General features: G+C 56.6%; 95 protein-coding genes, 1 tRNA gene and 6 rRNA genes. 19 read left to right on the top strand and 83 right to left on the bottom strand.

Annotated features, from left to right (window positions below):
* The first annotated feature begins 93 nt into the window (after positions 1-93).
* Positions 94-951: a LysR family transcriptional regulator gene (locus tag ACFER_RS00520; protein ID WP_012937495.1), complete on the top strand. Its 858-nt coding sequence runs from the start codon at positions 94-96 to the stop codon at positions 949-951.
* Positions 952-1,059: 108 nt separating this feature from the next.
* Here ACFER_RS00520 and ACFER_RS00515 read toward each other — a convergent pair whose 3' ends face one another.
* Positions 1,060-1,626 (bottom strand): flavin reductase family protein, encoded by a 567-nt coding sequence (locus ACFER_RS00515; RefSeq protein ID WP_012937494.1) that lies wholly within the window; start codon positions 1,624-1,626, stop codon positions 1,060-1,062.
* Positions 1,627-1,758: 132 nt separating this feature from the next.
* Here ACFER_RS00515 and ACFER_RS00510 point away from each other — a divergent pair, with 132 nt between their 5' ends.
* Both ACFER_RS00510 and ACFER_RS00505 read left to right on the top strand, forming a co-directional pair.
* Complete coding sequence (locus ACFER_RS00510; RefSeq protein WP_012937493.1) at positions 1,759-2,082, top strand: winged helix-turn-helix transcriptional regulator; 324 nt, start codon at positions 1,759-1,761, stop codon at positions 2,080-2,082.
* A gap of 121 nt (positions 2,083-2,203) precedes the next feature.
* Positions 2,204-3,028 carry a type 1 glutamine amidotransferase domain-containing protein gene (locus tag ACFER_RS00505; protein WP_012937492.1) on the top strand — a complete coding sequence of 275 codons (825 nt, stop codon included), beginning with the start codon at positions 2,204-2,206 and terminating at the stop codon, positions 3,026-3,028.
* A 42-nt stretch (positions 3,029-3,070) separates the two neighbouring features.
* Here ACFER_RS00505 and ACFER_RS00500 read toward each other — a convergent pair whose 3' ends face one another.
* The 5 genes from ACFER_RS00500 to ACFER_RS00480 all read right to left on the bottom strand — a co-directional run bounded on the left by ACFER_RS00500 (position 3,071) and on the right by ACFER_RS00480 (position 7,639).
* Positions 3,071-3,574, bottom strand: a complete 504-nt coding sequence (locus tag ACFER_RS00500; protein WP_012937491.1) for a DUF6803 family protein — start codon at positions 3,572-3,574, stop codon at positions 3,071-3,073.
* A gap of 340 nt (positions 3,575-3,914) precedes the next feature.
* A complete protein-coding gene (locus ACFER_RS00495) occupies positions 3,915-5,081 on the bottom strand; it encodes a sensor histidine kinase (RefSeq protein WP_012937490.1) in 1,167 nt (388 codons plus the stop codon).
* Between the two features lie 3 nt (positions 5,082-5,084).
* Positions 5,085-5,801 (bottom strand): response regulator transcription factor, encoded by a 717-nt coding sequence (locus ACFER_RS00490; protein WP_012937489.1) that lies wholly within the window; start codon positions 5,799-5,801, stop codon positions 5,085-5,087.
* Between the two features lie 258 nt (positions 5,802-6,059).
* Positions 6,060-6,344 carry a hypothetical protein gene (locus ACFER_RS00485; RefSeq protein ID WP_041666065.1) on the bottom strand — a complete coding sequence of 95 codons (285 nt, stop codon included), beginning with the start codon at positions 6,342-6,344 and terminating at the stop codon, positions 6,060-6,062.
* Between the two features lie 392 nt (positions 6,345-6,736).
* On the bottom strand, positions 6,737-7,639 hold the full coding sequence (locus ACFER_RS00480) for a metal ABC transporter substrate-binding protein (protein ID WP_012937487.1): 903 nt from the start codon (positions 7,637-7,639) through the stop codon (positions 6,737-6,739).
* Positions 7,640-7,973: 334 nt separating this feature from the next.
* Here ACFER_RS00480 and ACFER_RS00475 point away from each other — a divergent pair, with 334 nt between their 5' ends.
* Genes ACFER_RS00475 through ACFER_RS00465 form a run of 3 tightly spaced genes read left to right on the top strand, consistent with a single transcriptional unit; the run spans position 7,974 to position 9,889 of the window.
* Positions 7,974-8,648 (top strand): metal ABC transporter ATP-binding protein, encoded by a 675-nt coding sequence (locus ACFER_RS00475; RefSeq protein WP_012937486.1) that lies wholly within the window; start codon positions 7,974-7,976, stop codon positions 8,646-8,648.
* Positions 8,641-9,453, top strand: coding sequence for a metal ABC transporter permease (locus ACFER_RS00470; protein WP_012937485.1), 813 nt, complete (start codon positions 8,641-8,643; stop codon positions 9,451-9,453). Before ACFER_RS00475 ends, ACFER_RS00470 begins: the two co-directional genes overlap by 8 nt.
* On the top strand, positions 9,446-9,889 hold the full coding sequence (locus ACFER_RS00465) for a Fur family transcriptional regulator (protein ID WP_012937484.1): 444 nt from the start codon (positions 9,446-9,448) through the stop codon (positions 9,887-9,889). Before ACFER_RS00470 ends, ACFER_RS00465 begins: the two co-directional genes overlap by 8 nt.
* 294 nt (positions 9,890-10,183) lie before the next feature.
* On the opposite strand, the gene ACFER_RS00460 is transcribed toward ACFER_RS00465, so the two are convergent.
* The 13 genes from ACFER_RS00460 to ACFER_RS00400 all read right to left on the bottom strand — a co-directional run bounded on the left by ACFER_RS00460 (position 10,184) and on the right by ACFER_RS00400 (position 25,066).
* A complete protein-coding gene (locus ACFER_RS00460) occupies positions 10,184-11,473 on the bottom strand; it encodes a Na+/H+ antiporter NhaC family protein (protein ID WP_012937483.1) in 1,290 nt (429 codons plus the stop codon).
* Positions 11,474-11,591: 118 nt separating this feature from the next.
* Entirely contained in the window at positions 11,592-13,112 is a 1,521-nt protein-coding gene (garD, locus tag ACFER_RS00455; protein WP_012937482.1) for a galactarate dehydratase, read from the bottom strand.
* 17 nt (positions 13,113-13,129) lie between these two features.
* The gene (locus ACFER_RS00450; protein ID WP_012937481.1) at positions 13,130-14,443 is read right to left on the bottom strand and encodes a nickel pincer cofactor-dependent isomerase, group 22; all 1,314 of its coding nucleotides are present in this window, start codon (positions 14,441-14,443) and stop codon (positions 13,130-13,132) included.
* Positions 14,444-14,854: 411 nt separating this feature from the next.
* A complete protein-coding gene (locus ACFER_RS00445) occupies positions 14,855-16,174 on the bottom strand; it encodes an acetyl-CoA hydrolase/transferase family protein (RefSeq protein WP_012937480.1) in 1,320 nt (439 codons plus the stop codon).
* A 158-nt stretch (positions 16,175-16,332) separates the two neighbouring features.
* Positions 16,333-16,686 (bottom strand): VOC family protein, encoded by a 354-nt coding sequence (locus ACFER_RS00440; protein ID WP_012937479.1) that lies wholly within the window; start codon positions 16,684-16,686, stop codon positions 16,333-16,335.
* A gap of 58 nt (positions 16,687-16,744) precedes the next feature.
* Positions 16,745-18,430 carry a dihydroxy-acid dehydratase gene (ilvD, locus tag ACFER_RS00435; RefSeq protein ID WP_012937478.1) on the bottom strand — a complete coding sequence of 562 codons (1,686 nt, stop codon included), beginning with the start codon at positions 18,428-18,430 and terminating at the stop codon, positions 16,745-16,747.
* Between the two features lie 35 nt (positions 18,431-18,465).
* Positions 18,466-18,996, bottom strand: coding sequence for a 2-oxoacid:acceptor oxidoreductase family protein (locus tag ACFER_RS00430; RefSeq protein WP_012937477.1), 531 nt, complete (start codon positions 18,994-18,996; stop codon positions 18,466-18,468).
* A gap of 2 nt (positions 18,997-18,998) precedes the next feature.
* Complete coding sequence (locus tag ACFER_RS00425; RefSeq protein ID WP_012937476.1) at positions 18,999-19,814, bottom strand: thiamine pyrophosphate-dependent enzyme; 816 nt, start codon at positions 19,812-19,814, stop codon at positions 18,999-19,001.
* Complete coding sequence (locus tag ACFER_RS00420; RefSeq protein WP_012937475.1) at positions 19,814-20,959, bottom strand: 2-oxoacid:acceptor oxidoreductase subunit alpha; 1,146 nt, start codon at positions 20,957-20,959, stop codon at positions 19,814-19,816. Before ACFER_RS00420 ends, ACFER_RS00425 begins: the two co-directional genes overlap by 1 nt.
* Positions 20,959-21,156 (bottom strand): 4Fe-4S binding protein, encoded by a 198-nt coding sequence (locus ACFER_RS00415; protein ID WP_012937474.1) that lies wholly within the window; start codon positions 21,154-21,156, stop codon positions 20,959-20,961. The genes ACFER_RS00420 and ACFER_RS00415 overlap by 1 nt, the downstream gene beginning before the upstream one ends.
* A gap of 47 nt (positions 21,157-21,203) precedes the next feature.
* On the bottom strand, positions 21,204-22,163 hold the full coding sequence (locus ACFER_RS00410; RefSeq protein WP_012937473.1) for a hydroxyacid dehydrogenase: 960 nt from the start codon (positions 22,161-22,163) through the stop codon (positions 21,204-21,206).
* A gap of 130 nt (positions 22,164-22,293) precedes the next feature.
* Complete coding sequence (locus ACFER_RS00405) at positions 22,294-23,706, bottom strand: GntP family permease (RefSeq protein WP_012937472.1); 1,413 nt, start codon at positions 23,704-23,706, stop codon at positions 22,294-22,296.
* Positions 23,707-23,737: 31 nt separating this feature from the next.
* Entirely contained in the window at positions 23,738-25,066 is a 1,329-nt protein-coding gene (locus ACFER_RS00400; protein ID WP_012937471.1) for an enolase C-terminal domain-like protein, read from the bottom strand.
* A gap of 214 nt (positions 25,067-25,280) precedes the next feature.
* On the opposite strand from ACFER_RS00400, the gene ACFER_RS00395 reads away from it, so the two are divergent.
* A complete protein-coding gene (locus tag ACFER_RS00395) occupies positions 25,281-26,219 on the top strand; it encodes a LysR family transcriptional regulator (RefSeq protein WP_012937470.1) in 939 nt (312 codons plus the stop codon).
* 222 nt (positions 26,220-26,441) lie between these two features.
* On the opposite strand, the gene ACFER_RS00390 is transcribed toward ACFER_RS00395, so the two are convergent.
* Complete coding sequence (locus tag ACFER_RS00390; RefSeq protein ID WP_041666062.1) at positions 26,442-28,004, bottom strand: PTS sugar transporter; 1,563 nt, start codon at positions 28,002-28,004, stop codon at positions 26,442-26,444.
* 102 nt (positions 28,005-28,106) lie between these two features.
* A complete protein-coding gene (locus tag ACFER_RS00385) occupies positions 28,107-29,075 on the bottom strand; it encodes a hydroxyacid dehydrogenase (RefSeq protein ID WP_012937468.1) in 969 nt (322 codons plus the stop codon).
* A gap of 236 nt (positions 29,076-29,311) precedes the next feature.
* On the opposite strand from ACFER_RS00385, the gene ACFER_RS00380 reads away from it, so the two are divergent.
* Positions 29,312-30,499 (top strand): hypothetical protein, encoded by a 1,188-nt coding sequence (locus ACFER_RS00380; RefSeq protein ID WP_012937467.1) that lies wholly within the window; start codon positions 29,312-29,314, stop codon positions 30,497-30,499.
* A gap of 24 nt (positions 30,500-30,523) precedes the next feature.
* Positions 30,524-31,624 (top strand): M20/M25/M40 family metallo-hydrolase, encoded by a 1,101-nt coding sequence (locus tag ACFER_RS00375; protein ID WP_012937466.1) that lies wholly within the window; start codon positions 30,524-30,526, stop codon positions 31,622-31,624.
* 98 nt (positions 31,625-31,722) lie between these two features.
* Here the strand turns inward: ACFER_RS00375 and ACFER_RS00370 are convergent, their stop codons facing one another.
* The 14 genes from ACFER_RS00370 to ACFER_RS00305 form a co-directional block, all read right to left on the bottom strand.
* The gene (locus ACFER_RS00370) at positions 31,723-33,066 is read right to left on the bottom strand and encodes an MATE family efflux transporter (RefSeq protein WP_012937465.1); all 1,344 of its coding nucleotides are present in this window, start codon (positions 33,064-33,066) and stop codon (positions 31,723-31,725) included.
* A gap of 155 nt (positions 33,067-33,221) precedes the next feature.
* A complete protein-coding gene (locus ACFER_RS00365) occupies positions 33,222-34,517 on the bottom strand; it encodes an O-acetylhomoserine aminocarboxypropyltransferase/cysteine synthase family protein (RefSeq protein WP_012937464.1) in 1,296 nt (431 codons plus the stop codon).
* A gap of 113 nt (positions 34,518-34,630) precedes the next feature.
* Entirely contained in the window at positions 34,631-35,509 is an 879-nt protein-coding gene (locus ACFER_RS00360) for a DMT family transporter (RefSeq protein WP_012937463.1), read from the bottom strand.
* Positions 35,510-35,578: 69 nt separating this feature from the next.
* On the bottom strand, positions 35,579-36,727 hold the full coding sequence (gene dinB, locus ACFER_RS00355) for a DNA polymerase IV (protein WP_012937462.1): 1,149 nt from the start codon (positions 36,725-36,727) through the stop codon (positions 35,579-35,581).
* Positions 36,728-36,779: 52 nt separating this feature from the next.
* The gene (locus ACFER_RS00350) at positions 36,780-37,361 is read right to left on the bottom strand and encodes a manganese efflux pump MntP (protein ID WP_012937461.1); all 582 of its coding nucleotides are present in this window, start codon (positions 37,359-37,361) and stop codon (positions 36,780-36,782) included.
* On the bottom strand, positions 37,358-37,666 hold the full coding sequence (locus ACFER_RS00345; protein ID WP_012937460.1) for a hypothetical protein: 309 nt from the start codon (positions 37,664-37,666) through the stop codon (positions 37,358-37,360). The genes ACFER_RS00350 and ACFER_RS00345 overlap by 4 nt, the downstream gene beginning before the upstream one ends.
* A 95-nt stretch (positions 37,667-37,761) precedes the next feature.
* Positions 37,762-38,997 carry a M24 family metallopeptidase gene (locus ACFER_RS00340; RefSeq protein WP_012937459.1) on the bottom strand — a complete coding sequence of 412 codons (1,236 nt, stop codon included), beginning with the start codon at positions 38,995-38,997 and terminating at the stop codon, positions 37,762-37,764.
* Positions 38,998-39,218: 221 nt separating this feature from the next.
* Complete coding sequence (gene bioA / locus ACFER_RS00335; protein ID WP_012937458.1) at positions 39,219-40,556, bottom strand: adenosylmethionine--8-amino-7-oxononanoate transaminase; 1,338 nt, start codon at positions 40,554-40,556, stop codon at positions 39,219-39,221.
* 10 nt (positions 40,557-40,566) lie between these two features.
* Complete coding sequence (bioD, locus tag ACFER_RS00330) at positions 40,567-41,253, bottom strand: dethiobiotin synthase (RefSeq protein ID WP_012937457.1); 687 nt, start codon at positions 41,251-41,253, stop codon at positions 40,567-40,569.
* A 187-nt stretch (positions 41,254-41,440) separates the two neighbouring features.
* On the bottom strand, positions 41,441-41,983 hold the full coding sequence (locus ACFER_RS00325; RefSeq protein ID WP_012937456.1) for a biotin transporter BioY: 543 nt from the start codon (positions 41,981-41,983) through the stop codon (positions 41,441-41,443).
* Between the two features lie 124 nt (positions 41,984-42,107).
* Entirely contained in the window at positions 42,108-42,374 is a 267-nt protein-coding gene (locus ACFER_RS00320) for a DUF1653 domain-containing protein (protein ID WP_012937455.1), read from the bottom strand.
* Between the two features lie 132 nt (positions 42,375-42,506).
* Positions 42,507-43,373 (bottom strand): DMT family transporter, encoded by an 867-nt coding sequence (locus ACFER_RS00315; RefSeq protein WP_012937454.1) that lies wholly within the window; start codon positions 43,371-43,373, stop codon positions 42,507-42,509.
* A 112-nt stretch (positions 43,374-43,485) separates the two neighbouring features.
* Positions 43,486-44,658, bottom strand: coding sequence for an iron-containing alcohol dehydrogenase (locus tag ACFER_RS00310; protein ID WP_012937453.1), 1,173 nt, complete (start codon positions 44,656-44,658; stop codon positions 43,486-43,488).
* 74 nt (positions 44,659-44,732) lie between these two features.
* Positions 44,733-45,428 (bottom strand): formate/nitrite transporter family protein, encoded by a 696-nt coding sequence (locus ACFER_RS00305; RefSeq protein WP_227898336.1) that lies wholly within the window; start codon positions 45,426-45,428, stop codon positions 44,733-44,735.
* 87 nt (positions 45,429-45,515) lie between these two features.
* On the opposite strand from ACFER_RS00305, the gene ACFER_RS00300 reads away from it, so the two are divergent.
* The 3 genes from ACFER_RS00300 to glsA all read left to right on the top strand — a co-directional run bounded on the left by ACFER_RS00300 (position 45,516) and on the right by glsA (position 48,936).
* A complete protein-coding gene (locus tag ACFER_RS00300) occupies positions 45,516-46,469 on the top strand; it encodes a LysR family transcriptional regulator (protein WP_012937451.1) in 954 nt (317 codons plus the stop codon).
* A 100-nt stretch (positions 46,470-46,569) separates the two neighbouring features.
* Positions 46,570-47,976: an alanine/glycine:cation symporter family protein gene (locus tag ACFER_RS00295; RefSeq protein ID WP_012937450.1), complete on the top strand. Its 1,407-nt coding sequence runs from the start codon at positions 46,570-46,572 to the stop codon at positions 47,974-47,976.
* 18 nt (positions 47,977-47,994) lie between these two features.
* Positions 47,995-48,936 (top strand): glutaminase A, encoded by a 942-nt coding sequence (glsA, locus tag ACFER_RS00290; protein ID WP_012937449.1) that lies wholly within the window; start codon positions 47,995-47,997, stop codon positions 48,934-48,936.
* Positions 48,937-49,236: 300 nt separating this feature from the next.
* Here the strand turns inward: glsA and ACFER_RS00285 are convergent, their stop codons facing one another.
* The gene (locus tag ACFER_RS00285; RefSeq protein ID WP_012937448.1) at positions 49,237-50,655 is read right to left on the bottom strand and encodes an aspartate-alanine antiporter-like transporter; all 1,419 of its coding nucleotides are present in this window, start codon (positions 50,653-50,655) and stop codon (positions 49,237-49,239) included.
* Positions 50,656-50,953: 298 nt separating this feature from the next.
* Between ACFER_RS00285 and gltS the strand changes: the two genes are divergently transcribed.
* Positions 50,954-52,189 (top strand): sodium/glutamate symporter, encoded by a 1,236-nt coding sequence (gene gltS, locus ACFER_RS00280; protein ID WP_012937447.1) that lies wholly within the window; start codon positions 50,954-50,956, stop codon positions 52,187-52,189.
* Positions 52,190-52,455: 266 nt separating this feature from the next.
* Here the strand turns inward: gltS and rrf (ACFER_RS00275) are convergent.
* The 12 genes from rrf (ACFER_RS00275) to rpsF form a co-directional block, all read right to left on the bottom strand.
* Positions 52,456-52,572 (bottom strand): 5S ribosomal RNA (gene rrf / locus ACFER_RS00275).
* A 228-nt stretch (positions 52,573-52,800) separates the two neighbouring features.
* A 23S ribosomal RNA gene (locus tag ACFER_RS00270) occupies positions 52,801-55,706 on the bottom strand.
* Between the two features lie 369 nt (positions 55,707-56,075).
* Positions 56,076-57,632: ribosomal RNA gene (locus tag ACFER_RS00265) — 16S ribosomal RNA — on the bottom strand.
* The 16S, 23S and 5S rRNA genes sit together here, the layout of an rRNA operon.
* 345 nt (positions 57,633-57,977) lie before the next feature.
* Positions 57,978-59,267, bottom strand: a complete 1,290-nt coding sequence (locus ACFER_RS00260) for an adenylosuccinate synthase (protein WP_012937446.1) — start codon at positions 59,265-59,267, stop codon at positions 57,978-57,980.
* A gap of 20 nt (positions 59,268-59,287) precedes the next feature.
* Entirely contained in the window at positions 59,288-60,580 is a 1,293-nt protein-coding gene (purB, locus tag ACFER_RS00255; RefSeq protein WP_012937445.1) for an adenylosuccinate lyase, read from the bottom strand.
* A 196-nt stretch (positions 60,581-60,776) separates the two neighbouring features.
* On the bottom strand, positions 60,777-62,108 hold the full coding sequence (dnaB, locus tag ACFER_RS00250) for a replicative DNA helicase (protein ID WP_012937444.1): 1,332 nt from the start codon (positions 62,106-62,108) through the stop codon (positions 60,777-60,779).
* 141 nt (positions 62,109-62,249) lie between these two features.
* Positions 62,250-62,702 carry a 50S ribosomal protein L9 gene (rplI, locus tag ACFER_RS00245; RefSeq protein WP_012937443.1) on the bottom strand — a complete coding sequence of 151 codons (453 nt, stop codon included), beginning with the start codon at positions 62,700-62,702 and terminating at the stop codon, positions 62,250-62,252.
* Positions 62,662-64,710, bottom strand: a complete 2,049-nt coding sequence (locus tag ACFER_RS00240) for a DHH family phosphoesterase (RefSeq protein ID WP_012937442.1) — start codon at positions 64,708-64,710, stop codon at positions 62,662-62,664. Before ACFER_RS00240 ends, rplI begins: the two co-directional genes overlap by 41 nt.
* A gap of 11 nt (positions 64,711-64,721) precedes the next feature.
* Positions 64,722-65,678, bottom strand: a complete 957-nt coding sequence (locus ACFER_RS00235) for a YybS family protein (protein ID WP_012937441.1) — start codon at positions 65,676-65,678, stop codon at positions 64,722-64,724.
* A gap of 149 nt (positions 65,679-65,827) precedes the next feature.
* Positions 65,828-66,064: a 30S ribosomal protein S18 gene (rpsR, locus tag ACFER_RS00230; protein WP_012937440.1), complete on the bottom strand. Its 237-nt coding sequence runs from the start codon at positions 66,062-66,064 to the stop codon at positions 65,828-65,830.
* Between the two features lie 21 nt (positions 66,065-66,085).
* Positions 66,086-66,529, bottom strand: a complete 444-nt coding sequence (locus tag ACFER_RS00225) for a single-stranded DNA-binding protein (RefSeq protein ID WP_012937439.1) — start codon at positions 66,527-66,529, stop codon at positions 66,086-66,088.
* Positions 66,530-66,542: 13 nt separating this feature from the next.
* Positions 66,543-66,827, bottom strand: coding sequence for a 30S ribosomal protein S6 (gene rpsF, locus ACFER_RS00220; protein ID WP_012937438.1), 285 nt, complete (start codon positions 66,825-66,827; stop codon positions 66,543-66,545).
* Positions 66,828-67,071: 244 nt separating this feature from the next.
* Here rpsF and ACFER_RS00215 point away from each other — a divergent pair, with 244 nt between their 5' ends.
* Complete coding sequence (locus tag ACFER_RS00215) at positions 67,072-68,223, top strand: cysteine desulfurase family protein (protein ID WP_012937437.1); 1,152 nt, start codon at positions 67,072-67,074, stop codon at positions 68,221-68,223.
* An 11-nt stretch (positions 68,224-68,234) separates the two neighbouring features.
* The gene (mnmA, locus tag ACFER_RS00210; protein WP_012937436.1) at positions 68,235-69,305 is read left to right on the top strand and encodes a tRNA 2-thiouridine(34) synthase MnmA; all 1,071 of its coding nucleotides are present in this window, start codon (positions 68,235-68,237) and stop codon (positions 69,303-69,305) included.
* Positions 69,306-69,406: 101 nt separating this feature from the next.
* Here mnmA and ACFER_RS10725 read toward each other — a convergent pair whose 3' ends face one another.
* The gene (locus ACFER_RS10725; protein WP_012937435.1) at positions 69,407-74,779 is read right to left on the bottom strand and encodes an ESPR-type extended signal peptide-containing protein; all 5,373 of its coding nucleotides are present in this window, start codon (positions 74,777-74,779) and stop codon (positions 69,407-69,409) included.
* Positions 74,780-75,327: 548 nt separating this feature from the next.
* On the opposite strand from ACFER_RS10725, the gene ACFER_RS00195 reads away from it, so the two are divergent.
* On the top strand, positions 75,328-76,056 hold the full coding sequence (locus ACFER_RS00195) for a LytR/AlgR family response regulator transcription factor (protein WP_012937434.1): 729 nt from the start codon (positions 75,328-75,330) through the stop codon (positions 76,054-76,056).
* 27 nt (positions 76,057-76,083) lie between these two features.
* On the opposite strand, the gene ACFER_RS00190 is transcribed toward ACFER_RS00195, so the two are convergent.
* From ACFER_RS00190 to ACFER_RS00155, 8 genes are all read right to left on the bottom strand, one after another.
* On the bottom strand, positions 76,084-77,433 hold the full coding sequence (locus ACFER_RS00190) for a sensor histidine kinase (protein WP_012937433.1): 1,350 nt from the start codon (positions 77,431-77,433) through the stop codon (positions 76,084-76,086).
* On the bottom strand, positions 77,430-78,344 hold the full coding sequence (locus ACFER_RS00185) for a hypothetical protein (protein WP_012937432.1): 915 nt from the start codon (positions 78,342-78,344) through the stop codon (positions 77,430-77,432). The genes ACFER_RS00190 and ACFER_RS00185 overlap by 4 nt, the downstream gene beginning before the upstream one ends.
* A 105-nt stretch (positions 78,345-78,449) precedes the next feature.
* A tRNA-Thr gene (locus ACFER_RS00180) sits at positions 78,450-78,525 on the bottom strand.
* Between the two features lie 105 nt (positions 78,526-78,630).
* A complete protein-coding gene (gene murI / locus ACFER_RS00175; protein WP_012937431.1) occupies positions 78,631-79,425 on the bottom strand; it encodes a glutamate racemase in 795 nt (264 codons plus the stop codon).
* A gap of 128 nt (positions 79,426-79,553) precedes the next feature.
* The gene (locus tag ACFER_RS00170) at positions 79,554-80,729 is read right to left on the bottom strand and encodes a M20 metallopeptidase family protein (RefSeq protein WP_012937430.1); all 1,176 of its coding nucleotides are present in this window, start codon (positions 80,727-80,729) and stop codon (positions 79,554-79,556) included.
* Entirely contained in the window at positions 80,729-81,106 is a 378-nt protein-coding gene (locus tag ACFER_RS00165) for a peptidase dimerization domain-containing protein (protein WP_041666061.1), read from the bottom strand. The genes ACFER_RS00170 and ACFER_RS00165 overlap by 1 nt, the downstream gene beginning before the upstream one ends.
* Positions 81,107-81,292: 186 nt before the next feature.
* Positions 81,293-82,837, bottom strand: a complete 1,545-nt coding sequence (locus tag ACFER_RS00160) for an AbgT family transporter (protein WP_012937429.1) — start codon at positions 82,835-82,837, stop codon at positions 81,293-81,295.
* 188 nt (positions 82,838-83,025) lie between these two features.
* A complete protein-coding gene (locus tag ACFER_RS00155; RefSeq protein ID WP_012937428.1) occupies positions 83,026-83,553 on the bottom strand; it encodes an NAD(+) diphosphatase in 528 nt (175 codons plus the stop codon).
* A gap of 121 nt (positions 83,554-83,674) precedes the next feature.
* Between ACFER_RS00155 and ACFER_RS00150 the strand changes: the two genes are divergently transcribed.
* Entirely contained in the window at positions 83,675-84,187 is a 513-nt protein-coding gene (locus ACFER_RS00150) for a ferritin (RefSeq protein ID WP_012937427.1), read from the top strand.
* A gap of 215 nt (positions 84,188-84,402) precedes the next feature.
* Positions 84,403-84,969 carry an HD domain-containing protein gene (locus tag ACFER_RS00145; RefSeq protein WP_012937426.1) on the top strand — a complete coding sequence of 189 codons (567 nt, stop codon included), beginning with the start codon at positions 84,403-84,405 and terminating at the stop codon, positions 84,967-84,969.
* 35 nt (positions 84,970-85,004) lie between these two features.
* Here ACFER_RS00145 and ACFER_RS00140 read toward each other — a convergent pair whose 3' ends face one another.
* The 14 genes from ACFER_RS00140 to maeA form a co-directional block, all read right to left on the bottom strand.
* Positions 85,005-85,205, bottom strand: coding sequence for a DUF2905 domain-containing protein (locus tag ACFER_RS00140; protein ID WP_012937425.1), 201 nt, complete (start codon positions 85,203-85,205; stop codon positions 85,005-85,007).
* Between the two features lie 286 nt (positions 85,206-85,491).
* Positions 85,492-85,608: ribosomal RNA gene (gene rrf, locus ACFER_RS00135) — 5S ribosomal RNA — on the bottom strand.
* A 228-nt stretch (positions 85,609-85,836) separates the two neighbouring features.
* Positions 85,837-88,741 (bottom strand): 23S ribosomal RNA (locus ACFER_RS00130).
* A 369-nt stretch (positions 88,742-89,110) separates the two neighbouring features.
* Positions 89,111-90,667, bottom strand: a 16S ribosomal RNA gene (locus tag ACFER_RS00125).
* Between the two features lie 318 nt (positions 90,668-90,985).
* Positions 90,986-91,645: a DUF805 domain-containing protein gene (locus tag ACFER_RS00120; protein ID WP_012937424.1), complete on the bottom strand. Its 660-nt coding sequence runs from the start codon at positions 91,643-91,645 to the stop codon at positions 90,986-90,988.
* An 11-nt stretch (positions 91,646-91,656) separates the two neighbouring features.
* Entirely contained in the window at positions 91,657-92,385 is a 729-nt protein-coding gene (locus ACFER_RS00115; RefSeq protein ID WP_012937423.1) for a hypothetical protein, read from the bottom strand.
* Positions 92,386-92,473: 88 nt separating this feature from the next.
* Positions 92,474-92,674 carry a DUF951 domain-containing protein gene (locus ACFER_RS00110; RefSeq protein ID WP_012937422.1) on the bottom strand — a complete coding sequence of 67 codons (201 nt, stop codon included), beginning with the start codon at positions 92,672-92,674 and terminating at the stop codon, positions 92,474-92,476.
* Positions 92,664-93,332 (bottom strand): CBS and ACT domain-containing protein, encoded by a 669-nt coding sequence (locus ACFER_RS00105; protein ID WP_012937421.1) that lies wholly within the window; start codon positions 93,330-93,332, stop codon positions 92,664-92,666. Before ACFER_RS00105 ends, ACFER_RS00110 begins: the two co-directional genes overlap by 11 nt.
* A gap of 15 nt (positions 93,333-93,347) precedes the next feature.
* Positions 93,348-94,052 carry an ABC transporter ATP-binding protein gene (locus tag ACFER_RS00100; protein ID WP_012937420.1) on the bottom strand — a complete coding sequence of 235 codons (705 nt, stop codon included), beginning with the start codon at positions 94,050-94,052 and terminating at the stop codon, positions 93,348-93,350.
* Positions 94,052-94,789 (bottom strand): ABC transporter ATP-binding protein, encoded by a 738-nt coding sequence (locus ACFER_RS00095; protein ID WP_071818335.1) that lies wholly within the window; start codon positions 94,787-94,789, stop codon positions 94,052-94,054. The genes ACFER_RS00100 and ACFER_RS00095 overlap by 1 nt, the downstream gene beginning before the upstream one ends.
* 7 nt (positions 94,790-94,796) lie before the next feature.
* A complete protein-coding gene (locus ACFER_RS00090) occupies positions 94,797-95,777 on the bottom strand; it encodes a branched-chain amino acid ABC transporter permease (protein ID WP_012937418.1) in 981 nt (326 codons plus the stop codon).
* Between the two features lie 9 nt (positions 95,778-95,786).
* Positions 95,787-96,683 carry a branched-chain amino acid ABC transporter permease gene (locus tag ACFER_RS00085; RefSeq protein WP_012937417.1) on the bottom strand — a complete coding sequence of 299 codons (897 nt, stop codon included), beginning with the start codon at positions 96,681-96,683 and terminating at the stop codon, positions 95,787-95,789.
* 71 nt (positions 96,684-96,754) lie between these two features.
* Positions 96,755-97,933, bottom strand: coding sequence for an ABC transporter substrate-binding protein (locus ACFER_RS00080; RefSeq protein ID WP_012937416.1), 1,179 nt, complete (start codon positions 97,931-97,933; stop codon positions 96,755-96,757).
* A gap of 366 nt (positions 97,934-98,299) precedes the next feature.
* Positions 98,300-99,943: an NAD-dependent malic enzyme gene (maeA, locus tag ACFER_RS00075; RefSeq protein ID WP_012937415.1), complete on the bottom strand. Its 1,644-nt coding sequence runs from the start codon at positions 99,941-99,943 to the stop codon at positions 98,300-98,302.
* A gap of 211 nt (positions 99,944-100,154) precedes the next feature.
* Here maeA and ACFER_RS00070 point away from each other — a divergent pair, with 211 nt between their 5' ends.
* Positions 100,155-101,033, top strand: a complete 879-nt coding sequence (locus ACFER_RS00070; protein ID WP_012937414.1) for a LysR family transcriptional regulator — start codon at positions 100,155-100,157, stop codon at positions 101,031-101,033.
* Between the two features lie 36 nt (positions 101,034-101,069).
* Here ACFER_RS00070 and ACFER_RS00065 read toward each other — a convergent pair whose 3' ends face one another.
* From ACFER_RS00065 to dnaA (ACFER_RS00010), 12 genes are all read right to left on the bottom strand, one after another.
* Positions 101,070-101,510: a type III secretion system chaperone family protein gene (locus ACFER_RS00065; protein WP_012937413.1), complete on the bottom strand. Its 441-nt coding sequence runs from the start codon at positions 101,508-101,510 to the stop codon at positions 101,070-101,072.
* Between the two features lie 283 nt (positions 101,511-101,793).
* A complete protein-coding gene (gyrA, locus tag ACFER_RS00060) occupies positions 101,794-104,289 on the bottom strand; it encodes a DNA gyrase subunit A (protein ID WP_012937412.1) in 2,496 nt (831 codons plus the stop codon).
* Positions 104,290-104,328: 39 nt separating this feature from the next.
* On the bottom strand, positions 104,329-105,093 hold the full coding sequence (locus ACFER_RS00055; RefSeq protein ID WP_012937411.1) for a sulfite exporter TauE/SafE family protein: 765 nt from the start codon (positions 105,091-105,093) through the stop codon (positions 104,329-104,331).
* 5 nt (positions 105,094-105,098) lie between these two features.
* The gene (locus ACFER_RS00050; RefSeq protein WP_012937410.1) at positions 105,099-105,794 is read right to left on the bottom strand and encodes a thiamine diphosphokinase; all 696 of its coding nucleotides are present in this window, start codon (positions 105,792-105,794) and stop codon (positions 105,099-105,101) included.
* Positions 105,795-105,804: 10 nt separating this feature from the next.
* Positions 105,805-107,745 carry a DNA topoisomerase (ATP-hydrolyzing) subunit B gene (gene gyrB / locus ACFER_RS00045; RefSeq protein WP_012937409.1) on the bottom strand — a complete coding sequence of 647 codons (1,941 nt, stop codon included), beginning with the start codon at positions 107,743-107,745 and terminating at the stop codon, positions 105,805-105,807.
* Between the two features lie 15 nt (positions 107,746-107,760).
* Positions 107,761-107,988 (bottom strand): extracellular matrix regulator RemB, encoded by a 228-nt coding sequence (gene remB, locus ACFER_RS00040; RefSeq protein ID WP_012937408.1) that lies wholly within the window; start codon positions 107,986-107,988, stop codon positions 107,761-107,763.
* The gene (locus ACFER_RS00035) at positions 107,966-108,697 is read right to left on the bottom strand and encodes a DciA family protein (RefSeq protein WP_012937407.1); all 732 of its coding nucleotides are present in this window, start codon (positions 108,695-108,697) and stop codon (positions 107,966-107,968) included. The genes remB and ACFER_RS00035 overlap by 23 nt, the downstream gene beginning before the upstream one ends.
* Positions 108,694-109,830: a DNA replication/repair protein RecF gene (gene recF, locus ACFER_RS00030; RefSeq protein ID WP_012937406.1), complete on the bottom strand. Its 1,137-nt coding sequence runs from the start codon at positions 109,828-109,830 to the stop codon at positions 108,694-108,696. The genes ACFER_RS00035 and recF overlap by 4 nt, the downstream gene beginning before the upstream one ends.
* Positions 109,830-110,957, bottom strand: a complete 1,128-nt coding sequence (gene dnaN, locus ACFER_RS00025; RefSeq protein ID WP_012937405.1) for a DNA polymerase III subunit beta — start codon at positions 110,955-110,957, stop codon at positions 109,830-109,832. Before dnaN ends, recF begins: the two co-directional genes overlap by 1 nt.
* A gap of 247 nt (positions 110,958-111,204) precedes the next feature.
* On the bottom strand, positions 111,205-112,593 hold the full coding sequence (gene dnaA, locus ACFER_RS00020) for a chromosomal replication initiator protein DnaA (protein ID WP_012937404.1): 1,389 nt from the start codon (positions 112,591-112,593) through the stop codon (positions 111,205-111,207).
* Between the two features lie 211 nt (positions 112,594-112,804).
* The gene (locus tag ACFER_RS00015) at positions 112,805-113,428 is read right to left on the bottom strand and encodes a hypothetical protein (protein ID WP_012937403.1); all 624 of its coding nucleotides are present in this window, start codon (positions 113,426-113,428) and stop codon (positions 112,805-112,807) included.
* Between the two features lie 721 nt (positions 113,429-114,149).
* Positions 114,150-115,310 carry a chromosomal replication initiator protein DnaA gene (gene dnaA / locus ACFER_RS00010; protein WP_012937402.1) on the bottom strand — a complete coding sequence of 387 codons (1,161 nt, stop codon included), beginning with the start codon at positions 115,308-115,310 and terminating at the stop codon, positions 114,150-114,152.
* Between the last annotated feature and the right edge of the window lie 33 nt (positions 115,311-115,343).

Here is a 115,343-nt window from a genome sequence, read left to right as displayed (position 1 = left end):
ACCGTTTCTTTCCGAAAAAAACAAATAGGTTTTTTCGGGGTTTTGCGATAAAATATTTCTATCTTTCAACACCCATCCTGTAAGGAGGTTTCCATGGACAACAAAGACATCCTGCTGCTGAAAACCCTGTACGAGGAAAAGAACATCACCCATACCGCCAAGCGGCTGTTCCTGTCCCAGCCCGCGCTCACGGACCGGCTGAAACGGCTGGAGGCGGAATTCGGCTGTACCCTGTTCCTCCGCCAGCCCCGGGGCATCCAGTTCACTTCAGAAGGAGAACTGCTGTACCGGTTCTTCCTCCAGATGGAATCCTCCTACCAGAAGATCCGGGACAGCCTGTCCGACGCCCGGATCCATCCGGCAGGGACCCTTTCCATCGCCTGCTCCAACGTATTTGCCAAATACCACATGCCCCGGATCCTGACTCAGTTCCGGAAAATCTACCCCCGGATCGAGATCCACATGAAAAGCGGCTTCAGCCATGACCGGTACCGGGATTTCCTGGAGGGAAAGTACCATATCTGCATTGTCCGGGGGGACCACAACTGGAACGAGGAAAAACGGCTCCTGTGGCAGGATCCCCTCTGCGCCTTCAGCCGGGAGCCCCTGAACATGGACCTGCTGCCCAGCTATCCCTACATCCACTATGTGACCGATCCCCTGCTCCAGAACGTGCTGGATGACTGGTGGTACGCTCATTACCGGAAGCCCCCCCTCACCATCATCGAAACCGATGCCATGGATACCTGCCTGAAGATGGTCCAGGAAGGACTGGGGTTTACCCTGCTCTCCCGGAGCTGCGGCCAGGATACCCCCCGGATCACCCCCACCGTGCTCACCACCCTGGAAGGGAAGCCCCTGCTCCGGGAAACCTGGATGTTCTACCGGAAAAATTACCGCCACCTGGCCAGTGTCCGGGCCTTTGTGGAGTTTATGGAGGAGAAGTACTAAGGGGGCGGCGCAAGCGCAGCCCCAGTCAACGGTCAGCTGTCAACGGTCAACGGCCGATGGAAGGGGGTGTGAAAAAATCACACCCCCTGGAAAGGAAACGATACAACTCTACCGCCGGACCTGGAATTCCCGTCCAATCTGCCAGCACCGGCCGGCCACATCCCCGGTTTCCAGATAGAGGGCATTGCGGAACTCGAACAGGATGGGCCGCATTTTGGCATAATCCGGTTTGTTCCGTTCGTTCAGATACCGTTCCTCCACATAGGTGTGGACTGGTTCCAGGATATAATTGTTGAACTGTCCCACCTCCACTTTCCGGATAACCCGGCAGGTCATCACCAGGGGGGCATTGTCCGGAATGGGCGCCCCTTCCACCTCGTCGAAATGATGGGGGAACACCTGGGACTTGTCTTCCTGGGCGCCTTTGTGCAGGCCGCAGTAATCGGCCGCCGCCAGGATGTCCCGGTTCACCAGGCTGACGGATACCGTCCCGTTGGTTTCGATTCCCCGTACGGAAAATTCGTGGGCCTTATCCACACTGATCAGGAACCGGGTATGCTCCACCACGCCCACATGGGCCACCGGCAGCCAGTTCACCCGTCCTTCCGCCACAGTTCCCACGATGGTTACCGGGGTAGGATACAGCCCCATCACCGCACCGATATCTTTTTGCATATGTTTTTCCTCCTGTTTTCTTGTTTTTTGGAATTGACTGTGCTAATATTATCTCCAATCTATCCAGACCACAAGAATGCACTTTTTTGTATGATACTATCTTTTTAGAAACTATAAAGAGGTCCCATGCCCATGAACGAAAAGAAATACAACTGTCCGGTAGAAGCGGCCCTGAGTCAGCTGGGGGGAAAATACAAAGCCATCATCCTGTACTACCTGATGACGGAATCCGTGCTCCGTTTCAGCCAGCTCCAGCGCCACATCCCCCGGGCCACCGCCAAGATGCTCACCCAGCAGCTGCGGGAACTGGAAGGGGATGGACTGATCCACCGCACCGTCTATCCGGTGGTCCCGCCCAAAACCGAATATACCCTCACAGACCGGGGAGAATCCCTCCGTCCCATCATCATGGCTATCTGCAACTGGGGCCGGGAATACATGGCCGGCACTTTTTAACAGACAGTTCCCTTTGGGGTACTAAAGAACCAAAAAGTGCGTACTTCCCAAAAGAGCCCCTATTTCCTAAAATGTAGACAACATGAACAACAGGAGCTGATACCATGAAGCGTTTTTCAGAATGATACTGACTGCCATGCTGGCTCTGCCCCTGGGTGCACTGTCCGCCCAGGCAGCCCCGGTCAAAGGCCGGATCCTGGTGATTGCCTCCAGTGAGGGAACCCTGGAGCTGGCCAATCACACCCGGATGTCCACCGGATTCTTCCTGAACGAACTGGCCGTCCCCACAGAATACCTGGCCCAAAAAGGCTGGGAAATCGTCCTGGCCACCCCGGAAGGGAAGGATCCCATTATGGACCAGGGATCCAATGACAAAAAATTTTTCCAGGACAAAGAAACTGAACGGGCCCGGGCGGAAGCCTTCGTCAACGGCCTGAAGCCCATTTCCTTCCAGCAGGCCATCCAGGGCGGACTGGACCGGTATGATGCCCTGTTCATTCCCGGTGGCCATGCCCCCATGGGCAGCCTGATGGAAAATCAGGACCTGGGGACCATCCTGAAGGATTTCCACGCCAAAGAGAAGCCCACTGCCTTGATCTGCCACGGGCCGGCTGCTGCCCTGGCAGCCCTGCCGGATCCCGCCGGCTACCGGAAAGCTCTGGTGGATCGGGACGTAAGGAGTGTCCTTGCCCTGGGCAAGGGCTGGATCTACGAGGGCTATGCCATGACCGCTCTTTCTGATGCGGAAGAATGGCCCGGTGAAGTGGCCAAAGGAACGGAAATGCCCTTCCATCTGGAACAGGCTCTCCAGCTGGCCGGTGGAAAGATCCAGGTCCAGGGCATAAACCAGAGCCATGTGGTCAAAGACCGGGAACTGATCACCGGACAGAATCCGGCCTCCGATCTGGAACTGGCCAAAGCACTGGAAAAAGCATTGAAGAAATGAAAATGAGGGTGCTGCACGTCCTGTGCAGCACCCCCTCTTTTCTTACATATGTCCCATATGATCCATCTGGTGCATCTGCGCCGGCATGGGCTGCCAGCCGGTGATGGTGGGATCCACCATGCCGAACACCATGGCCACATGGCTGACCACCAGGAATCCGATCAAAAGGCCGAAATGCCGCAGGGTCCGCTGCTGTTCCGTCAGGTGCTTCCCGGTGACCCCCATTTCCATCAGGGCAATGGCTCCCAGGGGAACAATCCCCAGCAGATAGGCCACGATGGCCAGCTGATCCGCCCAGCCCTTCCAGTGGATCCCGGGCACCACGTTCACCAGGAGATACAGCACCACCAGGGCAAAATACACCCCGGCGGCAATTCCCAGCCGGTGGTTCCAGGCCTTCCAGCCAGCCGCCTTGCCGTTGTAATAAGTGGTATAGAATTCTGTAGCCACCAGGGATTCCGCCAGCACCACCGGGATCACCATAAAGAGGATCAGGTTCCAGGGCTGGTTGGCCGCCAAAAGATCCATATAATTCGTCATAACCATTGCACATCGCTCCTCCATTGGGTTTGTTTCATTTCATACTTGTATTATAGGAATACAATATGCAGATGGTGGGAAGGAAATGTGAAGAAAATATGAAGGGGTGTTGAAAATCAATTTTACAAATTTATTTTCAATCAGCATAAACCGTAGGGGGCGCAGGCCCGGCGCCCCGCAAAACACGTGGTCAACTGCTGATTTGGCGGGCGACCGGGCCTGTCGCCCCTACAGGAACGATTTATATAACGGCTACCGTTGTTCAACGCCAGCTTTGCTGGCCTCCTTTGGCCGTCGACCGTTGACAGTTGACAGTTGACGGGGCTGTTGCTCATGCAACAGCCCCCTATACCTCCACCACAAACTCCGCCCCGCCCTGGGGCCGGTTCCTGGCTTCTATATGCCCGCCCTGTGCTTCCACGAAGCTTTTGGCCAGGGACAGCCCGATGCCGCTGCCCCCGGAGGCCCGGTTCCGGGATTTCTCCCCCCGATAGAACTGTTCGAACACATGGGGCAGATCTTCCGGCGGGATCCCCGGCCCTTCATCGGCAATGGTCAGCCGCACCTTTTCCCCTGCCCCTTCCGTTTTCAGCAGGATGGCCGTCCCCGGGGTGGTATACCGGATGGCGTTGGTGATCAGGTTGTACAGGATCTGGTTCATCCGGTCCGGATCCAGCTGCCGTACCGGCAGATCCGGAGCCAGTTCCTTCTTAAAATGGAGTTTTTTCTCCTCCAGCAGGGGTTCCAGCATTTCTGCCGACCGTTCCGTCTTTTCCCCCAGATCCACCGGCTGGAGATGGAGTTCCAGCTGATGGACCTGGGCCAGGGACAGGTCCCGCAGATCCCCCACCAGCCGGGTCAGCCGCATGACTTCCTCCTGCATGGAAAACAGTTTGTCCGGCTCCGGCTGTTCCACCCCGTCCAGCATGCTTTCCAGATGGCCCTGGAGCACCGCCAGAGGCGTTTTCAGCTCGTGGGCGATATTGGCCAGCAACTCCTGTCGGTTGCTTTCGTTGGCGGCCAGTTCCGCGGACATCTGGTTGAACACGGAAGCCAGCTGGCCCACTTCATCCCCGGTTTCCACCGGCACCTCCTGCTTCAGTTCCCCCTGGCGAATTTTTTCCGCCGCCTGGGAGAGCTGCCGCAGGGGCCGGGTGATGTTCCCGGACAGGAAGTAACTCACTACCAGCCCGATTCCGGCGAACAGGAACCCGATCCACCACAGGGATTTATGGTAGGATTCCACAAAAGTCCGTTCCGCCGCTCCCATCATCATCCGGCGGCGCATGCCTCCCATACCCATGCCGCCGCCCATCATGCCCCTTCCCATGCCCAGTCCCTGACCGCAGTTTTCTCCCCCCTGCTGCCCGGCCAGGGCGGAGGGATCCTGGAGATACTGGAAAAAGTGGGTCTCCATCTGCTGGTTGCAGATGGCAATGACGATCAGGGCGCAGACCAGGATCAGCAGAAAAGTGCTGAGCATCATCTTGTTCCGCACGCTGTGAAAATGCATGACTCATCCTCCGAATTTGTAGCCGATGCCGTACACCGTCAGGATGTACCGGGGATTTTTCGTATCCGGCTCGATTTTCCGCCGCAGGTTCCGGATATGGGCATCAATGGTCCGTTCATACCCGTCAAAGGCAAATCCATGGCTGTTTTCCATTAATTGGAGCCGGTTGTACACATGACCAGGGCTTTTCATAAGGACTTCCAGCAGATTGAATTCAATGGGGGTCAGTTCAATGGGCTTCCAGCCGTCCCCCTCTTCCTTCCGCCGGAGGATATGCCGGTCCAGATCCAGTTCCAGAGTCCCGGCCCGGATCACCGTTTCCGGGGCTCCTTCCTTCTGCTGCCCGTAAGCCCCGTAGGTCCGCCGGAGCAGGGCCCGGACCCGGGCCACCAGTTCCCGCATGCTGAAAGGCTTGGTCACATAATCATCCGCCCCCAGTTCCAGTCCCATGAGCCGGTCGAATTCCGCATCCCGGGCGGTGAGCATGATAATGGGGACGGTACTGTCCTGCCGGATGGTCCGGCACACGTCCCGGCCGTCGATTTTGGGCAGCATCAGGTCCAGCACCAGCAACTGGGGCTGCTCCTTCCGGAAGATCCGCAGGGCTTCCTCCCCGTCCCGGGCAGCCAGCACCGTAAATTGTTCCTTTGTGAAGTAGTTGACCAGAAGATCCAGCAGCTTGGGATCATCGTCCACCAGCAATACAGAGTAGTTGTCCATAAGCGCCTCCTTGCTGGGAACATTATATAAAAAGGGGGTGTTGCTGTGCAACACCCCCTTTTCAGGTCACGGGTCTCGAGCCGTGAGTCGCGGGCTTGCTGGTGCAGCCCGAAAAACTGGCTATACAGGTTTCATCCGATTGGGTCTCATCATCGTATAGAAATATAGAAGAAAGACAAACGACTTGAACGTCCAGTCCCGCGACCTGCGACTCGCGGCCTGCGACCGGGAGTGTGAATTCTTTCACACCCCGCTTTTTCAGCTCTGCTGCCCCTGTCCCTGGCCGTCGTCGCCCCAGCAGGGGGGCTGTTGGCCCTGGTTCCAGCAACCTCCCCGGCCCCGTCGTCCACCTCTCCAGTGCCGTCCATTCTGGTTGTAATAAGGACATCCAACCTGGTTGTCCAAAGCTTGTACAACCGACTGATTTCCCCCCGCCGCTTCTGCTGCATGAGCCGGGGTCACAGAAAACAACCGAGGCCCCGCCATGCTGCCTGCCGCAAAGAACGCCGCTGCCACTGCCAGAGTCTTGAATTTTGCCGTCATGATGGATCATCCTTTCTTCCTTGTCCAGGTTGGTTTGGTTTGTTCTTTTCTTTGTCTTTATTATACCGGTTCCTCATGCATAAACTGTTGGAAAAATATGAAGAAAATGTGAAGGGGGTTGTTGCACGGAACGTGCAGCATACACTTTCTTGTCAGCAGTCATCAGCCGTTGGAAATCAATTTTTGCAAATTGATTTTGAACCGCATAAACCGTAGGGAGCGCAGGTCCGGCGCCCCGCATAACATACGGACAAACGGTTATTTGGCGGGCGGCCGGGCCTGCCGCCCCTACGGGAACACGATTGATACAACCGTTACCGTTGTTCAAAACCAGCTTTGCTGGCCTCCTTTGGCCGCTGACCGTTGACAGGGCGTTGCTCCTGCAGCCCCCCCTACTTCAAACTCTCATAAATCCGCGCCAGGTTCTCTTCCATCTGCTGCAGATAGTTCCCTTCCCCTTCTCCCCCTTCCAGGGTATGGATGGGCACCACTTTCGCCCCCACTTCCCTGGCCAGGGCCTGGCTGGTCTTGGGGCTGACCGCTGCTTCCGTGAAGATGGTGTTCACCTGGTGTTCCCGGCAGTATTCCACCAGTTTGGCCAGCTGCCGGGCATTGGGTTCCCCGGAGGCAAAGACCCCTTCCACGCTGTTCTGTTCCAGCCCGAAATCCCGGCACAGGTAGGCAAAGGCCGCATGACCGGTGACGAAATCTTTCCGGGGAACGGACTGGAATTTTTCTTTGTAGGTTTTTTCCAGCTGCCGCAGCCGTCCGATGAATTTTTCCCCATTGGCCTGGTAATAGGCCGCATTGTCCGGATCCGCCTGGGACAGCCCCCGGACAATGGCCGCTGCTTCCACCTGGGCACAGGAGGGGCTCAGCCAGGCATGGGGATCATACTGGCCGTGTTCCCGGATCTCCTCCGCGTCTTCATTGGCAATGGGGGCCACATCCCGGGCTGCCGTAACCTGGACCAGACCGGGGTTTTCCGCCGCTTTCACCATATCTTCCGCCCAGGGTTCCATTCCCAGCCCCTGGAGCACCAGTACCCGGGCCCGGCTCAGATCCTTCATGCTCCGGGTGGTGGGCTGGAATTCATGGGGTTCCGTCCCTTCCGGGATCAGGGTGGTCACCGCCACCTTGTCCCCCCCAATGGCTTCCGTGATTTCCTTCATGGCATAAAAGCTGGCCACCACCGGCAGCCTGCCTTCCGCCGTTTTGGCCGGGGCCTTTTTCCCGCCGCACCCGGCAAAAAGAGTCAAAAGCCCCGCCAACAGCAACAATACAATCCGTTTCATCGATCCATTCCTTTCCTTTTGCCTATCCCTGTAATGGGTACGGACCTGCAGGAGCTCCGCGCCGGGGAGCCCGCAGGATCCACAGACCACCGGCACAATGCCAGGCGGCCGGGCCTGCCGCCCCTGCGGATCCGACTCACACATTCAAAAATTATGCCTGCAAATTTACCCATCGGCCATTGACAATTGACCGTTGACAGGCTGTTGCCAGGCAACTGCCTACATGCAAACCATTTGCATTTTCGCGAAAGATATCATATCATATAGAGTACCGTCCGTCAACAAACGCAAATCATTTGCATTTGCGCCATCATACCAGAAAGAGGTCAATACCATGCTTCAGATTTCTCATCTGTCCTTTGCCTATGAGCAGGGACCTTACCTTCTCCATGACCTGTCCATGGAAATCCATGACGGGGACTATGTGGCCATTGTGGGAGAAAACGGCAGCGGCAAAAGCACCCTGGTGAAGCTGATCCTGGGTCTCCTGACACCCAGCAGCGGAACCATTTCCACCACCTTCCGCCGGCCCGCCTACGTGCCCCAGCCCACGGACATGGTCAACAAACAGTTCCCCATTACCGTCCGGGAAGTGCTGGACTACACCCGGCAGGTCCTCCGGATCAAAGACCGGGAGGCCACGGACCGGGCCCTGGCCAAAATGCACATCGAACCCCTCCAGGACCATCTGATTGGAGCCCTTTCCGGAGGCCAGTACCAGAAAGTGATGATTGCCAAAGCCCTGCTGGGAAAACCGGATCTGATGATCTTCGACGAGCCCTCCACCGGCATGGATCTGAAAAGCCAGGATGATCTCTATCCCCTGATCCACCAGCTGAACGAAACCCAGGGCATTACGGTGGTGACCGTGGAACACAATCTCCGGTACGCCGCCCACAATGCTTCCAGCTTCTTCCATGTGGTCCGGGGCCAGGGCCATTTCTGCACCCCCCAGGAATATATCCGGGAATATCTGGCGGAAAACGGAGGTGACTGCGCCCATGTTTGAGTATGCGTTTATGCGGAATGCCCTGGCGGTATCCCTGCTGATTTCCCTGATCTGTCCCCTGATCGGTACCTTCCTGGTGCTCCGGCGCTATTCCATGATCGGAGATGCCCTGAGCCACGCCTCCCTGGCCGGGGTGGCCACCGGGCTCCTGTTCCATGCCAACCCCATCCTCAGTGCTTTCTGCCTGACTTCCTTCTTCGGTCTCCTCATTGAAGTGCTCCGGGAAAAATTCCGCCGGTATGCGGAACTGACCCTGGTGATTGTCCTGTCCCTGTCCGTGGGCATTGCCATTACCATCATCAGTTCCGGTCTGGTCCATGCCAATGTGGATTCCTTCCTGTTCGGCAGCATCCTCACCGTCAGCCAGGGGGAAGTGACCACCGTGGCCATCCTTACCGTGATCTCCCTGCTGGCCATTTTCGGCCTGTTCCCCCAACTGGTGCTCCTGTCCTTTGACGAAGACGGCGCCCGGATCCTGGGAGTGAAAGCCCGGGCCATCAACTACGTGTTCTCCATCCTGGTGGCCGCCACCATTTCCGTTTCCATCCGGATCGTGGGGATCCTGGTGATCAGTTCCCTGATCGCTCTGCCGGTGGCCACCGCCCTCCAGCTCCATCAGGGCTTCAAAAAGACCATGGCCCTGGCGGTCCTGTTCAGCTTCCTGGACGTAATGGCCGGTCTGGTGGTCTCCTATTACCTGGGTGCAGCGCCAGGCGGGATCACCGCCATCGTTTCCGTCGTGCTGCTCCTGCTGGTGCTGCTGTTCCAGTCCCGGAGCCAGAAACGGCAGGTGCGCCATGGATAAGAAGGGATCCCCCCTGGATGCCCGGCAGCTGATCCGCCGGGCCGGGCTGAAATGCACCCAGGCCCGGCTCCAGGTGCTGGCCATGCTCCTGGACCAGCGGGAAGTGCTCAGTGCCGATGAAATCTACCAGAAACTGCTCCAGACAGGGGCCACCCTGAATTTTTCCACGGTGTACCGGATCCTGGAAAGTTTCACGGAAAAGAAGCTGACGGAAAAGGTCCTGCTGCCCCAGAGCCGGAAATACGGGTTCCTGCTGTACACCCTCAGCCATACCCATCATCTGATTTGCCTGGGCTGCCACAAAGTAGTGAACATCGACGGCTGCCCCCTCCACGGCTTCGAGGAAGATCTGGCCCAAAAGACCCATTTCGAAATCGTGGGCCATTATCTGGAACTGTACGGATATTGTGAGGAATGCAGGAAAAAGGCGCTGTGAAAAAATCATCCACAGCGCCTTTATTTCGCTTGCGTCAGCTGGCTTCCATCGGCTAGTGACTAGAGACTAGTGACTAGTGACTAGTGACGGGGTGTGAAAAAGCATTTTTTCACACCCCCTTTTTGGGGAAGTTGCGGGTCGAGGTCGCGAGCCCGGACGTGCAAGCCGTTTGTTATTTTCCTATAGGATGATCAAACAAAATCCACTGCAATCTGCAAAACGGATTTTCGATCTGCACCAATAAGCCCGCGGCTCATGGCCCGCAACTCTCGACCCAAAAGCCGTTCTGCCGCTTTATGCGGCAGAACGGCTTTTTACCAGCCCCCACACCGGCAGCAGGAACAGATATACGGCCAGGGCGATGGAGGTATGGGGCGCCCCGGTAGTGTCCAGGATGGTAGCGCAGGCAATGGACCAGGGGATCAGGGGTGAAATCACCACCGCCGTGTTTTCCAGGTCCAGGGCCAGCTGCTCCCGGTCCTGCACAAAGGAACTGCACAGCTGATGGGTCAGCACGATGCTCAGGGTCTGGTTGCAGGACACCATTCCGGTGAACAGGGCCGCCAGGATAATGGACAGATAGGTCCCCACCTTTTTCTTCAGGTGCTGGAACAGGCTCTCGATGCCCTTCAGCAGCCCGGTGCCCTTAAAGATACCCCCGAAGGAAGCGGACAGACACACAATGGAAGCCACCCGGACCATGGACGTGATGCCGCCCCCGCTGAGCATGCCGGAATATTCCGGATCGGACAGATGGTACCCGGTGACCAGGATCTTCAGCAGATGCCACCAGGGCCAGCCCTGGACAAAATGGCACAGGGCCAGGGCGCAGACAATGCTCACCGCCATATTCTTCTTGACGGATACCCGGAAAAAGCTCAGGGTCAGGATGCTGACGGCCGGCAGCACCAGCCAGGGGGTGAAATTGTAGATGTCATAGAGCCCGCTGACCATGGCCCCCACCTGTCCGATGCCGGGCAGCCACAGTCCCAGCACCAGATAGAACAGGCTGGCCAGCCCGAAGGGCACCAGGGTGAACCGGGCCATGTTCCCGATATTCCGGTAAATGTCCGTTCCGGTGAGCACGCTGACCAGCAGGGCACTGGTGGAAACCGGGGACATCCGATCCCCAAAATAGGTGCCGGACAGGATGGCCCCTCCGCTGTACAGGGGAGAGATTCCCAGTGTCTCCCCAATGGACAGGGTGATCACCCCCATGGTGGCCGCCGTGCCAAAAGATGTGCCCAGCAGGAAGGAAACAGCGCAGTTCAGCCAGAAGGTCAGCAGCAGGAACACCGATGGACGGATGAACCGGACTGCCAGGGCGATGATGTAGCCGATGGTGCCGGAAGCCCGCCATGCGGCGGTGAGCATGCCGATCAGGATGAACACCAGGAAAATGGTCTTTACCGACAGGACCCCCTGCCAGGCCATTTTCAGCACCGCTCCGAAGGAGTGTCCCCGGTACAGCCCGTACCCGAAGAACAGCAGGAATCCCAGGGCCAGCGCCCCCAGAAGAGGCAGCCCCGTAAAAATAAAGAAAAAGAGAATGAGGCAGAACGCCCCCAGGATAAGATTTTCCATAACTTGTGATAACTCCATAAATAAGATGCGGTCAACGGTCAGCTGTCAGCTGGCCGTTGACCGCTGACAAATAAAAAGGAGCGTTGCACGGAACGTGCAACGCTCCTTTTTTATTATATCACGTAATCGGTGCCGGGTTGAAGATGCACAGGTCGTTGTGGAAGCCGTACTGATCGCTGTAGGGCTTCTTTTTGCCGCTGGCCACATCCAGGATGAAGTTGAAGATCTCCGTCCCCACTTCCGGAATGGTGGCTTCCCCGGTGGCCACGCCGCCGGCGGAAACATCGATCATATCGAACCAGTTGTCCTTCATTTCGTTCCGGCTGCACACCTTGATCACCGGTGCAATGGCCAGGCCGTAGGGCGTGCCCCGTCCGGTCATGAACACCTGGAGGCCGATGCCGGAAGCCAGCTGGCTGGGGCCGCAGACAATGTCGCTGGCCGGGGTGGCCGCATAGATCAGCCCGTGTTTCGTGGGCTTTTCCGCCGGGGACAGCACTTCCACAATGGGGCTGGTGCCGCTTTTGGCAATGGAGCCCATGGCCTTTTCCACAATGTTGGCCAGGCCGCCTTTCTTGTTCCCCGGGGTGGGGTTGGCATCCCGGTCCACGCCCCCTTCGGCCAGGTAGTCATCATACCATTTCATTTCCGCCGCCAGTTTGTCCCGGACTTCCCGGTTCACGCAGCGGGCCGCCAGCATGGGCACCCCGTCCCGGACTTCCGTCACTTCACTGAACATCACCGTGCCGCCGCCCTTGACCAGCATATCCGCCGCATACCCGGCGCTGGGGTTGGCCGTAAGCCCGGAAAAGGCATCGGAGCCTCCGCACTGCATCCCCACCACCAGTTCGCTGAGAGGCAGTTCTTCCCGCCGGCGCTTCTCCAGTCTCTGCAGTTTCTTTTCCGCCATGTCCAGGATGGCCTGCATCATGGCATCATGACCGTGGCAGTCCTGGAGGGTCAGGCAGTTGTCCGGATTGATTTCTTCCGGTTCCAGCAGCCGGTCATAGGTAAGCTTTTCGCAGCCCAGTCCGATGACCATGATCTCCCCGCCGAAATTGGGATGGCGGATCAGGTTCCGGACCGCCCGGATGGGAATCTTGGCCATGGGAGCATTGATGGCCACCCCGCAGCCGTAGGGATGGTTCACCGCCACCACATCATCCACATGGGGATATTTGGGCAGCAGTTCCCGGCGGATCCGGTCCACTGCCACATTCACCACCCCGGCGGCACACTGGACGGTGGTCACGACCCCCAGCAGGTTCCGTGTCCCTGCCGGGCCTTTTTTGTTCCGGTAGCCCCACCAGGTGGTCCGTACCGGATCCGGCAGTTCTTCCGGCGGCACGATGTGGGTGGCATAGGGCAGATCATGGAGAGCCGGGCTTTCCGGCAGATCCAGCATATGTTCGTTGATCCAGCTTCCCTTGGGGATATCATCCCTGGCATAGCCCAGGACCACCCCGTACCGGATAATCTCTCCCCCTTTGGGAATGTCCGTCAGGGCGATTTTATGGGCCTGAGGAATGGGCTGGAGGGAAACCACGCCCGGCAGCACTTCCGTGCCCACAGGCAGGTCATGGACGGCAATGGCCACATTGTCTTTCTCTTTGACCCTGATTACAAGCGGTGCAGTCATAGTATCTTCTTCCTTTCTCAGATTTTCGTCAGCAGCGTCCCGTTATCGTCAAAGGCCAGAGGCGCCGGCTCATCCAGGGCTTCCAGATGAGGGTACTTTCCGGCTCTGACGGCTTCATAATAGCTTTCGCTGAGCATCACCGTCCCGATGTGGGAGGTGTTGGGGATCCGGACCACCCGGACTTTTGCCGGGTCCCGGTCCACCCCGTTGGTGGTGCGGATGCACAGCTGGATGGCTTCCTTGTCCGTAGGCACCACAAAGGGGATCATCCCGGATTTGAACACCGTGTTGGTGACGATGTTGGGATACATGGCATCCATATCGATCTTGTTGAACAGCCGGGCGGTGATGCAGTTGGCCAGGCCGATGCCCAGGGCGTTCCCGTGGGAAGCTTCCGACAGGTCCAGGAAACAGGTCCGCTGGACCTTCAGTCCCCCGTGGGCGTATTCCGTGGAGAAAGTCCCGGCAATGTTGGGATCCACCCCGGTGCCGGAATAGTTCTTCCCGATTTCATCCACCACCAGCACGTCCGCTTCCTTCACCAGCAGGGAGGGCATGTTGGCAAAAGCGAACTTCAGCCATTCCGCTTCTTCCTCGATGAGATGGGGGGTATCGATGGCCACGATTTTGCAGGTTTCATCATAGGCATTCTCAATGGAGGGGATGGCGAACAGGATGGGTGCCTTTTCCAGGAACACCTGGGCCATGGAAGGGATGTGTTCCGCAATCTTTCCCATGCCGTCGGCGTGGACATTTTCCGCCCCTTTCTGTTTGCCCAGGCCCACCGCCATCATTTTGCAGGGGCCGCTTTCCACTTTGCCCCGGAAGGCATTGTGGGGCTTCAGCCGGCAGGAGACGATGATCCCGTCCGCCTCATAGGCGTTTTTGTCCATGTACACCGGCCGTCCGGACTGGCTCATGCCCAGGTAGACCGTTTCCATGCTGCTGCGGATCTCGCAGCCCATGGCTTCTTCCGTAATGCCGTAGCCGGCCAGGATCTCCCGCTGGCCTTCCGCCGTGGCACCGCCGTGGCTGCCCATGGCCGGGACGATAAAGGGACGGGTGCCCCGCTCCTTGCAGAATTCCACAATGGACCGGGTGATCAGGGCCACATTGGCGATGCCCCGGCTGCCGGCGGTAATGGCAATGGTCATCCCCGGCTGCAGTTTGCTCACAAAGGGCTCCCGGCTCATTTCCGCCCGGACCACACCGGGGATTTCCTCCGGTGTCAGCACCGGACGGGGAAAGGTCTGCCGGGCCCGGAACATCCGGGGTAGAGGAACATTTTCCAGCAGCTGGGACACAACCCCGCCTCTGGTGGTAATGCGCATGATTTCCAGCCTCCTTCAGATGCAAAACGCTGTCCAAAGAACAGCGATCCGTACAGATTTTTCTGATACCTTTATTGTACGGGAAGAGGGAGTATAAATCAAATTCATTGTTTTTAGATGATTCATTAAATATATTAAGAGGCTGCCGCAAAGCAGCAGCCTCGGTCAATAGTCAATAGTCAATTGCCCATGAAAAGAACCCTCCCTTACGGTCAGGTTCTTTTGATCGTGTAAACCTGTAGGGGCCGCACGCATGCCACGGCGATTTTTTTGCCGGGTACAATGGGTTCTTTTGATTGTGTAAACCTGTAGGGGCCGCACGCCGGGCGGCCCGCAGGAAGCACGGTTCCATTGCCCATATTCAATAAAATTTGCCTGTAATTTTTTCCCTTCGACCGTTGACCATCCTCTTTAGCAGAACGTCTTGTCCGCGTATTCCTGGAGTTCGGCCCGGAAATCCGGATGGGCTACGGCGATCATGGCCTGGGCCCGTTCCTTCAGGGAGAGCCCGGTGAGATGAGCCACCCCGAATTCCGTGGCCACGTTCTGGATCAGTGCCCGGGGACCGGCGATGGAGCTGCCGGCGGCAATGGCCGGGACGATGTTGGAATGACGGACCCCTTTCTTGTCCACCCGGGAGGATTCGATGCAGATGTAGCCGGCTCCCCCATGGGACAGGAAGGCCCCTTCCAGGAAGTCCAGCTGGCCGCCCACTCCGGACAGCTGCCGGGTCCCGATGGATTCGGCATTTTCCTGGCCCATGAGATCCAGCTGCACCCCGCCGTTGATGCTGATGTAGTTGGAGATCTTTTCCATGATCCGGGGATTGTGGACATAATCCACTTCAGCCGGATAGAACAGCTCCGGTTTTTCCTGGAGCCAGTCATACAGTTCCTGGGAACCGCTGGCCAGGTTCCAGGTGGCCAGACCGGTCTGGTCCTCTTTCCGGTCGTTGGTCAGTTTGCCGGCCTTGTACAGGGCCAGGAAAGCGTCACTGATGGTGCCGGTATGGCATCCCAGGTCTTCCCGGTCGGACTGGGCCAGGATCTGGGCAATGGTGAAGGGGATGGTTCCCACCCCCAGGGACAGGGTGGCTCCGTTGGGGATTTCCGCCACCACGTTCCGGGCAATCTGCAGATCCGCTTCCGATGGGGTCCGATACCCGGAGGTGCACAGGGGAGCGTGCTCCCCTTCCACGATGATGTCTGCTTCGTCCAGGGAAACCCGGTGAGATCCGTCCACCCCCTGGAGGGTGGGCATGTGTTCATTGATTTCGAAGATCACGGTCCGGGCCTTCTTCATGATGGTCTTCCAGCAGTAGCTGGCCAGCCCCAGGCCGCAGTATCCATTGGCATCCGGCCGGGACACGGGCACCACGGCCACATCCACGGTCAGGTAGTCCCGGTACATTTCCGGCAGCAGCCGCAGCATCATGGGAACGAAATGGAGCCGGCGGGCGGTGAACATCTTCCGTTCATAGCCCCCCAGATGCCAGCTGTAATACTGGAAATGCTTCATTTCCGGATCACAGTCGATGGTATGGATGATGGGCCGGTACACCAGACCGCCCCGGATCTTCACATCCTGGAGTTCTTCCTTCCGGGCGGCCAGGGCTTCGTCCATCAGTTCCGGGAACCCGTTCCCGAACCCGAAATCCACCCAGTCCCCGCTTTGCACCGCCTTGGCGGCTTCCGCCGGCGTCTTCACTTTGTTTCGATATTTTTCCAGCATAGTTTTCCTCCCAGCTCTTCGCTCTTCACTCTTCAATCTTCAATCTTCACTCATAATGATACCACGAAACGCCGGAGCCCCCATTGGCGAAGGGGCTCCGGCGTCATTCATCAGAGGGGTTGGTTTCATACCAGTTGAGGGATGGTCGTCCACACTTTTTATTTGGTGAGATGGAAGGAAAAGCCTCCGATATCCCCGTCCAGATAGACGAAGATGACTTTTCCGTCAGCATCCCGGCGGATGGTTTCCTCCTTGAAGGAAATCCCCTTCCGGGCCAGGTCCGCCATGGCCAGCTCCACATCTGGAGTCTGCAGGGCTATATGGCCATGGTGGCCCCGGGTGCTGTCCTTCATCACCTCGAACATATTGGAAACGAAGATGTGTGTGTCATTTTCATTTCCCGGTTCCAGGTCAAACAGACTGCATAAGAGGGATACCAGCTGTTTGGCCTCTTTTTCGTTTTCACAGTTGATGCCCACATGTTTCAGCTTGTAGGTGATTTTTTCTGCCATGAGATGTGCCTCCTGTAAGGAAGGGAACGCTGTTATGGGAACGTTCCCTGTTTGCTTCTTATTTTACCTGAAGGACGGCCCCTTTGTCAGCAGAAGATACCAAAGCTGCATATTTTTTCAGCATGGGGGAGGTGGCTTTCACCACCGGTTTGAAATGCTTTTTCCGTTCCGCCAGTTCGGCGTCGGAAACATCCATGGTCAGGCTCCGGTTGGGGATGTCGATATGGATCACGTCCCCATCCTGGATCAGGCCGATGGGACCGCCGGCAGCGGCTTCCGGAGAAACGTGACCGATGCATGGCCCCCGGGTGGATCCGGAGAACCGTCCATCGGTGACCAGAGCGGTGCTTTCGTCCATGCCCCGGCCCACCAGGAGGGCAGTGACCAGGAACATTTCCCGCATGCCGGGACCGCCTTTGGGTCCTTCATACCGCAGGACGATGACCGTCCCGGGCTGGATTTCCCCGGCTTCGATGGCCGTGATGGAATCTTCCATGCTGTCGAACACCCGGGCTTTGCCGGTGAACACATGCATGTTGGGTTTCACCCCGCTGGCCTTTACCACGGCGCCGTCGGGAGCCAGGTTCCCTTTCAGGATGGCAATGCCCCCTTCTTTGTTCTTGGGTTTGCTCCGGGGGAAGATCACGTCGTTTTCCACCAGAGGCTGGGCGGCAATGTTTTCCTTCAGAGTGTGGCCGGTCACGGTGATATGGTCATCAAGTTTATCTTCGATGGCCCGGAGTACTGCAGGCACCCCGCCGTTGGCGTGGAGCACATCCACCGCATACTGGCCGGAAGGACGCAGGTTGCACAGATAGGGTACTTCCCGGCTGACCCGGTCGAAATCTTCCAGGGTCAGGTCCACATGGGCTTCATGGGCAATGGCCATCAGATGCAGCACCGAGTTGGTGGAGGCGCCCATGGCCATAACGGCCTTGACCGCATCCAGCAGGGCGGAACGGGTCAGGATATCCTGGGTGGTGATGCCTTCCTTCACCATGGCCACGATCCGTTTGCCGCTGGCCCGGGCCAGTCTCCGTTTTTCCGAAGACACGGCCGGGGAGGTGCCCATCCGGGGCAGGGTCAGCCCCAGCACTTCCGCCAGGCAGCTCATGGTGTTGGCGGTGCCCATCATGGAGCAGGAGCCCACCGTGGGCAGGGAAGCCATTTCCATCTTCCGCAGCTCTTCATAGCTCATTTTGCCCACCTGATACTGGCCCACGAATTCCCGCAGGTTGCTCAGGCAGATGTTGGTGTAGCCATCGCAGTTGCCGGCCAGCATGGGGCCGCCGGTGACGATGATGGCCGGGATCTTCATCCGGGCTGCGGCCAGGATCATCCCGGGGACGATCTTGTCGCAGGAGGCCAGCATCACCACGGCATCCAGCTGGTTCCCTTCCACCACGGCCTCCACGGAGTCCGCAATGATTTCCCGGCTGGGCAGAGAATACCGCATGCCGCTGTGCCCCTGGCACAGGCCGTCGCACAGGGCGATGGTGTCAAATTCCCGGGGGATCCCGCCGGCTTCCAGGATGCCGTCGCTCACATCCCGGGCCAGGTCCCGCAGGTGGATATGGCCGGGCACCAGTTCACTGAAGGAATTGGCGATCCCGATGATGGGTTTCCGGAAGTCGTCTTCTTCCAGGCCCATGCTGTACAGCAGAGCCCGGTTGCCGCTCCGGCCCACCCCGTTGACCATGATTCCACTGCGGTTGTTCTTGTAGTTCAGTTCATTTCCGCTCATGGATAATACCTCAATTCGTTGTCTGTAGGGTGCAATTATTCCAGGGTCAGTCCTTTTTCAAAAGCCTTCCGGTTGCTGTCGATGACTTTCTGTTTCCCGGCAAACCGTTTGGCAATGCCCTGTTCCACGCTTTCCGGCTTCAGGAGGCCGGTCTTTTTCATCATGGCTCCCAGAGCGATGAAGTTGGCGCTCTGGATGCTGCCCAGTTCCACGGCCAGTTTCCGGAACGGATGGCCGATGGCGGTGCCTTTGGCCCCTTCTTTGGGGGTCACTTCGTCAGAATCATAGAACACCAGGGTGTCATCGGTGAACTTGTCCACGTACCGGTCATAGGCCACCTGGGCCAGGCACAGGATCAGATCCGGCACAGCCACATTGGGATAGCCCACCAGCCCGTCGCTCAGGACCACGTCGGTCTTGGTGAAGGTGCCCCGGGCTTCTGCCCCGTAGGAAGCACTCATGGTGGCGTTGATGTTCTCTTCATTCAGGGAGGCAAGGCCCATGACTTCCCCAACGGAAACTACGCCCTGGCCGCCGACCCCAGACAATACGATTTCTTTTTTCATGGTTATCCCTCAATTCTGTTGGCATCGATGATCTTCTTGTAGTCCGTGTAGTAGTCGTCCCGCGGTGCATTCTTCAGGCACCCTACCACGATTTTGCCCTGGAGCTCTTCTTCGCTCATCTTGGCAGCCTGGGCTACGGTCACGCTCTGTTCGTTCATCAGCTGCATCATGTGGGCAGCTGCTCCCAGTTTGTTGAATTTCCCGTAATGGGTGGGGCAGGCGCTCATCACTTCGATCAGGGAGAACCCTTTCACCTGCATCCCTTCCTTGATCAGCTTCCGCAGCATCACCGGGTTGTAGGCAGTGGCACGGCCCACATAGGAAGCCCCGGCGGCAATGGCCAGCTTGCACACATCGAAGTTCTGTTCGATGTGGCCGTAAGGAGAGGTCTGGGTAATGCTGTGGGTGGGAGTGGTGCCGGAATACTGGCCGCCGGTCTGCCCATAGTTGTAGTTGTTGGAGATGATGGCCGTCACGTTGATGTTCCGGCGGGCTGCATGGATCAGGTGGTTGCCCCCGATGGTGGTGCCGTCCCCGTCGCCCATGGTCACCAGCACGTGCAGGTCCGGATTCCCCAGAGCCACACCGGTGGCAGCGGCCAGAGCCCGGCCGTGGGTCACGTGCATGCAGTTGATGTCCAGATAGTCATCCACCCGGCCGAAGCAGCCGATGCCGCTGACCAGAGCCATGTCGTGCTTGTCCACTTCCAGTTCCGCCATGACGGCAGCAATGGACTGGAGCACGATCCCGTGGCTGCACCCGGCGCACCAGGTCTGAGGCAGTTTGTCAAACAGCATATAGTCCTTGTAAGATTTCATTATTTTTCACTCTCCTCATAAACATCCACGATCTGCTGCGGGGTAAGCAGGATCCCGTCGGTCCGGTTGGCCTGGAGCACTTTGCAGCCGTAGTCGTTGTACTTCCGGACTTCCCCGGCCAGCTGGCCCAGGTTCAGTTCCGGCACGATGACGATTTTGGCCTGCTGCAGGGCAGCCCGGATTTCTTTTTCCGGCATGGGCCATACGGTGACCAGCTGCAGGAGCCCGGCTTTCACGCCTTTCTTCCGCAGGATTTCAATGGCGCTGAGGGAGCTGCGGACGGAGCAGCCGAAGGAAATCAGGACCACATCCGCATCGTCCATCTGGTATTTCCGGGTGATGGTGATGTCGTCCACGTGTTTTTCGATTTTGTCCACCAGGTAATGGGTTACCCGGTCGATGTTTTCCGGAGAGGGGCAGAATTCCCCTTTTTCGTCATGGGTGGAACCGGTGGTCCGCATCAGCAGGTCCCGGTCGCCCACGGCCACCATGGGAGCCACTTCCGTGCTGCTGTAGTCATAGGGACGGAAGTCTGCCTGGTTTTTGGTGGCAGGTGCTTTCCGGTTGATGATTTCGTCCGGTTCCGGTTCCCGGATGGTCAGGGTTTCCCGCAGGTGCCCCACCACTTCGTCCGCCAGGAAGATTACCGGGGTCCGGTATTTTTCCGCCAGGTTGAAAGCGGTGATGGACAAATCATAGCAGTCCTGCACGGAAGAGGGGCTGATGGCAATGATGCTGTGGTCCCCGTGGGTGCCGTATTTGGCCTGCATCAGGTCGCCCTGGGCCGGTTTGGTGGCAGCCCCGGTGGACGGGCCGCTGCGCTGTACATTGTAGAGGACGCAGGGCAGTTCGGACATAATCCCCAGACCCAGATTTTCCTGCATCAGGGAGAAGCCCGGGCCGCTGGTGGCGGTGAAAGCCTTCTTGCCGGCCAGGGAAGCCCCCAGCAGGGCAGCCATGGAGCTCAGTTCATCTTCCATCTGGATGTAGATCCCGCCGTGACGGGGCAGTTCCTTGGCAGCCGCCTTGGCCACTTCAGAGCTGGGGGAAATGGGGTAGCCCGCGAAGAACCGGGCACCGGCAGCAATGGCTCCAGCCGTCATTGCTTCATTGCCTTCCATGAATTTCTTTTCTACCTTAGCCATTATTTGACCTCCACTTCAATTGCAAAATCAGGGCAGCGCAGAGCGCACAGTTTGCAGCCGATGCAGGCATCCAGGTGAGCCACCTTGGGATAGCTGCCGTAGCTTTGTTCCAGCACCTGTTTGGGACACAGGGCGGAGCAGATGCCGCACTGCTTGCACAGTTTTTCATTGATGTTGATGGTGATGTCTTTGCTCATTGTCGATCCTCCCATACACTTTCCTGCAGCCTGGCTGCAGCGATCTATCAGGCTTTTTCCGGATGGTTGATGATGAATTTGGGCTCCCGGCCGTTCAGCAGGTCATCGATGGCCTGGGCACAGTTCATGGCCACGGCGTCCACTGCTTCTTCCGTCAGGGCTGCGGTGTGGGGGCAGCCGATGTAATTGGGAAGGCTGAACAGAGGCATGTCCGGGGTGGGCGGTTCCGTTTCAAACACATCCGCACCGGCAGCGGCGATCCGTCCTTCCTTCAGGGCTTTGTACACGGCCTTTTCATCCCAGATGGCTCCCCGGGATACGTTCAGGAGCACCGCCGTGGGCTTCATGTGGGAGATGGCTTCCTCATCGATGATGTGGAAGGTTCCCTTGTTCAGGGGCAGGTGGGGAGAAACCACATCCGCCTGTTCCATCAGTTCATCCAGGGTATCCACGAATTCCACCCAGTCCGGGAACTGGCTCCGGTCCACGAATTTGTCGTACACCAGGATCCGCATCTGGAATCCGAAGTGGGCGATTTTCACCGCTTCCAGGCCGATGGGCCCGATGCCGATGCTGCCGAAAGTCTTGTACCGGGCTTCGTGGGTTTCGATGGCATCCCGGCTCTTCCAGTTGCCCTTCCGGACTTCCTGGTTGAGCTGGGGAATCTGCCGGAAGCAGGCCAGCATCAGAGAGATGGCATGTTCCGCCACCGAATAGGTGTTGCACCCCCGGGCCAGTGTCACTGTGACGTTTTTGGCATCACAGGCGGCCAGGTCGATGTTTTCGTACCCAATGCCGTACCGGGCGATGATCTTCAGGTTCTTCCCGGCGTCCACCACGGTTTTGGTGTATTTCTCCGTCCGGGCGATGACGGCATCCACATCGGCAATGGCTTTGGCCAGGGAGGCCTCGTCCGTTGCTTCCGGGCTCACCAGTTCATAGCCTTTCTTTGTCAGGAACTCACGGGCCACCGGTTTCAGCGCCTTGGGCACCAGAATCTTGTACATGCTTACCCCTCCTATTGTTGATCCATAGTACGCAGTTTATCAGATTGTCACAGGGAATCATCCTCTGGGAAAACCAGGGAACCCGGTCTCTGGCTTTCCCAGAGGAGCTGCAGAAAGCAGCTCCTGTTTTTTAGATGAAATACTGGGCAACCAGCAGTTCCAGAAGCCCTACGCCGGCCATGATCATGGACACGGCAGTCTTGCACTGGAGCTGTTCTTTCAGGTCGCTGACACCGAACATTCCGTTCCAGACCCAGAACCCGGAGTCGGTGAAGTACCCGAAGGAAATGGCGCCTACGCAGCAGGACAGAGCCATGAGCAGCGGGCTGATGGTCAGCTGGCTCATCAGAGGCATGGTCAGGGAAGCGGAAGTCACGATGGCCACCGTTGCGGAGCCCAGGCAGATCCGCATAAGAGCGGCGATGCAGAAGGGGATCAGCACAGCCGGTACCGGCCAGGTCACAACCATCTGGCCCAGCACATTGCCGATGCCGGAAGCCCGGACCACATAGCCCAGAGAACCGCCCACGCCGGTGATCAGCATGATGATGCCGGTATCCTTGATCCCGTCATCCATCATCTTCAGGACTTCCTTGGTATCCCGGTCAGAAACCAGGCCGTAGATGGCGATCAGGGTCCCGATCATCAGGGCCACAATGGGGCTGCCGAAGAGGGCCACAAAGTAGTAGTACCCGGCACTCTTGTCCGCGCCCATCAGATCCAGCACCGTCTTGGTCAGGATCATCACCAGGGGAACCACGATGGGAGCGGCGGAAATGGCCAGTCCCGGCAGATCCGTCCGGTTCAGGAACTGATCCAGCAGTTCCGTGGAAGCCAGTTTCACCTGTTCGCCCTGCTGGGGACGAACGTATTCATCGTCTTCGTTGACCACCTGGTAGATCTTTTTGCCGATCCATTTGCAGTAGGGAACGATTACCAGCAGCATGGGGATACTGAGGATGGCGCCCCCGGCGATCATCTGGCCCACATCGATGCCCAGCATGCCGGCTGCGGTCAGCGGCCCCGGAGTGGGGGGCACCAGCACGTGGGTCAGCTGCAGGCCGCAGGCCAGGGACAGCCCCAGGCCGATGACGGATTTTCCGGTAACCTTGGAGATGGCTTTGCACAGGGGGCACAGCATCACCACGGCGGAGTCAGCGAATACGGGAATGGAAACCACCCAGCCGGTGACCCCCAGGGCCCATTCTTCATTGCCCTTGCCCACCAGTTTGATGAAGCTGATGGCCAGTTTTTCCGCAGCCCCGGATTTTTCCAGGATGGCCCCCATCATGACCCCCAGGCCAATGATGATGCCCGTACTGGACAGGGTGTTGCCGAAGCCGGTGCTGATGGCGTTGATGACGCCCACGGTGGTCTTGCCCGCCACCTTCACGGTGAGGATGGGCATGCCCCCGATGATCCCAGTGATCAACGCGGCGATCAGCATGGCGATGAAGCTGTGGACTTTTGTTTTTGCGACTAAGATAATCATAACCAGGATGCCCAGGCCCAGACCCAGGACCATCCGTGTGGATTCTGCCATTTTCTATTCCTCCGATCGATCAATCCTGTCCTTACCGAACCAGGCAGGGAGATTTTGCATCGAATTTCCAGCCGGGGATCAGATACTGCATGGTGATGGCGTCGTTCCGCACACCCAGGCAGTGTTTCTTGTACAGTTCGTGAGCTTTCAGAACCTGTTCCCGGTCCACTTCCACGCCCAGACCCGGTTTGTCCGGCACCTTGATGCCGCCATCCACGATCTGCATGGGTTCCCTGGTCAGCCGTTCCCGGCCTTCCTGCCAGATCCAGTGCGTATCCAGGGCATTGTAGAAGCCCGGTACTGCAGCCCCTACCTGGACGCACATGGCCAGGGAGATGTCGAAGTGGTTGTTGGAATGGCTGCCCCAGGTATAGCCGAATTCATGGCACATCTGGGCCACCCGTACGGACCCGTTCATGGTCCAGAAATGTGGGTCAGCCAGGATAATGTCCACCGCCTGGCTTTCCAGGGAATGGCCCACCTGCCGCCAGTCGGTGGCGATCATGTTGGTGGCGGTGGGGAAGCCGGTGCGCCGGCGGAATTCGCTCATGATTTCACGGCCGGAGTAAACCCCTTCAGCCCCGCAGGGATCTTCACAATAGGTCAGGATGCCGTGCATGTCGGATACGTACCGGACTGCATCATCCAGTTTCCAGGCCCCGTTGGGATCCAGGTCCATCCGGGCATCCGGGAAGGCTTTCTTCATGGCCTTGATGACCTTCATTTCTTCATCCCCGGGCAGCACGCCGCCTTTCAGTTTGAAGTCCTTGAAGCCGTATTTTTCTTTGGCAGCCCGGCACAGGGCCACCACGCTGTCTGCATCCAGGGCTTCTTCGTTCCGCAGACGGTACCATTCACAATCGGAATCTTCTTCGTGATCATAGGGCAGATCCGTCTTGTTCCGGTCGCCCACAAAGAACAGATAGCCCAGGAACCGGACGAAATCCCGCTGCTGGCCGTTGCCCAGCAGACGGCAGACCGGCATGTCCAGGAACTTGCCCAGCAGGTCCAGACAGGGGGCTTCGATGGCAGTCATCACATGGACCCCGGTCCGCAGATCGAAGGTCTGGTTGCCCCGGACATCTTCTTCGCCGTTCTTGTCCAGATGGGCCTTCACTGCCAGCAGAGTGTTCCGGTAATCAGAGATCTTGGTCCCCACCACAATGTCCTTCACATCTTCCAGGGCATTGGTGATCTTGGGGCCGCCGGGGACTTCCCCCACGCCGGTGTTGCCTTCAGAATCGGTCAGAATGACAATGTTCCGGGTGAAATAAGGGGCATGTCCGCCGCTCAGGTTCAGCAGCATGCTGTCCTTGCCGGCAACCGGATAAACTTCCATTTTGGTAATTACGGGTGTCATTGATTTGCTCCTCCTTGATGAATAACCAACAGGTTCCAACTGTGTCACAGGCCTTGACCATCGATCCGGCGGCTTCTCTGAAATTGCGCGTTTTCAGTCTTTTGTGAATAGCGTCCGGATTCAGTGTTTGACTTTATTGTAATTTTCATGCTACTATAAATCAAATTGTTTATTTTTAGTTCTAAAATTAGTTTTTCTAAGTGAGGTGTGCGCAATGGATCTGAAACAGATCGAATACATTGTGAAGATTGCGGAAACCGGCAGCATTACCCGGGCCGCCGAGCAGCTGTTCATCACCCAGTCCGCCCTGAACCAGCAGCTGCTGAAGCTGGAACAGCAGCTGGGGATCAAACTCTTTGTCCGGCACAAGCACGACATGACCCCCACCAGCGCCGGCCGGGTGTACCTGGAATACGGAGAGAACATGCTCCGGGAAAAACGGGAGGCCTACAACATCATCCATGACATGGCCCAGAGCAGCCTGGGAGACCTGCGGCTGACCTTTTCCCGGGAACGGGGCATCGACATGCTGGTATCCACCTACCCCCAGTTCCACCGGAAATTCCCCGGCATCACCCTGCGCCCTCATGAAATGTTCGTGGTGGACCAGCTGAACTGCCTCAGCCGGGGGGATACGGATCTGGGGGTAGTCACCGTCACGGAAAAGCAAAAGGTACCGGACCTGGAATTCGAGCTGGTCCGGAAAGAACCGTTGCTGCTGGCCATTCCCCGGCAGAATCCCAGGGCCGTCAACCCGGCCCGGCCCGGCACTCCCCTGGAAGAACTGCCTTATATGGAAGTGGATCAGTGCAAGGACAGCCCCTTTGTACTCATGTTCCCCAAATCCACCATGCGCCAGCTCATCGACCGGATCCTGAAAAAGGCGGACTACCATCCCTATGTGCTGTTTGAAAGCGCCAGCATCCGGGCCCTGCTGACCATGGTGAAGAACAACATGGCCTGTACCATCGTGGCCGGCGGCTATTACCGGTACCAGGACAAGATCGCCTTTTACCGGATCCCCGGTGACCCCTACTGGGAAATGTGCATCACCTACAAAAAAGGAGCCTACCTGAACAAGGCCATGCTCTGCTACAAAGACCTGATCCACGACTATTTCCGGATAAAGGATCCGCTGTTTGTGAAAAAATGAGGGGGGTGTTGCACAGGACGTGCAACACCCCCGGTCAACAGTCAGCTGTCAACGGCAATGGTTGTATCAATCGTTTCCGTAAGGGCGACAGGCCCGGCCGCCCGCCAAATCAGCAGTTGCCCATGTGTTTTGCGGGGCAACCGGCCTGCGCCCCCTACGGTTTATGCTGTTTCAAAATCAATTTGCAAAAATTGATTTCCATCGGCTGCTGACCCCTTCTTTTCACTCTTCCTTATTCTTCGTAAACCGGTTGGCCGCTAGGGTGATGCAGCAGGCACAGAAGGCGGACAGGAACATGCACAGGGCAAAACCCAGCACATTGTTGGACAGGGTGGGGGCCACGATGCTGGGCACGTAGGCCGTCCCCCGCACATTGAAATACCCCACGGCCACCCCGCCGACCCCGGCGGAGAGGATGGCGCCGGCCATCACCACTTTATTGGAGAACATAAAGGGATAGGCTGCTTCCACAAAGGTCCCGAAAGCCATGTTGATGAACAGTCCCGGAATGGCCAGGGCCCGGTCGTCCTTCCGCCGGGGCGCCAGGATATTGGCTGCCATGATCCCGGCGGACACCATCACCAGCCCCACCATGTCGATGGCCCCCAGGAAGGAGTTCCCGGTCTTTTCCATTTCCAGCAAGATAATGGGCAGGATGGCCGCATGGTACATGCCCCCCATAATGGCCGGCCAGATCAGGAGCCCGGCCAGGCCGCCGCAGAGCACCGGATGGATGGAGAAGGCCCAGTCGATCACATAGCGGATGCCGTTGCCCACCGCATCCGCCAGAGGCGCAATGAACAGGTAGATCAGAAGGCCGGCTGCCAGTCCCGCAATGCCCCCGGCCACAATGTTGGCGGTGGTGGCGGGGAAATTCAGTTTCAGGCATTTCAGCAGCAGGAACTGGACCAGGATCCCGGCCAGGATCCCACCGATGATGCCCCCGATGAGCCCGCCCTTCACGGACAGGATCCCGGTGACCACCCCGGCCACAATGGCCACATCCCCCATGCCGGAAACCTGTTTGGCGGCTACGGTGGCCACGATTACCGGCAGGGCATCGATCATCACGTTGAAGATCTTTTCAAAGTAGGCCAGTCCCGGCACCTTGCTGAGGATCAGGGTCAGGGCCATGGCGATGAACCCGGGCAGGGAAGCCATCAGGATCCCCCGGACGCTGATCCGGGACAGCAGGCTGGATTTTTCGTCCGGCCCCTCAGTGGTGACACCCCCGTTCATGGCCGGCCGGTAGCTGAGCTTCCAGAATCTGGCCAGGGCAAACACATTGGCAATGGCCCGGGTCCGGTTGGTGGTGCCCGTGGTGCCGGACACCGCCACCACATTCAGGCCCATGGACTGGGCCAGGGCCATGGACGTGCCCCCGGTGCCGGTGGCCGCCAGTTTCTGTTCCGCCGCCGTTTCCATGGCCCGCCGGTTGGCTCCCCTGGGATCGCAGCTGGCCAGGATCAGCCCGTCCACTTTCCCCTCATCGATGAGCCCGGCGATTTTTTCATCTTCCAGCACCGCTTCCCGGTTCACTTCTTCCAGGGTGCCCCGGAAGATCACCTGGGGTTCCGTTCCGTTCCAGGTCCACAGCGCCGCTTTGGTATCCGGCCTGGCCGTATCCATGGAAGCTTCCGCTCCGATGAACTGGATGGCCGCCAGTTCCATCCCGGCGGCTTTGATCTGCCGGACCAATTCCCCCAGCAGGGATTCCGGATCCTTCCCTCCCAGATTGTACAGGTTGCCTCCGCTGCTCCCCAATATTGCCACTGCCTTTGTCATCATCAGGACCCCCTCAGAAACCGAAACGGTCCGTCTCTGGGCCGGACCGTTCAGTTGTTGTTTTACTTTACTCCGCTAGTGTACTAAATTACCGGAGTCCTGTCAAGATTTTTTCTTCCACACCTCCGGATTGGCCACCCCCGGCCATTCCTTCCCCTGGCACACGGCATAACAGCCTTCCACGGCGCCGCAGGCCATCCGGGCCCAGGAGTCCGGGGTCAGGGCCGCACTGTGGGGCGTGCAGAGGATTCGGGGAGCGGTGAATACCGGATTGTCCAGGACCGCCGGTTCCGTTCCGTACACATCCACCCCGGCTCCGGCGATCACCCCCTGGTTCACCGCATCCGCCAGGGCCTGTTCGTCCACCACCGCACCCCGGGCCGTGTTGATGAGGAAAGCGGTGGGTTTCATCAGGGACAGCTCCCGGGCGCCGATGCAGTGCCGGGTGGAAGGCAGCAGGGGAATGTGCAGGGACACGAAATCACTGGTCCGGAGCACTTCTTCCAGGGTCTCCACATACCGGCAGCCGGCGGCCTCCACCCGGGCCCGGTTGTGGGAATGGCTCCAGCCGATGCATTCCATGCCCAGAGCCCGGCACATCCCTGCCAGCAGGCTGCCGATGCCGCCCACCCCCACAATGCCCACGGTTTTGCCCGCCAGCTCCATCTGTTTTCCCTGGGCCCGGATCCCCCAGTTCCCCTTCCGGTTCTCCTCATCCATTTCCTTCAGATCCTTGGCACAGGCAAAAATCAGGGCCAGGGCATGTTCCGCCACGCTCCGGGCGTTGGCTCCGGGAGCCAGCACCACCGGGATGCCCCGTTCCGTACACCAGTCCACCGGGACGTTTTCAAAGCCCATCCCCGGACGGCCCAGCACCTTCAGGTTCCGGCACCGGCGGAGGACGGATTCCGGACATTTTTCCAGCCGGATGATCAGTGCATCAGCGCTTTCCAAAAGAGCATCCGGATAGGCTTCCCAGTTTATCCCGGGACCCACTTCCCATTGGATGCCCAGTTTTTTCATCATTTCCATGCCCGCCGGAGCTAGAGGCATACTCAGCACAAATTTCACGGACAGTCCCTCCTTTTAATGGAACAAATTTTAGATCTTATCATGCTGCTTTTCTTGCAATCGTAAACAAACTATAGCAGACAATGGATGAATGTGCAAGAATCCATTGACACATTCCCCCTGCAGGTGATAGAATTTCTTCGTTCATTTTCCAGTTTTCTGCCAAAACTGGTCTTTCGTATCCGGGGCGTGAAAATCCTTCACCGCCCCACTCTGATTTTATAGGGGGCTTTTTTATGACCATGTGGACCGCACTGCTGATCGTCCTGGCCGTCTTTGCCTTTGGGGATCTGATATCCCAGCTGACCAGGGCCCGTCTTTCTTCTCTTTTTGTAATTATGATGACCTTTCTGGTCCTGTTCATTTTCAAGATCATTCCCCCGGATATCATCAAACGGGCCGGGCTCACCACCCTGGGGCCCATTTCCATGGTGATGCTGCTGCTGAACATGGGCACCACCATTGACCTGGCCATGCTGAAGCGGGAATGGCGCTCCGTGGCCGCCAGCTGCATCGCCATGGCCATTGCCATCGTTTCCTGCCTGGTGCTGATTCCCTTTATCGGACGGGCCAATGCCCTGGCTGCCGCACCGGTGATCAACGGGGGCATCATTGCCACCACCACCATGGTAAAGGCCGCTTCCGACCAGGGGCTGGCCATGACCGCCGCCCTGGCCGCCTTCCTGTACGCCACCCAGAAGTTCGTGGGAACCCTGCCCGCCTCCTATTTCGGGCTGAAGGCCGCCCGCCGGTATGTGGAGGAATTCCGGCAGCTGAAGGCGGAAGATCCGGACAGCATCCTGGACCAGGAAGAACTCCCCCAGGACAGCCCCCGTCTTTCCTGGGCGGAACGGAACACCCGCCGGTTCACCATCTATATCAGCCTGTTCATCGGGGCTGCCGCCGCCTGGCTGGGCACCATCGGTGGCAAACTGACCCACAACTGGGTGGGGATGTTCCTGTGGTGCATGATCATCGGTCTGGTGCTCCGGAATCTGGGGCTGGTACCGGCCAATCTGCTGAAAAAGAATGCCAACGCCAGCGGCTTCTTCATTTTCGGTGCCCTCACCGCCATCGTCCCCTCCCTGGCCAAAGTGGATTTCAGCATGCTGGGGCAGCTGGGGATCACGGTGGTGGCCGTCTTCGCCGTAACCGTGGCAGGCATCATCCTGGCCTTCAAGCTCCTCCCCCTGTGGAAAATCGTTGGGGACAAGGACCTGTGCATCGGCATCGCCATGTGCCAGATGATCGGGTATCCCGGTACCCAGCTGATCAGCGAGGAAATTTCCAAAGCCGTGGGGAAAACCCCGGAAGAAATCGACTACCTGGAAAAACGGATCGGCACCGCCTACGTGATTTCCGGATTCACCTCCGTCACGGTGCTTTCCATTGTGGTGGCCACCATTATGGCCAAGATCCTGTAACAGCGGCTGACAAGGAGGAAAACCATGGATATCATTGAAGAATTCAAAGAACTGGTCATGATCGATTCCGCTTCCGGCCAGGAGCGGGCCATTGCCGATGTTCTGACGGCCAAACTCCGGGCCCTGGGCTTTGCCGTCACCGAAGACCGGGCGGGAGACACCTTTGGCGGGAATACAGGGAACCTCACCGCCGTCCGGGAAGGAGACCGTCCCGGAGCCATCCTGTTCTGCAGCCACATGGACCGGGTGGCCAACGGGCTCCATATCCGGCCCCGGGAAAAGGACGGGTGCCTGGTGTCCGACGGCACCACCATCCTGGCTGCCGACGATGTAAGCGGCATCTGCGCCATCCTGGACGGGGTCCGGCGGGCCCTGGCCTCCCGGAAGCCCCTGCCCCGGCTGGAAATCGCCTTCACCGTAGGGGAGGAATCCGGGCTCTGGGGGGGACGGGCCCTGGACCTGTCCCGGTTCCAAAGCCCCTTCTGCTATGTGATGGACAGCCCCGGTACCCTGGGCCGGCTGATCAACGGGGCTCCCGGCCTGGCCAAGCTCCAGGCGGAAATCCTGGGAAAAGCCGCCCATGCGGGCAATGAACCGGAAAAAGGCATCAACGCCGCCCACATTCTGTGCCACATCCTGGATACCCTGAAGGACGGACGGCTGGATGAAGAGACCGTTGCCAACTTCCCCCTGATGGGCACCGGCAACACCGCCACCAATATCGTGTGCGACCGGGCCTGGGTCAAAGGGGAAAGCCGGAGCCGGAACCAGGAAAAACTGGAAGCCTACATGGACTATTTCCAGCGCCACTGCCAGGAAGCTGCGGCTGGCACCGGCGCCCGGGTGCGCACGGCAGCGGAGATTTCCTTTGCGCCCTTCCAGCTGGCAGAAACGGAGCCGGTGATCCGGACCGCCGTCAAAGCCCTGGAAGCCCTGGGCATCGCCCCCCGGATCGAACAGGGCGGCGGAGGCATGGATGCCAACATTTTCAACGCCAAAGGCCTGCCCTCCCTGGGCGTGGCCACCGGCTACACCAAAAACCACACCCTGGAAGAAAACCTGGACCTGAAAAGCTTCATCCGCAGCGGCCAGTTGGTGGAAAAGCTGATTGGGATGGTGGGATAAAAAAAGCTGTGAAGAAATGAAAAACCCATTTCTTCACAGCTTTTTTGTCATGGGTCGCGAGCTGTGAGTCGCGGCCCGCAACCGGGGGTGTGAATTTTTCACCCCTCCTTATGCTTCCAATACAGCCAGAAATACAGCACTTCCAGCACACAGCAGGTGGCCCAGCCCACCGGATAGCCGAAGCCCACGGTGAGGGGGGTGTTGCTGATGTACCGGGTCATGATGTACAGGTAGATCTGCCGGACCAGCACAAAGGACAGGAGCATGATCACCATGGGGCCCATGGAATCTCCCCGGCCCCGGAGCGCCCCGGCCAGCACCTGGTTCACGCAGTTGAACATCATGAAGAAGATGTTCACATGGATAAAGTCCACCCCGGACCGGATCACCGCTTCATCTCCCGTGAACAGCCGCAGGGAGAAATCCGCAAAAATGAACAGCAGGGCGGCAATGGTCCCGGTAATGGCCAGGCTCAGGACAATGGAGGAAACCGTCCCGTCGTTGGCCCGTTCTTCCTGCCGGGCCCCGATGTTCTGGGCTACAAAGGTGGTGGCCGCCATGGCCATGGACAGCACCGGCAGCATGATGAACTGATCCAGTTTGTTGTAGCAGCCCCACCCGGCCATTACCGTGGCCCCGAAAAAGTTGATGTAGGACTGGACGAAAATGTTGGAAAAAGAGGTGATGATGCTCTGGATGGCCGTAGGCAGGCCCACCCGGAAAATCTGCCCCAGGAGGTTCCCGTCCAAACACAGATCCCGGAAGGAAAACCGGTACACATCCCGGGTCCGGAGCAGCACCGCCAGGGTGGCCCCGGCAGAAATGAACTGGGCAATGATGGTGGCGTAGGCCACCCCGGCAATGCCCCAGTGGAACACCAGCACAAAAAGCAGATCCAGGAAAATGTTCAGCACACTGGTGAGGATCAGGAAATACAGGGGCCGTTTGGTGTCCCCCACTGCCCGGAGCACCCCGCTGCCCATGTTGTAGAGCAGGAGGCCGGTGACCCCGGCAAAATAGATCCGGAGATACAGGGCCGCCTGGTCGAACACATCCGCCGGCGTTTTCATGAAATGGAGCATGAAATCCGTGCCGGTGAAAAAGAACACGGTGAACAGGACGCAGAGAAGGAAGGTGGCAGCCATGGTGGTTTCCACCGCCCGATGGAGCAGCCCGTGATCCTTTGCCCCGAAGCATTTGCCGATGATCACCGTGGCACCGATGGAAAATCCGTTGAAAAAGAAAACCGACATGTTGGTGATCATGGTGGTGGAACTGACGGCAGCCAGGGCCTGGGTCCCCACGAAATTCCCCACCACAATGGAATCCACCGTATTGTACAGCATCTGGAAAACATTGCCGATCATCAGTGGCAGGGCAAATTCCAGGATCAGCCGGGGAATGTTGCCGGAAGTCATGTCTTTGGTTGTGGTACGGGTCATGGAACCGCCTGCCTTTCTCTGTTTGGGATGGATAATTTTTATTATAACATAGAAAAAGGGGGTGCGGCACATTCTGTGCCGCACCCCCGTCAACGGTCAGCTGTCAAAAAAAGGTGCTGCACATGGGATTTCATGTGCAGCACCTTTTTTACCCATCAATCCAACGCGGCAAAAGCCTGTTTCAGATCGTCGATGATGTCGTCGATGTGTTCGGTGCCGATGGACAGCCGGATGGTGGCCGGGGTGATCCCGGAAGCCGCCAGTTCTTCTTCGTTCATCTGGGAATGGGTGGTGGAAGCCGGATGGATCACCAGGCTCTTCACATCCGCCACATTGGCCAGCAGGGAGAAGATCTTCAGATGGTCGATGAACTTCTGGGCCGCAGCGGCGCCCCCTTTGATTTCAAAGGTAAAGATGGAAATCCCGCCGTTGGGGAAGTACTTCTTGTACAGTTCATGATCCGGATGATCGGGCAGGGACGGATGGTTCACCTTGGCCACATGGGAATCCTTGGCCAGGAAGTCCACCACCTTCAGGGCATTCTCCACCTGCCGTTCCACCCGCAGGGACAGGGTTTCGGTGCCCTGGAGCAGCAGGAAAGCGTTGAAGGGAGACAGGGTGGCCCCGGTATCCCGCAGGATCAGGGTGCGGATATAGGTTACATAGGCGGCAGGTCCCACATCCTTGGCAAAGCTGATGCCGTGGTAGCTGGGGTTGGGATCAACCAGCCAGGGGAACCGGCCGGAAGCCACCCAGTCGAATTTGCCGCTGTCCACGATGATGCCCCCAAGAGTGGTGCCGTGACCGCCGATGAATTTGGTGGCGGAATGGACCACTACATCAGCCCCGTGTTCAAAGGGCCGCAGCAGATAAGGAGTGGCAAAGGTGCTGTCCACCACCAGAGGGATCTTGTGCTTGTGGGCAATGGCCGCCACCGCATCGATGTCGATCAGGTTGGCGTTGGGGTTGCCCACGGATTCAATGTAGATGGCCTGGGTGTTTTCCCGGACGGCTTCTTCAAAAACATGGACGCCTTTGGTGGGATCCACGAAAGTGGTCTCAATGCCGAAATCCGGGAACGTATGTTCAAACAGGTTATAGGTCCCGCCGTATACGGTGGTGGCGCAGACAATGTGCTGGCCGGCATGGACCAGGGCCTGCATGGCGTAGGTCACAGCCGCAGCGCCGCTGGCCGTGGCCAGGGCAGCCACCCCGCCTTCCAGGGCGGCGATCCGTTTTTCAAAGACATCTTCCGTTGGGTTGGTCAGCCGGCCGTATACGTTGCCCGCATCCTTCAGGGCAAACCGGTCAGCGGCGTGCTGGCTGTTCCGGAACACATAGGATGTGGTCTGGTAAATGGGCACTGCCCGGGAATCGGTGGCCGGATCGGCCTGTTCCTGCCCTACATGGAGCTGCAGGGTCTCAAAATGGTATTTCTTTTCTTCGCTCATTGTCATTGCCTCCCCCAAAAGATTTCCTTTTTAATCACTACCGTTTCAGTATGATTTACATTATAGGCATTCAGCAGCGGTCTGTCAACAGATTTTTGTTGTCTTTCCCGTATTCAGTCATTGCGGGTCAGGACACAGACCATCACGATGATACAAAGGGCCCCCACCAGTTCCACCGGCCCCACCCGGTTCCCCATGACCACCACGGAGAAAAAGTAGGCGGAAAGCGGTTCAAAGGCGGCCAAAGCGCCGGTTTCCGCCGGAGGGATATACTTGGTACTTTCCAGGTACACATAGTAGGCCACCAGGGTCCCCAGCACAAACAGGATCCCGAAAGCCGCCGCCGTATGGATGTCCAGGACGGCCCCTTCCAGGGTGGGATGGTGGAACAGCTGGAGCAGCAGGGCATTTCCCAGGCTTCCCCAGCCCAGGATCAGGAAACAGCTGTACTTTTTCAGCAGCACCGCCGCATAGGCCGTATAGAAGGCCATGCCGAAGGCTCCCAGGATGCCGTAGAACAGGGCTTCTCCGGAAACCGCCAGGGCCGCCCCCTGCCCCTTGGTGGCAATCAGGGCCGTCCCCAGGAGAGCCAGCACCACCGCCACCACTTCCCGGCGGGTGGGCAGCCGCCAATCTTTTACCAGATACATCAGCAGCAGGATGGCGGGCATGGTGTACTGGAGAACGGTGGCCGTCGCCGCATTGCTGTAGTAAATGGCCTTGAAAAAGGTCACCTGCATCAGATACAGCCCCAGAAGGATGAATTTCATCATCCATTTCCCGTCCTGTTTCAGGGGTGCCAGCAGGTCCTGCTTCTGGAACCGGGAAATCCCCAGGAAGGAAATCCCGGTAAAGACCATCCGCCAGAACAGGATGGCCGACCAGGTGAAATGCTGGTCCACCATCAGGTATTCCACACTGTTGCTGCTGCTGCCCCACAAAGTGGCGCCCAGCAGGACCATCCCCACCCCGATTTTCTTCCGCCGTTCCATATGCTTTCCCTTCCTGCTTCCGTGTTTTGTTCTATTGTACCCTTTTTCCCGGGCTCTGGCCAGCCGGTTTCACGGTTTCCCCCAGCCCTTGCGGATGATGTTTTCCCCGAACCGCTGCTTCAGGGCATCCAGGGCCCGGTTCCGGTCCTGCTGCCGCTGGTCTTCCACCGCCAGGCTCTGGGCGCCGGCCGGCACCAGGTGGCTGACGCTGACCCCCAGCAGCCGCACCGGCCAGGTCCAGGGAAGCTGCCCGGCCAGGACCCGGATCTGTTCCATCAGTTCTTCATCCTGGGCCAGGGGTTCTTCTACCGTCCGGCTCCGGGTCAGCAGCTGGAAGGAAGCGGTCTTGACCTTCAGGGTCACGGTGCAGCCGGAAAGCCCGGCACTGCGCAGCCGCCAGCCCACCTGCTGACACAGATCCCACAGCACCCCCAGGCAGGTTTCCCGGCCGGTCAGATCCACAGGAAAGGTATTTTCCTTTCCCAGGGATTTCCGCTGTTCGTCGGGCACCACCGGGCGGTTGTCCAGTCCCCGGGCCCGGTCCCGGATCTCCTCCGCCTGTTTTCCCAGAAGGGGCTTCAGCAGCCGGGGATCACAGGCTGCCAGCTGACCAATGGTCCGGATTCCCATTTTTCCCAGGGCTCCCACGGACCGCTGTCCCAGTCCGAAGATCCGCCCCACCGGCAGGGGGGCAATGAAGGCGGCCGCTTCTTCCGGCCGGATGATCACCAGACCGTCCGGCTTCCGCAGATCGCTGGCCAGTTTGGCCAGGAATTTGTTGGGAGCCATCCCCACCGAAGCGGTAAGCCCCGTCCGCTGCCGGATGGTTTCCTTGATTTTCGGTCCCAGGGCATACACATCCCCGACCAGGGCTTCCATTCCCGTCAGGTCCAGGAAAGCTTCGTCAATGGACAAGGGTTCCACCACCGGAGAGAACTCCTGGAAGATCTGCCGGATTTCCCGGGAGATTTCCGTATACCGGCCGTACCGGCCCTGGACATAGATGGCCTGGGGACAGAGCCGCCGGGCCGTGGCCATGGGCATGGCCGAATGGACTCCGAATTTCCGGGCTTCATAGGAGCAGGTGGATACCACTCCCCGGCCGGACAGCCCTCCCACGATCACCGGTTTTCCCCGGTATTCCGGATGGTCCAGCTGCTCCACCGAAGCAAAGAACGCATCCATATCCACATGCATGATGTACCGCTGACGGGCCATTTTTGCCTCCTTTTAAAGAAAGGGTGTGCTGCAGCGCAACACACCCTTTTTATCAGAACAGGAAAGGCGTCCAGTTGTCCAGGATCCCGTAATGTTCGATCACCGCTTTGAGGCCGATCAGCAGCAGCACAAAGCCCCCGGCCTGTTCCGCCCGTGCCTTGCCCCACATGCCGATCAGGGATCCGCAGGCACAGCCCAGGAAGGACAGGCAGAAAGTGATGGTGCCGATTTCCAGCACCGCCGGCAGGATCTGGATATCCAGGAAGGCAAAGCCCACGCCCACCCCCAGGGCATCCAGGCTGGTGGCCACCGCCAGGCCCAGCATGGTCCGGAACCCGGTGATTTTTTCTTTCTCCTGGTCCTCCCCGGCTTCCTGGATCATATTCCAGCCGATGTAGGCCAGGATGGCAAAAATGATCCAGTGGGAATAGGTATCCGCCACTTTGGCAAAATGGCTCCCCAGTTCATAGCCCACCAGAGGCATCACCGCCTGGAACACCCCGAACCAGGCTCCGAAAATCAGTCCCCCTTTGAACCGTTCCCTTCCTTCCATCTTCAGTCCCCCGCACACGGAAACCGCAAAGGCATCCATGGAAAGGGAAACCGCCAGCAGAAACAGGGTCAGAGCATTCATTTCCGCACTCCCTGGAGCACAAAATAGGTCAGGAACTTCAGTACCCGCAGTTCCTTCTCATTGTGCCGCTTGTCCTCACTCATTTTTCCGAATACAGGCAGGGCCGTCTTCAGCATGGCCTTGGTGATCCCGTGCTGGCGCACCCCACCCTGGAGGACGGATTTTTCAAACCCTTCCAGCACCTGGAGGGTCTGGCGTTTTTCCGTCCCGGTGAGCTTGCTGTTTCCCAGGATCTGTTTCTTGATGACTTCTTTCTGTTCCAGGAAATCCTGTTTGTCCAGGAGTCCCGTTTCTTCTGCTGTCATGTGTCTCTTTGCTCCCCTTGTTTCCGGGCCGGCTGGCCAGCAGCCGGATCCCAACAATTTTATCCTGTTATTTTACCATTTCTTCCCCGGGGAAATCAACGGACAACCCGCAGAGGCTGGGATCCCCCCGTCAGGCATACCGGTCCCTCCGGTCCGATCCGGTAGGTGTTTTCCGTCCCCACCATCCCCAGGCCCGGCAGGGCGATTTTGGGTTCCACCGCAAAGACCATGTTTTCCTCCACCCGGTCTTTGACCCCGCCGGCAATCACCGGGGTCTCGTCCATGCACATGCCGATGCTGTGGCCCAGGAACCGGCCCCCGTTCATGAACATCTTTTCATAGTAGGGATCGAAGTCCTCCATGACCGTATCATAGATTTCTCCCAGTACGGCACCGGGCTTCAGCAGGGCCATCGTCTGTTTTTCCAGTTCCAGACAGTAATTGTAGGCCCGGAGGATCTCTTCTTTGGCCGGATCCCGGTCCAGATCCCCGAAATAGTACACCACGGTTTTATCCGTATTGTACCCGTCCACTCCGCAGGGGATGTCCAGGTACACCAGCCGGCCCGGTTTCAGCAGCCGGAAGGCCGATCCGATGCTCTGGACCGCCACGCAGGTGCCGCTGGTGCCCCCGGGGCCGTCAAAAGCCGTCCGCACCAGGGCGCTTTTCCCGAAAGAAGCCAGGCCGATGGCGTCTTCCCCGGTGGGCCGGTTGGTCCGGGCCACCCCCTGGCTGCCCTTCAGCACCATCCGGAGATACAGCTGGATGGCCAGTTCTGCCTCGCTGATCCCCACCTTCAGGAACACCGGTGCCTCCTGCATCAGCACATCCCCGTGGATCTGTCCGCTCCGGGCCAGAAGAGCCAGTTCGTAGTCGCTTTTCACACTGCGCAGGCGCCCCAGCACTTGGTCCAGGTTTTTCCGGGCTTCAAAGGGAAAATACTTCCGGAAGAACCGGAGCCATTCCAGGGACGTGTGTTTTTCGTCCAGGTACACTTCCCGGGGCAGATTTTCCCCGTAATATTCTGCCGGCTGCCGGTAGCTGTGCATCCGGCGGATCCAGCCTTCCGGCAGCAGACTCTCGTTGAGGGCCCGGGCCAGGCTCCGGCGCACCCACAGGATGGCGTCCTGGGGACGGACCATAAAGGCCCCTTCCTGCATGGTGCCGGTAAAATAATACATGTCCAGTTTGTCCGTGATCACCGCCATCTGCCAGCCGGGATCCTGTTGGGTCAGGGTCTCCCGCAGCCGTTCCAGCCGGTTCTCCAGTTCTTCCCGGGGCACCCGGCGCAGATCTTCACTGATCAGGATATCATGTTCCAGAATGGTCATGGGATTTTTCCTCCTGTTGTCTTCCAAAGTAATGCTCCCCCATCTTACCACGAAAAAGGAGCTGCTGCACAGAAAAGTACAGCAGCTCCTTCTGGGAGTTTCTCATGAGGCTGATCCGGAGGGACGGACCAGGACGAAATCAGGCTCGTTGAATCCGATGGTTCCATTATAGACCGCCGCCCGTTTTGTGTCAACCTTGTATTATTTTAGGTTTACCTTCTTTAAGCCAGCACCTGTTCCAGGATGTCCATGGCCTGGGTCAGCTCTCCCCGGGTAATGGTCAGGGGCGGATTGAAGTACAGCACATCCCCCAGGGGCCGCAGCACCAGCCCCCGTTCCAGGGCTTTCCGGTAGAACTGGTATCCCAGCCGTTTTTCCGCCGGGAAGGGGGCTTTGGTCTTTTTGTCCGCCACCAGTTCCAGGGCGTGGATCAGCCCGATGTGGCGGATTTCCCCCACCAGGGGATGGTTCCCGAACCGGGCTTCCATTTCTTCCGTCAGCCACTGGGCGATTTTCCGGGCCCGGGGCAGGATGCTGTCCTGTTCCAGTACGTCCAGCACCCCGTGGGCCGCTGCACAGCCCAGGGGATTCCCTGCATAGGTGTGGCTGTGGAGGAAGGCTTTGTGCTTGCCGTAGTCATCATAGAACGCATCATAGATTTCCTGGTTGGTCACCGTCAGTGACATGGGCATGTATCCTCCAGTAAGCCCCTTGGACAGGCACATCACATCCGGGGTGATCCCCGCCTGGCCGCAGGCAAACAGGGTCCCGGTGCGGCCGAAGCCGGTGGCGATTTCGTCGGCGATCAGCTTCACCTCATAGGCATCGCACAGGGCCCGGAGCTTCTGGAGATACAGGGCCGGATACACCCGCATCCCGGCACTGCCCTGGAGCAGGGGCTCCACGATCATGGCCGCCGTTTCCTTCCCGTGCTGGACAAAAGCTTCTTCCGCTTTGGCAAAACATTCACACCGGCAGTGATCCCGGTCCTTGCCATAGGGGCAGCGGAAGCAGTCCGGGGCTTCCACATGGATGTTGTCCATCATCATGGGCTGGTACAGTTTGGCGAACAGGTCCATGCTCCCTACGGACAGGGCCCCGATGGTTTCTCCGTGGTACCCTTCCGTCAGGCACATGAACCGCTGTTTTTCCGGGTGCCCGGTCTGGGCCCAGTACTGGAAACACAGTTTCAGGGCCGCTTCCACCGACGCCGATCCGTTGTCGTGGAACTGGAACCGGCACAGACCCTCCGGCACCAGGACCTTCAGCCGTTCCGCCAGGGTGATGGCCGGTTCATGGGTGAAATTGGCAAAGATCACGTGTTCCAGTTTGTCCAGCTGGCTTTTGATCCGTGCGTTGAGTACCGGGTTCCGGTGGCCCAGCAGATTGGCCCACCAGGAACTGACAATGTCCAGATAGGCTTTCCCGTGGATGTCATAGAGCCAGACTCCCTGGGCGTGGTCAATGACCATGGGAGGCAGGGTTTCGTAATCTTTCATCTGAGAACAGGGATGCCAGATCAGGTCCAGGTCCCGCTGTTCCATTGTTTTGTGTTCCATCTTCGTCTCCTTATGCATAGGCTGCCAGCAGTCCGTCCAGGGGACCTTCCAGTTCCCGGTCCCCTTCTTTCACACAGGCCAGCACCGGGATGCCTGTCAGTTCTTCCACCATGGCCCGGTTGTCTTCCTGCATCCGGTCCCCGGGTTTCCACCGGTTGAACAGGATGCCCCGGACGGGGATGGACCGGTGCTGCAGGTATTCCACCGTCAGTACCGTGCTGTTGATGGTCCCCAGCCCGGCATCCGCCACCAGGAGACAGCCCAGGTCCAGGGCCCGGATCATGTCTTCCAGCAGCAGGTGCTGCCTTTCGTCCCAGCGAAGGGGACAGAGGATGCCTCCGCTGCCTTCCATGGTGAGATACTCATGCCGCGCCCGGGCTTTTTGGAAGGCCTCCCGGATGGTTTCCAGTTCCACCGGCCGGTGGTTGATCCGGGCCGCCAGATGGGGGGACACCGCTTCCCGGTACACATAGGTCACCAGGTCTGTCAGGGGATCCTTCAGCCCGGCCGTTTCCTTCACCCAGGCCGCATCCCCGGGCACCAGATTCCCCTGCCCGTCCGGTTCCGCCCCGCTGAGGGCCGCCTTGTAATAGCTGCCGTCCAACCCGGCGTCCCGGATCTTCTTCACCAGAAGACCGGTCACATAGGTCTTTCCCACATCCGTTCCGGTTCCCGTAACAAATATCGCTTTGCCCATTTTCCTTTCTCTCCTTTACCGCATATGTCGGTCCAACGCTGCAGGGGCTCCCCGGAAACAAGCCCCTCCCGGCCGCCCGGAGGGCCCTGTATTCGAAGGCAAAGGCAAAATCATTTGCCTTCCTTTGGCCGTTGACCGTTGACCGCTGACCGCTGACCGAGGGGCTGTTGCCCAGGCAGCAGCTCCCTCACACCCAGATCCCCGCCTTCCGGCACCGGAGCCCCACAAAGGCCGCTCCCAGGCACAGAAGGAAATCCGGCACCACCTGGAGCACCCCGCAGTACCACAGGGCGGCCCAGAAGCCGATGGGCGCCTGGATCAGATAGTTGGACGACAGCCAGAAATAGCTGATCCCCAGCACATAGACGATGACCATCCCCACCAGGTTGATGGTCAGCAGCCGGCCCAGGGTCACTTCCCCCTCTCCCTGCCGGGCCATTTTCCCGCAGACCCAGGCCTGGACCGTAAAGCCCACCAGGTAGCCGAAAGTGGGCTGGAGCACATAGGAAGGCCCTCCCCCGGACGCAAACACCGGGATCCCCACCAGACCCATGAGCACATAGGTCCCCACCGCCAGGGCTCCCAGCCGTCCTCCCAGCAGGAGCCCGGCCAGAAGGGTAAACATGAACTGCAGGGTATACACATCGCTCCCCACCGGGATCCGGATCAGGGCCCCCACCGCCACCAGGGCAATGAACAGCCCGCACAGCACCATTTCACGCAAACGCATACCTTCACCTCCAGAATTTTCAGACTTCCTTACCATACAGGAGATGAAGCATTTCGTCAACCTAGTATTCTAGTATAGTTAACGTAATAGACAAAAAAGGGGTTGTTGCACAAGCAACAGCCCCCTACACCTTCTCAAACCGGTACTTCTGCTTCACATCGGGATATTTCTTGTGATCCACTTCGCTGCAGAACATGGCGTAGGGCCGGACGTACAGTCCGAAATCCCCGTACAGGGCCTGGTACACCATCAGGGGCTCCCGGGTTTCCGAATGGACCGCCGGGCCCACGATCTGGTACAGATACCGGTTGGTCCGTTTTTCCCCTTCCGTCAGCCGTTCCCGTTTGAAATGGCGGACAATATCACCTGGATGAAAAATACGGTTTTCCATTTTTATTCTCCTTTAAATTAATGCATTCAATCTTCGTTTGTGCAGGCCGGGCTCCGTGATCATCATAAAATTTGCCTGCAAATTTCTCCTTCAGCTAGAGACTAGTGACCACAGGGCTGCCAGCCGGCAGCCCTACTTTCTCTCTCCGCTGATCATGCCCCCCAGCACCAGGCAGATGCCTGCCAGCTGGAGCTCCGTAATGGGTTCCTGGAGTACGAATACGGAAATGCACACCGCCACCACCGGATCCACATAGCTGAGGATGGCGGTGGTCTGGGCCGGCACCTGGGTCAGGCTGCCGAAATAGATCCCATAGGCCAGCCCGGTGTGGACCACTCCCAGCAGCAGGGTCAGCCCCCAGCCGGTGCCGGTCATGGCCTGGAAATCCATCTGCCCGGTGAAAAGGCAGTACACCAGCAGGAAAAAGGCCGCCGTTCCCAGCTGAACTGCCGTCTGCTCATAGGGGTCCAGCCCCTGGATGGTCTTGCTCAGGACAATGATGGCCGCATAGAAAAAGGCTCCGGCCAGGGCACACAGCACTCCGGTGATATCCCCGATGTTCCCGTCACTGCCCAGCACCCCGGATACCAGCAGCATGCCCCCAATGGTAATGGCCGCACACACCAGTTTCCGGCGGCGGATGGTTTCGTGGAATACCAGGGGCGCCGCCGCCAGCATGAATACCGGCGCCATGTAATAGCACAGGGTGGCAATGGCCACGGTGGTGTGATTGAAGGCCTCAAAGAAAAATACCCAGTCCAGCCCCAGCAGCAGACCGCTGAAAAGAAGTTTCGGTGCCCGTTCCTTCAGTTTGTCCCAGTGGAAGGGCATATGCCCGGCCTGCATCAGCACCAGCAGGGTCAGGCACCCCAGGGCCGCCCGCAGGAACGCCAGGGGTACGGACCCCAGGGGAATGAACCGGCGCACCAGTCCGATGGTCCCGAATATGGCCAGGGACAGGAGCATCCGGCCCCGGGGAGAGAGAAAAGAAAGATTCATGGCTGCATTTCCATCCTTTGTTTCGAATTGGGTAAACAGGGCTGTTGCAGAAGCAACAGCCCTGTCAACGGCCGCTGACAACCCAGGTTGTACTACCTTTGTACAACCTGTTTTACCGATAGGCTTTCTGATAAACGGCCACACAATCCTCCCGGCTCAGAGGCATCCGGTCGTTCAGGAACAACCCTTTCATGGCAGTGGTGGCATTTTCCGCCATTTTGGGGAATTCTTCCGGGGTGATCCCGTACTCACTCATCTTCAGCCCGTCCACCCCGCAGGCTTTCTGGAGAGAAGCCAGGGCTTCCAGGAAATCCTCCGGCCGGGAAGCGTCCTTCCGGCCCAGGAACCGGGCCAGATCCACCAGACGGTCATCACACACATGGTGCTCTGCCAGCCAGCCGAAATAGGCCAGGGAAAGCATGATCAGCCCGGCTCCATGGGGCAGGACTTCATGGTAGGCACTCATGGCATGCTCCAGGGAATGTTCACTGGTGCAGCCCCCCAGGACCATGGCATAACCGGACAGGGTATTGGCAAAGGCCATATGGGTCCGGGCTTCCACATCGTCTCCCTGGGCCACGGCCCGGGGCAGGAAGGCGCCGATGTTCCGGATGGCAGTGGAAGCCACCATGTCGCTCATCAGATTGGCTTTCCGGTTCACATAGGTTTCCAGGCTGTGGAACAGGGCATCGAACCCCTGGAACGCCGTCAGCCGGGGCGGCACCGTCAGCATCAGTTCCGGATCCACAATGGCCAGGCAGGGATACAGATCCGGGAATTTCAGCCCGATCTTCTCATGGGTTTCCTGGTTGGTGATCACACTGGTGGCATCCACTTCCGATCCGGTGCCTGCCGTGGTGGTGATGGCGATCACCGGCAGGGCCCGGTGGGCATATTTTTGGCCCTTTCCAGTGCCGGACCCCACATAATCCCACAGGTTCCCTTCGTTGACAGCCATCAGGGCAATGGCCTTGGCCGCGTCCATCACCGAACCGCCCCCCAGGGCCACAATCATGTCCGCTCCCATGGCCCGGGCCGCCTGGGCGCCTTTTCCCACGCTTTCCAGGGTGGGATTGGCCTGGATGCCGGCAAAGACTTCCGCAGCTGCCCCGGCCGCCGCCAGTTCTTTTTCCGTCCGGTCCAGGTACCCGTTGGCCCGGGTGGACTTGCCGCTGGAAATTACGATCAGAGCCTTTTTCCCCGGCAGGGCCTGTTCATGGAGCCGGTTCAGCTGCCCCGCCCCAAACAGTACTTTTACAGGAATATCGATCTGGAATGGATTCATCCTAACGCCCCCTCAGTAAAATATACTTCGAGTATAGCAAAAAAGCTCCGGGGAAACCACCCCTGTCCCCGATTTTACCGGGCAGCCCGTTTCCCCGCCTGCCGGGCACCCCAGGCGGCCCATCCGCCGCACACATTCCCGGCGGTGATCACCAGCAGCCGCACCAGGGCCTCCGGGTCCATCCGGCCCGCCATGAAATAGTAGAACATATCCGCCACACTGTGTTCATAGCCGCTCATGATGAATACGGTGATCCCCACAAAAATGGCCAGGTATTTGCCCAGGGCCAGGGGAAAGGTCTTGTATCCTTCCACCGCAATGTAGACGAAGATATTGCAGAAAAAGCCCAGCACAAACAGGCTCAGCAGGGTATCCCCGTCCTTGGCCCGGACCAGTACCTGGGCCGCCTGCCGGGCCGCCGGCCCCACCCGGGTCAGGGACAGGAGTCCGGCTGCCAGGCCCGTCCCCAGCCAGTTTCCGCACCAGATCACCGGGAACCGGAGCCACTGCCACAGGGGCTGTTCCAGGGCGTAGCACACCCGGCCCGTAAACAGATGGAACTGCATTTCACAGATGGTGTACAGGCCCAGGCAGAACAGCACCGCCCCCACCAGTTTTTCCGTCTGGAGCAGGAATACGGCGCCTCCCAGCCCGATGCAGAACCCTGCCGCAAGGGAAGAAGGTATGATTTTTGTCATTTTACCAGTTATCCTCCTTGAATTATCGGATTTGTATCCCCCCAGATGGGGTTTGGCCAAAGTATAGCACACCGCCTATCGGGAAATCGTCAAAAAAGTTTGAGAAAGAAAAAGAAAATCTATGCTATAATACAGCCGATACCACCCCAGGAGGTTCCCATGGATACCAACAATCTTCGCTATTTTGCCGCTGTGGCCCAGTACGGGTCCATTACCCGGGCTGCCAGGGCCATGTACATCTCCCAGCCCCAGCTCAGCCACATCATCAAACAACTGGAAAAAGAAATGGGCCTCACCCTGTTCCGCCGCACCAGCCAGGGCACCCGGCTGACCCTGGACGGCCAGCGGATCCTGGCCCATTCCAAGGTGATCCTCCGGGAAATGGATCAGCTCCGGCACCTTTCCACCGCCCGGAAGCAGGACTGCGGCTGCCTGAACGTAAGCATGACCCGTTTTTCCCATACCGCCGAATGTTTCAACGAAATCTGCCGGCGCTACCAGGATGCGGAAAGCTTTTCCAACCACCTGTGCGAAGCCGCCACCCTGGATGTGATTGCCCAGGTGAAGAACGGCTATTCCAATGTGGGGGTCATCCACATGGCTACCCGCCGGGACGATCTGGAAACCTATTTTGCCCAACAGGGGCTCCACTATATCCCCCTGGCCAGCTTCCCTCCCTATGTGTGCCTCTCCGCCGAGCACGAACTGGTCCGCCGGTTCGGCCGGAAAGGCATCCACATCCAGGAACTCCAGGACTACGGCTTTGTCCGGTACATCGGCCAGTACGAGGACTTCATCTACCACATCAGCACGGAAAAAGGCCCCATCGACCTGAACGATACCCGGAAAGTGATCTACGTCAATGACCGGCAGGAGCAGATGGCCCTGCTGTCCCGGACCAATTTCTTCACCGTGGGCATCATGGAATTCCTGGGCCAGGACTCCCTGTACAAGGTGGTTTCCGTCCCTCTCCTGGGCTGCAGCGAGCATCTCCGGTTCGGGCTCATCCTCCGGGAAGGAGCCATGCTGTCCCGGATGGAAAATGACTTCATCCAGCTGCTCCGGGACCGGTATGCCCGGCTCCAGACAGAAACCACTTCATCGGCTTTGTAAATGGCCCCCATGTACATCATATATTTCCCCGATACCCAAGTTCTCTCTTATAATGAATTTAGAGAAAATCTTATGAATTCAGAACAGGAGGAACAACAAGATGATGGAATTTCTCGATGCGGTGGACAGTATCCTGTACTACCCGATCCTGCTGGTGGTCATGGGGGCCGCCGGGCTCTACTTCAGTATCCGTATGGGCTTTGTCCAGGTGCGCTGGCTGCCGGAAGCCATCCGGCTCCTGATGGTGAAGCCCCAGGACGGGAATGGCACCTCTCCCTTCCAGGCCCTGATGGTCTCCACCGCCGCCTGTGTGGGCACCGGGAACATCATCGGCATTTCCACTGCCATCTGCCTGGGCGGTCCCGGCGCCGCCTTCTGGATGACCGTCATGGCCATCATCGGCGCCGCCTCTTCCTTTACGGAATGTACCCTGGCCCAGATCTTCAAACGGCGGAAAGAAGACGGTTCCGCCTACGGGGGCCCGGCCTACTACATTGAAGACGCGCTCCACAACAAAGCCATGGCCACCGCCTTCGTGGTGTTCCTGCTGCTGACCTATTCCTTCGGCTTCAACCTGCTCTGCTCCTACAATGTCCAGTCCACCTTCTCCGTGTACAGCTTCTACCATCCGGACACCACCCCTGCGGTGATTGGCGCGGTAATGGCAGTGCTGGTGGGCATCTGTGTCATGGGCGGTGCCAAAGCCATTGAAAAGGCCGCCGGCATCCTGGTGCCCTTCATGGGAGTAGCCTATGCCCTGGTGACCCTGGTGGTGCTGGTCCTCAACTTCCAGGAAGTCCCCCGGGTCTTCGAAGCCATCCTGGCTGACGCCTTCAATTTCCGGGCCATTTTCAGCGGCATTGCCGGTTCCTGCCTGGTCATGGGCATCAAACGGGGCCTGTATTCCAACGAAGCCGGTGTAGGATCCGCCCCCAACGCCGCAGCCGCTGCCACCACCACCCATCCGGTGAAACAGGGTCTGGTCCAGATGCTCTCCGTGTACATCGACACGGTGATCCTGTGCAACGCCACCGCCTTCATGTGCCTGGTATCCGGGGTCCCGGGCAATGCGGACAACGCCGGCGCCCTGTGGGTCCAGACTTCCCTCCACAAAGTCCTGGGAGATTTCGGGCCTCTGTTCATTACTGTATCCATGCTGGTGTTCTCCTTCACCACCCTGATCGGGAACATCTACTACTGTGAAAACGGCCTGGCTTACCTGAACCACAAACGGATTCCCAGCCGGGGCTTCATGAAAGGCTTCCATCTCTATGCCGTCCTGGTGGTCTTCCTGGGCGCCATCATCCCCATGGCCGCCGCCTGGGACCTGGCGGACATCATGATGGGTGGCATGACCCTGATCAACCTGACTGCCTGTGTGCTGCTGGGAGGCGTGGTGGTCCATGCCTATGAGGATTACAAAAAACAGAAAACGGCCGGACTGGATCCCCAGTTCAAAGGGACATCCATCGGCCTGAAACCGGAAGAATTGGATTTCTGGAAATAAAGAAAGGAGCGCTCCATTATGGTCATGGACAAAGAAGAGATCCAGCGGATCCTGGAAAAAGCCCTGGAAGAAGGCAGGAATGTCCTGTACGAAGGCAGGGTGGCCAGCTACATCCCGGAACTGGCCAAAGCCAATTCCGGGAACCTGGGGGTCTGCCTTATGCGGAAGGACGGGACGGAATACTCCGCCGGGGACTGCAACATCCCCTTTACCATGCAGAGCATCTCCAAGACCTTCTCCCTGATCCTGGCCCTCCAGACTGCCGGCTATGACAAGGTATTCAGCAAGATCGGCATGGAACCCACCGGGGACCGGTTCGACAGCATCCTGCAGCTGGAGCTGAAGGACTGGCGGCCCTTCAATCCCATGATCAACGCCGGCGCCATCGTGACAGCCAGCTGCATTGAATCCCCGGACCCCTTCCAGAGTTTCCTGGACCTGGTCCGGCGGCTCTGCGCCAATCCCCGGATCAGCCTCAACGAATCCGTCTACCGGTCCGAAAAAAAGACCGGCACCCGAAACCGGTCCATTGCCTACCTGCTGAAAAGCGACAATGTACTGGATGGGGAGCCGGAAGAGGTACTGGATGTGTACTTCCGCATGTGTTCCGTGATGGTCACCGCCCGGGATCTGGCCCATTACGGGATGATCCTGTCCAACCACGGGGTGGATCCCCAGACCGGGGAGCAGCTGGTGGATTCCACCATTGTCCGGATCGTCACCACCCTGATGATGCTCTGCGGCATGTACGATGAATCAGGCGAATATGCCGTCAAAGTGGGCATGCCCAGCAAAAGCGGCGTGGGCGGCGGCATCTGCGCCATTGCCCGCCACGGTATCGGCATCGGCACCTTCGGCCCCATGCTGAACAAAAAAGGCAACAGCGTGGGCGGGGAACGGATCCTCCGGATCCTCTCCGAATCCCTGGGCCTCCACGTGTTCGATACGAAGGAATTCTAAAAAAAAGGTGCTGTGAAAAAATGAAGAATCATTTTCCCACAGCACCTTTTTGGTCACTAGTCAACAGTCATTAGTCACTGGCCGATGGAAAGAACCCGTGGCTGACGGGTTCTTTCGAGTAAAAAACAGAAATGTACTTTTCTTTTCATCTTTTGCTTGTCATGAGTTCTTCTGGCGAGGTAAGGAAAAGTCAAAGGCACATCCGAGTCAGCATCATACAATGAAAGGCAGCCGCAGCCCGGCTGCCTTCCTTCGTCCAGTGACCAGTGACAGGGGGGGATTTTTCACATCCCCCTTCCCTCAGATCGGCAGTTTATGGATGATGATGGAGAAGATTACCATGAACAGGGTGGCCAGCGGCTGGGTTGCCCCGTAGGATACCGCCGGTTCATCACATTCCAGGGCATCCACGGCAGCCCCCAGGCCGGGAGCGGAAGTCATGCCGCCAGTGATGGCACCGCTGAGCAGGGTCCAGTTGATGTGGAAGGCATAGCGCCCCAGCAGGAACCCGAACAGCACGGACAGGATGGCCACCAGGGAGGAAATGATTACGATCATGTACCCGGAACCGGTGATGGCGTCAATGACCCGGAACCCGTAGTTCAGACCGGTACCGGCCAGGAACACGGACAGGAAATAGGTCCGCATCTTCCCCAGCACCGTGGAGTTCATCCGGAAGTTCACAGGCCCCACCTTCCCGATGGAACCCAGACCCAGGGAAACCAGGATGGCACCGCCGGTGGAACCCAGGGAGAACATCCCCAGGGGCCCCATGTAAATCTTGATGGAACCCAGCACATAGCCCAGGAACGCCGCCAGGGAGAACCCGACAAAATCCATGGGAACTTCCGGCATGGTGGAAGCCGCCAGTTTTTCATTGTTCTTGATATCGATGGCCTTTTGGGCAAAGTACTTCTTCTTTTCTTCTTCCACGTCAAACCCGAAGATTTTGGGAATCACGTTGATCCCCAGGATCAGGAACAGCACCCCGAACGGATAGCCGATGGAATGGCCCACCCCTACGCCGGCCTTGGCTTCCGTCACGAAGACTTCCACATCTTCCTGGCTCAGGGATTTGGTGTTTTCCAGGGTCATGGTGTCAGGCACCGCCGTACCCCGCAGTTTGGCGTCACGGACCTTGGCGCCGTTCACAATGGCCAGGATCTTCTTCTGGGCCTTCTGCGACTGGTTGGCAAAGTCCTGGGCCAGCCGTCGGGATTCGCTGTCAGAGGATTCCGTAGCCGCCGCCAGACCGGCAGAACTGGTCAGGGCACCGGTATAGGTCCCGGTGATCTGGAACGGGCTCAGGTTGTCCAAAGCCTGGGAAAAACCATAGGAAGCCACAGCCCCTACAAAGGGAATGAAGATGGCCAGGGCCACAAACTGTTTCCCGAATTTGTTGATGGCATATTTCATGTCCTTGGCGGCCAGCAGACCGGTCCCTACGATGAAGATCAGCAGGGCCAGGTTCATGAGAGAACCGTCGATGACTTTCCCCTGCATGACTTTCATGGCAGAGGCGTAGTATTTGGAACCTTTGGCAAAAGTGGCCGCATACCGGGTCAGGAAATATCCGATGCCCAGCCCGATGAACAGAGTGCCGGTGATCCCGAATTTGAATTTCCGGAATTTCAGCTCACCAAAAAGGTTCCCCAGGGCCATGGTGGCAAACAGGAGCACCAAGGGATTGAAGATAAAGGCAATCAAATTGAATTGCATATGAAGTTGTCCCCCTCACTAAGAAAAAATAAGAAATAGAATAAAATAAAAGATAACGTAATTTTACAGTAGATTAATGAATTAGGCAATAGTTTCGATAAGTTATCTCTAATGTTGGTATATTAAGATATATTATGCCCCTCTTAAGTTTTTTCTCCTGTTTTTTGTTGCTTTCGTTACATTTTCTTTTGTTTATTCCACAAAATCCTTTGACTTGTTTTAAAAACATCCGCTTTTTAGTACAATAAGGATATCTATAAGATTCCTGCATTTTTATCCAGAAAGGAAGCGATGTTCCATGTCCATCATTATGCTGAAAAATATCCTGACTTTCAAGGCTGATGCGGTCTTTACCGCCGCATTGGCCGCTGTGATGCTGCTGCTGGGGTACTGGGTCAAAGGGAAAAGCCCGGCTCTCCGGAAGTACTGCATCCCCGCCCCGGTGGTAGGGGGATTCCTCTTTATGTTCATCACCTTCATCGGTCACCAGACAGGCGCCTACGGGTTCAAATTCGACACCTACTTCCAGGACCCCTTCATGCTGGCCTTCTTCACCACCGTGGGCCTGGGTGCCAGCATCACCCTGCTGAAAAAAGGCGGCGGTCTGCTGATCATCTACTGGCTGATATCCGGGATCGTTTCCATCTGCCAGAACGGCATCGGCATCGCCTTCTCCAAGATCTTTGGCATTGAAGCTCCCTATGCCCTGCTGGCCAGCGCCATTTCCATGATCGGCGGCCACGGAGCCGCCGCGGCCTATGGGAAGACCTTCGTATCCATGGGCTACCCGGCCGGTCTGGAAGTGGGCATGGCAGCTGCCACCTTTGGTCTGATTTCCGCCGTACTGGTGGGAGGACCGGTGGCCAGGATGCTCATCGAGAAGTATGATCTGAAACCGGATACCAGTGAGAACTTCGATACGGACGTGGAAAACGTCAATGCCTCCTCCCGGGAAAAACTCAGTTCCCTGGACATCATCAAGAATGTAACGGCTATCCTGTGCTGCATGGCCATCGGTTCCATGATCTCCGGCTGGATTGGCAAACTGATCCACATGAGCTTCCCCACCTATGTAGGAGCCATGTTCACCGCCGTGATCCTCCGGAACCTGAATGAGAAATACCATTTCTACAACTTCAATTTCTCCCTGGTGGACGGCATCGGGGATGTAATGCTGAACCTGTACCTGGCCATTGCCCTGATGACCCTCCGTCTGTGGGAGCTGTCCGGCCTGCTGGGCGGCGTTGTACTGGTTGTGGCGGCCCAGGTGGTGTTCATGGTCCTGGCCTGCCGGTTCGTGATTTTCCGGCTCCTGGGCGGCAACTATGATGCTGCGGTCATGTGTGCCGGTCTCTGCGGCCACGGACTGGGAGCTACCCCTTCCGCCATTGTGAACATGACCGCCGTGAAGGACAAATACGGCATGAGCCGGAAAGCCTTCATGATCGTCCCCATCGTAGGCGCCTTCCTGGTGGATGTGATCTACCAGCCCCAGACCATTGCCTTCATCAAGTTCTTTGTCATGCCGAAGTAAATAAAAAAAGGTGCTGCACAGGCCGTGCAGCACCTTTTTTGACAGCTGTCAACGGTCAGCTGTCAACTGCCGAAGGAAATCAATTTTGCCAATTGATTTTGAAATGGCACAATCCGTAGGGGGCGCAGGCCCGGCGCCCCGCCCAACGCACAAACAATCAGCATCCAAACGAGCTGCCCGGCGTGCAGCCCCTACGGTTCCGAGTGACCGTTGACCAATGACATACACAAGAACGCCTGCATCCTTCGATGCAGGCGTTCTCTCTTAACCGGCAGCTCCCTATCCTCCCGGACCGTTTCCAGTCGAGTACTTTCGGCGTATAAGGGCTTAACTGCTGTGTTCGGCATGGGAACAGGTGGATCCCCTTAGCTATCGCCACCGGATTTTCAATTGAAGGCATGAGCCCTCAAAACTTCATGAAGAGACATATACGTTCTTTCGGACGTAACGTTACGAGCTTCTTTCGCTCACTTGCTCTCTTATTTCGTATGCCTCAGCCGCTTTGCGGTAGAGGATACTCACGGATGCTCCTATTCGTCGCATCCTTCTGAGTAAGTTCGCTGGCACGATTCTTTGCTGCGCTTCCGCTTGCAAACAATCGGCGACTCACTTAAGTCAAGCCCTCGACATATTAGTACAGGTCAGCTTAACATATTGCTACGCTTCCACACCCTGCCTATCAACCTGGTAATCTTCCAGGTGTCTTACCAGCTTACGCTGTGAGAGATCTCATCTTAAGGATGGTTTCACGCTTAGATGCTTTCAGCGTTTATCCGTTCCGGACGTAGCTACCCAACTGTACCCCTGGCGGGATAATTGGTACACCAGCGGTCCGTCCACTCCGGTCCTCTCGTACTAGGAGCAGCCCCCTTCAAATCTCTTGCGCCCGCGATGGATAGGGACCGAACTGTCTCACGACGTTCTGAACCCAGCTCACGTACCACTTTAATGGGCGAACAGCCCAGCCCTTGGGACCGACTTCAGCCCCAGGATGTGATGAGCCGACATCGAGGTGCCAAACCTCCCCGTCGATATGGACTCTTGGGAGAGATTAGCCTGTTATCCCCAGGGTAGCTTTTATCCGTTGAGCGATGGCCCTTCCACTTGGATGCCACCGGATCACTAAGCCCTACTTTCGTACCTGCTCGCCGTGTTTGGCTCGCAGTCAAGCTCCCTTCTGCCTTTACACTCCGCGCGCGGTTTCCGTCCGCGCTGAGGGAACCTTTGGGCGCCTCCGTTACTCTTTGGGAGGCGACCGCCCCAGTCAAACTGCCCGCCTAACACTGTCCCGGCGATCGTTACTCGCTCGGTTAGAATCCCGATAATTGAAGGGTGGTATCCCAACGTCGGCTCCGGCAATCCCAGAGGACTGCCTTCCATGCCTCCCACCTATCCTGTGCATCAAGTATCAGAACCCAATATTAGGTTACAGTAAAGCTCCATGGGGTCTTTCTGTCCAGTCGCGGGTAACCTGCATCTTCACAGGTATTTCAATTTCACCGGGTCCCTCGTTGAGACAGTGCCCAAATCGTTACACCTTTCGTGCGGGTCGGAACTTACCCGACAAGGAATTTCGCTACCTTAGGACCGTTATAGTTACGGCCGCCGTTCACTGGGGCTTCAGTCGAATGCTTTGGGTCGAACCCGGACATCCTTCTTTAACCTTCCAGCACTGGGCAGGTGTCAGCACCTATACTTCAGATTTCTCTTTCGCAGGCACCTGTGTTTCTGGTTAACAGTCGCTTGGGCCTCTTCTCTGCGACCACACCGGGCTCCGGGAGCTAGTCCCTTCACCTTTGTGGCTACCCTTATCCCGAAGTTACGGGTACATTTTGCCGAGTTCCTTAACGAGGGTTCTCCCGCGCACCTTAGGATTCTCTCCCCGCATACCTGTGTCGGTTTACGGTACGGGCGGCAGCTTTCTCACTAGAAGCTTTTCTCGGCAGCGTAGGCTCAATCCCTTCGGGAACAAGTTCCCTCCGCATCACGCCTCAGCCTCAGTTACCGGATTTGCCTGGTAACCAGCCTGCACGCTTGCACACGATCTACCAATCTCGTGCGGACCTGCCTTCCTGCGTCACTCCTTCGTTCAAACGATCACTGCCGGTACTGGAATATCAACCAGTTGTCCATCTCCTACGCTCTTTGCCTCGGATTAGGTCCCGACTTACCCTGAGACGACGATCGTTGCTCAGGAATCCTTATGCTTTCGGTGGAATGGATTCTCACCATTCTTTTCGCTACTCATGCCAACATTCTCACTTCCCACCAGTCCACCGTCCCTTCCAGGACGACTTCAACCCGATGGGAACGCTCCTCTACCACGCATACCTACGTATGCATCCATAGCTTCGGTTCCATACTTTAGCCCCGGGAATCTTCGGCGCAGGGCCTCTCGACCAGTGAGCTATTACGCACTCTTTAAATGGTGGCTGCTTCTGAGCCAACATCCTGGTTGTTTATGAGACCCCACATCCTTTTCCACTTAGTATGGCATTGGGGACCTTAGCTGATGGTCTGGGCTGTTTCCCTTTTGACAACGGGACTTATCTCTCGTAGTCTGACTCCCAGGCTCTGCAGCATAACCATTCGTAGTTTGACAGGGTTCGGTAACCATTACAGTCCCTATCCCGATCAGTGCTCTACCGCCTATGCTTACTGCCTGAGGCTAGCCCTAAAGCTATTTCGAGGAGAACCAGCTATCTCTGCGTTCGATTGGAATTTCACCGCTACCCACGATTCATCCGAAAGTTTTTCAACACTCACCGGTTCGGTCCTCCACACGATTTTACCCGTGCTTCAACCTGATCATGGGTAGATCACTACAGTTTCGGGTCTACGAACACCAACTCTTCGCCCTTTTCAGACTCGGTTTCCCTACGGCTCCGCATTTCCTGCTTAACCTCGCTGGTGCCCGTAACTCGTTGGCTCATTCTTCAATAGGCACGCCGTCGCTTGCGCTCCGACTGCTTGTAGACATACGGTTTCAGGTTCTCTTTCACTCCGCTCCCGCGGTTCTTTTCACCTTTCCCTCACGGTACTATGCGCTATCGGTCACTAAGAAGTGTTTAGCCTTGGAGGGTGGTCCCCCCGACTTCCCGCAAAATTCCTCGTGCTTCACGGTACTCTGGATACTGGCCTCCTTGCTCTGCCTTTCGCCTACCCGGCTCTCACGGTCTGTGGCTCACCTTTCCAGGTGATTCGGCTAGGCCTGACTCGGTTTATGCCAGTCCGTAACCCCAGGGAGCCGAAGCTCTCTGGTTTAGGCTCTGCCCTCTTCGCTCGCCGCTACTGTGGGCATCTCGTTTGATTTCTCTTCCTCCGGCTACTTAGATGTTTCAGTTCACCGGGTTCCCTTCCCGAAGGATACCATCCCATGACGGATGGTGGGTTCCCCCATTCGGACACCTACGGATCAAAGCCTGCTTGCGGCTCCCCGTAGCTTTTCGCAGCTTACCACGTCCTTCATCGGCTCTTAGTGCCAAGGCATTCACCGTATGCCCTTAGTAGCTTGACTTAAAATTGCTTCGATAAATTGTCTGCTCCTTTGTCGCTCGTCGTTCGCCATCCTCGACATACTGGAGTATAGTCTGCGGTGGCTCTCTTTCTCGCTTCGCGGATCAGAGCAATTTCTCTTCGCAATTTTCTGGTTCAGTTTACTAAGGAACTTACGTTCCCTGGTATTCTCGTTACTCGTTTCTAAATTCGCATTTAGATCAGAGGTGCTTATCTGATCATCACATCAGATAAGACTTTGTTTTGTCTCTTCTATGAAGTTTTCAAGGTTCATGTTCAGGGACGAGCCCTGAGAACCGAATATTGTTCCTGACAGATGTGCGTCGACGAGAATAGAAGTAAGTCCTTGGACTCCTTCGGTTCTCCATAGAAAGGAGGTGATCCAGCCGCTCGTTCTCGAACGGCTACCTTGTTACGACTTCACCCCAATCATCGGCCCCACCTTAGACAGCTGACTCCTAAAAGGTTATCTCACCGGCTTCGGGTGTTACCAACTTTCGTGGTGTGACGGGCGGTGTGTACAAGGCCCGGGAACGTATTCACCGCAGTATGCTGACCTGCGATTACTAGCGATTCCAACTTCACGCAGGCGGGTTGCAGCCTGCGATCCGAACTGAGGTCGGGTTTCTGGGATTGGCTCCGCCTCGCGGCTTCGCTGCCCTTTGTTGCCGACCATTGTAGTACGTGTGTAGCCCAAGACATAAGGGGCATGATGACTTGACGTCATCCCCGCCTTCCTCCAGGTTATCCCTGGCAGTCTCCTATGAGTCCCCACCATTACGTGCTGGTAACATAGGATAAGGGTTGCGCTCGTTGCGGGACTTAACCCAACATCTCACGACACGAGCTGACGACAGCCATGCACCACCTGTTTTCGTGCTTCCGAAGAAGGGGACCCATCTCTGGGTCTTTCACTCAATGTCAAGCCTTGGTAAGGTTCTTCGCGTTGCGTCGAATTAAACCACATACTCCACCGCTTGTGCGGGCCCCCGTCAATTCCTTTGAGTTTCAATCTTGCGATCGTAGTCCCCAGGCGGGGTACTTATTGCGTTAACTCCGGCACAGAAGGGGTCGATACCTCCTACACCTAGTACCCATCGTTTACGGCCAGGACTACCGGGGTATCTAATCCCGTTTGCTACCCTGGCTTTCGCATCTCAGCGTCAGACACAGTCCAGAAAGGCGCCTTCGCCACTGGTGTTCCTCCCAATATCTACGCATTTCACCGCTACACTGGGAATTCCCCTTTCCTCTCCTGCACTCAAGACTTCCAGTATCCAACGCCATACGGGGTTAAGCCCCGCATTTTCACGTCGGACTTAAAAGCCCGCCTACATGCTCTTTACGCCCAATAATTCCGGACAACGCTTGCCACCTACGTATTACCGCGGCTGCTGGCACGTAGTTAGCCGTGGCTTCCTCGTCAGGTACCGTCAACACCAAAATGTATTATAGATCGGTGCTTTCGTCCCTGACAACAGAGTTTTACAACCCGAAGGCCTTCATCACTCACGCGGCGTTGCTCCGTCAGACTTTCGTCCATTGCGGAAGATTCCCCACTGCTGCCTCCCGTAGGAGTTTGGGCCGTGTCTCAGTCCCAATGTGGCCGTTCATCCTCTCAGACCGGCTACTGATCATCGCCTAGGTGAGCCGTTACCTCACCTACTAGCTAATCAGACGCAGGCCCATCTTCTGGCGATAGCTTACAAGTAGAGGCCATCTTTCATCCTCTCTCCATGCGGAAAAAGGATCTCATTCGGTATTAGCATCCCTTTCGGAATGTTGTCCCCAACCAGAGGGCAGGTTGCCTACGCGTTACTCACCCGTTCGCCACTAAGAACATTCCGAAGAAAGTTCTCCGTTCGACTTGCATGTGTTAAGCACGCCGCCAGCGTTCGTCCTGAGCCAGGATCAAACTCTCCAAAACAGATATTTTGAAGAGCCGCTTGGCTCTTGAAAAACTAGCTTTGATTTTTTAACCTGGTTGTCATCCAGGTGACTCGATCTCATCACTAAAAGTGACTTGACCCGCACATCTGTCAACAATATTCAGTTCTCAAAGTTCGTCTCGCTGTCTCAGTGACAGCTTCTATATAATACCAGACTTTCGTTTCTTTGTCAACAACTTTTTTCTTTCAATGTTTCAGTTGAAACATTCTGTTGTTGAGAAACCTTCTGTCTGTTGCTTTCTCAAGGAGAAAGCTTGTATAGTATAGCAAAAAGGCGAAGAAAACGCAAGGGTTTTCTTCGCCTTTTTTTATTTTTTTCTCAATCAGAAGAATTCCTTCAGGCAGAAGGTCTGATCCCGGTTGGGGCCTACGGACACAATGCCGATTTCCACGCCCACCACTTCGCTGAGACGGGCCAGATAGGCCTGGGCTTCCTTGGGCAGGTCCCCATAGGACCGGACGCCGGAAATATCCTTCTTCCAGCCCTTGAAGGTCTCATAGACCGGCTGGGCTTTGGCCAGGATGCTCAGATCTGCCGGGATATGCTGGATGGGTTCCCCGTCGATGGTCCACCCGGTGCACATCTTGATTTCATCCAGCCCGTCCAGGATATCCAGACGGGTAATGGCCAGGGCATCCATGGAGTTCAGCCGGGCCGCATATTTCACCATGAAGGCATCCAGCCAGCCGCAGCGGCGGGGCCGCCCGGTAACAGTGCCGAATTCATGGCCGGTGTTCCGCAGATAGGTTCCCGGGCCGTCGGTATCGAACAGTTCGCACACAAAGGGACCTTCCCCTACCCGGGTGGTATAGGCTTTCACAACCCCCACCACATGGTCGATGAACCGGGGCCCTACGCCGCTGCCCGTAGCCGCATTGCCGGCGGTGGGGTTGGAGCTGGTCACATAGGGATAGGTGCCGTAGTCGATGTCCAGGAAGGTGGCCTGGGCCCCTTCGAACAGGACTTTCTTGTTGGCATCGAAAATGTTCCCCAGCGCCACGCTGGTATCAGTTACATGGGGCCGCAGTTCTTCCGCATACCCCAGATACGCCTTCAGCATGGGTTCATATTCCAGAGGTTCAGCGCCGTACACTTTGGTGAACAGGGCATTCTTTGCCGCCAGGTTCCGTTTCAGTTTTTCCGCCAGGATGTCTTTGTTCATCAGGTCGCAGACCCGGATCCCGGTACGGGCGTATTTGTCCATATAGCAGGGGCCGATGCCGCCTTTGGTGGTGCCGATCTTGGCATCCCCCAGGGCTGCTTCCTGGAGTTCGTCCTGTTTTTCATGGTACGGGAACACCACATGGGCCCGGTCGCTGATCAGCAGATTGCTGGTGTCCACCCCTTTGGCCTTCATTTCGGCGATTTCCTGGAGCACCACACGGGGATTGATCACAACCCCGTTGCCCAGGATGCAGGTCTTGTCCCGATACAGGATGCCGCTGGGCAGCAGACGCAGTTTGTAGGAAACGTCATTGACCACCACCGTATGACCGGCATTGGAGCCGCCGGAATAGCGGACCACCGCATCAGCCTGCTGGGCCAGATAGTCAACGATCTTTCCTTTGCCTTCGTCCCCCCACTGGGAACCGATTACAACAACAGATGACATAGATTTCTCCTTCTTTCAGGTTACATTCCAAACCGTGCGTAGATTTCGTCCACATGCTTCAGCATATGTTTCGGTTCGAAGCAGGCTTCCACTTCTTCCTTGGTCAGGTACTTGTCGATATCCGGATCCGCTTCCACGTTGGTCTTGAAGTCGGCACCTTCCATCCAGCGGGCCATGGCGTTCCGCTGCACCCACTTGTAGGCGTCTTCCCGGAGCACGCCTTTGCTCACCAGGGCGATCAGCAGGTTCTGGCTGTAAATCAGGCCGCCGGTCAGGTTCAGATCCCGAAGCATGGCTTCCGGATACACCAGCATCTTGCCCATGATATCCTTCATCTTCCGGAGCATATGATCCAGCAGGATGGTGGAATCCGGGATGATGATCCGTTCCACGGAAGAATGGGAGATATCCCGTTCATGCCACAGGGCCACGTTTTCAATGGCGGCTTCCGCATTGCCCCGGAGCACACGGGCCATACCGCAGACTTTTTCGCAGGTGATGGGGTTCCGTTTGTGAGGCATGGCGGAAGAGCCCTTCTGGCCGGGAGCAAAATATTCTTCCGCTTCCCGGACTTCCGTACGCTGGAGATGACGGACTTCCGTGGCCATCTTCTCCAGGGTGGCGCCGCACACGGCGATGGTGCTCAGATAGAAGGCATGCCGATCTCTCTGGACAACCTGGTTGGCAATGGGCACAGGCGTCAGGCCCAGTTTTTCACAGACGTATTTTTCCACAAACGGGTCGATGTTGGAATAGGTCCCGATGGCACCGCTGAGCTTGCCTACAGAGATGTATTTCTTGGCCATTTCCAGCCGTTCGATGTTCCGTTCGGTTTCAGACATCCACAGCAGGAACTTCAGGCCAAAGGTCATGGGTTCCGCATGGATCCCGTGGGTACGGCCCACGCACAGGGTATGCCGGTATTTCTGGGCCTGGCTTTTCAGGATTTCATGGAGTTCTTTTTCTTCCCGGATCAGGATTTCCGCGGAATGTTTCATCATGAGCCCCATAGCCGTATCCTTCACGTCGTTGGAGGTCAGGCCTTTATGGATATATTTGGAAGCATCGCCGACGTGTTCAGCCACAGAAGTAAGCAGAGAAATGATGTCATGGTTGGTGGTCTTTTCGATTTCGTGGACCCGGTCCAGATCGAAGTCCGCCTTGGTTTGGATGTCATGGAGCGCATCATCCGGTACAATGCCCAGTTTGTTCATGGCTTCGCAGGCCGTGACTTCAACTTTGACAATGTTGCGGTCTTCGTTTTCTTCCGTCCAGATGGAACCCATTTCTTTACTGGTATAACGTGGAATCACAATACTTCCTCCTTAGGTTTTACAAAAAATGGCATAACGAGGGAACACACCGTTCCCGCTGTCTTTTTATTGTATCATTTTGCCGAACGCTTCGCAACGATAAGAATATTTTGTTTGCAATAAAAGGCAGCCGCAACCCGGCTGCCCTCCTTCAGCAATTGACAATTGACAAACGGCTGCTGTATGGCAGCCCCATTCATTCCGGCCGCCGGCTCAGGTCCTCGAACCGGGTAATGTCTTTCCGGAAATACAGCGGCACCGTGCCCACCGGACCATTCCGGTGCTTGGCCACGATCAGTTCCGCCACATTCTTCTGTTCCGTATCCTGGTTGTAATAATCGTCCCGGTAGATGAAGCAAACGATATCCGCATCCTGTTCCAGGGCCCCGGATTCCCGCAGGTCACTGAGCATGGGCCGTTTGCTGGTCCGCTGTTCCACGCTCCGGCTCAGCTGGGACAGGGCGATCACCGGCACATTCAGTTCCCGGGCCAGTCCCTTCAGGGACCGGGAGATGTCACTCATTTCCTGCTGCCGGTTGTCGCTGGCCCGTTTGGAAGATCCCTGCATCAGCTGCAGATAGTCCACGATGATCAGATCCAGGCCGTTTTCATTTTTCCACCGCCGGGCCTTGGACCGCATTTCCAGTGCCGTCATCCCCGGGGTATCGTCCAACATGATCTTGGCGGCACTGAGCTTGTCCGCCGCACTGACCAGGTTGGGCCATTCGCTTTCCTGGAGCTGGCCGATCCGCAGCCGGGAGGCGTCGATCCGGGCCTGGGAGCACAGAAGCCGCTGGACCAGCTGCTCCTTGCTCATTTCCAGGGAAAAGAAGGCCACGGATTTGCCCCCATCCAACGCCACATGTTCCGCAATATTCAGCACCAGGGAGGATTTCCCCATGGAAGGACGGGCCGCCACGATGATCAGATCCGAAGGCTGGAGACCGCTGGTCATCTTGTCGAAATCCGTAAACCCGGTGGGCAGACCGGTGAAGGCATCCTTAGTGTCATACAGCTCTTCGATCCGGGCCATGGCGCTTTTCACAATGTCCTTGATCTTCACCACGCCCCCGGAATGTTTCCGGTTGGCCACCGCCAGGATTTTCTGTTCCGCCTGGTCGATGGTCTGGGCAATGTCCTGGTCTTCCTCATAGCCGCTGGCCGCCACTTCCGTTGCGGAATTGATCAGCTGCCGGCGGAGAGATTTTTCCTCCACAATCTTGGCATGGTACACCACATTGGCTGCCGTGGGCACCGCATTGCTCAGGGCCGTAATGGCCGCTGTGCCCCCGATGGCATCCAGTTTTCCCAGCCTCCGCAGCTCTTCCGTGACGGTGACCAGGTCCACCGCCTCATTGCGGCTGTGGAGATCCATAATGGCCGAAAAGATGGTCCGGTCGTCCGGACGGTAAAAATCATCCTCATTGAGGATTTCTCCCGCCTTGTCGATGGCTTCCCGGCTGATCAGCATGGCTCCCAGCACACTTTGTTCCGCCTCGATATTCTGGGGTGGGATACGTTCTTCCAAAGGACAGGCCTCCTTTCCTGAAAGAGAACCCACCACCGTTGCCCCAAGGCAGCAGTCCCCCTCTCAAGACAGCGGTTGATCTGTCTATCCGCCCTTTTCAAGGGAGGGGACCAGCCGTAGGCTGGTGGTGGGTTTGTTCTGTTATTCTTCCGTTTCTACAACCACTTTGAATTTGGCAGACACATCCGGCAGCAGTTTGGCCGTAGCGGTATATACCCCCGGGCTCTTGATGGTTTCCGGGATCTCGATTTTCCGCCGGTCAACCCCTTCCATGCCGGTCTGAGTCAGCAGGGCATCCGCCACATCCTTGGAAGCAATGGAACCGAACAGCTTGCCGTTGGCCCCCACCTTCACCTTCATGTGCAGGGTGACTTTTTCCAGCTGGGCCGCCAGGACCACCGCTTCGTCATGGGCCTGGGCAGCCCGGTGTTTGGCCACCTGCATATCCTGTTTGGCCTGGTTCAGGTTCCGGGAAGTAGCTTCTTCCGCCATGCCCCGGGGAATCAGATAGTTCCGGCCATAGCCTTCCGCCGTTTCGATGATATCGCCTTTTTTACCCAATTTCTTGATGTCCTGCAGCAGGATTACTTTCATCTGTATCGCTCTCCTTCATTTGTTCTTTGGCCAGTTCAAGGACCTTCGGCATCAGTTCTTCCGCCGTCACGCCCTTCACCTGGACCCCGGCAACGGTCTGATGGCCGCCGCCGCCAAGTTCTTCCATCATCACCTGCACATTGACGGATCCGTCACTGCGGGCGCTGATGCTGACTCCATTCTCGTTCTGGCTGAAAACCACACTGGCCCGGATGTCATCCATGGTCAGCAGTTCATCCGCCGCCTGGGCCACGATCACCGGCGTGTCCTTGTCCTGGCAGGAACACCGGTGCACCGCCACAGCCAGCCCGGGCAGGGGCTGTTTCATCTCGGTGATGATCCGGGCCCGGGTGAGCACCGTATGTTCATCATCCTTGAACAGCAGGGAAACCATATGGGGATCCGCCCCGTTCCGGCGCAGGAAGGCTGCCGCTTCGAAGGTCCGTTCCCCGGTCTGTACCGCAAAATTCTTGGTGTCCACCAGGATCCCTGCATACAGGGCCGTGGCTTCCACTTCCGAAAGCTGCAGCTTGTTTTCAAAATACTGGAGGATTTCCGTCACCATCTCACAGGTGGAGGAAGTGGACGGTTCCATATACTGGAGCATCACATCGGTAATGGCGTCTTCCGCCCGCCGGTGATGATCGATGATGATCCGCCGGCGGATGGACTGGAGGATTTTGGGCGATGCGCTGAGCATGGCCCGGTGATGATCCACCAGCACCAGGATGCTGCCGGAGGAAATCCGTTTCAGTGCTTCTTCCTCCGTGACGAACAGGGACAGGTACCGGTCACTCTGGTCCTTGGATACCGTTTCCAGTTTCTTCAGGGAAGGCCCCTGGCCGCTGGCCACGATGCAGCAGCTTTTGTTCAGGGTCAGGGCCATTTTGGCCACCCCGATGGCCGCCCCCAGGGCATCGTAGTCTTCATTCACATGGCCCATGATGAACACCTGGTCCGCACCGACCATCAGTTCATGGATGGCCTGGGCCACGATCCGGGCCCGTACCCGGGTATTCTTGGCCTGGACGGAACCCCGGGCCCCGTAGAAGCTCATATCGTCTCCCAGCTGGACCACCGCCTGGTCCCCGCCCCGGCCCAGCGCCAGGTCCAGGGCCGCCTGGGCCTTCTGGCTCAGTTCCGCCAGGTTCCGGCCATCCGCCGCCACCCCGATACTGATGGTGGGGCTGACCCGGTTCCCGCTTTTGATTTCCCGGACCCGGTCCAGCACCTGGAATTTCTTGCTGATGGTATCCGTAAGCCCCTTCCGGCTCATGCCCACCACAAACATGTCTTCCGTATATTTCTGGAAATATCCATGGACATCTTCCACCCAGCCGCCGATGGCTTTGGTCACATCCACGATCAGGCTGGCCCGTTCATTTTCGTTCAGGCCCTTCATGGCGTCATCATAGTTGTCGAACTGGACATAGGCCACCACCGGCCGTTCTTCCTCATACCGTTTTTTCTGCCGTTCCCGGTCGGTGATATCCGTCAGGTACAGGGCCAGGCCCGTATCCTCCTCCGGATTGTCCGTGATCTGGATCCGCCGGACCAGCATCTTGTAGATCCGGTCCCCGATCTTGATCTGTTTGTCCGCATCCCGGAGCCGCAGGGTGGCAAAATTGTTGTCCGGCGGCGGCATCACCTTTTCAAAAGGCGTAGCCAGGGGCACATCCACCGCGATGAATTCATTGAACAGCCGGTTCCGCCACTGGAGATGGCCTTCCTTGTCGAACACCCCGATGCCGATGGGGATCCGCTGGGAAGCGTAATTGTTGGCCCGTTCGATGTTCCGGACCACCGTGGTCATGGAATGGTTGAACCAGGCTTCCCGGAGCCGGTTGCTCCGGAAGGTCAGATAATAGACCAGCAGCACCGAAATAAACCCAATGGCCGTGCAGATGGCCTGGTTCACCGCAATCCCGTAGATCACCAGGACGGACCCCAGCAGGGCCACCCCGATGCGCACCGACTGCCACAGGTTCCGGCGTGATTTGTCGTCCATAGTCTCCCCCTCTATTCAGGCTTGTTGGCTCCCGGTTTCCGGATTTTCCGCAGATCGAAGACCATTTCATAGGCCCCCAGCACCACCACCAGCTGGGAGGCGATGGGCAGGGTAAAGGTCAGCAGCAGACTCAGGGGCAGCAGGATCCGGGGATAGTGACGGTATTCCACATACCAGCGGATCAGGCTCAGCCCCTGGACCAGGAGCAGCATGTTCATCATCATATACAGGGTGTACCCGCCCCGGTACACCAGGGAATCCTGATAGTTCTGGCCAAAGAAGATCAGCATCATCCCGATGCCGTAGGGCAGCAGCAGCCATTTGGGCAGCTGCCACAGGGAAAAGGGCGGGAACCAGGGGTAGTAATCCCCCATCCGTCCCAGGATCTTCCGGGCCGCCCAGTAGTTGGCAATGGCGGTAATGGGCGCGCTGAGCAGCACCCCCGCCGGCAGGATCAGCTCGAACATCTTTTTCAGCTGGGCCAGCTGGACATCGGTCATCCCCTTCATCCCCAGGGTCTGGAAGATCTCGCTGCTCATGTTCACCGATTCGTCGATGGACTGGAAGAACACTTCGATCACATTCACGTGCATGAAGAAATACGCCGCCAGAGCGCTGAGCACCGTGGACAGCAGGGCTCCCAGGCTCCCCATGAGCAGGGTCTGGGTGGGCGACATCTGTTTTTCCATGGCATAGCCCATAAAAAGGCCGATGAGCCCCAGGATCACGCACTGGGTCAGAGCCTGGAGCGGGGACAGCAGCACCGCCACCACACAACCGGTGACCAGCAGGCACAGGATGCTCCATTTCAGCCCGTTCCGCCGGCCGCACAGGATGATGGGCAGGGGCCACAGGATGCTGACGATGATGTCCAGCACCGGGATGTAATTCCCCACCAGGGTGAAAAGGACGGCCACCGCCGCCAGGATGCCGGATTCCACCAGCGAAGACGTTTTATGGTAATGCAAAGCGATATTCCTCCATGAAAAGATAATGCCGGCGCAGCCGGCTTCCTTCGGCCATTGGCCATTGACAGCCAAGGGAGCGTTTCCCTACTATTCTACAATATTTGGCAAAAAAAAGACAGACCCCGAAGGATCTGTCTTTTGCATCCAGCTTATTCAGCCGTAAACGGCAGCAGTGCAACGTTTCTGGCACGTTTGATGGCAATGGTCAGCTGACGCTGATGTTTTGCACAGGTGCCGGAAATCCGGCGAGGCAGGATCTTGCCCCGTTCGGTGATGAACTTCCGCAGCTTGGCGGCATCTTTATAATCGATTTCCTGGACTTTGTCGACGCAGAAGGAGCAGACTTTTCTTCTGGGTCTCCGATTTCCTCTTTCACGCTTCATCATAGCTATTCTCTATCCTCCCTTTTAGAATGGGATCTCTTCGTCAAAACCTACTTCAGAGCCAAAGCCACCCATGGGACCGGCGGAGCCGCCCTGAGAGGACTGATTCTGGGATGGAGGATTCTGCTGGCCTGCGGCAGGATTGCCGGAGCCCTTCCGCTCGATGAATTCCACACGGTCCGCAATGACTTCCGTCATGTAATGCTTGTTCCCGTCCTTGCCATCGTAGCTGCGGATCTGCAGACGCCCTTCCACCAGAGCTCTCTGACCCTTGGTCAAACTGTTCCCACATAATTCAGCGGTTTTATTCCACGTTACAATGTTGATAAAATCCGCTTCCCGCTGGCCGTTCTTCGAAGCGAAGGGACGGTCAACTGCCAGAGTAAAGGTGCAGACCGTTTTTTCCGTAGGTGTAACCCGGACTTCCGGATCCCGTACGAGACGGCCCAACAAGATAATGCGATTCATACACCCAGCCTCCTTATTCGCCTTTGCGAATGATCATGTGACGCAGGATATCGTCAGTAATCTTCATCACACGGTCCAGTTCCTTTACGGCTGCAGGTTCAGCGGCAAACGTGGTCAGAACATACAGACCATCATTGAAGTCCTGAATAGCATATGCCAAACGTTTTTTGCCCCACTTATCGGTTTTTTCGATCGTAGCGCCGTTAGCCACCAGCAGGTCATCGAACTTCTTTACAACAGCGTTGAAAGCGTCCTCTTCTACCGGTTTAACGATGTACATGACTTCGTAGTTATTCACGAAATCACCTCCTCCTTTGGATTTGCTCCTCTACCATGAGGGCAGAAGAAGTATATATAATATATACAGCCTTAAAAGTATAGCATGAAGAAGAAATAAATGCAAGAAAAAAAGAAGGACAACTGCAGGATTTTGCCCGAAGGGCTTGTCCGTCCCCTGAAAGGGGCGGGGAACGTGGATGGGTTCCCTCTCTCTCCAACCTGTAGTATAATGATAGGATATCAATTCACAAAGGAGCACCACCATGTTCGTCTATGCCGACAACGCAGCCACCACCCGGGTCCTGCCCAAGGTCCTGGAGGCCATGCTGCCTTATTTTACAGAACAGTACGGCAACCCCTCCAGCACCTATCCCCTGGGGCAGGAAGCCTCCCGGGCTCTGATCGGCTCCCGGGAAACCATCGCCGGGCTCCTGGGCTGCCGTCCCGGCGAGATCACCTTTACTTCCGGGGGCAGTGAGGCTGATAACCAGATCCTTCGCACCGCTGCCACCTGGGGAAAAAAGCAGGGCCGCACCCATCTGATCTCCAGCGCCATCGAACACCACGCCATCCTCCACACCCTGGAAGCCCTCCAGGCGGAAGGCTTTACCGTGACCCTGCTGCCGGTGAACCGGGAAGGCCAGGTGGAACCGGCCGCCCTGGAACAGGCCCTGACCCCGGAAACCGCCCTGGTGTCCATTATGGCCGCCAACAACGAAACCGGCGCCATCCAGCCCATTGCCCGGCTGGCTGCCATGGCCCACGCCCGGGGAGCCCTGTTCCACACCGACGCCGTCCAGGCCCTGGGGCACATCCCCCTGACCCTGAAGGATACGGACATCGACTTCCTTTCCGGTTCCGCCCATAAATTCCATGGACCGAAAGGGGTTGGTATCCTTTTTGCACGGCGAGGCATTGAACTGGAAAGCCTGATTTTCGGAGGAGAACAGGAACGGGGCAAACGGGCAGGAACAGAAAACGTCCCCGGCATCGTAGGCATGGCCGCCGCCCTGGAAGAAGCCATCCGGAACCTGGAGGCCAATGCATCCCGGATGGCCGCCGCCCGGGATGCCCTGGAACAGCAGCTCCTGACCCTCCCCGGCACCCGGGTCCACAGCGGCCAGGTGCCCCGGCTCCCCGGCCATCTGAATATGGCCTTCGACGGAGTCCCCGCCGAAGCCCTGCTGCCAGTGCTGGGCATGGCCGGGATCTGTGTTTCCGCCGGGTCCGCCTGTGCCTCCGGTTCACCGGAACCCAGCCATGTGCTCCTGGCCCTGGGCTGCACCCCGGAAGAAGCCAGATGCTCCCTCCGTTTCTCCCTGGGCGACGACATCACCCTGGAGCAGGTCCATTTCATCGTGGAAACCGTGACCCGGGAAGTGGCCCGACTGCGGAAGCTCCATCAGCAAGCATAGAAAGGATCATCATGAAAGCTCTCATTGCCATGAGCGGCGGGGTGGACAGCTCCGTTTCCGCTAAACTGATGCAGGATGCAGGGTACGACTGCATCGGCTGCAACATGAAACTGTACAACAACCCGGATGCAGGGTACTGCAGCACCAAAACCTGCTGCAGCCTCAGCGATGTGGAAGATGCCCGCAGCGTCTGCGCCCGGCTGGGCATGCCCTTTTACGTATTTAACTACACCGAGGAATTCAAACACGATGTCATGGAAAAATTTGCCCGCAGCTACACCCTGGGCCATACTCCCAACCCCTGCATCGACTGCAACAAATTCCTGAAATTCGGAGCCCTGTACCAGCGGGCCCGGGAGCTGGGCTGCGACTGCGTGGTCACCGGCCACTACGCCCGCATCCGGAAAAATGAAACGACCGGCAAATACGAATTGCTGAAAGCCCTGGACCCGAAAAAGGACCAGAGCTATGTATTGTACAACCTGACCCAGGAGCAGCTGGCCCATACCTGTTTCCCCCTGGGCGGATACCACAAGACCCATACCCGGGAGATCGCCGAGGAGAACGGATTCATCAACTCCCACAAACCCGACAGCCAGGATATCTGCTTCGTGCCCAACGGGCAATACACCGATGCCGTCCAGCGGATCCTGGATTACAGGCCCCAGCCGGGCCCTTTCCTGGACCTTGAAGGCAACGTGATCGGCCAGCACAGGGGCATCATTTATTACACCCTGGGCCAGCACAAACATCTGGGCCTGAACCAGCCGGATTTCCCCCTGTACGTGGTGAAGATCGACCCCAAAAAGAACGCCATCGTGGTGGGACCCAGCGAGGCCCTGTTCAGCCGGAAAGCCAGCGTGGGCGAGGCCAACTGGATCAGCGGTGAAGTGCCGGCAGGCCCCGTACGCTGCCAGGTGAAGGTGCGGTATCGTCAGGACGCCCAGCCCGCCACCGTGACCCCCACCGGGAAAGATACGTTCACCATCCAGTTCGATGAACCCCAGAGGGCCATCACCCCCGGCCAGGCCGCCGTACTGTACGACGGAGAAGTGGTCCTGGGCGGCGGAACGATCGAATAAATAGAAAATGCTGTAAAAACAACCCCCTCGCATCGCTGCGAGGGGGTTGTTTTGCTGTATGGTATGCTCAAAGGGGGTGTGGGTAGCATCTGGGGAGATGGTTACGCTTTTCTTTGAGCAGCCATTGCCTGGAGTTCGGGCCGGAATTCTTCTACCAGCTTGGCTTCCGCCTTGGCACCCTTGGACAGGGCGTTGTAGATGATTTCCGCCATTTCATACCGGCTCATGGTCCGTTCGCCGTGATACTTGCCATCTTCGTATCCCTGGATGATGTCGTTGCCTGCCAGCCGGCTTACGGCTTCGTAGGCCCAGTGGTTGGCCGGTACATCCGGGAATGCCTTGGACAGGTTCGGGTTCAGCACACCCAGCAGGGCATCCAGCCGGTTCTGCAGGTTGGTCACCTGTTTGGACAGGGCCGCATTGGTGGCTTCTGCCTGCTGCAGCCGTTTGCTGCTCTTGCCCAGCTTGAAGGATACGCCGCCGCCGACCATGTTTTCCCCGTTGCCGAAGCTGGTGGAAACGTTCAGCATGACGCGGTCCGTCGGCCGGTAGAACACACCCAGGGCACCGGCGGTTTCGCTGCGGTAGCTGCCCACAGCCGCTGCCACGCTGACCTTGGAATCCTCATCGAAGTCCATGGGGTGCAGGTTGGCCATAGCGGCTGCACTTGCGCCCACCTTGTCGATCCGGTTGTCCAGGTTGTCCACCCGGTTTTCCACCCGGTCTACGCGGTTTTCCACACCGTCCATCCGGTTCTCCACCGTGGAGACTCTCTGGTTGGTGGCATGGAGCTGGCCGCCGTTCACAGCATCGGTGCTGCCTTCAGCCACTTCGCCGTCAGCCACGTTGGTCACCTTCTGGTTGTTGGCGTTGATGCCGTTCTGGTCGATGTAGGTCTTGTCAGCTACCTTGTAGGAGCTGGCCGTCACATTGCCGGCTACGGCAGCGTTGCCGCCCACGGACAGATTTTGCAGCACTTCTGCATAATCCATCTGGGTCTTGTGATTCCCGGCTTCGTTGGTCAGTTTGGTCAGTCCATCGGTGGTGGTTACGGTCGTCGTGCCCACTTTGTCCTGGATCCGGTTCCCAGCCGTATTGGTGATGTTTTCAGCTGCCTTGTTCACCAGGTCCTTGGCCTCGTTGGTGATGGTCCCCTGTTTGGCGGTGTTGGTGATGTCAGCAGTCCCCTGCTGCACACTGGTGCTGGACGCTCCATCACTGCTGGTAACGGTGGTATTCACATACCCGTTTTCCGCATCCTTCAGGATGTCGATGATGTTCCCGCTGACCAGTTTCTGTTCAGAAGTGGCAGCCGTTTCCGTTACAGTATTGCTCTTGCTGCCGTTCTTCACAGTGTTGGTCATGGCATCGGCCTTCTGGCTGCTGCTGGAGAAGGCACCGGTGTTCTTGTCAGTCACCTTGGTTACATCCTCGGTCACGGTCTTCGTATTGTTGAGCGACTGGGTTCCGTTCTTGAGGGATGTATTTACACTGTCGGCCAGCTGGCTCAAAGTGCTGGTATTGGTGCCATCGGTGATGATGTTGATATCCTTTTCAGCGGTCTTGCTGAAGGAGTTGCTCTTGGTACCATCCTTCACAGATTCGGAAATCTTCTTGGTGGTCATGGTCCGCTCTACATTGGCGCCTACTTTGTCGGTGATAGAGGTAGAAGCGCTGTTTTCGATTTCTGCCGCAGCGTTGGACAGTTTTTCCGTTGCCGTATTGGTGATGTTCTTGGCAGAGAGGCTGCTGTCACCGGTTACGGTCGTGGTCTGGTTTCCGCCTACCGTGGTGCTCAGGTTGGCTTTGTAGTCTTCCGTCACATCACCAGTGACAGTGGTCTTCATTTCGCCACCGACAGTGGTGGTCAGATCTTTGCCAACGGTGTTGGTCATGTTTTCCGCAGCGTTGTTGGTGATATCCTTGGCCTCATTGGCGATCGTACCGTTCTTAGCCGTGTTGGTGATATCTTTTGCCGTCTGGGTAATGCCAGTGCTGTTGGTGCCATCCGTTACGGCGCTGCCGATGAACGGGTTGGCTGCATCGTCCAGGTTCTTGATAACGTCGATGACACTGCCGCCGCTTACCAGGGCATCTTCCATCTTAGTAGCTGTCTTAGACGTAGCGCTGTACTGGGTATCGCTGGCTTTGATCAGCTGTTCCGATTTGTCTACGGTGCTGTTGGTGTTGTTGGCCTTGGTCCCGTCGGTAATGGAGGAAGCGAGGCTTCCGGCATTCTGGTTCACCACGGTGGTATTGGTGCCGTCGGTTACGGAGGAAGCGATCTGATCTGCTTTCTGCAGGTCGTTGGATGTATTGGTTCCATCCGTAATGTTGGTATTGGTCTGACCGGCAATGGTGTCGATGGTGGTCTTCTGGCTACCATCAATCAGCTGGGATTTTTCTTCGGCTGCACCCCGGAGATAGGAAGCAGTCTTGCCATCAGCCTGGCTCATTTCTTCTTTAGTCTGATAAGACAGCTGGGTAGAAGTATTGGAACCGGCATCATTCGTCACTTTCTGTACGATGGAACTGGTAGCATCGGTTTCTACATCGATAGCCTTGTTGGTAATCTTGTTCTTCGCTTCGTTGGTGATGTTTTCCGCCGTCAGGCTGCTGTCACCGGTTACGGTCGTGGTCTGGTTTCCGCCTACCGTGGTGCTCAGGTTGGCTTTGTAGTCTTCCGTTACATCACCAGTTACCATTTCCGTCAAGGTGCCTTCCACGGTACGGGTTTCATTGCCCCCGACCTTGGTATCCAGGTTGGCTTTGTAATCTTCCGTCACATCGCCGGTGACAGTGGTCTTCATTTCGCCGCCAATCGTATTGAGCATGTTTCCGGTGGCTGTGTTCACCAGGTCTTTGGCGATATTGGAAATGGTTCCCTGTTCCGCCGTATGAGTGATATTCTGAGTCCCCTGTTCTACCGAGGTGCTGTTGGCGCCGTCCCTCACCGTGCTATTCATTTTATTCACAGTTTGATCGATCTTGGAATAAATTTCATCAGAAGTTCTGATTTCCTGGAGGATCTGATCGATTTTCTGCCGGAAGGTGGAAGTCTTGGCGGAATCTCCGGAGCCTTCGGTGATTACATCGCTGGATTCCGTTGCAGACTGGAAGGCCACGTTGGTCTTGTCCCCGTCCTTTACGGTATCAGTCATGGTGTACTTGTTGTCCGTACCCTGGCTCATAGTGGATTCTGCATACGCCGTCGGGTTATCGCCAGTATTCGAAAGTTTCTGGCTGATGCTGTCGGCAGTAACAGTGCTCTTGCCGATGGAATCATCATCTTTCGCCCAGGTATTGCTGCCTTTTTCATCGAAGGTAGAGGCACTGGCCTTAGTTTCACCCGTTGCCGCATCCATCTTCAGATTCATGGACTGAGTCTTTCCACCGTTGATGGTGGTATAGTTGTTTTCATCCAGTTTACTGGACAGGGTATTGGCATTGAATTTGCCTTCTACAGAAAGGTCACCTTTTACATCCAGGTCGCCGCCAATGGTGGCATCGCCAGTGGTTTCCAGCGTTCCTGCCTGTACTTTGCCAGTAGTCTTGATGGTCCCGGCTCCTGCATCCAGGTCTCCGCCGGTCAGGGTCAGGCTGTGCCCGGTCATCCCTTTGGCTACGGTAAGGCTGTCACCGCGCAGCACTCCGCTGGCTGTAATATTCTGGCCGGAAATGTTCCCGGTCCCTGCTGCAATGTCGCCGCCGCTGGTGTTCAGTTTGCCGCCGGCTGTCAGGATATCGCCGCCTACGGTCTTAATGGCTCCGGATCCGGTGTTGATTTCACCGCCGGAAGTGGCCACCTTGCCCCCATTGGTACGGACTTCGCCGCCCTGGGTGTTTACGTTGCCGCCACCGGTCTGGATGAATCCGCCGTTGGTTTTGATATTGCCATTGCTGATGGTGGCTTTGCCATCGGTCAGGGTCGCCCCGGTAATGGTTCCGTCAGCCGTAATGTTATGAGCTCCCGTCAGGTTGCCGTTGCTAAGAGAAGCGGTGCCATCGGTCAGCGTCTTGCCTGTCACGACGCCATTGCTCATGGACGCACCTTTTCCATCAGTCAGGGTAGTTCCCTGTACCGTCCCGGTAGATGTCACGTTACCAGAAGTCACGTTGCCGCTGGTATCCACAGCAAAGGCACCATCGGCGCCTTTGATGCTGCCGTCCGCATTGAGAGCGGCCTTGGCCGCCTCGGCATTATCGCCGCCGGCATAGAATCCCTTGGCATCCTGGACGGTGCTGTTCAGGCCCACTTTGATCCCGTTTTCACTGAGGGTAATCTGGTTGTTACCATCTTTGTTCATCACCAGAGTCGTTGCCGCTTCTTTGGAAGTGGTGACTGTCCCATCCTCTTCCACACTGGTGGTGTTCTTTTGCAGTACATTGTCCTGGTCCAGGCTCAATCCATTGTTCACCGCTTTCGCCAATTCGGTATCCGCTGCCACACGGCCGGCCAGTTCATTGGCATCCGCCTGACTCAGGGCGTTGAATCCAGCAGCCATATTCTGGTTTATGGTATTGACACTCTGCACCAGATTGTCATTAACCGTCTGGATCACCTTGTCCTGGGCCTTGTCCGCACCGATCCGGGCTGCGGTTTCGCTGGCCAGGGCGGCATCCAGGTTGGTCACGTTTTCGCCGATGGTCTTATTGGCTTTCACGATGGCCCCATCCTGTACGGCGGCATCGGCCTTGCTCACATACTTGTCGGAAGTCTGTTGTTCCAGATATGCCTTCACATTGGTAATCCGGATATTCAGCGCTGTATCGCCAGCTTCACGGGCAGCCGTTTCCGTAGCGAGATCACCCTGCAGTTGATTCGTCGTTTTGTGGATTTCATTGGCTTCGTTCGTAATCCGTTCGTTCAGTTCATTGTCTTTCGCTTCCCGGGCTGCAGCTTCCTTGGCATCTGCCTGGTTCAAGGCAGTGAATCCATCAGCCACATTCTTGTTGATGGTAGTGACACTCTGCACCAGATTGTCATTGACAGCCTGGATCACCTTGTCCTGGGCTTTATCGGCACCGATCCGGGCGGCGGTTTCCTTGGCCAGAGCAGCATCCAGGTTGGTTACATTCTCACCGATGGTCTTATCTGCTTTGACGATGGCTCCGTCCTGTACGGCGGCATCAGCTTTACTCACATAAGTGGCGGAAGTCTGTTTTTCCAGATATTCCTTCACATTGGTGATGCGGGTATCCAGTTCAGCCGCTTTGCTATCCGTTCCGTCTTTGGTATAAACTTCTACCGCCGTACCGGAAGTCGACGAGTCGACCTTCGTGGTATCCGCCGCAAAAGACGTCCCTCCCATAGAGACAATGCTGAAGAATACGGCCAGAGCCGCAGCGGTCTGTGCCACTTTTTTCCGACCCACGGCCCGGCGTCCGTCCTTGGACTGGCCTTTGGCCAGTTCGGAAACCACCATGTACATACCCCGTGTTTTGTTCCAGATCACCTTGTAGATCTTGTTCATAAAGCCACACCCCTTTTCTTGTTCAAGCCTTTCTGATGGATTTTCATGCATTATCTGGTTGGATGCCTCAGTGCGCGCTTCCGGACATCCGATTTGTTTTCAAGATATTTTTCACCTGATTCCCTTGCTTTTCAGGATTTTTTATTTTTTCTCCGGTATATTCCTTTTCATGCAGATATTCGTTTGTATCCACAATACGTATTTACGGAATTTTCCATTTTTTATTTAGATGGAAATTCATGTTTTCAGAGAATTTTTCCGGGTTTCCAACATTCCTTCCGCGGTAGTCCAGTGGAGTTTTCGCCAGACACTTGATTGGTTGTCTAAACTATAACACGCCAAAATGGGAAAAATTTACAAATTCCATGAAAGGGCGTTTTTTTGGCATAAAATGTTTCTTCGTATTTTTCTGATAATTTGTTCCTTTGAGGAAGATATCCGGGTCTTCTCTTTATGAAAAAAAACCGCCCTTTCAGGACGATTTTAAAAAGGGATTTTGAAGTTTGTGTATAATGGAGATGAATAGAGCTGAAGGAGGGGAACCGATCATGCTGCACATTGCCATTTGTGATGACCAGGCCGACCAGATCCAGAAGATCCGGGAAGCTTCAGAGAAATACTTCCAGAACCGCAAAGAGCATGTAGACTATCAGACTTTTGAAAACGCCTTCGCTTTTATAGAAGCGGTGGACAAAGGGGATTTCTTCGATATCGTACTTCTGGATGTGTGCATGCCCGGGATTTTGGGCACCGACGTGGCCCGGGAACTCCGGGACCACCACAGCCGGGCGGAGATCATTTTCCTCACCACCAGCGACGAATTCGCCGTAGAAGCTTTTGAGGTGAAAGCCACGGATTATCTTCTGAAGCCCTTTACCCAGGCCCAGTTCTCCAAGGCCATGGACCGTGCCATTGCCTACATCCGCCAGCGGAACAGCGCCAAGGTCATTTTCCGGCTGGTGGGAGGGGGCGTCCGGGTGGAGGAAATCGCCCAGATTCTCTTCCTGGAAAGCCACGGCCATGTACTGGAAGTGTACCTGGCTGACGGGAGTACCCTGGAAACCCGGAAATCCGGCCAGGAAATGAAGACGGATCTGGACAAGATTGCTCCGGGCCAGTTCGTATCTCCCAACAAAGGCTACCTGGTGAACCTTTCCGCCATCCACATGATCAAAACCGACTACGTGGAGATCCAGGGCCACCAGATTCCCCTGGGCAAGCGGAAATACCGGGATTTCCAGGAACAGTATTTCCAGTTCATGTTTGCACCGAAATAAAGGGCTGTTGCACAGGCAACAGTCCTTTTAATCTCCCACTCCTTTCGCCCGCATGTCCAGCTGGAGGTAGGTAAGGAACCAGCCTTCTTTCTGCTGGCACAGGACACTGGCTCCGTATTTATCCCGGAACCGGGCCAGGGATTTCATGCCGATGCCGTGGCCCTTCACGTGAGTCACCGGAAGTCCGTCCTCGCCCAGTTGCACCGGCGCATCGAACATGTTTTTCACCAGGATGTTCAGCATATCCCCATGGCGCAGGGCCAACACCGTGATATTCCGCCGGTCCTCCGGCTGCTTTTCGCTGGCAATCAGGGCATTTTCCACCAGGTTGGAAAGGACAATAGAAAGATCCCCGCTACAGATAAGATCCTGGGGCAGGTCCACGGAAACGGTGGTGGGGATTCCTTCTTCCCGTGCCCGGGAGAGATACACGGTCAGGGCCGCATTGATCAGGGGATTCCGGCAGTACTGGGGCAGTTTGGTGCTGTTGAATTCTTCTCCCAGTTCTTCGATATAAGTCAGCACGCCCACCCGGTCCTTCCGCCGGACCAGGTCCAGCAGCTGATCCAGATGGTCCCGTTTTTCCCGGTAGATGGCTTCCAGCCGCTGCCGGGATTCCCGGGACATTTTTACATAGTTGGCCGCGGACACCACCTGCTGCTCCAGCTGGTGTTTTTCTTCCCGGGCGCTGATTTCGTCATAAACTTCCTGTTGGGCCGTGCGGATACTGGCCATGATCAGCACCGTTATCAGCAGCAGAAGGATCCGGGCTTCCAGCAGATCGAAATACCGTTCCTGGGAATCGTACACGCTCACATACAGGGTTTCTCCTGCCAGCACCATGGGGATCAGGGCCGTCAGCCGCCAGTACCGACGGGCCGCAGCCTCCCGGAAATGGCTGAAGGTCCGGGTCAGGAACCGGAGAACAAAGGGGAAAATCAGCAGGCATTCTGCTCCATAGAATAAAATCTGCCAGAAATACATGGAAGAAAAGGCGCTTTCCGGCCAGAAATACAGAAAAAAGTGCCAGAGAAAAGTATAAAAACAGCTGGAAAGCAGGACCCGGAAAGAGAGGATGAACAGATGCCCCACCCAGTACTTCCGGGTGGTCAAAAAACTCAGCAGGAACTGGGGAATCCAGATGATATAGCCGCAGGCCCAGTAGGCCCGGGGAATGGAAGAAAAAACACCGGACCGGACCAGTCCCATGGTCAGCCCCACGTCCAGGAAAAACAGGAGCAGCCAGCCGTTCCGGATGAATTTTTTCCGGTCAGGCTCCAGAAAATTCCAGAAGGGAAGGATCTGGAGCAGGTAAAAGGGCTGGAAGATCAGCACAAAGACCAACGGGCCCAAAATGGTTTCAAAAAGCGGGCTCATTTATCCGCCACCTCTTTCCGCAGCTTCAGCAGATGCTTTTCCGCTTCCCCAAACTGACCGTTCTCCGCCAATTCCCCCAGAAGGCGCAGCTGATGCCGGCTGTCATGCCGGAGGATGGCCAGTTCCTGCTGTTCTTTCCGGAGCGCGGCCGCGTAATCGTTCAGGACATTCAGCTGACCCTGGAGCCGGAGATTCTGTTCCTTCACCTGGAGCATGGTCTGGGTCTGCCGAAGCCCTCCCTGAAGAGACCGGACCAGCAGCAAAGCCACACTCACCAGCATCCCCAGGGTAATCAGGATATACAACTGGAAAAAAGGATGGAACAGGATCTCCGGATCCAGGATGAAATAGCCCTGATTGGCATGGTAGTAGCACAGCAGGAGCGGAATGGGCCCCAGCCAGGTCCAGAAAGCAGGCCGGGGGGATGTAAGCTGTTCCCGGGTAAACAGTTTTCCCAATACCTTCAGGGCCAGGGGCATCCCCAGCAGGAACAGCCCCAGATACAGAGAGAAATAGGGCAGGACCCGGTTGGTATGCCAGGCCTCCGGCAGGAACAATTTGAAGATTTCCAGACACAGGGTATGGATAAGGATCATGTAAATGGCCTGGAGCCCCAGTACGAACAGATGCCGGAGCCAGAAAGGCCGGACGGTGAACACCAGCAGCAGCAGATAGGGCAGATAGCAGAAATAATACAGGAACTGGAAGGTGCCGGTTTCAAATTTCATGAGCCCCCGGCCAAAAAGACCGGCCAGCAGGACAAATTCGAACAGGAAAATGTACAAATGCCCGCACAGCAGGAAATGGCGGGTGGAAGGCCGTACAATGGACCGAAAAGGGTAATAGCGGAGATAGGCCGCCGGCAGCAGGGACACGCAGAACAGGAACAGGGGCAGCAGGATTTGGGCCACAGCAGGAGCACCTCCGGAACAGTTTATTTTTCATTATGCCGAATTTTGGGAAAGATGTCAAACGCAAAAAAGCCCGCCACCAAAGTGACGGGCTTGTATGGCATCTGGAGCTACTGATAGGATTCGAACCTACGACCCTCTCATTACGAATGAGATGCTCTACCAGCTGAGCTACAGTAGCATTGAACAGGAGAATTATACCATATCTCCGGGGATTGTTCAAGGGGGGAAAGAGAGCTCTGGTCGCGGGTCGCAGCCCGCGGCCGGAGGTGTGAATCCCCCTCTCTCACAAATGGATCAGCCGGAAATCACACTGGTTCATATCCAGCATCCGGGCTGCCAGGCGCTTGCCCCGTTCCAGGTCGGCGGTGAAACACACTTCCGCCCGGCCCAGGCCGGTTTCCCGGTTCAGCCGCCGCTGCTTCAGGTCTTCCATGGCCGCCTGGACCGTCCGTTCCGCCGGATCCAGGATGGTGACCCCGGGCCCGAAGGCTTCCCGGATTTCCTTTTCCACAAAGGGATAATGGGTACAGGAGAGCATCACCGTATCCACATCATATTCCTTCAGTTTATCCGTATATTCTTTGATGGCCGCCGCCAGTTCCGGACTGCCGAACTGTTCCCCTTCAATGAGCGGGACGAATTTGGGACAACCCTGGCCGAACACCTGGATTTCCGGATCCATTTCCTGGATTTCCTTTTTGTGGGCCCCGGAAGCCACCGTGAAATCCGTGGCCAGGAATCCCACTTTTTTGTTTCGGGTGACCCCTTCCACCATATGGGCCCCTTTTTTCATGCCGATGACGGAGAAATCATACCCGTTTTTGATCACGTCGGTGCCCAGTACCGTAATGGTGTTGCAGGCCACCACCAGCTGTTTGATGTTCCGCCGGTTCAGCCAGGCGGTCATTTCTCCCACAAATCCCTGGATTTCTTCCCGGGACCGGTTGCCGTAGGGAGTACGGGCCGTATCCCCGATGAAAATGAACCGTTCATGGGGCATCTTCTCCTGGAGCCACTTCAGGACCGTCAGTCCCCCCACCCCGGAATCGATAACACCAATGGGATCTAGTCTGTTCATGGAACCCCTCCTTGCTTGTGTAAATACCGTTGAACCACTTCAGGAAAATATATTATACCACGAAAAAAGGGGGGGTGTGAAAGAATTCACATCCCCGGTCACGGGTCACGAGTCCCGGGCCGCGACCCTCATCCATTCAAATACTCCAGCGCAAACTGGACCTCGATTCCCGTCCCGTTGGGCAGCACGTCTTCGTCCACTTCAAATCCGGGATGGTGATGGACGCAGCAGATGCCCTTTTCTTTGTTCCTGGCTCCCAGGAACAGAAACACCCCGGGGACCTTTTCCATGAACACGGAAAAATCTTCCGCCCCCATCTGCTTTTCCATGGGAACCAGGGCTTTGTCCCCCATAATCCGGGCCACCGCTTTCCGCCCGCAATCGTTCAGATTCCGGTGTTCGTTGATAAGAGGGGCGGGCCCAAAGAAATAGGTGCAGTCCACCTGGCACCCCAGCCCTTCCCCAAAGGCCCGGGCCACTTTTTCGATTTTCTCCGGCAGGGTCTTCCGGAAAGCCTTGTTGAAGGTCCGGGTGGTGCCCACCAGCTGGACGGACCGGGCCAGCTCTCCTTTGTTCCCTTCGCTGTTCATCATCCCCACCGTGAGCACAAAGGTGTTTTCCGGGTCGTTCTGCCGGCTCACCAGCTGCTGGAGCCCCATGACCACGGAGGCAGCCGCCGCCAGGGGATCCGCTCCCTGTTCCGGGGCATCGGAAAGGGCCGTTTTCCCGGTAAGGGTAAGGGTGAACCGGTCGCTGCAGGCCATCCGTTCCCTGTCTTCCAGATTGGCGGTCCCGGCATCCAGCAGGGCCCAGATATGCATGCCGAAAATGGCGTCCACATCATCCAGGCAACCCTTTTCCACATAATGACGGGACTCGGTGCCGATTTCTTCCCCCATTTGGAACAGCAGTTTCACCTTGCCTGGAAAGGCATCCCGGTGGGCGCTGAGGATTTTGGCCGCTCCCAGGAGCATGGCCGTATGGCAGTCGTGCCCGCAGGCATGCATGACCCCGGGATTCTGGGAGGCATAGGTTTTGGTCAGATCCGCCTCCTGGATGGGCAGGGCATCGATGTCCGCCCGGAGCATCAGTGTCTTTCCCGGCCCCTTGGTCCCCTGGATGGTGCCGATGCAGCCGGTGATATCCGGGAAAGTCTGGACCGGGATCCCCATTCTTTCCAGTTCCGCCGCAATGTGGGCGGTGGTGTTTTTTTCTTCCCGCCCCAGTTCCGGATGGGCATGGAGCCAGTGCCGCTGTTCCAGGATGTACGCTTTTTCGTCAGCCGCCAGGGCCTTTACGTCCATCAGCAGGCGCCCCCTTCCGGCAGCAGGGCCATTTCGCTGCGGCAGTCAAAAGTTTCCGCCGTCCGCCGGGCCAGTTTCTTCAGTTTGTCCGCCATGTCCATGAGCAGTTCGTCGTCGTAGGCCTGGAGACAGCCGGTCAGCTGGACCTTGTCGCAGACGATGTTGAACTGTTTCCCGGCCCTGACGCTTTCAAACCCCAGGACCAGGGGACGGAGGGGATTGTTCACCCGGCTCACCAGGGTCTGGGCCGCCTGGACCACCGCCGAAGCCGCCACAATGGCATCCTTCCCCAGATGGGGCGTGGAACCGTGGGCCGAAACCCCATGGACGGTGATGGTAAAATCGATTTCCTTTGCTTTATCCTTCCGTAAACTCATAAGCGTTTGTCCTTTCTATAAACGGGAGGATGTGAAAAAATCACACCCCCGGTCACTGTTCTCTTGTCACTGGACACTGGACGGAGACAGGCAAACGCGGCTGGCGTTTGCCCTGGAACAGAAACGCAGCCTCCGGCTGCGTTTTCCATTGAGGGAACCCGCGACCCGGGTTCCTTCCAAATACCCTTACAGATAAATCCCGCCGCCGGGGCCCAGGGGCAGATCCAGTACCACCCAGGCTGCCAGCAGAATCAGCCAGGCAATGGCAAAGCAGATGGAATAGGGCAGCATATTGGCGATGATGGTGCCCATCCCGGTGTCCTTTTCATACTTCCGGGCAAATCCCAGCATCAGAGGGAAATAATAGAACAGGGGAGACAGCGGGTTGGTCAGGGAGTCCCCAATCCGGTAGGCCACCTGGGTCAGAGCCGGGTCAAACCCCATGAGCATCATCATGGGCACCATCACCGGTGCCAGGATGGCCCACTTGGCGGAAGCGGAGCCGATGAAGATGTTCACGATGCAGGATACGATCACCAGACCGATGATCAGCGGAAGCCCGGTGAAGTTCATGGCCTTCAGTCCCGCAGCCCCTTTGATGGCCAGCACCAGCCCCAGCTTGGACCAGCCGAAATAACTGGTGAACTGGGAACAGAAGAAGCACAGCAGGATGTAGGAAGAAATATCCTTGAAAGCCTGGGAAATGTCCGCAAACATATCCTTGTCGTTTTTATACTTGCCGGAAGCGAAGCCGTACACCGCCCCGGGCACAAACAGCACCAGGGTCACCATCAGGATGATGCCGGTCATGAAGGGAGATTTCACGTTCATGATGGAGTGGGTCTTGGGATCCCCCAGGATGGGGTCAGCCCCCACGCACAGCAGGGCAATGACCACCAGGGTAATCAGGGTGGCCACAATGGCCTTGTTCACCGCCGCCTTGTTCCGGGGCGTCATTTCCGTCAGGGATTTGTCGATTTCATACTTGCTCAGGTCCACACCGGCAAACCGGGGCGCCATGATTTTTTCCGTTACGAAGGTCCCTACAAAGCTCAGCAGGAAACAGGATACCACCAGGAAATAATAGTTGATGGCCGGCGTCTGCTGATAGCTGGGATCGATGAGCTTGGCGGCGGCTTCCGTAAACCCGTAGGCCAGGGAATCACTCATCCCCAGCATCACATTGGCACAGAACCCGGCAGCCACACTGGCAAAGGCGGTAAAGACCCCCAGGAGCGGATGGCGCCCCATGCTCAGGTAGATCACCCCGGCCACCGGCGGCAGCACCACAAAGGCCGCATCCCCGGCCACGTTGCCGTTGATGCCGATGAAAATGATCACCCAGGTCACCAGAGCCGGAGCCGCATCCCCCAGCATCTTCTGCATGAAGGCTGCCAGGAACCCGCTTTTTTCAGCCACACCGGCCCCCAGCACACAAACCAGCACCATACCCAGAGGAGCGAAGGTGGAAAAGTTGGTCACGGCCTTGCTCCACATCATCCGGAATCCATCCACGGTCAGCAGGTTGACCACTTTGATTTCCTTGCCCGTGCCCGGATGGACAGCCGATACCCCCATGCTTCCGAAAATCGCTGACAGGATAATGACGATCACCGCCAGGATAATGAACAGGGTTGCCGGATCCGGCAGTTTGTTGCCGGCCACTTCCACCGCGTTCAGGAAACGGTCCATAAGACTTTTCTTCGTTTTTTCCTGTGTCCCTGCAGTCATAGTAACAACATCCTTTCCTTGAGAAATTGGCTTTTTCCAGTACATTAAAGAAATAATGGCAGAACGCTTATGAGAAAAAGCACAGTTTCATTATAAGCAAATTCCTATGGAAAATCCATGTTTCTGTCGGGAAAATACTGTATACATATTCCGTTTATTTCCGAACTTTTGTTAAAATTATTGTTTTATCATTTCCTTTTCTTCGGTTCTTCCAGCCCTTTCATGGCCAGCAGCTTCCGCCACAGAGGGTAGATCACATTTTCCGGGGTTTCCGGATAGGCAGTTTGGGGCAGGTCCAGGATGGGGACCCAGTGGGCGGAGGTGACTTCCTGGGACAGCCGGAAAGGCTGCTTCCGGACAAAGCCCAAAAAGCCGTGCATGAGCATCTGTCCCTTGCTGAACCAGTAGGTGCCTTCCGGGATCATCCGTTCCAGGGTCAGGCCCAGTTCTTCCCGGACTTCCCGGTGGGCCGTTTCTTCTGCAGTTTCCCCCGGCATGATGAACCCGGAGGTGATGCTTTCGTATTCCTGGGACAGGTGGGGCTGTTTGCACAGGACCACTTCGTCCTGTTCATTGCACAGCAGGATGATGATGCAGCTGTAGAAAAAATCGAACCAGTACCGCTGGCATACAGGGCAGAAAGGGACCGGCCCCTCATCCCCCGCCGGTTTGGACTGGAGATGGCTGCCGCAGGTGGGGCAATATTCAAAATGCATGGGATTTCCTCCTTTGTTGATACAGGGTTAGCATACCCAACCGGGGAAACCCTGTCAAGTTTTTTCGCCGCCCTCCGCCAAACCTGCTATAATGGTAGGAATGAAAAAGGAGGTTTTATCCATGCTGGACAATAAAGTCAGAGACCTGATCAACGAACAGGTCACCAAGGAATTCTATTCCGCCTACCTGTATCTGGATTTCGCCAACTATTATCAGGAAAAGGGACTGGACGGTTTCGCCCACTGGTTCGATATCCAGGCCCAGGAAGAACGGGACCACGCCATGCTTATGCGCACCTACCTGCAGAACAACGATGTTCCCGTGGTCTTCGGCACCATCGACAAACCGGACATGACCTGCAAGAAACTGGACGATGCCCTGAAGGCCGCCCTGAAACATGAACAGTTCATCACCGGCTGCATCAACAAAATCTACGCCGCCGCCGACAAAGCCAAAGATTACCGGACCATGCAGTTCTTCGACTGGTTCGTCAAAGAACAGGGCGAAGAAGAAAAGAACGTCAGCGACCTGATCAAGAAATTTGAACTGTTCGGCAGCGATCCCAAAGGGTTGTATGCCCTGAACCAGGAACTCCTGGCCCGGGTCTACGCCGCCCCCACCCTGGTACCCTGAGAAAAAGACGAAGGGGTTGTTGCACGTGTGAAAATCGCACACATGCAACAACCCTCTCTTTTTCCATCCATTCTCAAAAAATATACTCATGCGTATTATAGCCATGACTATACTAGTTATGACTATAATACAGTGATTTTCTTCTTCCCTTTGAGCCTGCTGCCTATTCCGCTCTATAAAGGTTCCATCTCTGCACCAAGAAAGGAAGTAGTTCCATGTCCCCTGAAACGTTTCTTGCGATCCTGACCCGGGCCGGCCGGCTGAAAACCGCCACCCGCCACTGTTGGACCGCTTCCGGCCGCCAGGAAAGCGTGGCGGACCATTCCTGGCGGATGGCCCTGATGGCCCTTCTGTTGTCCAAGGAACCGGAATTCCGGGAACTGGACCTGGACCGGGTGATCCGGATGTGCCTGATCCACGACCTGGGAGAAGCCTTTACCGGGGATATCCCCACCTTTGCCAAAGGAGACCGGAACCGGGCGGTGGAACAGGATTGCTGGGCCAGCTGGCTGGCCACCTTTCCGGAAGAAAACCGGGAGGAATGGCAGGCCCTGCTGGAAGAGATGGAAGCCCAGGAAACCCGGGAAGCCAGACTGTACAAGGCCCTGGACAAACTGGAAGCGGTGATCAGCCACAATGAATCGGATCGGGACACCTGGCTGCCCCTGGAATACGATCTCCAGTTCACCTACCCGGAAAAAGCCGTCCAGTTCTCTCCCTGGCTGAAAGAACTGAAAAAAGCCGTGGATCAATGGACGGAAGCGAAGATAAAAAACAGATAGAAAGAAGGGGCTGTTGAATGAATCAACAGCCCCTTTTAATGAAATAACCGCAACAGCAGATTCAGCACCACACTGACCACGATGCAGGTAACCACGGGAAAATAAAAGCTCCCGTGTTTCCCGGTAATATGGATATCTCCGGGCAAATGGCCCAGAGGGAAAAAGTGTGCGCCCAATTCCACCACAAGACCTGTCACAACCAGCAGCAGCCCCAGGCCGATCAGCATCCGTCCCATGTTTCCATCCCCCTCATTTTTGTTTCTATTGTACCATGTTCTCCTTCTTTTCGTCTTCTATACCAAAATTTTACGGAAATCCCACAGGATTTGTACACGCCCCTTTTGCCAATTGATTTTGAAACAGCATAAACCGTAGGGGGCGCAGGCCCGGCGCCCCGCCCAACGCACAAACAATCAGCATCCAAACGGGCTGCCCGGCGTGCAGCCCCTACGGGTCCGAGTGACCGTTGACCAGTGACATACACAAAAACACCTGCATCTTTCGATGCAGGTGTTCTCTCTTAACCGGCAGCTCCCTATCCTCCCGGACCGTTTCCAGTCGAGTACTTTCGGCGTATAAGGGCTTAACTGCTGTGTTCGGCATGGGAACAGGTGGATCCCCTTAGCTATCGCCACCGGATTTTCAATTGAAGGCATGAGCCCTCAAAACTTCATGAAGAGACATATACGTTCTTTCGGACGTAACGTTACGAGCTTCTTTCGCTCACTTGCTCTCTTATTTCGTATGCCTCAGCCGCTTCGCGGTAGAGGATACTCACGGATGCTCCTTTTCGTCGCATCCTTCTGAGTAAGTTCGCTGGCACGATTCTTTGCTGCGCTTCCGCTTGCAAACAATCGGCGACTCACTTAAGTCAAGCCCTCGACATATTAGTACAGGTCAGCTTAACATATTGCTACGCTTCCACACCCTGCCTATCAACCTGGTAATCTTCCAGGTGTCTTACCAGCTTACGCTGTGAGAGATCTCATCTTAAGGATGGTTTCACGCTTAGATGCTTTCAGCGTTTATCCATTCCGGACGTAGCTACCCAACTGTACCCCTGGCGGGATAATTGGTACACCAGCGGTCCGTCCACTCCGGTCCTCTCGTACTAGGAGCAGCCCCCTTCAAATCTCTTGCGCCCGCGATGGATAGGGACCGAACTGTCTCACGACGTTCTGAACCCAGCTCACGTACCACTTTAATGGGCGAACAGCCCAGCCCTTGGGACCGACTTCAGCCCCAGGATGTGATGAGCCGACATCGAGGTGCCAAACCTCCCCGTCGATATGGACTCTTGGGAGAGATTAGCCTGTTATCCCCAGGGTAGCTTTTATCCGTTGAGCGATGGCCCTTCCACTTGGATGCCACCGGATCACTAAGCCCTACTTTCGTACCTGCTCGCCGTGTTTGGCTCGCAGTCAAGCTCCCTTCTGCCTTTACACTCCGCGCGCGGTTTCCGTCCGCGCTGAGGGAACCTTTGGGCGCCTCCGTTACTCTTTGGGAGGCGACCGCCCCAGTCAAACTGCCCGCCTAACACTGTCCCGGCGATCGTTACTCGCTCGGTTAGAATCCCGATAATTGAAGGGTGGTATCCCAACGTCGGCTCCGGCAATCCCAGAGGACTGCCTTCCATGCCTCCCACCTATCCTGTGCATCAAGTATCAGAACCCAATATTAGGTTACAGTAAAGCTCCATGGGGTCTTTCTGTCCAGTCGCGGGTAACCTGCATCTTCACAGGTATTTCAATTTCACCGGGTCCCTCGTTGAGACAGTGCCCAAATCGTTACACCTTTCGTGCGGGTCGGAACTTACCCGACAAGGAATTTCGCTACCTTAGGACCGTTATAGTTACGGCCGCCGTTCACTGGGGCTTCAGTCGAATGCTTTGGGTCGAACCCGGACATCCTTCTTTAACCTTCCAGCACTGGGCAGGTGTCAGCACCTATACTTCAGATTTCTCTTTCGCAGGCACCTGTGTTTCTGGTTAACAGTCGCTTGGGCCTCTTCTCTGCGACCACACCGGGCTCCGGGAGCTAGTCCCTTCACCTTTGTGGCTACCCTTATCCCGAAGTTACGGGTACATTTTGCCGAGTTCCTTAACGAGGGTTCTCCCGCGCACCTTAGGATTCTCTCCCCGCATACCTGTGTCGGTTTACGGTACGGGCGGCAGCTTTCTCACTAGAAGCTTTCTCGGCAGCGTAGGCTCAATCCCTTCGGGAACAAGTTCCCTCCGCATCACGCCTCAGCCTCAGTTACCGGATTTGCCTGGTAACCAGCCTGCACGCTTGCACACGATCTACCAATCTCGTGCGGACCTGCCTTCCTGCGTCACTCCTTCGTTCAAACGATCACTGCCGGTACTGGAATATCAACCAGTTGTCCATCTCCTACGCTCTTTGCCTCGGATTAGGTCCCGACTTACCCTGAGACGACGATCGTTGCTCAGGAATCCTTATGCTTTCGGTGGAATGGATTCTCACCATTCTTTTCGCTACTCATGCCAACATTCTCACTTCCCACCAGTCCACCGTCCCTTCCAGGACGACTTCAACCCGATGGGAACGCTCCTCTACCACGCATACCTACGTATGCATCCATAGCTTCGGTTCCATACTTTAGCCCCGGGAATCTTCGGCGCAGGGCCTCTCGACCAGTGAGCTATTACGCACTCTTTAAATGGTGGCTGCTTCTGAGCCAACATCCTGGTTGTTTATGAGACCCCACATCCTTTTCCACTTAGTATGGCATTGGGGACCTTAGCTGATGGTCTGGGCTGTTTCCCTTTTGACAACGGGACTTATCTCTCGTAGTCTGACTCCCAGGCTCTGCAGCATAACCATTCGTAGTTTGACAGGGTTCGGTAACCATTACAGTCCCTATCCCGATCAGTGCTCTACCGCCTATGCTTACTGCCTGAGGCTAGCCCTAAAGCTATTTCGAGGAGAACCAGCTATCTCTGCGTTCGATTGGAATTTCACCGCTACCCACGATTCATCCGAAAGTTTTTCAACACTCACCGGTTCGGTCCTCCACACGATTTTACCCGTGCTTCAACCTGATCATGGGTAGATCACTACAGTTTCGGGTCTACGAACACCAACTCTTCGCCCTTTTCAGACTCGGTTTCCCTACGGCTCCGCATTTCCTGCTTAACCTCGCTGGTGCCCGTAACTCGTTGGCTCATTCTTCAATAGGCACGCCGTCGCTTGCGCTCCGACTGCTTGTAGACATACGGTTTCAGGTTCTCTTTCACTCCGCTCCCGCGGTTCTTTTCACCTTTCCCTCACGGTACTATGCGCTATCGGTCACTAAGAAGTGTTTAGCCTTGGAGGGTGGTCCCCCCGACTTCCCGCAAAATTCCTCGTGCTTCACGGTACTCTGGATACTGGCCTCCTTGCTCTGCCTTTCGCCTACCCGGCTCTCACGGTCTGTGGCTCACCTTTCCAGGTGATTCGGCTAGGCCTGACTCGGTTTATGCCAGTCCGTAACCCCAGGGAGCCGAAGCTCTCTGGTTTAGGCTCTGCCCTCTTCGCTCGCCGCTACTGTGGGCATCTCGTTTGATTTCTCTTCCTCCGGCTACTTAGATGTTTCAGTTCACCGGGTTCCCTTCCCGAAGGATACCATCCCATGACGGATGGTGGGTTCCCCCATTCGGACACCTACGGATCAAAGCCTGCTTGCGGCTCCCCGTAGCTTTTCGCAGCTTACCACGTCCTTCATCGGCTCTTAGTGCCAAGGCATTCACCGTATGCCCTTAGTAGCTTGACTTAAAATTGCTTCGATAAATTGTCTGCTCCTTTGTCGCTCGTCGTTCGCCATCCTCGACATACTGGAGTATAGTCTGCGGTGGCTCTCTTTCTCGCTTCGCGGATCAGAGCAATTTCTCTTCGCAATTTTCTGGTTCAGTTTACTAAGGAACTTACGTTCCCTGGTATTCTCGTTACTCGTTTCTAAATTCGCATTTAGATCAGAGGTGCTTATCTGATCATCACATCAGATAAGACTTTGTTTTGTCTCTTCTATGAAGTTTTCAAGGTTCATGTTCAGGGACGAGCCCTGAGAACCGAATATTGTTCCTGACAGATGTGCGTCGACGAGAATAGAAGTAAGTCCTTGGACTCCTTCGGTTCTCCATAGAAAGGAGGTGATCCAGCCGCTCGTTCTCGAACGGCTACCTTGTTACGACTTCACCCCAATCATCGGCCCCACCTTAGACAGCTGACTCCTAAAAGGTTATCTCACCGGCTTCGGGTGTTACCAACTTTCGTGGTGTGACGGGCGGTGTGTACAAGGCCCGGGAACGTATTCACCGCAGTATGCTGACCTGCGATTACTAGCGATTCCAACTTCACGCAGGCGGGTTGCAGCCTGCGATCCGAACTGGGGTCGGGTTTCTGGGATTGGCTCCGCCTCGCGGCTTCGCTGCCCTTTGTTGCCGACCATTGTAGTACGTGTGTAGCCCAAGACATAAGGGGCATGATGACTTGACGTCATCCCCGCCTTCCTCCAGGTTATCCCTGGCAGTCTCCTATGAGTCCCCACCATTACGTGCTGGTAACATAGGATAAGGGTTGCGCTCGTTGCGGGACTTAACCCAACATCTCACGACACGAGCTGACGACAGCCATGCACCACCTGTTTTCGTGCTTCCGAAGAAGGGGACCCATCTCTGGGTCTTTCACTCAATGTCAAGCCTTGGTAAGGTTCTTCGCGTTGCGTCGAATTAAACCACATACTCCACCGCTTGTGCGGGCCCCCGTCAATTCCTTTGAGTTTCAATCTTGCGATCGTAGTCCCCAGGCGGGGTACTTATTGCGTTAACTCCGGCACAGAAGGGGTCGATACCTCCTACACCTAGTACCCATCGTTTACGGCCAGGACTACCGGGGTATCTAATCCCGTTTGCTACCCTGGCTTTCGCATCTCAGCGTCAGACACAGTCCAGAAAGGCGCCTTCGCCACTGGTGTTCCTCCCAATATCTACGCATTTCACCGCTACACTGGGAATTCCCCTTTCCTCTCCTGCACTCAAGACTTCCAGTATCCAACGCCATACGGGGTTAAGCCCCGCATTTTCACGTCGGACTTAAAAGCCCGCCTACATGCTCTTTACGCCCAATAATTCCGGACAACGCTTGCCACCTACGTATTACCGCGGCTGCTGGCACGTAGTTAGCCGTGGCTTCCTCGTCAGGTACCGTCAACACCAAAATGTATTATAGATCGGTGCTTTCGTCCCTGACAACAGAGTTTTACAACCCGAAGGCCTTCATCACTCACGCGGCGTTGCTCCGTCAGACTTTCGTCCATTGCGGAAGATTCCCCACTGCTGCCTCCCGTAGGAGTTTGGGCCGTGTCTCAGTCCCAATGTGGCCGTTCATCCTCTCAGACCGGCTACTGATCATCGCCTAGGTGAGCCGTTACCTCACCTACTAGCTAATCAGACGCAGGCCCATCTTCTGGCGATAGCTTACAAGTAGAGGCCATCTTTCATCCTCTCTCCATGCGGAAAGAGGATCTCATTCGGTATTAGCATCCCTTTCGGAATGTTGTCCCCAACCAGAGGGCAGGTTGCCTACGCGTTACTCACCCGTTCGCCACTAAGAACATTCCGAAGAAAGTTCTCCGTTCGACTTGCATGTGTTAAGCACGCCGCCAGCGTTCGTCCTGAGCCAGGATCAAACTCTCCAAAATAGATATTTTGAAGAGCCGCTTGGCTCTCGAAAAACTAGCTCTGATTTTTTAACCTGGTTTTCATCCAGGTGACTCGATCTCATCACTAAAAGTGACTTGACCCGCACATCTGTCAACAATATTCAGTTCTCAAAGTTCGTCTCGCTGTCTCAGTGACAGCTTCTATATAATACCAGACTTTCGTTTCTTTGTCAACAACTTTTTTCTTTCAATGTTTCAGTTGAAACATTCTGTTGTTGAGAAACCTTTTGTCTGTTGCTTTCTCAAGGAGAAAGCTTGTATAGTATAGCAAAAAGGGGAATCCCTGTCAACAACTTTTTATTCGGCCACTCCATACTCATTCTGACCGGGCTGGCTTTCCGCAAACAGCAGGTACAGGAACATGAGCAGGTTCAGGGCCGGAACCACACAGACAAACATCCAGAACCCGGAATGGCCCCGGTCATGGAGGCGGCGGACTGCCAGGGAAATCTGGGCCACAAAAAGCCCCAGAAGTGCCAGATAGCCCAAAGGAGCCAGGAAGGGCAGGATACCGCAGATCAGACCGATAAGCACTGCCGCCAGCAGCAGTACCAGCCACCGGCAGATATAAGTTCCCCGGTTCAACCGGCCGTTGAAGGAAAAGTACATGGGCTTCCAGGTATTTCCATCGGGGATATTGGCCTGGAAACGGGCACTGAAACTGGGATTGCCGTTGGGACCGTACTGGTACTGCTGTTGCTGCTGTCCCTGCTGCTGCCAGCCATTCTGGCTCTGCTGCTGCCAGTTCTGCTGCTCACGGGTACCGGTTCCCTGGCCGCTGTCAGGCTGCCCCTGCTGTTCGGTTTCCGGTTGGGCAGCCGGTACCGGCGGATTCGGGGCTTCCGTTTCTCCCCGCAGGGTCTGGCTCACCGGAGTCAGCACCAGGGGGGTGCCGTCTTCCGAACAAAAATTCTGGGAATCCTCATAGATTTTATGGCATTTGGGACAGGTTTTCATGATCTTCTCCTCTATTTTTTCCGGGGATGTCTGGCATAGTAGGAAGCCAGCTGATCCCCAATGTATTCGCCGTAGGTATCGCCTTTTTTGTTCCACACATCGTTTACCGCATAATGGTCCGTCATGTTGTTCCGGTCATCGAAGGTGCACAGATACAGGGTCCTTGCCTTTCCATTCTTTACATCATACCGGGTCTGGGACACCAGGATCCGGGTTCCGTTTACCGGTTTCTTCATCACGGTCTTTTCCCATACCTGGTAGGTATTGGGTCCTTTCTTTTCCAGGGAATCCGGATTGAACCATTTCCTCCCCAATCCGGGAAGGCTCTTGATGAACACCCAGGGTCCTCTCCACCGGGAATAATCCCATTCGTACCGGGCCCGGGTAAAAAGGCTGGTCATGGGCTGGAATTCCTGCCATTCCTGGATTTTCCGGTTCCCGGCCGTTTTCCTGCCCCGGGCGTCCAGCTGGTAACTGCTCAGCTGCCGCCACTTTTTGCCTTTCATGTCGTACTCCCGGTGACGGAGCTCTCCCGTCCGGCCATGGGCATCGGACTGGGGCCACAGGACCTTCTCCCATACGGTCAGAGAGGTATCCGCCGGCCGTTTCAGGCTGTCCCGGTCCATAAGGATCTCGCCTTCTTCGCTGCTGCCCAGAGACATCCAGTGGACGGCCAGAGCCGGCATCGGCAGCACGGTAAGACAGACTCCCAGCACACAGGCTCCCAACCACTTTTTCATTGCTGAACACCTCCGGAAATTTCTGCTTTACGCACCATTATAGCATGAAACAAGAGGGCATGAAAGAATCCTTCCACGCCCTCTTTGTTCAATCTTCCTTATGGACCAGGACTTCCCGCACGGCCTTTTCGAACTTGGCTCTGGGCAGCAGCACGTAATGGCCGCAGCCCCGACATTTGATGCCGAAGTCCATGCCCACCCGGAGCACATCCCATTCATAGGACCCGCAGGGATGGGCCTTCTTCATCCGGACAATGTCCCCCACTTTATAGTCAGCTTCATTCTTCATGGGCATCATCTACTTTCAGGGTGGAGATGTCGGTGATCACGAACCCGGCATCCCGGATGGTCTGGATGATGTCCATGGCATTGGTCAGATCGGCCCGTACCGTAATGGCGGCCCGTTTGGGCCCGATTTTCCGGGTTACCACAGAAATGATGTTTACGCCCCGGTTTTTGAAAATTTCCGCCAGTTCGGCCAGGACACCCACCTTATCCTGGGTATCCACGGTGATCTTGGTGGACGTCTTGGCATAACCCAGCAGATCCACAAAGGCCTTGAACACGTCGGTATCGGAAATGATCCCCACCACTTTGTTGGTGGCATCCACCACCGGCAGTGCTCCGATCTTGAATTTGTACATGAGATAGGCAGCCGTTTCCACCCCGTCTTCCGCCTTGACGGTGATGACCGCTTTGGTCATCAGGTCTTTGGCCTTCAGTTTGCCCAGGATATAGTTGGCTTCATACCGGTCCAGGGTGCTGGCATCGGAAGGTGTGGCCCGGGATACATCCCCGTCGGTGACGATGCCTTTCAAATGGCCGTCCCCATCCACTACAGGGATCCGGCGCAGATTGTTGTTCAGCATCAGTTCCCGGATTTCCAGCAGGGACTGTTCCGTTGTGACTACTTTTACGACTTTGGTCATCAGATCTTTGACTTGCATGGTTCTGCCTCCTTGTCAGCCGCCCAGATAAGCTTTCTGCACGGCTTCACTGGCTGCCAGTTCGGCAGCCGTTCCGGACAGGACCACCCGCCCGGTTTCCAGCACATAGGCCCGGTCCGCAATGGAAAGGGCCATATTGGCGTTCTGTTCCACCAGCAGCACCGTTGTGCCTTCGCTGTTGATTTCCTTGATGATGGAGAAAATTTCCCGTACCAGAAGAGGCGCCAGCCCCATGGAGGGTTCGTCCAGGATCAGCAGCTGGGGACGGCTCATCAGCGCCCGTCCCATGGCCAGCATCTGCTGTTCCCCGCCGGACAGGGTGCCGGCGGTCTGGCTGATCCGCTCCTTCAGCCGGGGGAATTTTTCAAAGACTTTTTCCTTGTCCCGGGCGATCCCGTCCTTGTCTGTCCGGAGATACGCCCCCATATCCAGGTTTTCCATAACGGTCATTTCCGCAAACACATGACGGCCTTCCGGCACCTGGACCAGGCCCCGGCCCACCAGCTTGTGGGCGGGCACCCCCACGATTTCTTCTCCTTTGTAGAGGATGCTGCCGGTTTTGGGCTTGATCAGCCCGGAAATGGTGTGGAGGGTGGTGGATTTCCCGGCTCCGTTGGAGCCGATCAGGGTGACGATTTCCCCGTCCCCCACTTCCATGTTCAGGTCCTTCACGGCGTGGATGGCCCCATAATAGACATTCAGATTTTTAATGGTGAGCATCAGGATACCTCCTCGCCCAGATAGGCCTTGATGACCCGTTTGTTGTGCTTGATTTCGTCAGGGGTGCCGTTGGCGATGCAGATGCCGTATTCCAGCACATAGATCCGCTGGCAGACATTCATCACCAGTCCCATATCGTGTTCGATCAGGAGGATGCTCAGATTGAATTCCTTCTTGATCCACCGGATCATTTCCATCAGTTCCTTGGTTTCCTGGGGGTTCATCCCGGCTGCCGGTTCATCCAGCAGCAGCAGTTTGGGAGAGGTGGCCAGGGCCCGGGCGATTTCCAGCCGCCGCTGTTCCCCGTAGGGCAGGTTCTTGGCCATTTCGTCCCGGAGTTTTTCCAGATGGAAGATTTTCAGCAGAGCCAGGGCTTTTTCCTCGATGGACTCTTCTTCCTTGAAATACCGGCCGAACCGGCCGATGGCTTCCGCCAGACCATACCGGATCTGGTTGTTGAAGGCGATTTTCACATTGTCCAGCACGGACAGTTCGGAAAACAGCCGGATGTTCTGGAAGGTCCGGGCGATTCCCATCTGGGTCACCTGGTAGGGTTTCTTCCCGTTGATCCGCTGGCCGTTGAAGGTGATTTCCCCTTCAGAAGGTTCATACACCCCGGTCAGCATGTTGAAGGCCGTGGTCTTGCCGGCGCCGTTGGGCCCGATGAGACCGATCAGTTCCCCTTCGTCGATCTGCATGGTCAGGTTGGATACAGCCCGCAGGCCCCCAAAGATCATGGACGCATTATTCACTTTGAGCAGTTCCGCCACGAGACCCACCTCCCAGTTTGATAGATTGGAACATCTTCAGGCTCAGTTCCTTGTTGCCAAAGATCCCCTGTGGCCGGTTCAGCATCAGGACGATCAGTACGATGGAATAGATCACCATCCGCCATTCCGGATAATCCGCCAGGGCAGCGGAAATGGCCGTCAGCAGCACGGCACCGGAAATGGATCCGCTGATGGAGCCCAGACCGCCCAGCACCACCATGGTCAGTACGTCGAAAGACCGCATGAAGGTAAAGGAAGCCGGGTGGGCAATGTAGTAGTAATGGGAAAACAGGGCACCGGCGGTACCGGCAAATCCGGCCCCGATGGTAAAGGCCATGACCTTGTACTTGGTGGTGTTGATGCCCATGGTCTCCGCCGCGATTTCATTTTCCCGGATGGCCAGACAGGCCCGTCCGTCCGCGGAATTCTTGAAGTTCTTGATGAAATAGACCACAAACACCATGATCCAGAAGGCAATGGGAAAAGTTGTCAGCCGGGGGATCCCCATGAACCCGGAAGCCCCGCCCACATAATCGATGTTCAGGATGGCGATCCGGATGATTTCCCCCAGACCCAGAGTGGCAATGGCCAGATAGTCCCCGTTCAGCCGCAGGGTGGGCATGCCGATCAAAAAGCCCAGGAAAGCGGCAGATACGGTGGCTACGATCAGGGCAATGGGGAAATCCATCCCCAGCTTCACCGTGATGATGGCGGAGGTATAGGCACCCACCGCCATGAACCCGGCATGGCCGATGGAGAACTGGCCGGTAAGCCCGTTGATCAGGTTCAGGCTCACCGCCATGATGATGTTGATCAGGATCAGGATCACGTTGGTTTCCCAGTAGTCATCCAGGATCTCTTCGTCAAAGAGGAAGTAGAACACAACAAAGAGGATCACCATGATGCCCAGGCCCAGCAGGTCCTGTTTGTGGAGCGATTGACGTAAACTCTTCATGGCATTCACCTACACTTTCTCTTTCACGTTCTTGCCCAACAGGCCCGTAGGTTTGTAGAGCAGGATCAGGATCAGGATGGCGAAAGCCGCCGCATCCCGGTAGGTGGAAGAAAAGAAGCCGGATACCATGGCTTCCACCAGGCCCATGATGATGCCCCCCAGCATGGCGCCGGGCAGGATCCCGATACCGCCTACCACGGCGGCAATAAAGGCTTTGATCCCGGGCATCATGCCCATGAGGGGATCAATGGAGTTGTAGTAGATCCCCACCAGGACCCCGGCAGCTGCAGCCAGTGCAGAACCCAGGGCAAAGGTGGTGGAAATCACCCGGTCCGTGTCGATGCCCATGAGCTTGGCGGCATCCGCGTCAAAGCTCACCGCCCGCATGGCCTTCCCGGCCTTGGTCCGGTTGACGATGTAGGTAAGGGCCAGCATCAGCAACAGGGCACTGACCAGGATCATAATCTGCTGGTTGTTCACCACAATGCCCCCGATATGGTAGACCGTGGGAGCAAATACCGGCGGAAAAGTCCGGGGCTGTGGAGACACCAGCAGGATCATGCCGTTTTCCAGGAAAAAGGATACGCCGATGGCCGTAATCAGGGCCGCAATCCGGGGCGCATTCCGCATGGGTTTGTAGGCGATCCGTTCAATGATGATCCCGGCCAGGGCCGCTCCGATCATGGAAACAATCAGAGCCGGCAGGAAAGGGAGTCCGGCTTTGGTAATGGCCACAAAGCCGATGTAGGCTCCCAGCATGTAAATATCGCCATGGGCGAAGTTGATGAGTTTGATGATCCCGTAGATCATGGTATAGCCCAGGGCGATCAGTGCGTAGATACTGCCCAGGGATACGCCGTTGACGATCTGCTGGATGAACTGATGGGCAAAGGATCCGGTATCCATAAGCACCCCTCCTTGTGAAAAAGTTTGGCGTCAGACCGGAGACCGATCCGACGCCGTATGGTTGGTGTTTCTTACAGCGTAATCTTTTCTTTGAAGGTCTGTACGCCGTCTTTCATTTCGATGATGATGCCGCCGGACACCGGGTTGTGGTCCTTGTCCAGGGTGTATTTGCCGGTGGCTACCTGCAGGTCCTTGATTTTGCTCAGGGCATCCGCAATCTTGGTGCCGTCGGTGGTACCAGCCTGTTTGATGGCTTCTGCCACAGCCAGGGTTCCGTCATAGGCATGGATGGCGAAAGTATCCGGTTCTTCGTTGAACTTGGCCTTGTAGTCCTTGATGAACTGCTGGACATGAGGATCCTTGTCCTGAGCAGAATAAGCACTGGTGAAGTAGGTGCCGTTCAGCGCTTCCCCGCCGGCGATCTGGGCCAGTTTCGGAGAATCCCAGCCGTCGCTGCCCAGGATCGGGCAGGTCAGCCCAACTTCACGGGCCTGTTTGATGATCTTGGAAACTTCTTCATAGTAGCCGGGTACGTACAGAGCTTCCGGATTGGTGGCTTTCAGTTTGGTCAGAGCGGACTTGAAGTCCTGGTCCTTGGCCAGGAAGGCTTCCTTGCCCACAACCTTGCCGCCTTTTTCTTCCAGGGTCTTGCCGAACACATCCATCAGACCTTTGGAGTAGTCACTGGAAGAATCATAGAAAATCGCAATGTTCTTCAGTTTCAGGGTATCCACGGCGAATTTGGCCATCAGTTTACCCTGGAACGGATCCGTGAAGCAGGCACGGAAGATGAAGGGCCGTACCTTGCCTTTTTCATCCACGGTAATCCCGGGTGCGGTAGCCACAGGGGCCATCAGAGGCACCTTGCTGTTGGTGACCACCGGGGTGGCAGCGGATACGCAGCCGCTGGTGGCCGGCCCGATGATGACCGAAACTTTATCCTTGGTGATCAGCTTGGTGGCCGCATTCCCGGATTCGGAAGGCTCGGACTTGTTGTCCGCTTCCACCAGTTTGATTTTCTTGCCGTTGATGCCGCCTTTGGCATTGATCTGATCCACCGCCAGCTGTACCCCTTTGTAGGTGGATTTGCCGTAGTTGGCCACATTCCCCGTCAATTCGAACAAAGCACCGACTCTGATTTCATTGCCATTGTCCTTTTTCGCTGCATCTTTTTTGCCGCAGCCGGTAAACATAGACGCCACGAGAGTTGTCATCGCCAGCGCGCCGACCGCTTTTTTCCATGCCTTCATCAACAACACCTTTGCTTTCTTCATATTTCTTGCCGGGGACCCGCGTGAAACGACCGGTCGGCCTTGCAAGCTATAGTTATTATACGCACTTGTTCACATTTTTGCAACATTCTTTTTTACAAAAACGTTTCCATTTTTAAAAATGTACAGTTCTTTTATGTATATTTTTTGAGATGTTTATATGGTATGGATTTTTGCCTTTCTGTAATGTACCTTTTCTGAAAACAAAGGAAAGGGGGAATTTTTACCGGTGATCATAGGGTATTCTCCATTTGGGGATACGAAAAAGGGGCCGTTGCCTGCGCAACAGCCCCGTCAACGGACGCCTGCGGCTGACCGCTGACAGAAAGGGGCTCCGCCCCTTTCTCACAATTCCTTGTACTCTGCCTTCCACTGGATGGCTTCGATGGCTTCTTTCGGGTCTTCCACCGGGATCCCGTTCAGTCCTTCCTGTACGGCCTGCCGTACCACTTTTTCCGCCAGGATCTTGGTAAAATTCCCCATTTCCCGGACAGGAGGCAGTACGGAAGCCCCAGGTTTCTCCATATCCACCAGATCCGCAAGGGCATGGGCCGCAGCGGCCAGCATCCCGGGAGAAACCTTCCGGGCCCGGCAGGCCGCCACCGCCAGTCCCATCCCCGGGAACACCAGGGAATTGTTGGCCTGGCCGATTTCAAAGATGGTCCCGTGATACACCACTTTCCGGGAAGCAGTACCGGTGGCCACCAGCGCTTTCCCGTCAGTCCAGTGGAGCAGATCATCCGCACTGGCTTCCGCCAGATCCGCCGGATTGCTCAGGGGGAAGATAATGGGCCGGGGAGTATGGGCCGCCATTTCCTGGACGATTTCCCGGGTAAAGGCCCCGGCTGCCGTGGAAGCTCCCACCAGGATGGTGGGATGGATGGCCTTCACCACGTCTTCCAGGTTGTCCAGGCTGGCTCCGGCCGGGAATTCGCTCCGTTTCCGGGCATAGGGTTTCTGCTGGGGGGTCATCCCTTCCGTATCCTCAAAGAGCAGCCCCTGCTGGTCCACCAGGTAGAACCGGCTCCGGGCTTCCTCATCACTGAGGCCCTGGAGCTTCATTTCCTCGAATACCTGCCGGACGATGCCCATACCGGAAGTACCGGCTCCGAAGCACAGGAAGGTCTGGTCCGTGAGTTTTTCCCCGGAGGCTTTCAGCCCGCCCAGGATGGCGGCCAGGGTCACCGCCCCGGTGCCTTCGATGTCATCGTTGTACACCGCATACCGGTCTTCATACCGTTCCAGGAGACGGGCGGCGTTTTCCCGGCCGAAGTCCTCGAAATGGACGTACAGATGGGGGAAGAGTTTTTCCGCCGTCTGGAGGAAGGCATCCACAAAGGCATCATACCGTCCATCGCTGATCCGTTCATGATGGAGCCCCAGATAAAGGGGATCATCGATCAGGCTCTGCCGGTTGGTCCCGGCGTCCAGCACTACCGGCAGCACCTTGGCCGGATCGATGCCGGCGGCTGCGGTATATACCAGGATCTTCCCGGTGGAGATGCTCACCCCGTTGGTGCCCCAGTCCCCGATGCCCAGGATGCTTTCCCCGTCAGTGACCACGATCAGCTGGATGTCCCGGCCGGAAGCCCCGTTTTTCAGGGATTCTTCAATATCGTCCATATTGTCGATGGACAGATACACCGCATTCTGGGGGGTGGTGAACAGTTCGCTGTACTGTTTCACGCTTTCCGCCACCCCGGGAGCATAGAGCACCGGCATGAGTTTTTCCAGATGATGGGAGAACAGGTGGAAGAACAGGGTCCGGTTCCGGCTGAACAGTTTCATCAGATAATGGCGCTGGACCGCTTTGTTGGGCCGTTCGCAGAAGTTCTCAAAAGCCTGCTGGTCCTGGAGTTCGATGGTTTCCACCTGGGGCGGCAGGATGCCGATCAGACCGTATTTCTTCCGTTCTTCCCGGGTGAAGGCCGTTCCTTTATTCAAAAATGGATCATTGAGCAGATCATACCCACGTTTGCTGGTTGTCATGATGTTTCCTCTCTTTCCCACTGCACGGACAGGTTGTTTTCGTCTTTTCGTATGCCTATTGTATCCATTGAAACAGAAAAAGTACAATATTTTATTTTCTCTGACCCAAACTTTGAGTTATAATACAGGGGTGTAAAAAATTCACCCCCCTGTCACTGGTCTCTTGTCACAGGTCACTGGACATATGACCATTTGTTGCAAGGAGTCCATCATGAAACTCACCCAGATCGAATACTTCATCACCGTCTGCGAATGCGGGAGTTTTTCCCGGGCGGCGGAAAAATGCCATATTTCCCAACCCGGGATTTCCAAAGCCATCCGGGAACTGGAGGAGGAATGCGGGGTGGCCCTGTTCCAGCGGAACCGGAACAACATCCAGATCACCCGCCGGGGCCGGATCCTGCTGGAGCATGCCCGGCAGTTCCAGAACCACTACCGGAATCTGTGCCAGGTGGTCCGGACCCTGGGCACCGGCAAAGCCCTGATCCGGATCGGCATTGCCACCATGCGGGGCAATACCATTTTCCCCCAGATCCACGGGGCTTTCCTGAAAAGCCATCCCCAGATCACCATCGAAACCGTGGAAGAAACCACCAAGGTGCTCTATGAACTGCTGGACCGCCAGGAAATCGACTTTGCCCTCTGTGTCACCAACCGGCTGCCAGAAGAACCCAACCACTGTCTGCTCCTGCGGAAAAGTTACCTGAAGCTGTTCGTCCGCCAGGATCATCCCCTGGCCCGGCGGGAAACGGTGGATCTGACAGAGCTCCGGAACATTCCCCTGGTGCTGTTTTCCGACCACTTCGACCAGACCGCCTATATCCGCCATATGTTTGCCCAGAGCGGCGTCCATCCCTGGATCCTCCACCAGACCACCCAGGTGTTCACCATCCTGGAATACATCCGGTCAGAAGGCGCCGCCGGGTTCCTCACAGAAGAAATCGCCCAGCAGGAACCGGATCTCCATGCCGTTTCCGTCCGCCAGTTCCGCCCTGCCTACATTACCCTGGACTGGAACAAGGATCTCCACTTCAATCCGGCCATGGAAGAATTCGTCCGTTTTGTAAAAAAAGGTTTGCCGTCCGCATGAAACAGACGGCAAACCTTTTTTGTCAGCTGACAGCTTTTATTCCCAGATTGTTTTCATGATGTCCTTGTACTTCTCGTCCAGTTCCCTGCTGATCATCTGGAACAGACCATACATCATGTTCCCGTCCACCTGGGATTCCCGGAAGATCACGCAGGTGTCCATGATCAGGGATTCTTCCTTGTCCAGGTAGAATTTAAAGGCCTTGTAGTTGCTGTTGTACCGGTTCAGCATCTCCAGCAGTGCCTCTTTGTTCCCTTCCTTCAGGGCTTTGGGCGCCAGGAGGACCCGGATCACTCCGAAGGCGCTGTCATCCAGCACCACGATCAGCTGGAGCGGGGTACCTTCCACATCCAGATGAGACCGGAACACCACCGTATGGAACGGATCGTCTTTGATGGGATCCACCACAAAGGCTTTGGGATCTTTCTTTTCTACAAAACGCTTGAAGCTTTCGGCTTTCTGATTCAGTTCTGCCATAGTATGTCCTCCTTCAGCGGGTTTGGCCCGCCGGCTTTACTTACAGGATAAGTCCTGGGATCTGTCCCGTCAAGTTTTCCACTTATCAACAGGCTTATCCACAAAAACGCCAAGGTTATCCACATTTCCTGTGGATAACCTTGTGGGTAAGTCCCAGATATAGTGCAAATCCCTGTTCACCCCACAATATCCAGTCCTCCGATTTCCTTTGTGCACAGGATATCCACAGGGTTCCGGGATAAAGCAAGGGGGTGTTGCACAGGACGTGCAACACCCCCTCTTCTTACTCGTCCTCGCTGACCGTATTCACGATGGCCAGTGCGGCCACTTTGTCCCCTGCTTCCAGATCCATGAGCTTGACGCCCTGTGCATTCCGTCCGTAGGTGGAAATATCGGCAGCGTTCATCCGGATGATGATCCCCGCTGCAGAGATCAGCATGATGTCATGGGTCTCGTTGATGAATTTGGAACCCACGATCAGGCCGGTCCGGTCGGTCACCTTCAGGTTGATGATGCCTTTGCCGCCCCGGGTCTGGACCCGGTATTCGGAGATGTCCGTCCGTTTTCCCTGCCCTTTGTCGGTTACCGTCAGCACTTCTCCCGTATCATCCACACAGCTGTCCATGGAAACCACGCTGTCGTGAGGCCGCAGGCTGATGCCCCGCACCCCATGACTGGTCCGGCCCATGGGCCGCACATCGTCTTCCAGGAAGTGGATGGCGTAGCCGTCCCGGGTGGCCAGCAGGATATCATTGTGTCCGCTGGTCAGCTTCACATCAATCAGTTCTTCCCCTTCGCCCAGGTTGATGGCGATGAGTCCGCCTTTCCGGGCGGATTTGAATTCGCTGACACTGGTCCGCTTCACATAGCCCAGGTTGGTGGCCATGAACAGGAACTTCTTCTCGTCCTCACTGATGCCGCTCTTTACGGCGATCACCGCGTTGACTTTTTCGTTCTCTTCCAGAGGCAGCAGATTCCGGATGAAAGTGCCCTTGGCGGTGCGGCTGGCTTCCGGGATCTCGAATCCCTTCTGCCGGTACACCCGTCCCCGGTTGGTGAAGAACAGGATGTTGTCATGGGTGCTGGCCATGAGCAGATGTTCCGAGAAGTCTCCCTTTACCTTGTTGTCTTCCTTCACGATCTTGCCGCTGCCGGCCTTGATGCCCCGGCCGCCCCGGTTCTGGTTCCGGAAGTTGGTGAGTGCCTGGCGCTTGATGTAGCTCTGGTGGCTGATGGTGATCACCACGTCTTCTTCCGCAATCAGGTCTTCGGTTTCCAGGTCCCCGGTATCCGGCACGATGGAAGTCCGGCGGGCATCCCCGAACCGTTTCTTCACATCCAGCAGGTCTTCCCGGGCAATGCCCATGATCTTGTGTTCATCGCTGAGCACATCTTCCAGATAGGCGATAGTGGCCATGACTTCTTTGTATTCGTCCTCGATTTTCTGCCGTTCCAGGCCGGTCAGCCGCTGGAGACGCATATCCAGGATGGCCTGGGCCTGCCGGTCGCTGAGCCCGAATTTTTCCATCAGGGCGGCCTTGGCCACTTCCCCGTTGGCGCTGGCCCGGATGGTGGCGATCACTTCGTCCAGGTGATCCAGGGCGATTTTCAAGCCCTCCAGGATATGGGCCCGTTCTTTGGCTTTTTTCAGTTCATACCGGCATTTCCGGGTGATGACGTCCTTCTGGTGGTCCAGATAATATTCCAGGATCTGTTTCAGGTTCAGGATCCGGGGATGGCCGTTCACCAGGGCCAGCATGATGATCCCGAAGGAATCCTGGAGCTGGGTGTGTTTGTACAGCTTGTTCAGCATGATCTCAGGAACCACATCGCTGCGCAGTTCGATGACGATGCGCATGCCCTTCCGGTCCGATTCATCCCGCAGGTCGGTGATTCCTTCCAGGGTCTTGTCCTGGACCAGATGGGCGATGTTCTCAATGAGCTTGGCCTTGTTCACCTGGTAGGGGATTTCCGTCACCACGATCCGGTTCTTGTTCTTGGGCATGGGTTCCACATGGGTCTTGGCCCGTACCTTCACCACGCCCCGTCCTGTGGTATAGGCCTGGCGGATCCCGGAAAGGCCCAGGATCTTGGCCCCGGTGGGGAAATCCGGCCCCTTTACGGCCGTCATCAGCTGTTCCACCGTGGCATCCGGATGGTCGATGAGCATCACGCAGGCATCCACCACTTCTCCCAGATTGTGGGGCGGAATGTTGGTGGCCATCCCTACGGCGATCCCGGCGGATCCGTTGATCAGGAGGGCCGGCACCTTGGCCGGCAGCACGGTGGGTTCCTTCAGGGATTCATCGTAGTTGGGGATGAAATCCACTGTATCTTTTTCAATGTCCCGGAGCATCTCCACGGCGATTTTCCCCATCCGGACTTCCGTGTACCGCATGGCAGCGGCCGGGTCTCCGTCCACGGAACCGAAGTTCCCGTGGCCGTCCACCATCAGATACCGGGTGGAGAAATCCTGGGCCAGACGCACAATGGCGTCATAGACCGAAGAATCCCCGTGGGGATGGTATTTCCCCAAAACATCGCCCACGATACGGGCGCTTTTTTTATAGGCCTTGTTGGGCAGCATCCCTGCCTCGTTCATGGCATAGAGGATGCGGCGGTGGACCGGCTTCAGACCGTCCCGCACATCCGGCAGGGCCCGCTGGACGATGACGCTCATGGCGTAGTCGATGTAGCATTTCTGCATCTCATCTTCCACATAGACGGGGATTACCTTGCCGGCAGAGATGGTCTGCTTGTCATTCTGCTGATCATCCACGTTCTCACGCTTCCTTCCTGCGTCTTTCCGACGCGTCTGTTATTTCAGGAAAAGGTCATGGACCTGCTTGCCGATCAGCAGCACAGTCATGACCAGGTACAAAGTGCGGATGTATCCCACACCTTTTTTTATGGCAATCTTCGCTCCCAGCCGGGCGCCCAGGATTTCCACCAGCCCCATGGGCAGGGCATAGGCCAGATACACCCGGCCCAGCAGCAGGAAGGCCAGCAGCCCTCCCAGATTGCTGGCCAGGTTCAGGGCCTTGGTGTTCCCGGCGGCGGTAACGAAGTTATAACCGAAATACAAAAATCCGAAGATCAGGAACGAACCTGTCCCGGGACCGAAAAAGCCGTCGTACATACCCAGGCACCAGGCCATGGCGGCAATGCCCAGGACTACGGACCGGGTCATTTCGGTCATTTCATTGACCCCGTCCCAGTTTTTCCGGTGATAGGTATAGAGAGCCACTCCCACCAGGGCCGCCACCACAATGTACCGGAGCAGGTGTTCCGGCAGCAGGGAGGCGATGCAGGCCCCGGCCGCACTGCCCAGGAAGGACAGGGGCATCATTTTCAGGATCTTCCGGTCCACTTTCCCGGACCGGGCAAAGGTAAAGAAACTGGTCACCGCTCCGATGGAGGAGGCCAGCTTGTTGGACCCCAGGGCAAAGGGGGTAGGGATGCCGGTGGCCATAAAGGCCGGCAGGGTGATCAGGCCCCCGCCGCCCACCGCTGCATCCACAAAAGAGCCGATGAAACCAGCGGCCAAAAGAAAAATCAGGTCCTGCCAATGGAATTCCAGCATGGGATCTACTCCTTCCAGGTGAAATAGACGCCGGCGATGCCCTCCCGGCAGAAGGCATTCAGTGCCGGCTCCGTCATCTTATTGCTGACTGCATAGGGATTGGCCTGGGTCAGTTCCGCGTTGTCCAGGGGCCAGCGGACCCCGGTGATGCTCACCCGGCAGGAAGGTGTCAGAGGCAGCAGGCTCACCGCCCGGGGCCGTTTCTTCCCAGAGGTAAACCGCAGCCCCTCTCCCGGCAGCAGGTAGCACAGCACTTCCTGGTCATCGGCCATGAAAGCACTGCCACCCCTTCTGGCATAGGCCAGCAGGGTGTACAGGTTGCCGAACAGATGATCCGCCCGTCCTCCCCAGATGCCGGTGGCCAGCACCGTCCGGTTTCCCGGGATGTCCTGGAGCACCAGGGACAGGTCCGTATCGTCCTTGTTCACCGGATAGGTCTTCACCCGGGCTCCCTTCCGGGCAAATTCCTCCCAGGCTCCCGGCGCCGCACTGTCCCGGTCCCCGTACAGGAATCCGGGCACCAGGCCGGCTGCCCGGCAGTGGTCCGCGCCCCGGTCCGCCGCGGCCACCGGCAGTCCCTCTGCCGCCCTCCGCAGCCACTGGGGGTCCGGACGCCGTCCCCCGGCCACCACCACAAGGAGCGGCCCTCCCGTCCGGCTCCACTGGAGCTTCCCCTGGGGAAGCTGGATCTCCATGGTCATAAGCGGCTCCTTAGAAGTCCAGATTGGTCACTTTGCCGGCGTTTTCCTCGATGAACTGCCGGCGGGGTTCCACCTTGTCCCCCATCAGTACGGAGAATACGGAATCTGCCGTGGCCGCATCTTCCAGCTGCACCTGGAGCACCGTCCGCTTGCTGGGATCCATGGTGGTTTCCCACAGCTGTTCCGGGTTCATTTCCCCAAGGCCTTTGTAGCGCTGGACATAGGGATTGTTCTGGCGGCCCACTTCATCCAGTTTCCGCTGGAGTTCCTCATCGCTGTAGGCATAGGTGTGCTTCTTGCCGGTACGGATCAGGTACAGGGGCGGCTGGGCAATGAACACGTTCCCGTTCTGGATCAGAGGCTTCATGTACCGATAGAAGAAGGTCAGCAGCAGAGTCCGGATATGGGCTCCATCCACGTCCGCATCGGTCATGATGATGATCTTCCCGTAGCGGGCCTTGGCAATGTCGAATTCATCCCCGATGCCGCAGCCGAAGGCGGTGATCATGGCCCGTATCTCCTGGCTGTTGAGCATTTTGTCCAGCCGGGCTTTTTCCACGTTCAGGATTTTCCCCCGGAGAGGCAGGATGGCCTGGAAATTCCGGTCCCGGCCCTGCTTGGCGCTGCCCCCTGCGGAATCCCCTTCCACCAGGTAGATTTCTGTTTCCGCCGCATTCTTGCTGGAACAGTCAGCCAGTTTCCCGGGCAGACTGCTCACTTCCAAAGCCGACTTCCGGCGAGTCAGGTCCCTTGCTTTTCTGGCTGCAGACCGTGCCCGGCTGGCCATGATGGCTTTTTCCACGATTTTTTTGGCAACCGGTGCATTTTCCTCGAAGTATTCGGTAAGAGCTTCGGTCACCATGTTGTCCACGATGCCCCGGACCTCGCTGTTCCCCAGCTTGGTCTTGGTCTGGCCTTCGAACTGGGGCTCCCGGACCTTCAGGCTCATGACGCAGGTGAGCCCTTCCCGGACGTCATCCCCGGACAGGTTGTCCTCGTTGTCCTTCAGCAGGCTGTTTTTCCGGGCATAGTCGTTGATGCACCGGGTCAGGGCCTGCTTCAGCCCGGCCAGATGGGTCCCCCCTTCTTCCGTGTTGATGTTGTTCACGAAGGTGTAGATGTTTTCCGTGTAGGCGTCCGTGTACTGCATGGCCACTTCCACGATGGTATCCTGCCGTTCCCCTTCCACGTAAATGGGTTTGGCATGGAGAGGTTCCTTCCCTTTGTTGACGAATTCCACAAAGGAGACGATGCCCCCTTCGTAATGGAACACTTCATCCTGGCCGCTCCGTTCATCGGTGAGCTGGATCTTCACGCCCTTGTTCAGGAAAGCCAGCTCCCGGATCCGGTGTTTCAGGGTGTCATAGCTGTACACCGTTTCCGTGAAGATGGTATCATCGGGCCAGAAGGTGACGCTGGTGCCGGTTTCGTTTTCCGGACATTCTCCCTTCACATACAGGGGACGGGTGGTCTTGCCCTTGGAAAATTCGATGCCGTAGATCTTCCCGTTCTTCTTGACCTCCACCACCATCTTTTTGCTCAGGGCATTGACGCAGGAAACCCCCACGCCATGGAGCCCGCCGGAGACTTTGTAGCCCCCGTCTCCGAACTTGCCCCCGGCATGGAGGACCGTCATGACCACTTCGATGGCCGGTTTCCCCACCTTGTGCATTTCCACCGGGATCCCCCGGCCGTTGTCCGTAACGGTGATGCTGTTGTCCGGATGGATGATCACCCGGATATGATCACAGTAGCCGGCCAGGGCTTCATCGATGCTGTTGTCGATGACTTCATACACCAGATGGTGCAGCCCCCGGCCGCTGATGCTGCCGATATACATACTGGGACGTTTCCGCACGGCTTCCAGGCCTTCCAGGACCTGGATCTGTTCCGCCCCGTAATCGCCATGGACGGCAATTTCCTCTTCAATCGTCTGTTTCTTTTTGGCCATACAAACCTCCCGAATTTATCGCTTGCGCAGTGTTCTGCTGGAAATCCCCGACAGGATGATCTTGTCCCGGGTCACCACACAGCTGGCCGCAGGGAAATCCCCCGTCAGGTCGATGACTTGATCCGTTCCCAGTCTGGGTTTCAGGAAAAAACGGTAGATGTTGGTCCGTTTGTTCCGGATATCGAAGATCCCGATGATCTCGTCACAGCGCACCACATAATTATTTCCTACGTGCAGGTACATAATAACGGCTCCTTCTGGCTTTTTCCAGGGTCTGCCGGATGGTTTCCTCCGGAAGCTGCTCCGGACGGAGACCGGTTTCCAGCATCACGGCAAATGCCTTTTCCCGGGCAGTGGATCCGGGGTCCAGAGCCCGGTTCAGGGCCCATTCTTCCAGCACCGCCTTCACGTCAGTAAATGTTATTCTATCACAATTCACCAGTTCACGGCAATCTTCATAGGAGAGCCAGGGCCGGAGATCCAGCTGTTTCCGGATTTCCCGGCGCAGGGCTTCCTGCTGTTTCCGCCGGCAGGCGGAGCAGATTTCCTCCGTCCCGATCAGGGGGACACCGCATACCGGACAGCGTCTTTTGTCATCCCGCTGGAGCATGAAAGGACCCTCTTCGCTCCTTGGCCGGAGTTCCTCCTGGATGATCCCATGGTAGAACTTCAGTTCCCGGATGATCCGTTTCCTCCCCTGGAGGGAGGGGGCCAGTTTCCGGTTCAGCTGTCCCAGCAGTTTTCCCTGCATCATGTGGAACTGGTTGGACCACATGGGGTTGTCCGTATGGACGTACAGGACCCCGTCCTCCAGCCGGTAGGGCTGGGAATGGTTGGCAGCCGTATGGCCCAGGATCTCCGCCCAGTGGCTTTTCAGCCAGTGGAGCAGGAACTGCTGCCGGGCTCTGGGGGTCTTCATCACTTTCAGGATCAGGAGTTCGGAATCTTTCATGGGGTCTCCTCCAGCCGGCCCTCCCGTACCCGGTAGGCGGCCACATCTCCGTCCACCGGTGCCAGATGCCGGTCATTGACGGTCAGGAAAGTCTGGACCGTTCCGTTGATGAAGCCCAGAAGCTTTTCCCGCCGGTGCTGATCCAGTTCACTGAGCACATCATCCAGGAGCAACACCGGATATTCTTCCCGGACGGACCGGATGAATTCCAGTTCGGACAGTTTCAGAGCCAGGGCCGCCGTCCGTTGCTGACCCTGGGATCCGTAGGCCCGGAGAGGCCTGCCTTCATGGAAAATTTCCAGGTCGTCCCGGTGCGGCCCCAGGCTGGTGTAGCCCCGGAGATAATCCAACCGGTGCCGCAGCCGGAGCTGTTCCCGGTAGAATCCTTCCCAGGCGCCGGGCCCCGGGTTTTCCCTTACGGTTTCTTCCCCGTCCCCCCGCTTCTGCACATAGGAAAGGGTCAGGGCTTCCTGGGTGCCGGTGATGCCGTCATACACCTGACGGGCCGCCTGGAGGATCCCGGAAAGAGCCTGGAGACGGTGGTCCAGGATTCCCGCCGCCAGCTGGGCCAGGGCTCCGTCCCATACCAGCAGCTGGGCTTCTTCCAGCTTTTCCCGGTCCCGGCACTGTTTCAGGAACCGGTTCCGCTGCTGGAGCACCCGGTTGTATTGGGCCAGCAGGTCATAATACACCGGACTGACCTGGGCGATTTCCATATCCAGGAATTTCCGCCGGAGAGCCGGATCTCCCTTCACCAGCTGGAGATCATCCGGAGTGAACAGCACCAGGTTCACCAGCCCGTACTGTTCCCGGGGGGTGACCGGGTTCCCGTTCAGCAGATTTTCCTTCTTCATCCGGCCCCGTACCGGATACCGTTTCACCAGCAGCCGGCTGGAGCCGTACCGGTCCCGGTACTGGAGCTCCGCCGCCCATTCCTCCGCCCCAAAGGAAGGCAGTTCCTCCTCATGCCGTGTCCGGAAGGAAAATCCCCGGGCCGCCGTATGGATGCCTTCCAGCAGGTTGGTTTTCCCCTGGGCATTGTCTCCATAAAAAATAGTTATGTTATGTCCCAGAGGGATGGACACCTGCTCGTAGTTCCGGAAATGGAGCAGCCGCAGGTTTTCCAGCCGCATTAGAAAATAACCCGTACCGGGGTCAGGATATAGGTATAGCTCTCATCCCCTTCCGGCATGAGCCGGGCCGGAGACAGGGACTGGTTGGTTTCCAGGCTTACCCGGTCCGTGCCGCAGTTCTTGAAGAAATCGGTCATGTACCGGGAATTGAAGGCGATGTTCAGGGGCAGGTTGTCTCCCACCGTCTGGCAGGCGATGATTTCCTTCCCCTGGCCCATGTCGCTGACCGCTGAAGACAGGGTAATTCCGTCCGCATCGATGGCCAGCCGGACAATGTTGTAATCGGACTGGGAGAACAGAGAGACCCGCTGGATGGCTTTTTCCATATCCACCCGGTTGAAAACCGTCCGGTTGCTGAAGGACGGAGGAATGGGTCGTTTGTAATCAGGAAATTTTCCTTCAATCAGGCTTGAAATAATAGTCAAGCTTCCCACCTGGGCCATGATCTGCCGTTCTTTCAGGGTCAGGACCACCGGTTCCGGCAGTTCTCCATTCAGGTTGCTGCCGATTTCCTTCAGGAGACGGGCGGGAATCAGCATGGAAAATTCGCTGTCATCCCCTTCCGGCAGTTCCACTTCCTTGATGGCCAGCCGATGGGTGTTGGTCCCGACAGCCGTCAGATGCTGTCCGGACTTTTCCAGATAGACCCCGGTGTACAGCGGCCGGCTGGCATCGGTGGAACAGGCATAAACCGTGGTGGAGATCAGCTTTCCCATGATTTCTTCCGGGAGCTGCAGGGTCCGGTCCCCCTGGAGCAGGGGCATGGCCGGATATTCTTCCGGATCCATCAGGGGAATGTGGTACTGGCCCCGGGCTTTGGCGGCTTTCAGGGTCATTTCTTTTTCACCGGGCAGTTGCTGGACGGTGAGCACTTCGTCCGGATCGAAACGGGCCAGCAGATCCCCGATGGCCTTGGCGGGGATCAGGAGTTCGCCGTCCTCCTCTCCGTTTACGTCCAGTTTCTTGTTCATCATATAGGTATTGTCCATGGCAATCAACTGCAGGGTGTTTCCCTGGAGAATGGCATGGATCCCGGAAAAGATCGGTGCGTTATTGCTGGATGAAATGGCTCTTTTCACGATATTGACGCTTTGAGCCAGTTCTTTGCTTTCACATGAAAACTGCATGACAGTACCTCCTTGTTTCTAAAACGATGAAATTATAAAAATTCGTAGTCTTCGTAGTAGGGCCTGTGGGTATGTGGAAAAGTCCGTCCAGGCCCATTCCAGGCTGTGGGAACCGATGGGATAACTCTGTGGATAACCGGTTTTCACTTATCCACATATCCACTTTTTCAGGGACTTTCCGTGTTATCCACAAAATTACCAACAAGTTATACACAAGATTATCCACAACTTGTGGATAACTGGAGCATCATTTCTTCAGGTCTTCCACCAGTTTGGCCAGCTGCCGCTCCAGATTGGCGTCATTTTTCTTGTCCTCGGAGATCTTGTCGCAGGCATGGAGGACGGTGGTGTGGTCCCGGCCCCCGAAACACTCTCCGATCCGGGGCAGGGAAAGGTCCGTCAGTTCCCGGGTGAGATACATGGCGATCTGCCGGGGATAGGCGATGGAACGGGTCCGTTTCTTGGCTTTCAGATCCTCCACCCGGATCTTGTACCGGGAGGCCACCAGCTCCTGGATGGCTTCCACGGTGATCACCTTGTCCACGGCACTGCCCATATCCAGATCCTTCAGGGCTTTCCGGGCCAGTTCCATGGTCACCGGCTGATGGTTCAGGTTGGCGAAGGCATGGACTTTGGTATAGGCTCCTTCCAGTTCCCGGATGTTGGTCTTTACATTGGTGGCGATCAGCTGGATCACTTCCAGGGGGAATTCCAGATGGTCTTTTTCCGCCATGCTCCGGAGGATGGCACTGCGGGTTTCAAAATCAGGATGGTTGATTTCGATGATCAGCCCCTGCATGAACCGGCTGGTGAGCCGTTCTTCCAGGGTGTCCAGTTCTTTGGGCGGCCGGTCGCTGGAGATGATGATCTGCTTGTCCGCCTGTTTCAGGGCTTCAAAGGTATGGAAGAATTCTTCCTGGGTGGATTCCTTTTTCCGCAGGAACTGGATATCGTCGATGAGCAGCACATCGATGTTCCGGTATTTGTTCCGGAAGGCTTCGTTGGTGTTGTGCTGGATGGCGCCGATCAGTTCGTTGGTGAAGGTTTCACTGGAGGTGTAGAGGATTTTCATCTGGGGGAATTTCTTGTGGATATAGTTGCCGATGGCGTTCATCAGGTGGGTTTTCCCCAGGCCGGGATCGCTGTAGAGAAACAGGGGATTGTAGCTTTTGGCCGGCGCGTTGGCCACCCCCATGGAGAAGTTGAAGGCTTCCTCATTGGATTTGCCCCGGATGAAATTGTCGAAGGTGTATTTGGGAGACAGATGGGAATCGAATTCCTGGGCGGGTTTGGCGGCCGGCTGGGGTTCCGGCTGGACTGCCGCCGGTTCCGGTGCAGGCTGGGCCGGTGCGTCCGGGAACAGGGAGGGCCCTTCCTTGGCGGTTTCCACCACATCGATCTGGACCTTCATGGGTTTTCCGCAGATCTGGGAAAGGCTTTCTTCCATGATGGGCAGGTATTTTTCCTGAAGGGTGTTTTTGGTGAAATCGTTGGGTACATCCAGGGAAAGGGTATTTTCCTCCAGGGTACGGGGGTGTGCGGCATCCAGCCAGATTTTCCAGCTTCTGCCTTCAAAACTGGCGGACAGGGCAGCCAGCATTTCGGCCCAAATCTGGGCCAGGTTCTTCGTCATCATATCCGATCCATCCTTTATTCTTTAATAGAGACTTCATTATATCACGAAACAGGCCGCTCCTGTGGAAAAACCTGTGGACAGTGTGGATAACTTTTCTGTCAGTTCCTGCCGGCGGGGCCGTACCATGGGCAGTTCCGGTTATCCACAAAAGGCAGGTTATACACAGGGAGTTATCCACAGCTGTGGATAACTCCCTGTTGAGAAGCATGGATCAGCGGTTGAACAGACGGTCCCAGAAACTGCGGTTCTTCAGCCGGGAGGCTTCTTCTTCCGCCGCTTTGGCCCGGGCTTCCGCCTGGGCGATCCGTTCATCAGCGGCTTTCAGGCTGGCGGCCGCCGTTTCCTTGGCGGCGGACAGGGCGCCGATCTGCTGTTCTTTCAGCCGCAGCACCGCTTCCTGCTGGTCGGCTTTGGCCTGGGCGGCATCTCGGGCCCGGGCCAGATCTTTCAGCTGGATTTCCTTTTGTTCGGACTGGGCCTTGTATTCCAGGTAATGGACTTTTTCCTGGGTCAGCAGTTTGGTGGTGTTCATTTCCGCAATGAGCTTCTGCTGGACTTTGCCCAGCTGGTCCTGGACGGTATTCATCTGGATCAGCAGCACCTTGTTTTCGTGCCGGAGCTGCTCCAGTTCTTCATCCTTGTTCTGTTCATAGACGATGACGGGGTTTTCCGAACGCTTGCTGTCCAGGAACTGGACGGCTTCGTCATCCAGCATCAGGAAACGGTTCTGTTTGACCAGATGGCCTTCCAGTTCGTTCTCATACCGTTTGATCTGTTTGCGGATGGCTTCATAGGAAACCCCTTTTTGTTTGGCGTAATCTTTGATGGTGATCATGGCGGACATCCCTCAATATGCTGTAGATTTCCGGAACAGGAAGAAAACCGCTGAAGTTCCAGCGGTTTCCAGACAACCGGTGTCCTGCAATGTTCCGGCAACGTTGTACGGAACAGGAACCGGTGAGTTCCAAAGGTTGTATGGATATAGTATAGCATATTCCGGGCAGTTTGTCCGGTTCCTGTGCATAACTTCCCGGGAAAAAGAGGAAAGAAGGCGGCGGAACAGGGGATTCCGGGTTTTCCACAGGGAAGGGAGTTTTCCACCGGAAGTTATCCACAGGTGTGGATAACTTTGGGGATAAGCCCATGGAATGGGGCCGGAGAGAGAGCAGGGGGGTGTGGATATCTTTTGATTGTCAACTGTCAGCTGCCAGCGGCCGTTGACAATTGACAGCTGACCGTTGACGGGGCTGTTGCTCATGCAACAGCCCCACTCCCAGTGGACATGTGGATAACTCTGGGGATAAAATCCCATAAACGGCATGGAATGGGGCTTTTCGGGTTTTCCACAGGGAGGAGAGTTTTCCACTGAAAGTTATCCACAGGTGTGGATAACTATGTGGATAAGCCCATTTAATGGGGGTTCCAGGGTGTGGAAAAGGCTGAAAGCCTGTGGAAAAGTCCTGCAGGAGAGAAAAAGAAAACCTCCGTCCCTGTACAGAGAGCAGGGACGAAGGTTACACTGATGGAATATTTCAGACCGGATTCGGATCATCCTGTCAGGGCGTCCGATTCTTCAATTCCAGGATCAGGGCATCGATTTCCCGGTTCAGTTCCGGGTCCTCCTGCCGGTCTTTCTGGATTTTTTCGCAGGCGTGGATGATGGTGCTGTGGTCCCGGCCCCCGAAACATTCCCCGATTTTCTTCAGGGAAAGACCGGCCATTTCCTTGGTCAGGTAAATGGCGATCATCCGGGGTACCGCCACCCGCCGGGTCCGTTTCTTTTCGATCAGTTCAGCACGGTGGAGCCGGAAATGGTCCGCCACCTGCTGCTGGATGGCATCCACAGTGACGAACTGGGGGGTGTCCAGGAGATTCAGTTCCTTCAGGGCGCTGCGGCACAGCTCCAGGGTGATGGGTTCTTTTGACACAGTGGAATAAGCGCAGACACGGTTGTAAGCTCCTTCCAGTTCCCGGATATTGCTGGTAATGCTGCTGGCAATCAGCAGGATCACATCATTGGGGAAGGGAACCTTGTCCGTATGGGCCAGATTCTGGAGGATGGCCATCCGGGTCTCCAGGTCCGGATGCTGGATGTCGGCGGTGAGACCGGAATTGAACCGGCTGATCATCCGCTCTTCCAGGGTGTCCAGTTCGGCGGGAGGCCGGTCGCTGGAGATGATGATCTGTTTGTTGGCCTTTTCTAGGGTGTTGAAGGTGTGGAAAAATTCTTCCTGGGTGGATTCCCGGTTCCGGAGGAACTGGATGTCGTCGATGAGCAGCACGTCGATGCTCCGGTATTTTTCCCGGAAGGCTTCCAGCCGGTTGTGCTCCACGCTCTCGATCAGCTCATTGGTGAAGGTTTCGCTGGAAATGTAGAGAATCTTCATGTCCGGATGATTCTTCCGGATCTGGTTGCCGATGGCGTTCATCAGATGGGTCTTGCCCAGTCCGGAATCGCTGAACAGGAAGAAGGGGTTGTAGGCGAAGGCCGGATTGTTGGCCACGGCCATGGCCGCCGCCTTGGCAAACCGGTTGGAATTCCCCACCACGAAATTGTCAAAGGTGTAGCGGGGAGAAAGGTTGGTGACAAAGGGCTTTTGGGGAAGGGAGGCAGGGGATTTCTTCTCCGGAGGGGCAGCGGGCGCCGTTTTTTCCGGTTCCGCTGCCGGTTCCTGTTCCGCAAACAGGTCCAGTTCCACCATTTTTTTTCGGGCCATGACAAACCTCCTTTCTCCAGGGGATGATTTTTT

This window comes from Acidaminococcus fermentans DSM 20731 (genome assembly GCF_000025305.1).
GTDB lineage: Bacteria > Bacillota > Negativicutes > Acidaminococcales > Acidaminococcaceae > Acidaminococcus > Acidaminococcus fermentans.
Note: the sequence above shows the minus strand (reverse complement) of the source record. Positions and strands in the feature narration are given on the sequence as shown.

What these genes read in the sequence shown, in the direction of transcription:
- ACFER_RS00520 (WP_012937495.1), top strand. Translation starts at nt 94, where the DNA reads ATGGACAACAAAGACATCCTGCTGCTGAAAACCCTGTACGAGGAAAAG.
- ACFER_RS00515 (WP_012937494.1), bottom strand. Translation starts at nt 1,626, where the DNA reads ATGCAAAAAGATATCGGTGCGGTGATGGGGCTGTATCCTACCCCGGTA.
- ACFER_RS00510 (WP_012937493.1), top strand. Translation starts at nt 1,759, where the DNA reads ATGAACGAAAAGAAATACAACTGTCCGGTAGAAGCGGCCCTGAGTCAG.
- ACFER_RS00505 (WP_012937492.1), top strand. Translation starts at nt 2,204, where the DNA reads ATGATACTGACTGCCATGCTGGCTCTGCCCCTGGGTGCACTGTCCGCC.
- ACFER_RS00500 (WP_012937491.1), bottom strand. Translation starts at nt 3,574, where the DNA reads ATGGTTATGACGAATTATATGGATCTTTTGGCGGCCAACCAGCCCTGG.
- ACFER_RS00495 (WP_012937490.1), bottom strand. Translation starts at nt 5,081, where the DNA reads ATGCATTTTCACAGCGTGCGGAACAAGATGATGCTCAGCACTTTTCTG.
- ACFER_RS00490 (WP_012937489.1), bottom strand. Translation starts at nt 5,801, where the DNA reads ATGGACAACTACTCTGTATTGCTGGTGGACGATGATCCCAAGCTGCTG.
- ACFER_RS00485 (WP_041666065.1), bottom strand. Translation starts at nt 6,344, where the DNA reads ATGACGGCAAAATTCAAGACTCTGGCAGTGGCAGCGGCGTTCTTTGCG.
- ACFER_RS00480 (WP_012937487.1), bottom strand. Translation starts at nt 7,639, where the DNA reads ATGAAACGGATTGTATTGTTGCTGTTGGCGGGGCTTTTGACTCTTTTT.
- ACFER_RS00475 (WP_012937486.1), top strand. Translation starts at nt 7,974, where the DNA reads ATGCTTCAGATTTCTCATCTGTCCTTTGCCTATGAGCAGGGACCTTAC.
- ACFER_RS00470 (WP_012937485.1), top strand. Translation starts at nt 8,641, where the DNA reads ATGTTTGAGTATGCGTTTATGCGGAATGCCCTGGCGGTATCCCTGCTG.
- ACFER_RS00465 (WP_012937484.1), top strand. Translation starts at nt 9,446, where the DNA reads ATGGATAAGAAGGGATCCCCCCTGGATGCCCGGCAGCTGATCCGCCGG.
- ACFER_RS00460 (WP_012937483.1), bottom strand. Translation starts at nt 11,473, where the DNA reads ATGGAAAATCTTATCCTGGGGGCGTTCTGCCTCATTCTCTTTTTCTTT.
- garD (WP_012937482.1), bottom strand. Translation starts at nt 13,112, where the DNA reads ATGACTGCACCGCTTGTAATCAGGGTCAAAGAGAAAGACAATGTGGCC.
- ACFER_RS00450 (WP_012937481.1), bottom strand. Translation starts at nt 14,443, where the DNA reads ATGCGCATTACCACCAGAGGCGGGGTTGTGTCCCAGCTGCTGGAAAAT.
- ACFER_RS00445 (WP_012937480.1), bottom strand. Translation starts at nt 16,174, where the DNA reads ATGCTGGAAAAATATCGAAACAAAGTGAAGACGCCGGCGGAAGCCGCC.
- ACFER_RS00440 (WP_012937479.1), bottom strand. Translation starts at nt 16,686, where the DNA reads ATGGCAGAAAAAATCACCTACAAGCTGAAACATGTGGGCATCAACTGT.
- ilvD (WP_012937478.1), bottom strand. Translation starts at nt 18,430, where the DNA reads ATGAGCGGAAATGAACTGAACTACAAGAACAACCGCAGTGGAATCATG.
- ACFER_RS00430 (WP_012937477.1), bottom strand. Translation starts at nt 18,996, where the DNA reads ATGAAAAAAGAAATCGTATTGTCTGGGGTCGGCGGCCAGGGCGTAGTT.
- ACFER_RS00425 (WP_012937476.1), bottom strand. Translation starts at nt 19,814, where the DNA reads ATGAAATCTTACAAGGACTATATGCTGTTTGACAAACTGCCTCAGACC.
- ACFER_RS00420 (WP_012937475.1), bottom strand. Translation starts at nt 20,959, where the DNA reads ATGGCTAAGGTAGAAAAGAAATTCATGGAAGGCAATGAAGCAATGACG.
- ACFER_RS00415 (WP_012937474.1), bottom strand. Translation starts at nt 21,156, where the DNA reads ATGAGCAAAGACATCACCATCAACATCAATGAAAAACTGTGCAAGCAG.
- ACFER_RS00410 (WP_012937473.1), bottom strand. Translation starts at nt 22,163, where the DNA reads ATGTACAAGATTCTGGTGCCCAAGGCGCTGAAACCGGTGGCCCGTGAG.
- ACFER_RS00405 (WP_012937472.1), bottom strand. Translation starts at nt 23,706, where the DNA reads ATGGCAGAATCCACACGGATGGTCCTGGGTCTGGGCCTGGGCATCCTG.
- ACFER_RS00400 (WP_012937471.1), bottom strand. Translation starts at nt 25,066, where the DNA reads ATGACACCCGTAATTACCAAAATGGAAGTTTATCCGGTTGCCGGCAAG.
- ACFER_RS00395 (WP_012937470.1), top strand. Translation starts at nt 25,281, where the DNA reads ATGGATCTGAAACAGATCGAATACATTGTGAAGATTGCGGAAACCGGC.
- ACFER_RS00390 (WP_041666062.1), bottom strand. Translation starts at nt 28,004, where the DNA reads ATGACAAAGGCAGTGGCAATATTGGGGAGCAGCGGAGGCAACCTGTAC.
- ACFER_RS00380 (WP_012937467.1), top strand. Translation starts at nt 29,312, where the DNA reads ATGACCATGTGGACCGCACTGCTGATCGTCCTGGCCGTCTTTGCCTTT.
- ACFER_RS00375 (WP_012937466.1), top strand. Translation starts at nt 30,524, where the DNA reads ATGGATATCATTGAAGAATTCAAAGAACTGGTCATGATCGATTCCGCT.
- ACFER_RS00370 (WP_012937465.1), bottom strand. Translation starts at nt 33,066, where the DNA reads ATGACCCGTACCACAACCAAAGACATGACTTCCGGCAACATTCCCCGG.
- ACFER_RS00365 (WP_012937464.1), bottom strand. Translation starts at nt 34,517, where the DNA reads ATGAGCGAAGAAAAGAAATACCATTTTGAGACCCTGCAGCTCCATGTA.
- ACFER_RS00360 (WP_012937463.1), bottom strand. Translation starts at nt 35,509, where the DNA reads ATGGAACGGCGGAAGAAAATCGGGGTGGGGATGGTCCTGCTGGGCGCC.
- dinB (WP_012937462.1), bottom strand. Translation starts at nt 36,727, where the DNA reads ATGGCCCGTCAGCGGTACATCATGCATGTGGATATGGATGCGTTCTTT.
- ACFER_RS00350 (WP_012937461.1), bottom strand. Translation starts at nt 37,361, where the DNA reads ATGAATGCTCTGACCCTGTTTCTGCTGGCGGTTTCCCTTTCCATGGAT.
- ACFER_RS00345 (WP_012937460.1), bottom strand. Translation starts at nt 37,666, where the DNA reads ATGACAGCAGAAGAAACGGGACTCCTGGACAAACAGGATTTCCTGGAA.
- ACFER_RS00340 (WP_012937459.1), bottom strand. Translation starts at nt 38,997, where the DNA reads ATGACCATTCTGGAACATGATATCCTGATCAGTGAAGATCTGCGCCGG.
- bioA (WP_012937458.1), bottom strand. Translation starts at nt 40,556, where the DNA reads ATGGAACACAAAACAATGGAACAGCGGGACCTGGACCTGATCTGGCAT.
- bioD (WP_012937457.1), bottom strand. Translation starts at nt 41,253, where the DNA reads ATGGGCAAAGCGATATTTGTTACGGGAACCGGAACGGATGTGGGAAAG.
- ACFER_RS00325 (WP_012937456.1), bottom strand. Translation starts at nt 41,983, where the DNA reads ATGCGTTTGCGTGAAATGGTGCTGTGCGGGCTGTTCATTGCCCTGGTG.
- ACFER_RS00320 (WP_012937455.1), bottom strand. Translation starts at nt 42,374, where the DNA reads ATGGAAAACCGTATTTTTCATCCAGGTGATATTGTCCGCCATTTCAAA.
- ACFER_RS00315 (WP_012937454.1), bottom strand. Translation starts at nt 43,373, where the DNA reads ATGAATCTTTCTTTTCTCTCTCCCCGGGGCCGGATGCTCCTGTCCCTG.
- ACFER_RS00310 (WP_012937453.1), bottom strand. Translation starts at nt 44,658, where the DNA reads ATGAATCCATTCCAGATCGATATTCCTGTAAAAGTACTGTTTGGGGCG.
- ACFER_RS00300 (WP_012937451.1), top strand. Translation starts at nt 45,516, where the DNA reads ATGGATACCAACAATCTTCGCTATTTTGCCGCTGTGGCCCAGTACGGG.
- ACFER_RS00295 (WP_012937450.1), top strand. Translation starts at nt 46,570, where the DNA reads ATGATGGAATTTCTCGATGCGGTGGACAGTATCCTGTACTACCCGATC.
- glsA (WP_012937449.1), top strand. Translation starts at nt 47,995, where the DNA reads ATGGTCATGGACAAAGAAGAGATCCAGCGGATCCTGGAAAAAGCCCTG.
- ACFER_RS00285 (WP_012937448.1), bottom strand. Translation starts at nt 50,655, where the DNA reads ATGCAATTCAATTTGATTGCCTTTATCTTCAATCCCTTGGTGCTCCTG.
- gltS (WP_012937447.1), top strand. Translation starts at nt 50,954, where the DNA reads ATGTCCATCATTATGCTGAAAAATATCCTGACTTTCAAGGCTGATGCG.
- ACFER_RS00260 (WP_012937446.1), bottom strand. Translation starts at nt 59,267, where the DNA reads ATGTCATCTGTTGTTGTAATCGGTTCCCAGTGGGGGGACGAAGGCAAA.
- rplI (WP_012937443.1), bottom strand. Translation starts at nt 62,702, where the DNA reads ATGAAAGTAATCCTGCTGCAGGACATCAAGAAATTGGGTAAAAAAGGC.
- ACFER_RS00240 (WP_012937442.1), bottom strand. Translation starts at nt 64,710, where the DNA reads ATGGACGACAAATCACGCCGGAACCTGTGGCAGTCGGTGCGCATCGGG.
- rpsR (WP_012937440.1), bottom strand. Translation starts at nt 66,064, where the DNA reads ATGATGAAGCGTGAAAGAGGAAATCGGAGACCCAGAAGAAAAGTCTGC.
- ACFER_RS00225 (WP_012937439.1), bottom strand. Translation starts at nt 66,529, where the DNA reads ATGAATCGCATTATCTTGTTGGGCCGTCTCGTACGGGATCCGGAAGTC.
- ACFER_RS00215 (WP_012937437.1), top strand. Translation starts at nt 67,072, where the DNA reads ATGTTCGTCTATGCCGACAACGCAGCCACCACCCGGGTCCTGCCCAAG.
- mnmA (WP_012937436.1), top strand. Translation starts at nt 68,235, where the DNA reads ATGAAAGCTCTCATTGCCATGAGCGGCGGGGTGGACAGCTCCGTTTCC.
- ACFER_RS10725 (WP_012937435.1), bottom strand. Translation starts at nt 74,779, where the DNA reads ATGAACAAGATCTACAAGGTGATCTGGAACAAAACACGGGGTATGTAC.
- ACFER_RS00195 (WP_012937434.1), top strand. Translation starts at nt 75,328, where the DNA reads ATGCTGCACATTGCCATTTGTGATGACCAGGCCGACCAGATCCAGAAG.
- ACFER_RS00190 (WP_012937433.1), bottom strand. Translation starts at nt 77,433, where the DNA reads ATGAGCCCGCTTTTTGAAACCATTTTGGGCCCGTTGGTCTTTGTGCTG.
- murI (WP_012937431.1), bottom strand. Translation starts at nt 79,425, where the DNA reads ATGAACAGACTAGATCCCATTGGTGTTATCGATTCCGGGGTGGGGGGA.
- ACFER_RS00170 (WP_012937430.1), bottom strand. Translation starts at nt 80,729, where the DNA reads ATGGACGTAAAGGCCCTGGCGGCTGACGAAAAAGCGTACATCCTGGAA.
- ACFER_RS00165 (WP_041666061.1), bottom strand. Translation starts at nt 81,106, where the DNA reads ATGAGTTTACGGAAGGATAAAGCAAAGGAAATCGATTTTACCATCACC.
- ACFER_RS00160 (WP_012937429.1), bottom strand. Translation starts at nt 82,837, where the DNA reads ATGACTGCAGGGACACAGGAAAAAACGAAGAAAAGTCTTATGGACCGT.
- ACFER_RS00155 (WP_012937428.1), bottom strand. Translation starts at nt 83,553, where the DNA reads ATGCATTTTGAATATTGCCCCACCTGCGGCAGCCATCTCCAGTCCAAA.
- ACFER_RS00150 (WP_012937427.1), top strand. Translation starts at nt 83,675, where the DNA reads ATGCTGGACAATAAAGTCAGAGACCTGATCAACGAACAGGTCACCAAG.
- ACFER_RS00145 (WP_012937426.1), top strand. Translation starts at nt 84,403, where the DNA reads ATGTCCCCTGAAACGTTTCTTGCGATCCTGACCCGGGCCGGCCGGCTG.
- ACFER_RS00140 (WP_012937425.1), bottom strand. Translation starts at nt 85,205, where the DNA reads ATGGGACGGATGCTGATCGGCCTGGGGCTGCTGCTGGTTGTGACAGGT.
- ACFER_RS00120 (WP_012937424.1), bottom strand. Translation starts at nt 91,645, where the DNA reads ATGAAAACCTGTCCCAAATGCCATAAAATCTATGAGGATTCCCAGAAT.
- ACFER_RS00115 (WP_012937423.1), bottom strand. Translation starts at nt 92,385, where the DNA reads ATGAAAAAGTGGTTGGGAGCCTGTGTGCTGGGAGTCTGTCTTACCGTG.
- ACFER_RS00110 (WP_012937422.1), bottom strand. Translation starts at nt 92,674, where the DNA reads ATGAAGAATGAAGCTGACTATAAAGTGGGGGACATTGTCCGGATGAAG.
- ACFER_RS00105 (WP_012937421.1), bottom strand. Translation starts at nt 93,332, where the DNA reads ATGCAAGTCAAAGATCTGATGACCAAAGTCGTAAAAGTAGTCACAACG.
- ACFER_RS00100 (WP_012937420.1), bottom strand. Translation starts at nt 94,052, where the DNA reads ATGCTCACCATTAAAAATCTGAATGTCTATTATGGGGCCATCCACGCC.
- ACFER_RS00095 (WP_071818335.1), bottom strand. Translation starts at nt 94,789, where the DNA reads ATGATCTTTGGGGGCCTGCGGGCTGTATCCAACCTGACCATGCAGATC.
- ACFER_RS00090 (WP_012937418.1), bottom strand. Translation starts at nt 95,777, where the DNA reads ATGAAGAGTTTACGTCAATCGCTCCACAAACAGGACCTGCTGGGCCTG.
- ACFER_RS00085 (WP_012937417.1), bottom strand. Translation starts at nt 96,683, where the DNA reads ATGGATACCGGATCCTTTGCCCATCAGTTCATCCAGCAGATCGTCAAC.
- ACFER_RS00080 (WP_012937416.1), bottom strand. Translation starts at nt 97,933, where the DNA reads ATGAAGGCATGGAAAAAAGCGGTCGGCGCGCTGGCGATGACAACTCTC.
- maeA (WP_012937415.1), bottom strand. Translation starts at nt 99,943, where the DNA reads ATGACAACCAGCAAACGTGGGTATGATCTGCTCAATGATCCATTTTTG.
- ACFER_RS00070 (WP_012937414.1), top strand. Translation starts at nt 100,155, where the DNA reads ATGAAACTCACCCAGATCGAATACTTCATCACCGTCTGCGAATGCGGG.
- ACFER_RS00065 (WP_012937413.1), bottom strand. Translation starts at nt 101,510, where the DNA reads ATGGCAGAACTGAATCAGAAAGCCGAAAGCTTCAAGCGTTTTGTAGAA.
- ACFER_RS00055 (WP_012937411.1), bottom strand. Translation starts at nt 105,093, where the DNA reads ATGCTGGAATTCCATTGGCAGGACCTGATTTTTCTTTTGGCCGCTGGT.
- ACFER_RS00050 (WP_012937410.1), bottom strand. Translation starts at nt 105,794, where the DNA reads ATGACCATGGAGATCCAGCTTCCCCAGGGGAAGCTCCAGTGGAGCCGG.
- gyrB (WP_012937409.1), bottom strand. Translation starts at nt 107,745, where the DNA reads ATGGCCAAAAAGAAACAGACGATTGAAGAGGAAATTGCCGTCCATGGC.
- remB (WP_012937408.1), bottom strand. Translation starts at nt 107,988, where the DNA reads ATGTACCTGCACGTAGGAAATAATTATGTGGTGCGCTGTGACGAGATC.
- ACFER_RS00035 (WP_012937407.1), bottom strand. Translation starts at nt 108,697, where the DNA reads ATGAAAGATTCCGAACTCCTGATCCTGAAAGTGATGAAGACCCCCAGA.
- recF (WP_012937406.1), bottom strand. Translation starts at nt 109,830, where the DNA reads ATGCGGCTGGAAAACCTGCGGCTGCTCCATTTCCGGAACTACGAGCAG.
- dnaN (WP_012937405.1), bottom strand. Translation starts at nt 110,957, where the DNA reads ATGCAGTTTTCATGTGAAAGCAAAGAACTGGCTCAAAGCGTCAATATC.
- dnaA (WP_012937404.1), bottom strand. Translation starts at nt 112,593, where the DNA reads ATGATGACGAAGAACCTGGCCCAGATTTGGGCCGAAATGCTGGCTGCC.
- ACFER_RS00015 (WP_012937403.1), bottom strand. Translation starts at nt 113,428, where the DNA reads ATGATCACCATCAAAGATTACGCCAAACAAAAAGGGGTTTCCTATGAA.
- dnaA (WP_012937402.1), bottom strand. Translation starts at nt 115,310, where the DNA reads ATGGCCCGAAAAAAAATGGTGGAACTGGACCTGTTTGCGGAACAGGAA.